Consider the following 112625-nt stretch of genomic DNA (forward strand, 5'->3'; position numbering starts at 1 on the left):
GTCCGCAGCGAACGCTGGTCCTTGACGAAAGGCATCGGGAACAACACCTCGAGACCGCCCTGCACCAGCACGTTGCCACCGAACGGCAGCGGGTCCTGATCCGGATCCTTCACCGTTCCCGGCCGCGTACCGTCGCTTGGCGTACTGCGCGGCCCAAGGCTGCTGTCTTCGAAGCCGCGTACCGAGTTGAAGCCGCCAGCGTAGTAGTGCTCGTAGAACGGCAGGCGCTCGGTCGAGCCATAGGCATCACCGTAGCCCAGTCGGGTATGCATGCGCAGCGTGTAATCCTTCGTCATCGGCACGAACAGCTGGCCGTTGTAGTCGAGCTTGTAGAACGAAAGGTCGCTACCGGGAATGGTGGTTTCGAAGACCAGACTCTGCGAATGGCCGCGAGTGGCCAGTACGCCGCGGTTCAGCGTCGATTCGGACCAGCCGGCCGAGCCCTTGAAGTTGAGGAAGCTGTCGCCTTCCTTCTCCATGAAATCGAAGATTTCGTCGACCGTATAGAGACCGGTATCGATGCTGTCCTGCTGAACGGACAGGCCGAAGGAGAGGCGCGCCGTCTCGCTGATCGGATAACCGATGTTGACACCCCCACCCAAGCTATCCACCGAGTAGCTGGACACGTCGTAATCGAGCTCGTCGTAGTCGGTCGTCCGGTAGAACGCGTTGTAGCCGAGGCTGACGCCATCCTCGGTCCAGTAGGGATCGACGAAACCGAAGTTGTAGCGCGTCTGGTACTCGCTGCGATTCAACCCCAGGCTCACGCGGTTACCGGTGCCGAGGAAGTTGTTCTGGCTGATCGAGCCACCGAGAATCAGGCCGGCATTCTGCGCGAAACCGACGCTGGCCATGATCGAGCCCGAAGGCTGCTCCTCGACGCTGTAGTTCACGTCGATCTGGTCCTCGGTTCCCGGCACCTGCGGTGTCTCGACGTTCACTTCCTTGAAGAAGCCCAGCCGTTCCAGACGGGTCTTGGACTGGTCGATCAGGTAGGTCGACGCCCAGCCACCTTCCATCTGGCGCATCTCGCGACGCAGCACCTCGTCCTCGGTCTTGGTGTTGCCACGGAAGTTGATGCGGTTGACGTAGGCACGGTTGCCCGGGTCGACGACGAACGTGATGGAGACGGTGTTGTCCTCGTCGTGCGGCTCCGGTACGCCGTTGACGTTGGCGAACGTGTAGCCCTCGTTACCGAGCCGGCGCGTGATCAGCTCGGATGTCGTGGTCATCACCTTGCGCGAGAAAACCTGGCCTTGCTTGGCCAGCAGTAGAGCTTCGACCTCCTCACGCGGCACCTTGAGGTCGCCGCTGAGTTTCACGTCGCGAACGGTGTAACGCTCGCCTTCGGCGATGTTAACCGTGACATAGACATCCTTCTTATCCGGGGTAATCGACACCTGGGTCGAGGTGATGTCCATGTTGATGTAGCCACGGTCCAGATAATAGGACCGCAGCCGCTCGAGGTCGCCGGACAGCTTTTCGCGAGCGTACTTGTCGTCATTACGGAAGAACGACAGCCAATTGGTCGTCTTCAGCTCGAACAGATCGGTCAGCTCTTCATCGGAGAACACGGTATTGCCGACCACATTGATGTGCTTGATCGCCGCGACCGAGCCTTCATTGATCTTGATCTTCAGTGCAACGCGATTTCGAGGCTGGTTGACGACGTCGGTTTCGATGCTGGCCGAGTAACGCCCCTGCGCGACGTACTGGCGCTGCAGCTCGTTACGTACGCCCTCGAGCGTTGCGCGCTGGAAAATCTCGCCTTCGGCCAAGCCCGACTGCTGAAGACCCGCCAGCAGATCCTCGGTCTTGATCGCCTTGTTGCCCTCGATCTCGATGGCCGAAATGGACGGCCGCTCCACGACACTGATCACCAGCACGTTGTCTTCGCGGCCGAGCTGGATGTCCTGGAAGAAACCGGTACGGAACAAGGCCCGCGTGGCCTCTACCAGGCGCTGGTCATCAGCCGGCTCGCCCACGTTGAGCGGCAGAGCACCGAACACGCTGCCTGCAGAGACCCGCTGGAGGCCGTTGACCCGGATATCGGAAATGGTGAAGGACTCAGCGTGGACTTCGGCGATCATCAAAGCGGAGATCACCGCGGGAAGCAGCAGACGTTTCATGAAGTCCTTTCTTATTTCAGACCTGACGGATGAGCCGACGCCTAGCGCGGCAACAATACGGATTCTGCGTTACAGGCGGCCCAGGTCATTGACCAGCGCAAGCAGCATCACCCCGACGACCAGACTGATGCCGATCTGAACACCCCATCCCTGCACTCTTTCGGACAACGGTCGGCCGCGAAGCCATTCGATGGCGTAAAAAAGCAGGTGCCCGCCATCAAGCACCGGGATTGGCAGCAGATTGAGAACCCCCAGGCTTATGCTCAGATAGGCGAGAAAATTGAGGAAATCCCCGACACCGGACTGGGCAGAAGCGCCGGCCACTTTAGCAATCGTTATCGGGCCGCTCAAGTTTTTTACCGACAGCTCGCCGAAGAGCATTTTCTTCAGCGAATCAAGCGTCAGCAGCGTCATCGTGCCGGTTCGGCGCAGGCTCTCGACGACCGCCTCGAGCGGCCCATGGCTTACTTCACGCAGCATGTTCGCCGGCCACTCACCGCCTTCGACGCCTGCGCCCAGATAGCCTCTGCGCGTCTGGCCTTCACCCCTTGCGGCCAAGGTGACCGACAGATCCTGCGTCCGGCCATCGCGCTCGACCAACAGGGTCACGGTTTCGCCCGCCAGGGGACGAACGGCATCGATGACATCCTGCCAGTCATCCAGGGAGCGCCCTTGAACAGCCAGCAATCGGTCACCGAGCTTCAGACCAGCCGCCTGAGCCGGCCCCTCCGGATCGAGCTGCGCAATGATCGGCGCAATGCGAGGGCGCCAGGGCCGGATACCGAGTGCAGCCAGCGGATCGGGCTCTTCTGCCCCCTTGAGCCATTCCCGCAGGGGAACCTCGACCTTGCGCTCGAGCGAATCGCCGAGATCGCGAACCACCATCTCCAACGAGCCGGACTCGCCGAGGCGGCGCACCAGCTGCAGATTCACATCGCCCCAGCCCGAAACCGCCTTGCCATCGATAGCGATCAGCTCTTGCTCCGGCCCAATGCCAGCCTGCGCGGCCAGGCTACCGGGCTCTACGTTACCGACTACCGGACGCAACTGCTGACTGCCCAGCATCGCCAACAACCAGAAGAACAGCAGAGCCAGAAGGAAATTCGCGATAGGGCCAGCGGCTACGATGGCAAAGCGCTGGCGGACGGACTTGCGGTTGAACGCCTGCCCCAAGAGTTCGTCAGGCACTTCACCTTCGCGCTCGTCGAGCATCTTCACATAGCCACCGAGCGGAATGGCAGCCACGACGAACTCGGTACCATGCCGGTCATGCCAACGCAGGAGTGGCGAACCAAAACCGACCGAGAAGCGCAACACCTTTACACCGCAGCGCCTGGCGACCCAGAAATGACCGAACTCGTGAAACGTGACCAGCACCCCGAGTGCTATCAGGGTACCGGCAATCATGTAAAGCGCGCTCATAAGGTCCTCCGGGCTAACGCCCGTGGCGGTCCAGCCAGTCACCCGCAAGCCGGCGAGCCTGCTGATCCGCCATCAACACATCGTCGAGACAGCCGGCCGCACCGACCGCCTCCTGCTCCAACACATCGGCGATGATACTCGCGATCTCGGTAAAACGGATGCGCCGCCCCAGAAACGCCTCAACGGCGACCTCATTCGCGGCATTGAGCATGGCCGGCGCGGTACCGCCGGCCTCGGCTGCCTCTCGAGCCAGACGCAGGCAGGGAAAGCGCGCATCGTCCGGCGCCTGGAATTCGAGCAGACCGATGCGCAGCAGATCGAGTGCCGACACGCCCGAATCGATGCGCTCGGGCCAGGCAAGGGCATGCGCGATAGGGGTGCGCATGTCAGGGTTGCCAAGCTGCGCCAACACCGATCCATCGACATAGTCGACCATCGAGTGGATGACGCTCTGTGGGTGAACAACGACCTCGACCTGACTCGGACGCGCATTGAACAACCAGCATGCCTCGATCAACTCGAGCCCTTTATTCATCATGCTCGCCGAGTCGACGGAAATCTTGCGCCCCATCGACCAGTTCGGATGCGCACAGGCCTGCTCGGGCGTCACATCGACCAGCGCCTCGGCTGGCATTTCCCGGAATGGCCCGCCGGAGGCGGTCAGCAGAATGCGCCGGACCCCGACCGCAGCCATCCCTCGCGAGTAATCGGTCGGCAGGCACTGGAATATCGCGTTGTGCTCGCTATCGATCGGCAGCAGTACCGCTTCACTCTGCTGCAGAGCCTGCATGAACAGTGCGCCGGACATCACCAGCGCCTCCTTGTTTGCCAGCAGCACTCGCTTGCCTGACTGCACGGCGGATAGCGTCGGGCGCAGACCGGCTGCACCGACGATGGCCGCCATGACTACATCGACCTCGGGATGAGCGGCGACTTCGCATAGCCCGCCGCAACCGACGAGCACGCGCGTTGCCAACCCGGCCGCATGAAGATCGGCCTGCAGCACTCGGGCCTGGGCCTCATCGGCCAACACCGCGAAGCGGGGACGATGCCGCAGGCACAGCGCCATGAGTTCAGCAACCCGGCTGAAGGCCGTAAGCGCGAAGACCGAGTAGCGATCAGGGTGACGGGCAATGACATCGAGCGTGCTTAGACCAATGGAGCCGGTAGCACCCAAGACGGTGACCTTGAGGGTCGTCACAGCGCCCCCCACCCAGCCAACCACAACAGCACGGCAAACACCGGCACCGCGGCCGTCAGGCTATCGATCCGGTCCATGACTCCGCCGTGACCAGGAAGCAGCTGACTACTGTCCTTGATGCCCGCATTGCGCTTGAACATGCTTTCGGTGAGATCGCCGATCACCGAGATCAACACCACCACCGCCGCCCCAAGCAACGCGAGTACGAGCTCACGCGGAGCCCAATCGCGGTACAACCCGACGCCAACGGTAACAAGCAGGCTCGCTACTAGGCCGCCGAACACGCCCTCCCAGCTCTTGCCGGGACTGACCTCGGGAGCGAGCTTGCGCCGACCGAAGCGCCGCCCGGAAAAATACGCACCGATATCGGCAACCCACACCAGCACCATCACCGCCACGATCAACCAGTTCCCCATCGGCCACTGTTTGAGCAGCACCAAGGCCTGCCAGGCAGGCAGCAGCACCAGGAAACCAAAGGCGAGGCTGCCGCCTGCCCCTCCCCAGTAACGACGGCTTTGCGGATAACCCAGCACTAGGAAGGTCGCGAAAACCCACCAGGCAATTGCCGCAGCAAGCACCCAGGCGGCGAGAGCCGGATTGGCATAGAGCACAGCAAGCAGCAACGCCACGCCTGCGGCGTAGCCAACTCTCACCGACTGCGAAGAGAAACCCGCGAGCCGGGCCCATTCCCAGCCCCCCAAGGTAACTGCAACGCCGATAAAGATGGCGAACGCCAGCCCCTCGAGCAGAAAGAAACCGATCAGGGCGATCGGCAGAAGAATCGCCGCGGTGATGATTCGTTGTTTCAGCATTCGACCTTGGCCTCGCGCTCCACCTGCTCGCTGGTCTTGCCGAAACGACGCTGCCGGGAGGCGAAATCGGCAAGCGCCTTACGCATCGCCTGCCGCTTGAAGTCGGGCCAGAACAGATCGGAAAAATACAGCTCCGCATAGGCGAGCTGCCAGAGCAGAAAATTGCTGATGCGTTGTTCGCCACCGGTGCGAATGCACAGGTCGGGCGGGGGCAGCTCGCCCGTCGCTAGATAGCCTTCGAACAGTGCCGGTGTGATCTCGTCCGGATTCAACCTGCCCGCCTGCGCCTCGCGCGCCAGGCGTTGCGTGGCCTGCAGGATGTCCCATTGACCACCGTAGTTGGCAGCCACTTGCAGGATGAAGCGCCGATTATGCGCAGTGGTCTCTTCGGCGTCCCGCATCGCCGCCTGCAGCTCCGGATGAAAGCGGCTGCGATCGCCGATGATCCGCAGACGAATGCCGTTGTCGTCCAGCTTGCGCGCTTCCCGGCGTAGCGCAGAAAGGAACAGCTCCATCAGCGCCCCCACCTCATCGGCGGGCCGCTGCCAGTTCTCACTGGAAAAGGCGAACAGCGTCAGCACTTCGACGCCCGACTCGGCACACACCTCGATGACGGCTCGCACCGCATCGACACCCGCCTTGTGGCCCGCTACACCAGGCAACAGCCGGCGTTTGGCCCAGCGATTGTTTCCGTCCATGATGATCGCGACGTGGCGGGGGACGGCCCCCCGCGCGATCTGTTTGCCGTTTTCCATGACCAACTCTACTTGCGCTATCAAACGCTGCGATGAATACAAGACGCTGCAAGCGCCAGCTCGAGCTCATCGACCGAAGCGCACCGCCAATGGCAATGCGCTTCGCAGAACAGACTGAAGAATCAGACTGCCATGAGGTCCGCTTCCTTCGCCTCTAGCGCCTTGTCGATGTCGGCAACGAACTTGTCGGTAAGCTTCTGAACATCGTCCTGGCCACGGCGTTCCTCGTCCTCGCTGATTTCCTTTTCCTTGACCAGGTCCTTGAGCTGGGCCAGTGCGTCGCGACGGATATTGCGCACCGCCACGCGAGCATTTTCCGCCTCGGCACGCGCCTGGCGCGTATAACCCTTGCGGGTTTCCTCGGTCAGGGCCGGCATCGGCACGCGAATGGTCGTGCCGGCAGTTGCCGGGTTGAGCCCCAGATCGGAAGTCATGATCGCCTTTTCCACCGCCTGGATCATGCTCTTGTCGAACACGGTCAGCGCAAGCGTGCGCGAGTCTTCGGCCACCACGTTGGCCACCTGGCGCAACGGGGTGTCAGCGCCGTAATAGGACACCATGACACCGTCGAGGATGCTGGGATGAGCACGCCCGGTACGAATCTTTGCGAAAGCGTGTTCCAGCGACTCGAGGGACTTCTTCATGCGCTCCTGCGCGTCTTGCTTGATCTCGTTGATCATTCGTTCGATTCCTCGATGAGAGTTCCTTCGGCGCCCCCCAGCACGATATTGAGCAGGGCACCGGGCTTGTTCATGTTGAAGACACGCAGCGGCATATTGTGGTCACGACAGAGGCAGATGGCCGTCAGATCCATAACCCCAAGCTTGCGGTCCAGCACCTCGTCGTAGCTGAGCTCGGTGAACTTCTCGGCATTCGGATCCTTGAAAGGATCGGCCGTGTACACGCCGTCGACCTTCGTCGCCTTGAGCACCACGTCGGCCTGAATCTCGATCGCCCGCAGGCAGGCCGCCGAGTCCGTGGTGAAGAACGGGTTGCCCGTGCCGGCGGAGAAGATCACAACCTCACCGCTCTTGAGATGGCGCATCGCCTTGCGTCGGTCATAGTGATCGGTCACCCCAACCATCGAGATGGCCGACATAACCAGCGCCGGAATGTTCGAGCGCTCCAGCGCGTCACGCATCGCCAGGCCGTTCATCACCGTGGCAAGCATGCCCATATGGTCGCCGGTTACACGATCCATCCCGGCGGCGGACAGCGCCGCCCCGCGGAACAGGTTGCCGCCACCGATCACCAGGCCCACTTCCACGCCAATGCCCACCAGCTGGCCAACCTCGAGCGCCATGCGATCCAGCACCTTGGGATCGATGCCGAAGTCCTCCGTGCCCATCAGCGCTTCGCCGCTCAGTTTGAGCAGGATTCGTTTGTAGCGAGGATTTCGAGCACTCATCTGCTGAGCCATTGGCGTGCGCCTCCCACGGCGTTCGAAAGAAAACGGTATTGATTGGGCATAGAAGAATAATCTGCGCTTGGACCAACGAACGAACGATAAGTGCCAGCGAGACTATATCGTGTAGAGCCAGTATTTTGCTGCCACCAGTTTGACAAAGAGGCCGCGCGCGTTAGCGGGCAGCCTCTTCGTACCGGACGGCCTGAAACGTTACTGCTTGCTTGCCGCTACCTGAGCAGCAACCTCTGCAGCGAAGTCGACCTCGGCCTTCTCGATGCCCTCACCCACTTCGTAGCGCACGAAGGAGACGATTTCCGCACCGGCCTTCTTGGCCAGGTCGCCGACCTTGATTTCCGGATCCTTGACGAAAGCCTGTTCGACGAGGCTCGCCTCGGCCAGGAACTTGTTGATGCGGCCCTTGACCATGTTCTCGACGATATTCTCGGGCTTGCCGGCGATCTTCTCAGCATTGAGCTGCAGGAAGATTTCCTTTTCCTTGGCGATCAGCTCTTCGGAAACGTCAGCTGGCGTCAGCACCGCTGGGTTGCTGGCCGCAACGTGCATGGCGATGTCCTTGGCCAGCTCAGGGTTACCACCCTTGAGCACGACCAGAACGCCGATGCGGTGACCGTGCAGGTAGGCGCCAACGGTGTCGCCCTCGACGCGAGTCAGGCGACGGATGTTGACGTTCTCGCCACACTTGGCGACCAGCGCCAGGCGCGACTCTTCCTGCGACTCAATCAGCGGGGCAGCATCGGTCAGCCCCTGATCGAAAGCCTTGTCCAGGCTCTGAGCAACGAACGCCTTGAAGTCATCCTGCAGCGCCAGGAAGTCGGTTTGCGAGTTGACTTCGATGATCACGCCAGACTTGTTGTCCGCTGCGATCTTGACTGCGATGGAACCTTCGGCGGCGATGTTACCGGCTTTCTTGGCAGCCTTGATGGCGCCAGCCGCACGCATGTCGTCGATTGCCTTTTCGATGTCGCCGCCCGCTGCCGTCAGCGCCTTCTTGCAATCCATCATGCCCAGGCCGGTACGCTCGCGCAGTTCCTTGACCAGGGCCGCAGTAATTTCTGCCATGTTCGAATCCTCTGATAGGTTTCTAACCAGTCGCCCTCTCGGACGATCAATTCGGAGTGACAAAGAAGGGGGCCTAGCCCCCTTCTTGTCCATCGGGTCTCACGCTAAGGCGCGACGGCTCAGCCCTGAGCAGCCTCGGAGGCCACTTCCTCGACGAACTCGTCGGCACCGCCAGCGGTGGCCTGACGGCCGCGCAGCACGGCGTCAGCCATGGAGCTCAGGTAAAGCTGCACGGCGCGGATGGCGTCGTCGTTACCCGGGATGATGTAGTCGACACCTTCGGGGCTGCTGTTGGTATCGACAATGCCGATCACCGGAATGCCCAGCTTGTTGGCTTCGGAAATCGCGATGCGCTCATGCTCAACGTCGACGACGAACATGGCGTCCGGCAGGCCGCCCATATCCTTGATACCGCCCAGGCTGCGCTCGAGCTTTTCGAGATCGCGCGAGCGCATCAGCGCTTCTTTCTTGGTCAGCTTGTCGAAAGTACCATCCTGCGACTGGGTTTCCAGTTCGCGCAGACGCTTGATCGAAGCACGAATGGTCTTGTAGTTGGTCAGCATGCCGCCCAACCAGCGGTGGTCGACGTACGGCTGGCCGCAGCGAGCGGCTTCTTCGCGAACGATCTTGCCGGCGGAACGCTTGGTACCGACGAACAGGATCTTGTTCTTGCCAGCTGCCAGCTTTTCAACGAAACGCAGCGCGTCGTTGAACATCGGCAGGGTCTTTTCCAGGTTGATGATGTGAATCTTGTTGCGCGCGCCGAAAATGTACTTGTTCATTTTCGGGTTCCAGTAACGGGTCTGGTGGCCGAAGTGCACACCGGCCTTCAGCATATCGCGCATGGTGACTTGAGACATGACTTGTCCTCGAATAGTCGGGTTAGGCCTCCACACGTCCCGCTATCCAACTCTTGCGAGCACCCAGGATAGGCGTGTCGACGCGTGTGTGGGTTAAGCCCAACGGGTGGTCCCCCGCTGAGCGGCGCGTTTTATAGCACAGTCGCCTTCTGCAGGCTAGCACGCCGACGCAGGGCGGCGATTTCTGCAGTCCATTCTGCTTTCGTTTATCATCGCCGCTTCCGATTTTTGCCTTGCGCCGGTGGGCGCCCGAGGGTTTGCATGACTGTCACCATCAAGACGCCCGAAGACATCGAGAAAATGCGCATCGCCGGCCGTCTGGCCGCCGAAGTCCTGGAAATGATCGAGGCGCACGTGAAGCCGGGCGTGACGACCGAAGAGCTCGACCGCCTCTGCCACGACTACATCGTCAACGAACAGCAAGCCATCCCGGCACCGCTCAACTACAAGGGCTTTCCGAAGTCGATCTGCACGTCGATCAACCATGTCGTCTGCCATGGCATCCCGAACGACAAGCCGCTGAAGGATGGCGACATCCTCAACATCGACATTACCGTCATCAAGGACGGCTATCACGGCGACACGAGCAAGATGTTCATCGTCGGCAAGGCGGCCGAATGGGCCGAACGCCTGTGCAAGGTCACCCAGGAGTGCCTGTATAAAGGGATCGAACTGGTTCGTCCGGGCGCCCGTCTGGGTGACATCGGCGAGGTGATCCAGAAGCACGCCGAGAAGAACGGCTTCTCGGTCGTACGCGAATACTGCGGCCACGGGATCGGCAAGGTCTTCCACGAAGAGCCGCAAGTGCTGCATTACGGTCGTGCTGGCACCGGGCTCGAACTGAAAGAAGGCATGACCTTCACCATCGAGCCGATGATCAACCAGGGTCGCGCCGAAACCCGCCTGCTCGGCGACGGCTGGACCGCGATCACCAAGGACCGCAAGCTTTCGGCGCAGTGGGAACACACCATCCTCGTCACCGCGGACGGCTACGAGATCCTCACGCTACGTAGCGACGACACCATTCCGCGCGTTCCGGCCTGACCTTAGCCGCTACCCTGCCCTGGCCCAGACAGAGGATCTCGCATGCCCCAAGTGGACCCCGAGCTGTTCGATCTCAGCCAGTTCCAGGCAGAGCTGGCGCTCAAGGCCAGCCCCATCCCGGCATATAAGAAGGCCATTCGCCAGGCGCGCGAAGTGCTCGACAAGCGTTTTCTCGCCGGCCGCGACATCCGCCGCCTGATCGAAGATCGCGCCTGGTTCGTCGATCAGATCCTGCGCGCCGCCTGGAAGCGCTTCGACTGGGACAAGGGGGCGGATATCGCGCTGGTCGCCGTCGGCGGCTATGGCCGCGGTGAGCTGCACCCCTTCTCCGACATCGATTTGCTGATCCTGCTCGACGGGGACGACCACGAGCTGTTTCGCGACGCAATCGAGGGCTTTCTCACCCTCCTCTGGGACATCGGCCTCGAGGTTGGCCAAAGCGTCCGCTCGGTGGCCGAATGCGCCGAGGAGGCCCGTGCGGACCTGACCATCATCACCAACCTTATGGAGAGCCGGACCATCGCCGGCCCCGAGCAGCTTCGCCAGCGCATGCTGCAGGTGACCAGCCCTGCCGAAATGTGGCCGAGCAAGGAGTTCTTCCTCGCCAAGCGCAACGAGCAGCGGCAGCGCCATTCCAAGTACAACAACACCGAATACAACCTGGAGCCCAACGTCAAACGCTCCCCCGGCGGACTGCGAGACATCCAGACGATCCTCTGGATCGCCCGGCGCCAGTTCGGCACCCTGAATCTACAGGCCGTGGTCGATCAGGGCTTTCTCACCGAGGGCGAATACCAGCTACTGGTATCGGCCCAGGAGTTCCTGTGGAAGGTCCGCTATGGTCTGCACCTGCTGGCAGGGCGCGCCGAGGACCGGCTGCTGTTCGATCACCAGCGCAAGCTGGCGGCCCTGCTCGGCTACGAAGACAACGACGCCAAGCTGGCCATCGAGCGCTTCATGCAGAAGTATTACCGGGTCGTCATGAGCATCGCCGAGCTGAGCGACCTGGTCGGCCAGCACTTCGCCGAGGTCATTCTCTGGGAAGGCGACTCCGGCCCGAGCATTCCGCTCAACAGCCGATTCCTGGTGCGCGACGGGTATCTGGAAGTCAGCCATCCCTCGATCTTCAAGCGCACCCCGTTCGCGATCATGGAAACCTTCGTGCTGCTTGCCCAGCACCCGGAGATCGAAGGCGTCAGGGCGACGACGATTCGCCTGCTGCGTGATCACCGCTACCTGATCGATGACGATTTTCGCTGTGATATCCGCAACACCAGCCTGTTCATCGAACTGTTCAAGTGCAAGGAAGGCATTCACCGCAACCTGCGACGCATGAATCGCTACGGCATCCTCGGTCGCTACCTGCCGGAGTTCGGTCACATCGTCGGGCAGATGCAGCACGACCTCTTTCACATCTATACGGTCGATGCGCACACGCTGAACGTCATCAAATACCTGCGCAAGCTCACCAAACCGGGCGTCGCAGAGAAGTACCCGCTGGCGAGCAAGCTGGTCGAGCGACTACCCAAGCCGGAACTCATCTACATTGCCGGCCTGTATCACGACATCGCCAAGGGGCGCGGTGGCGACCATTCCGAGCTGGGCGCCGTCGACGCCGAGCAGTTCTGCAGCCGCCACAAGCTGCCCGCCTGGGACACGCGACTGGTGGTCTGGCTGGTACAGAACCATCTGGTGATGTCGACCACCGCGCAGCGCAAGGACCTTTCCGACCCCCAGGTCATCAATGATTTCGCACAGATCGTCGGCGACGAGACACATCTGGACTATCTCTATGTGCTGACGGTCGCCGACATCAACGCGACCAACCCGACGCTGTGGAACTCCTGGCGCGCCAGCCTGCTCCGCCAGCTGTATACGGAAACCAAGCGCGCGCTCCGGCGTGGCCTGGAGAACCCGCTGGGGCGCGAAGAACAGATCCGCCAGAGCCAGCGCGCCGCGCTGGATACTCTGGTACGCAACGGCACCGACCCGGACGATGCCGAGCAGCTCTGGGCGCAACTGGGCGACGACTACTTTCTGCGTCACACCGCCAGCGATATCGCCTGGCACACCGAGGCAATCATCGACCACCCGAGCGATGGCGGCCCGCTGGTACTGATCAAGGAAACCACCCAGCGGGAGTTCGAAGGCGGCACGCAAATCTTCATCTACGCGCCGGACCAGCACGACTTCTTCGCGGTAACCGTGGCGGCGATGGACCAGCTCAACCTGAATATCCACGACGCCCGGATCATCACCTCCACCAGCCAGTTCACCCTCGACACCTACATCGTGCTCGACGCCGATGGCACGCCGATCGGCGATAGCCCCGAGCGCATCGAAGAGATCCGCCAGGGCCTGATCGACGCCCTGCGCAACCCCGACGAGTACCTGACCATCATTCAGCGTCGCGTTCCTCGGCAGCTCAAGCACTTCGCCTTCGCGCCGCAGGTAACGATCCTCAACGACACCCAGCGCCCCCAGACCATCATCGAGATCATCGCGCCGGACCGCCCGGGCCTGCTGGCGCGTGTCGGTCAGCTGTTCCTGGCGTTCGATCTGTCCGTCCAGAACGCCAAGATCGCCACGCTTGGCGAGCGGGTCGAGGACGTGTTTTTCGTGACCACCGAAGACAACCAGCCGCTGTCCGACCCGGAACTCTGTGCGCGCCTGCAACAGGCGCTGGTCGATCAACTGCAGCAGGACAATCAGCAGCAGATCTCTCCAAGCTCCATCGAATTCTGAGCCAAGGCTCGCCGGTTCAGTCCCAGGGCTTGCCCTGGGTTCGCTCGGTGCGATCGAGCTTCTGCTGCATCGCGGCCTTGGCCAGCATGTGTGCACTGACCGGCGCGGTGAGCAGGAGGAACAGGATGATCAGTACCTCGTGCAGGCTGATACTGCCCCGCTGCACACCGAAGAAAATGCCCGAAGCCACGACGATGCCACCGACCCCCAGCGTGGTGGCCTTGGTTGGCCCGTGCAGGCGCGTATAGAAATCGGGTAATCGATAGAGCCCGATCGCACCGATCAGGGCAAACAGGCTGCCGCCGAGCAAAAAAAGACTGATGACGACTTCCAACCAGAGCGGCATGTTCTAAACCTCAGTCGATGATATCGCCGTGAAGCAAGTGCTTGGCCACTGCCACGGTACTGACGAAGCCCATCACGGCTATCAGCAGCGCGGCCTCGAAGAAGATGTCCGAAGCCAGCCACACACCGAACAGGATGATCAGGGCCAGACCGTTAATGTAGAGCGTGTCGAGCGCCAGGATGCGGTCCGGCATGTCCGGCCCCTGAATCAACCGCAGCATGTTGAGCACGACCGCGATGCTGAGCAGCACGAAGCACAGCGGAATCACATACGCGAGCATTCGAATATCTCCAGCAGCGGGGCTTCGTAACGCGTCTTTACCTGCTCGACGATTTCGTCGGGATTCGGAGCGTCGAGCACGTGCAGCAGCAGCACCCGGCGATCAGGGCTGAGGCCGGCCGAGACTGTCCCGGGCGTAAGCGAGACGATGCTGGTCAGCACGGCGAGGACGAACTCATCGCCGATGTCCATCGGCACCTCGACGAACGCCGGATGCAGACGATTCTTCGGCCCGAGCACCAGCTTGGCGACGTGCAGGTTCGCCATCACGATATCGCCTACCACTCGCCCGACGAAGCGCAGCAGGCACAACGGCCGACGCACCGCTGGCACCGGAACGAGGAAGCCGTTAGCGAGCAGCGGAATCGCCCAGCCGAGAAACAGCGCCAGCAAAAGCTGGCCGAGCGACCATGTATTGGCCAGAAGCAACCACAGCAGCGCCAGCAGCAAGGTCAGCGCCGGATTGGGCAGCCATCGTTTCATGCCTGCGCCCCCCGGATGATCGCAAGATAGGGCCCGAGTTCGAGCAACTGCGCCGCGGTTGCCTGCAGATAGCCGATGATGGGCTGAGCGAAAACCACTAGCGCGACACTCCCCGCCAACAACCCGCACGTCGCCAGCAGACGGACACCATCGGCCGTTGCCCCGGCCGGCTCACCGCTGCCGCGCCAGAAAAGCAGGCTTCCCGAGCGGCTGAGCGCAATCAGCATACCCAGCCCACCGATCAGCAGCACCGGCCAGAACATCAGAGCCGAAGGGCCCGGCGGCACTGCCCGGAGCAGCATCAACTTGCCGAAAAAGCCGGAAAACGGTGGCAACCCCACCACCGAGATCGCGCCGATGAAAAACAGCACACCGAGTAGCAGCGGTTGGCGCAATGCGGGGCCTGGAATCAGTTCGCCGCCCACGTTGCCGCGCTGCCGCGCGACCAGGTCGGCGAGCAGAAACAGCCCGCCGCTGACGAGCGTGGTGTGCAGCAGGTAATACAGGGCAGCGCTCAAGCCGGCTTCGCTACCGAAGGCCAGGCCAGCCAGCAGGGTTCCCACCGAGACAATCACCAGATAGCCCAGCGTGGTCTGCAGATTGCGACTGGCGAGCGCTCCCAGCACCCCTGCCAGCAGAGTCACGAGGGCGAGCGGCCACAGCCAGTCAGCGACCATGTTCGCCAGCGGACCGGCCTCACTGCCATAGATCAGCCAGAAGACCCGCAGGATGGCATACAGCCCCACCTTGGTCATGATCGCGAACAGCGCCGCCACCGGCGCCGTCGCTGCTGCGTAGGCCCGTGGCAGCCAGAAATGCAGCGGCAAGATGGCGGCCTTCAGGGCGAATACCACGAGCAGCAGATAGCCGGCTGCGGCGACCAGCGGCGCCAGGGCTTCATCCATCTCGGCGACACGCAGCGCCAGGTCGGCCATGTTCAACGTGCCGAGCACCCCGTAAAGCAGGCTGACGCCGATCAGAAACAGCGCCGAGCCCAGCAAGTTCAGCACAACGTAATGGATACCCGAGCGAACCCGCCGCTGTCCGTGGCCATGCAGCAACAAGGCATAGGAGGAGATCAGCAGGATCTCGAAGAACACGAAAAGGTTGAACAGGTCGCCCGTCAGAAAGGCGCCGTTAATGCCGAGCAGTTGAAACTGATAGAGCGCATGGAAGTTCGGCCCGCGCTCGTCATCGCCACGGCAGGCGTACAGCAGGGAAAGACTGGCGAGCACGGCGGTCAGCAGCAGCAGCATCGCGCTCAGCCGATCGAGCAACAGGATGATGCCAAACGGTGGCTGCCAGTTGCCCAGCGCGTAGAGACGCAGCTCACCATCGCTCGCCAGCACGACCAGCCAAGCCGCCAAAGGCACCAGCAGCGCTGCCGCCAGCACCGACAGTCCGCGCTTGGCGGCCAGCGGCATGCGGTGCGCCAGCAACAACAGCGCCCCGGTGAACAGCGGCAACAGGATGGGAAAAATCAACGCGTGAGTCATTCGCGCGGCTCCCGCCCGTCGACATGATCGGTTCCGAGCTCACCGATACCGCGCAGCGCCAGCACCACCACGAAGGCGGTCATGGCGAAACCGATGACGATCGCCGTCAGGACCAAGGCCTGCGGCAATGGATCGACATAATCCTTGCTCTGGCCGATCACCGCCGGCGCGCCGGTCACCAGGCGCCCCATGGAAAAGATGAACAGATTGACCGCATAGGAAATCAGCGTAAGGCCAACCACGACCGGAAAGATGCGCGCACGCAACAGCAGATACACCCCGCTGAACACCATGACGCCGAGTGTCACAGCCAGCACCGCCTCCATTACAACACCTCCTTGCAGGTCGCGTCCTGGCTGACATGTCCGATGTTGGAGAGCATCAGCAAGGTGGCGCCGACAACCACGAGATACACGCCCAGATCGAACAGCATTGCCGTGGCCAGTTCGACATCGCCGATCAGCGGGATATGGAAGTGGCCGAAGGCCGACGTCAGAAACGGATAACCTAGCGCCAGGCTGCCAAGCCCGGTGAGCCCAGCAATCAACAGGCCGGCCCCGCAGACCAGGTGGTAGCTCACCGGCTGCCGCTCCTGGGCCCAGGCAACGCCGTGGGCGATGTACTGCAGAATCAGCGCTACCGCCGTGATCAGGCCGGCAATGAAGCCACCACCCGGCAGGTTGTGCCCACGCAGGAAGATGAACACCGAGACCATCAGCGCCATCGGCAGCAACGCCCTGGCCAGCACGTAAAGGATCATTGGGTGGCGATCGGCCGACCAGAAGCGACCGACATAGTCACGGCGCGGCGGCGCCAGGCGCAACCCATGCAACAGCCCGAAGACGCCGATCGCGGCGATCGCCAGCACGGTGATTTCGCCGAGCGTATCGAAGCCACGGAAGTCCACCAGAATCACGTTGACGACGTTCTTACCCCCGCCACCAGAAACGCTGTTTTCCAGGAAGAACGAGGCGATGCTGTCGTATGGCCGGGTCAGCGCAGCAAACGTCAACAAGGCGATGGCGACGCCGCAACCACCCGCAATGAGCACGTCTCGGAACATCCGCAAGCTACTCGACTCGGCTGGCGTATGCGCCGGCATGAACAGCAGGGCGAGCACCAGCAGGATGATGGACACCACCTCGACCGACAGCTGAGTGAGCGCGAGATCGGGGGCGGAATAGCGGGCGAAGGCCAACGAAACCAGCAACCCGACCGTACTGAGCATCATCAGCGAAACCAGCCGGCGCCGGTGGTAGACGACCGTCAACAGCGCGGCCAGCGCCAGCAGCGTCATGCCGCCGACCGTCACAGCATCGAGCGGAGTGAGCGCGACCGGCCCCTCCAGCGGCGCCAGCGGCGTCAACGCATAGATCACCAGGACCAGAACGGCCACCAGCATCAGCAGCAGGTAACGCTGCAGCGAACCGCCGTCCACCAGGGCGTCCAGCCGCCGCACCGTCTCGGTAAGCGTCTTCATCATGCGTTCGAAGACCAGCACCGAATCGATGCTTGGCAGGCCTTCGTACCAGCTGAACAGCCATCTGCGCGTCGCATAGATACCCAGCCCGCCGGCGAGCGCTACAAAGCTCATCAGCAGCGGCAGGTTGAAGCCATGCCAGATCGACAGGCTGTACGCCGGCACGTCGCCATTGAGCGTGGCACCGACCGCCGCGGCGAGCAGCGAGGCGACCGTATAGCCCGGCAACATGCCGACTACCAGACACAGCAGCACCAGGACTTCCACCGGGATCTTCATGTAGCGCGCCGGCTCGTGAGGCGGGTACTTCGGCAGGTCGATCGGCTCGCCGTTGAAGAACACGTCGTGAATGAAGCGTACCGAATAGGCGACCGAGAAGGCCCCGGCAACGGTCGCAAGGACCGGAATGGTCCAGTAGAAGCTGCCCAGCAGGTGCTGCTCGAGCGTCTCGGCGAAGAACATTTCCTTGCTGAGAAAACCGTTCAGCAGCGGCACGCCGGCCATCGCCAGCGAAGCGACCATGGCGAGCGCCGCGGTATGCGGCATGTATTTCCACATGCCGTTGATCCTGCGCATGTCCCGCGTACCGGTCTCGTGATCGATGATGCCGGCGGCCATGAACAGCGAGGCCTTGAATGTGGCGTGGTTGATGATATGGAACACCGCCGCCACGGCAGCAACGCGCGAATCTAGGCCGAAGAGCAGCGTAATGAGGCCCAGGTGACTGATGGTCGAGTAGGCCAGCAGCCCCTTGAGGTCGTGCTGGAACAATGCCATCACGGCGCCGATCAGCAGGGTCGCCAGCCCCGTCAGGCTGACCATGTAGAACCACCACTCCGACTCCGACAGGGCCGGGTACAGGCGGGCCAGCAGAAATACGCCGGCCTTGACCATCGTCGCCGAGTGCAGGAACGCCGACACTGGCGTCGGCGCGGCCATCGCCTGTGGCAACCAGAAGTGGAAGGGAAACTGCGCCGACTTGGTGAACACGCCGAGCAGGACGAGCACCAGCGTCAGTGGATACAGCGCGTGCGCGCGGATCTGATCGCCTGCCGTGATCACCTTGCTCAGTTCGAAGCTGCCGACGATATGGCCAAGCAGCAGAATGCCGGCCAGGAGCGCCAGCCCTCCTCCGCCGGTGATGGCCAGTGCCATCCGAGCACCGCGTCGGGCGTCTGCGCGATGGTTCCAGTAGCCGATCAGCAAGAACGACGAAAGGCTGGTCAGCTCCCAGAACATCAGCATCAGCAGCAGGTTCTCGGAAAGCACCACGCCCAGCATCGAGCCCATGAACAGCAAAAAGAAGCCGAAGAAACGTCCCATCGGATCTTTCTTCGACAGGTAATAGCGCGCGTAGAGAATCACCAGCAGGCCGATGCCGAGAATCAGCAGGGCGAACAGAAAGCCCAGGCCATCGAGGCGTAGCGCCAGATCGAGCCCGAGGTCGGGCAGCCAGCCCTGCCGGGCGATCAGGACTTCCCCGGCGAATACCGACTCACGCTGCGCGAGCAGGATCGACAGGGCAGCCAAAGGCGCCACGCCCGCGCCGAAGGCACAGGCCGATCGGCCGAATCGCTCAAGCAGTAGCGGCAGGAAGATCCCCGCAAACGGCAGAGCAATGATCAGCGCAAGCGCCATGAGCGAGCCCCCTTAAGCACCCCAAGCGGGTGGCGATGCAGTTCCAGATAAGTCAACCCGACATGCCGGTCATCATGAATGGGCAGCCGATTATCCATATCGGAGACCGCAGCGCCACGCGTGGATATATTTCTAAAAGCTATTGGGCCGGCCGCCAACTTGCTCGGCAACTTGCACCACGGGGTACCCGTTGCGTCAGGGGGCGACGCGACTGGTACCGCTAACGGTCAGAATGCGCACCCGCTGCCCCACGCGGAACACCTGGTTCGGCTCCACCTCCTGAACATAGGCGCGGGTGGTGCCGTCATCCTCACGGACCGTGATCTCGACGCCCTGGGCTCGGGTGATCCCCTCTTCCGCAGCGGCGCCGAGCATCCCGCCAGCCACCGCACCGATCACCGCTGCGACCGCACTACCGCGGCCGCCGCCGACACCGCTGCCGGCCACGCCACCCACGATGGCACCGGCGCCGGAGCCGATCGGCGTCTTGGTACCTTCGATCTTCACCGGCCGCAGCGACTCGATGGTGCCATAGCGAACCGTCTGAACCGCGCGCGCCTCGTCGCGCGAGTAAGTATCCCCCGTGAGGCTGGATGCACAACCGCTGACCGCAAGCGCGACGGCCGTGAACGAAGCAAGCAGAATCGAATGGCGCATGGAAAACCTCCTGACGGACGATTTGAACCGCTACCGCGACGAGCAGCGGGCTGGCTGTTAGCCGCATGGTACATGGCGGCCTGCGTCTGTACCCTACGCAAGCCCAGAATCTCTCCCGATGACTGCAATAGACACCGACATGGATTATTTCATCATAGCCATCACCACGATTGCCGGCTTGGCCTTCCACGCCTGGCTTTTCGTTCGTTTTCGTCGATGGGCTGATCGCGACCTGGCGCTCTCGATCGCCGGAAGCGACCCCGACAGGCGCAGCTGGATGCTGGATAGATTGGCCGACGCCAAGGCGCAGAAGGTTCGCCGCGGCGACTTGCAGGCCTGGCTGGAGCGCAAGGCGCTGGAATACCCGGGGCATTGACCGGGCGTGTACGGAGGCGGCCCGCCCGTCAACTGATGCGCGGGCCCGGAAGAATCAGGGGGCCAATCGCTGGCGGTCCCAACCGCCAGCCTCGAGGCGGTAGTCGAGGCGGTCATGCAGACGGCTGGCCCGGCCCTGCCAGAATTCCATGCGCTCGGGCAGCAAGCGGTAGCCGCCCCAGTGCGGCGGGCAGTGCGGAGCCTTGTCGAGAAAGCGCTGCTCGGTTTCGGCCAACAGCCGCTCGAGCTCCGCACGATCGCGAATGACCTGACTCTGCGGTGAAGCCCAGGCACCAAGCCGGCTGCCCAACGGCCGAACGTGAAAATAGGCATCGGACTCCTCAGCCGAGACCTTTTCGACGCGGCCTTCGATACGGACCTGCCGTTCGAGGGCAGGCCAGAAGAACGTCATCGCCGCAAACGGACTGTGCGCCAACTGAGCGCCCTTGGCACTGTCGTAGTTGGTGAAGAAGGTAAAACCGCGCTCGTCCAGTGCCTTCAGCAGCAGCACGCGACAGTGCGGCCGCCCCTGCTCGTCGACGGTGGCGAAGGACATGGCGTTAGGTTCGACCGGCGCTTGCTCGGTCTGCACGGCCTGCTCGAACCACTGATGGAACAGCACGAACGGGTCCTGCGGCGCATTGGCCTCGCTCAGCCCGTCACGGGTGTAGTCACGGCGCATATCGGCCAGGGACTTGATCATCGAATGCTCCTTGTACGGTGCCGACCGGCGCAGCACAGCGCGCTGCTCCGAAGGCCTCTTGCCACGATTAGGGCTGCCTAGCTTATCCGCAGCAGGCGGCCTCGCGCTTGATTCAAGGCAAAACGAAACGGGCCCTGTACGGGCCCGTTTCGTTTTGAGCGATCCACCAAGGCGCTCAGTCCTTTTTCGCAGCCTTGTCGTCGACCTTCGCGACCGCCACCTGAGCAGCCGGCGCCGGCAGACTGTAGCGTGCCAGCAGCGCGAGCATACTGGCCTGGGGCGCGAGGACCATCTCGACCCGCCGATTCAGCGCACGTCCTTCCTGGCTATCGTTCGCAGCGCGAGGCATGTCCGAACCCAGCCCACGTATGCGCAGCCGGTCATGCTTGAGCCCGCTGAGGCGGAAGATCGCCGCAACGGCGCTGGCCCGGTCACGACTGATGGTTCGGTTGATGTCCTGGGAGCCGGTACTGTCGGCATGACCAAGCACCATCACCGCGGTCTTCTCGTCATCCTCAACCAGCTTGGCTACTCGGCTGATCGGGCCGAGCGTGACCGGCAGCAACATCCCCGGGCGATCCGGATTGAATGACGAATCGACCGGCGCGGTAACCACCAACACCTCGTCGCGACGTTCCACCTCGAAGCGACTGTCCTTCAGCGCATCGCGCAGGCGCGCCTCGTACGCATCCATCCATGCCGCATCGACCTTGACGGTAGCCGGAGCAGCCGCTGTTTCTGCGGGCTTCTCTTCATTCGAACTGCAGCCGGCAAGGGCCAGCAAGACGATCAGGGCAGCAGCGCTTTTCGGCAGAATCATGGACGCTTCCATCAGGCTTGGTGCGGCAACTGGAGCAGCCACCGCAGGTGTTCAGACAGGTGTTCAAATTGTGGACGCAAGTGCCTATTCTGCAAAGCATCCACGTTTCAAAGTGACGAGCGGTTCAAGCCAGGCAGGCCGTCGCGCATCGCGCCAGCGCCTGTGCCCGAGGATCCATCAGCACGTAGGGGCCGAGTGTATTGGTGACGAAGCCGAAAGCAAGCTCACGCTCAGGGTCGGCGAAGCCGACACTGCCGCCGGCACCCGGATGACCGAAGGCACGCGGGCCTGCACCAAAGGTGGCGTTGCTCACCGCCGGCTGGTCGAGCCAGCAACCGAGGCCGAAGCGTGTCTGCGCGAGCAGCGTCCGATCGACGCCCAAGCTGTGCTCGCGGGTCATTTCGTCGACCAGCGCGCCGTCCAGCAGGCGCCCGCCCAACAGACCGGCATAAAAACCAGCCAGCGACCGCGCATGACCATGGCCATTGGCAGCAGGCTGAGCCATACGTCGCCATTCGGGCTTGTTGCCGCTGGTCATGATCGATGGCGGATTGGTGAAGGCCAACGCACTGACGGACTCCGGCTCGCCCACCGTCGCACGGAACAGCCGCTGCGCCGCCGCATCGCCGAATTCGTTCTTCGCACGGGTCAGATAAGCCACTCGATGAAACTCGCGATCATCGAGGCCAACGTGGAAGTCCAGCCCCAACGGGGTGGCGGCGCGCGAAACGATCGAGGCGCCCGGTTCGCGTCCATCCACCCTTCGCAGCAGCTCGCCAACCAGCCAGCCGTAGGTGATGGCCGCATAACCTTGATCCGTTCCCGGCGTCCACCAAGGCGCCTGCTCAGCGAGCGCAGCGGTCATTGCCGCCCAGTCGTACAGCGCCTCCGGTGGCAAAGGCCGACGGATGGCTGGCAACCCCGCGCGATGACAGAGCAACTGGCGCAGCGTGATAGCGGCCTTGCCGGCTGCAGCGAACTCGGGCCAGTAACGGGCGACAGGCGCATCAAGCTCCAACTTGCCTTCGGCCACCAGCTGCAGTGCGGCAACGGCGGTGAACGCCTTGGTGCAAGAAAACAGATTGACCAAGGTGTCATCCTGCCAGGCCTGTTCCCCGGCGTTGTCGGCCACTCCGGCCCAGAGATCGACAACCGTTTCGCCACCGACCTGGATACAGAGCGCTGCGCCGCGTGTCTGGGTTGTGGAGAAGAGTTCGGCGAAGCCGTCCCGGACAGCCTCGAAGCGCAGGTCGAAATAGCCTTGTATCTGCACGCGTGATCCTCCTGGCGATCGGTTTCAGGCATTGTTCCAGCGTATTCCAGCCAGGCAAGCCGCATTCGCCCGGCGAATGGCCAGGTCTGGGGCGAACTATTGGATTTCCCGGCGGAAAGGTGGCAGCGCGTTGAGAATGGCCTTGCCGTAACGCTGCGTCACCACCCGGCGATCGAGCAGCGTGATGGTGCCCCTATCCTGCTCGGTGCGCAGCAACCGGCCACACGCCTGCACCAATCGCAGCGAGGCGTCGGGCACGGCGATCTCCATGAAGGGATTACCGCCGCGCGCCTCGATCCATTCGGCCAGCGCAGCCTCGACCGGATCATCCGGTACGGCAAAGGGAATCTTGGCAATCACCACGTGCTCGCAGTAGGCCCCGGGCAGATCCACCCCTTCGGCGAAACTGGCCAGACCGAAGAGCACGCTCGGCTCGCCGCCATCGACCCGCGCCTTGTGCTTGTTGAGTGTTTCCTGCTTGGACAGGTTGCCCTGGATCAGCACACGCCGACGCCAGTCGCGCTCAAGGCCATCGAACACGTCCTGCATCTGTTTGCGTGACGAAAACAGCACCAGCGTACCGCGCGAACCTTCGACCAGCGCCGGCAGCTCGCGGACTATCGCGGCGGTATGCGCTGCCGCGTCACGCGGATCGGCACGCAAATCCGGTACGCGCAACACACCGGCATCGGCATGATGGAAAGGGCTCGGCACCACGGCGGTGACCGTGGCTTTCGGCAGGCCGGCGCGCATACGGTAGCGATCGAAGCTGTTCAGCGCGGTCAGCGTCGCTGAGGTCACCAGCGCGCCATAGGCCACGTTCCAGAGATTGCGGCGCAACGTCTCGGCCGCGAGGATCGGGCTGGCGTTGACCTCGATATCGAACAGCGCCCCGCCCTCGGCCAGCGTCAGCCAACGCGCCATCGGCGGGCTGTCTTCGGCGTCCTGTGCGGTGAACGCCAGCCAGAGGTCCCAGTTGCCTTGCGCGCGCGTCAGCAGGCTCCCGAACAGGGGATACCATTCCTCGGCCTGGTGACTGGCAATACCCGTCGAACCCTCACCCTCCATCGCCTCCTTGAGCACTTCGGCGATGCGCGTGAACAGATCGGTCAGCTTGGCGAAGCCTTTCTTCAGCTCACTGCCGAGTTCGACCAGATGCTCGGGCACGACACCCCCAACGAAGCGATGCCGCGGCCGTTCGCGCCCTTCCATGTCCTCGCCGGCCCGGAAGTCGGCGACCTGCTCGCAGGCGCTGAACATGAACTGCTGCTGTGCACGCAGGTCACGAGCGATTTCCGGCACCGCCTCGACCAGACGGCCCAACTCACCGGGCAACGGATGCTGCGCGAGCAGCTTGGTCAGGTTCTTGTCGATCTGTGCCAGCCAATCGGCGGTCGAGCGCAAACGGGTGAAGTGGGCGAAATGGCCGATCGCCTTGTCCGGCAGATGGTGGCCTTCGTCGAAGACGTACAAGGTCTCACGTGGATCGGGCAGCACGGCGCCCCCACCTAGCGCCAGGTCGGCCAACACCATGTCGTGGTTGGTGACGATGACATCGACCTTGGTCATCCCCTCGCGGGCGCGGTAGAACGCGCACTGCTGGAAGTTCGGGCAATGCCGCCCGGTGCATTGGCTGTGGTCGGTGGTCAGGCGCGCCCAGTCGCCATCATCGAGTTCCTCCGGCCAGCTGTCCCGGTCGCCATCCCAGCGATTGCCGGCCAGGCGCTCGATCATCGAGGTGTACAGCTTCTGACTGCGCTCATCGACATCGATGGCGAAGCCCTCTTCCTGAAACAACTGAGCTGTCGCGTTTTGCGCCTGCCCCTCCTGAAGCAACAGGTCCAGGCGTGACAGGCACAGGTAGCGGCCACGCCCCTTGGCCAGTGCGAAGCTGAAGTTCAGCCCGCTGTTGCGCATCAGATCGGGCAAGTCCTTGTGAACGATCTGCTCCTGCAGGGCCACCGTAGCCGTGGCGATCACCAGCCGCTTGCCGGCGGCCTTGGCCGTGGGAATGGCCGAGATGCTGTATGCCACGGTCTTGCCCGTCCCCGTACCCGCCTCGACGGCCACCACGGCCGGCTCGCTGCTGCGCCGCCCCTCGTCGTCGGCCTGGATGGTGCCCAGCACCTTCGTCACCTCGGCGATCATCAGCCGCTGGCCATAGCGCGGTTTGAGCTGCTTGGCCTCGAGGAAGCGACTGTAGGCGCCCTGGATCTGGGACTTGAGTTCGGTGCTGAGCATGGGCGGGACTGTATATATTTTCAGGTGTTTCGCAGGGCGGCTATGATAACGCGCCCCGCCCTGATCGCCAGTGGAGATTTCCCATGCCTTTCGTCGCCCTGCCCTATGCCCTCCATGTCCTGGCCGCCGTGATCTGGGTCGGAGGGATGTTTTTCGCCTGGATGGTGTTGCGCCCTGCTGCGGGCAGTGCGCTACAGCCAGCCGAGCGGCTGCGCCTGTGGAGCGAGGTACTGCGCCGGTTCTTTGCCTGGGTCTGGGCCGCGGTGCTGATCCTGGCGCTCAGCGGCATCGCGCTGTGGCATCTGCGTTTCGGGGCGATGGAAGCGGCGCCACGCTATGTGCATCTGATGGCAGGAGCCTTTCTGGCGATGCTGGCCATATTTCTGCGCCTCCAGTTATTGCTTCTGCCGGCGCTCAACCGTGCGGTCGAAAGCCAGGCCTGGGCCGATGGCGGCCAGGTACTCGCGCGGATTCGCCGCCTGGTGGGCATCAACCTGTTGCTCGGCCTGGCTACCGTTGTGATCGCCAGCACCCGACTGTCGTTTTGAAGGCAATGAAAAGCCGGGCACTGGGCCCGGCTTGGAAGAGGCTGCTGCGCGTTACTCCGGACGCGCCTCGACTTCGGCTTCTACGCGACGGTTTATTGCACGACCTTCCTCGGTCGAGTTGTCGGCGACCGGACGGGACTCACCGTAGCCGACCGAATCAACCCGGCTGCCGGCCACTCCGTACTGGTTGACCAGCACCTCACGCACGGCCTGCGCGCGACGCTCCGACAGCCGCTGGTTGTAGGCATCGGTACCCACCGAGTCGGTGTGACCCTCGAGCACCGTGGTGGTCTGCTGATACTGCTTCATGAAATCAGCCAGGTTCTCGATGTCGTTGTAGCTTTCGGGCCGCACAACCGCGCGGTCGAAGTCGAACTTGACGTCCAGCTCAACACGGACCGGCTCGGCCGCGGGCTCTGGCTCGGTCGGCTCGGGCATCGGCTCGACGGTTTCGACCACGGCGACGGTCTGCTCTTCCGTACCGTTGGCCCAGCAGTAGGCTGCAGCGACACCGCCACCGATCAATGCGCCCCAACCGGCATAGGTGGAGCTTTCGATAGCACCAAGGGCCGCACCGCTCACACCGCCGACTGCGGCACAGGTGGGCCAGTCCTGCTTCTGCACACCGGCACAACCGGCCAGAACGCTAGTCATGACAATCAAGGGTACAGCTGTCCGTAAAGTACTCATCGATCAAATCTCCACTTTGGGTTCTTCCAGGTGCCGCACTCGTGGTCGCTCGGCGGCCCGGTTTTATTCAGACTAGGTGCTCATAACAAAGCGCGCTAGTCTCTTGCCACTGCGAGAGGAATCCGGATTGACCCTACATCAACCCCCCACACCACAGCAGGCCCTCGCGGCCCTGCTCGAACAGCACTGCCCCGGCCGAATCCTGCTGGTCAGCCGCAGCGCCCAGCCTGCCATCGAAGCCTACGCCGCCAGCCACCCCGAGGTTCGCGTGGATCACTGCGAGCCCCCCGCTCTTCCCACTGAAATGGCCACGCAACGTTACGATATGGCCATCGTGGTGGACTGCCTCGAGCACCTGCCCAGGCACAACGGCCGCCAATTGCTCGGCGGCCTGCGCAACCTGAACAGCAATCGCCTGGCGGTGCTGGTCGACCTCGCCGTAGCCGACTGGCAACTGACCGACTTCTATGCATTGGCATTGCAAGTCAGCCAGCGCTTTCAGCGCGACGAACAGACCTTGACACTCCTGAGCTACGACCTGTTCGAATACAAGCAGGTTCCAAACTGGCTGAACGCCAAGTTCTGGGCCAACCCACAGAACTTCGGCAAATACTGGTGGTGAACATGCAGGCAAGCGATCAAGCCGGGTCGATCAGTTGCCCCTGCGGCAGCGGAGACGAGCTGGCATTGTGCTGTGGCCACTATCACGCCGGGACGCCCGCGCCCAGCGCCGAGCGACTGATGCGTTCACGCTACAGCGCCTACGTGCTGGGGCTGATCGACTATCTGAAGGCGACAACGCTGCCTGTCCAGCAGGCGGCACTCGACCTCGAGAGCATGCGGCAATGGAGCGCAAACAGTATCTGGCTGGGGCTGGAGATCGAGCAGAGCACCGTGCTCGGTGGCAAGCCGGAGCATGCACTGGTGAGCTTTATCGCGCGCTGGCACGACGGCGAAGGGGACCACGCTCATCATGAGCGCTCGGCGTTCGTACAGCGCAATGGCCGCTGGTACTTCATCGATCCGACGGTTCCGCTGAAGGCAGGCCGCAACGACCCCTGCCCTTGCGAGAGCGGGGAGAAATTCAAGAAGTGCTGCGCGCCCTTTATCTGAAAACGAAACGAGCGGCCGAAGCCGCTCGCTGTGTGCACCCGAGTCGACGCTACTTTTCCACGAACGCCCGCTCGATCAGGTAATCGCCAGGCTCGCCCATGCGAGGCGAAACCTTCAAGCCGAAGCTGTCGAGCACTTCGCTGGTTTCGTCGAGCATGCTCGGGCTGCCGCAAATCATCGCGCGGTCGTCCTGCGGATTGATCGGCGGCAGGCCAATATCGCTGAACAGCTTGCCACTGCGCATGAGGTCGGTCAGCCGGCCCTGATTCTCGAACGGCTCGCGGGTGACGGTGGGGTAATAGATAAGCTTCTCGCGCACCGCGTCACCGAAGAACTCGTTCTGCGGCAACAGCTCGGTGATGAACTCCCGGTAGGCCACCTCGTTGACGTAGCGCACACCGTGCACCAGTACGACTTTCTCGAAGCGCTCGTAGGTTTCCGGATCCTGGATGACGCTCATGAACGGAGCGAGGCCCGTCCCGGTGCTCAACAGATACAGGTGCTTGCCCGGCAGCAGGTCGCCAAGGATAAGCGTGCCGGTAGGCTTGCGGCTGACCATCAGCGAGTCGCCTTCCTGCAAATGCTGCAAACGCGAGGTCAGCGGACCATCCGGCACCTTGATGCTGAAGAACTCGAGGTGTTCTTCGTAGTTCGGACTGGCGATGCTGTAGGCGCGCATCAGCGGCCGGCCTTCGACCTCGAGCCCAATCATCACGAACTGGCCGTTCTCGAAGCGCAGGCCGGGATTGCGCGTGGTCTTGAAGCTGAACAACGTGTCGTTCCAATGATGCACACTGAGAACACGCTCAACGTTCAGATTGCTCATGCTTGCCTATTCCTCTTGAGACCCAACAGGCACCTGGTGCCCTTTGGACCGGCAGTGTATAGATGCTCAACTTATCTGTTAATTAAATATTAAAGATATCAGTTATCAGTTATATAGATATGCATTTCACACTCAGACAACTCGAAGTCTTCGCCGCAGTGGCGCGTCAGGAAAGCGTGTCCCGGGCCGCGGCCAGCCTGTCGCTATCACAATCGGCAACCAGCACATCGCTGGCGGAACTGGAGCGGCAGTCGGGCTGCCAACTGTTCGACCGCGCCGGAAAGCGGCTGTGCCTCAACTCGCTGGGACACCAATTGCTGCCCCAGGCGGTCGCCCTGCTGGACCAGGCGCGCGAAATCGAAGACCTGCTCAACGGGAAAAGCGGCTTCGGCTCACTCGCGGTCGGCGCCACGCTGACCATTGGCAACTACCTGGCCACCCTGCTGATCGGGCGCTTCATGCAGCGCCACCCCGAGTGCCGGGTGAAGCTGCGCGTGCACAACACCGCGCACATCGTGCAGCAGATCGCACATCACGAACTTGATCTGGGTCTGATCGAAGGCAGCTGCCAGCAGCCGGAACTCATCGTGCAACCCTGGATCGCCGACGAGTTGACCGTGTTCTGCGCGCCGCAGCACCCCCTGGCCAGACGCGATGCGGTCGGGCTCGACGAGCTTGCCCGGCAGGCCTGGATTCTTCGTGAGCAGGGTTCGGGGACTCGGCTGACGTTCGATCATGCGATGCGTCATCTTTCCGGCCGGTTGAATGTGCGGCTGGAGCTGGAGCACACCGAGGCGATCAAGCGTGCGGTCGAATCCGGCCTGGGCATCGGCTGTATCTCGCGCCTGGCGCTGCGCGACGCCTTTCGGCGCGGCAGCCTGGTGCCTGTCGCCACGCCAGAGCTCGATCTGAGCCGCCAGTTCAACTTCATCTGGCATTCACAGAAGTACCAGACGGCCGCGATGCGCGAGTTCATCGAACTGTGCCAACAACTCACGCAAGGCGTCCAGCGAAGCGACCAGATCGACCTGCCGCCGATCGCCTGATGGCGTTTCTGGTCAGGCGGTCGGAATGGAGCCCATCTGCTGCAGCAGCAACGCGGCCTGAGTGCGCGTGCGAACGCCGAGCTTGCGGAAGATGGCCGTCACGTGCGCCTTGATGGTCGCCTCGGAAACGTTCAGCTCGTAGGCGATCTGCTTGTTCAGCAAGCCATCACAGACCATCGTGAGAACCCGGAACTGTTGCGGTGTCAGGCTGGCCAGCCCTGCACTCGCCGCCTTGGCTTCGGCACTGACACCGGCCTCCTCCTGAATGTTCGCCGGCCACCAGACATCGCCGTCGAGCACGGCGCGAACAGCTTCTTGAATGGTCTCGAGCGAACTGGACTTCGGGATGAAGCCGCTGGCACCGAACTCGCGCGAGCGGGCCACCACCGCGGCATCCTCCTGCGCGGAGATCATCACGACCGGCAGATGGGGATATTGTCCACGCAGCAGCACCAGACCGGAAAAGCCATAGGCGCCCGGCATGTTCAGATCCAGCAGAACAAGATCCCAGTCGCTCCCTTGCGTCAGGCAGGTTTCCAGCTCGGCAATACTGGCCGCTTCGACGAGCCGGACGTTCTCCCCCAGCCCCATGGTCAGCGCCTGCTGGAGCGCACTACGAAACAGCGGATGATCATCGGCAATGATTATTTGATAAGCAGCCATGGCAGACCTGTATTTTTTATTGGCGCTTCATCACCGACCCGATCGGCTTACCGAACTGAGGCGGCGCCCTCCCGAGGAAACGGGAAATATGCCGATGACCGCTGTGGTCCGACATATCGGCTTCGATTGCCCGCTACAACAATCTAGCCGCGCAAGCATGCCGACACGGGAATAAGTGGTCAAGCGCAGCGCTTTGTAGCAAAGTCTGCGCTTTTTTTGCGCCAAGCGAGCCAATCATGCGTAGCCAAGCCCTCCGCGCCGACGTCCTCATGCTGATCACCGCAATGATCTGGGGAACGGCGTTCGTTGCGCAGCGAATCGGAATGGACAATATCGGACCGTTTCTCTTCACCGGACTGCGTTTCGCCCTCGGCGCGCTTGCCTTGCTGCCCCTGGTGATCTGGCGGGGACGGCACGAGGCGCGCTACGAACCTTTCCTGCAGAAGGGCGTGCTGCTCGGCGGATTCGCCATGGGGTTGGCGCTCACCATTGGCATCAACCTGCAGCAGGTCGGCCTGCTGTTCACCAGCGTCACCAATTCCGGATTCATCACCGGCCTGTACGTGATCGTCGTCCCCCTGCTGGGCCTGGTGGTCGGCAATCGAACCGGGCTGGGCACCTGGCTGGGTGCGATCCTCGCCGTGGTCGGCATGGCCCTGCTGAGCATCGGCGAAGACTTTCAGGTCGCTTCCGGGGACTGGCTGCAACTGGCCGGCGCGTTCATCTGGGGCATCCACGTGCTGCTGGTGGGCTTTTTCGTCAGCCGGCACGATGCCATCCGCCTGGCGTTCCTGCAGTTCGCCACCTGCGCCGTGGTCAGCCTGATGCTAGCGGCCGCGTTCGAAACGACGACCCTGCAGGCCGTCTGGCTGGCGGCCCCGGCATTGATCTATGGTGGACTGTTCGCCGTGGCGGTCGGTTATACGCTACAGGTCGTCGCGCAAAAGCATGCCATCGCCTCGCACGCCGCCATCATTCTTTCGCTGGAAGCCGTATTTGCCGCGGTTGCCGGCGCGCTGATCCTGGGCGAGAGCCTCAGCCTGCGAGGCTATCTGGGCTGCGCAATGATGTTCGCCGGCATGCTGATCGCACAGCTCTGGCCGCAGCGACGCAACGTCACCGTAAAAGCGTCGAGCGCCGCGTGAATCAGCGCAATGCGGCCAGGCGACGATGGCGTTCGTCGTTGCAGTCCAGGGCCCGGTGGTGCTTGGCGGCCAGATAGTGCTCGCTGAACAGGTCCAGCCAGTCATCCAGCGCTGTCGCCGCCTGCTGCTCACCTGCCAGCTCGAGACAGAGTGCGGCCACCTCAGCGGTACACAAATGCTCACCCCGGCAGGAGCGACGCAGGCCATACCGCGATAGCTGGTCGGGACGCAGGCCGAGCACTGGCAACCCGTCGAGATAGGGACTCTTGCGGAACATCTTGCGCGCCTGGGTCCAGGTCGCATCGAGCACCACGAACAGCGGCCGGCGTTGCGAGGCCACAGGCACCTCGTCGATGACCCGCGAGGGTTCGGCATATTCGCCCGGGAACACCACCACCGGCTGCCATTGCGGGTCGGCCAGCAACGCCAGCAATAGTTCATCGACTGCCGTTCGATCCCAACCGAAGGCATGGGTGCGTTGCACGACATCGGCGATCAGCCAACCCGTGTTGCTTGGTTTGAGCGGCTCGATGTCATGCATGAGCAAACAGAACCCCGCGCGCGTCTCCACGCTTGGTTGCCAGGCGCACAGGCAATGCGTGGCCGCGACACGACAACGATCGCAGCGCGGCATGCGCGATCCGCGCGCCACGAAGGGTTTCAGGCTGCGCGCCAGGCGCTCCTCTCGAAGTTGGGCAACGGCGTGTGACATTGGCGTTTCTGGGCTGTACGAAGGCGCGGCAGTCTAGCAGCCTCCGCGGCCGGGTGGCGCTACGGTTGAACGGCGCGTCGCGCAGCCGGTCGAACCTGCGCAAGCCACAGGAGACCGCTATGTACCGTCTAGTCGCCGTGCTGATGCTCGGCCTGGCGCCTGCCTTCGCCGGCGCCGCATCGCTCAAGGAGCAGCAGCTGGACCAACTGCTCGATGACGTCGCACGCAAGAGCAGCGTCGGCACCCCGAGAGCCATCAACGAAGACATTCTCGACCGAGGTTACTCGGTCGATGGCCACACGCTCGTGAACCATCTGAGCGTGCAGCCCCGCCATGCCGCGCAGATGCGCGACAACCCGGCGAAGGTCCGCGAGCAGCTCGCGGCCAGCGTCTGCAATAACGATGGACTGCGAGCGCTGCTCAGCCGGGGCGCGACGCTGCGCTTCGAGTTCAGCGAGTACCAGAGCGATCGGCCTATCACCAGCGAACGCTACGATGCCGGAGACTGCGGTCTCTAGTCGCCCGATAGCACCCGCACTAGCGCAAGGCCTCCGGGTCGCCCTTGCCGGCCAGCGCAGCGGCCTCCTCGCGCGTTAACAGCGCAGTGCGCGGTACGTTGCGCAGACGCGCACAGGCCGCCAACACGTTGGCCCAACAGGCCCTGTTGGCGAACTGCATGCCGAACTCATCCAGCGTACCGCCACGATTGCGATAGCCGAGCACCGAACTGCGCCGCGCATCCGGCAGGATCGGCCAGAGGTGGCCACGCGCCACCTCAGGGCGCATGTGCGTCAGCAACACGCGCATCTCCATCTGATCCGGGAACAGTCGCGCGGCGACCGCTTCGTCGATGTGTGCCTCCACTTCCCAGTGGTCGCGCGGCGCGCGGAAGCGCCCCGGCTCCTGCAAATAGACCAGGCGATACGCACAATCGGCTTCTCGCAGGCGCTCGGCGGCGCGCAGCATTTCTCCGAGCTGGTAGCTGCCATTGGCAATCAGCAACAACGCTTCTTCACCGGGGAAGTCCTCGACCACAATGGCCCCATCGCGCGCGAGCTGCTCGGCCTGCTGCGCATCGAAATAGCGCGGCCTCTCCCGCTTGGGCATGACCATGCAGGCGAGCGTGCCGCGTGCCTGATAGATACTCGGCAGCAGGGCCAGCGCGCTGTTGTGGTCAGCAGGAAAGACCACCCGAACCATGTCGCTCATCTCGCCGAGCAGCGCTTCGCAGAAGGTCGTGTCCTGATGCGACTGCTGGTTCTTGCCATTCTCCCAGGTGTGCGAGGTTGCGATCAGCGGCCAGCCCAGCCAGCCCGCAGGTCGGCCGACCTCTTTCTGCTGCCGCGCAAAGATGATCGCCTGCCGCACGGCGCCGAGCATTTTCACGCAGAAGGCTTCGTAACTGGCGACCAGGTTCAACCCACCCTGGTTGGCCAGGCAGGCCGATACCACGGCCTCTTCGTTCAGCGCTGTGATGATGCGCCCGTCAATGGCTTCCAGGTCGCTTTCCGGCTCGTTGACCCGGTGCTTCAGCACCTTGAGCACTTCACCCAGGCGGTTACTGGCCAGCTCGTCCGGATTACCGACGCGCGGGCGCAGCTGCGGATTGGCTGCGGTGAGATCGACGAAGAAACGATCGACCGCCGTCATCGGCGAACAGGCGTCGTCGCGATAGGCCAGCGTCGGCAACCTGGGCGATGCCGGGCAACGCAGCGCCAGAGGGTTGTCGCGCTCCAACGGCCGGCCACGACGATGCTGGCCAAAGGTGGCCAGGGCGTCCTGCAATGTGTCTTGGGGAACGAACAGCTGTGCGCTGTGCTGATTGAACAGCTGGCGGGCCTGCTCGTCGTCTCGCGGGTTGGCCGGCAGCGGCAGATTGTGCGCCGCATTGCTGCCCGCTCCGTAGAAGCCGAAGCCCTTTTGCGTCTGGGCGATGCCGTAGGGGATCGGCAGTGGATAGCGCAGGATGCCGCGCTGTTTTTCATCGACCCGATGGCTCAGGCGCATTTCCATCTCCCAGAGCGTCGCGATGAACGCGGCCGGGTCGGTGCCATCGAACAGGATCGGGTCAAAGCCGCAATGGCTCAGGTGCTGACGGAAGCCTTCCAGCCCTTCGTGGGTACCCAGCTGCGTACGCTGCTCGATCCGCCGTCCATTGGCGATCATCACCGGCAGTGCCACGCCGCAATCCTCGGCGCGCCACCAGCGCGGAATCCAGTCACTACCGCGCTGTTCCTCGGCCGCCCCATCGGAGAGAAACGCCACCAGCGTCTCGCCTGGCAGCGGCATGTGCGCATACTCCAGTTCGGCGAAGCCGAGATAGCCGCCTTCGGCAATGCCACCTGCGGTATGCGGATTGACGTGGCTGCCCAAGGGCGCGAGCGGGCTGCCATCGCTGGCCAGACGGTAGCCATAGAAATCCTGCAGCAGGCGATTGAGCCCTTCCTCGCCGCCACCGTAGGCCTGCGCCTGTTCCGGATGCAGGTTATCGGTCAGGACATTGAGGGCCTCGATCGCTGCCACACAGTGACCCTGCCCCATCATCCACGCACGGGTCTTGCCGGTCAGCGCATTCAGACCGAGATAACCGGCATAGGCCGGCACCATGTTCAGCGCGCCCCCGGTATGGCCTTCAGGCCGAGGCTTGAAGTCTTCGGCGGCGAGCGCCGAACCATCCAGCCGGACGCGCTCGGCGTAGGTCATGTGCACCACCAGCCACAAGCCCGCGCTAGCGATTCGATCGATCGCCTGCAGCAGCCGGTAGACGGCGGCCAGGTCCGCCTGATGCCCCGCCTGAACCAGCTGGTGCGCCAGCCGAAACACCGCCGCCTGGGTCTCCAGCTTGTGCTCGAACGGCCCGTAGCCCTGGCGCCAGCTGGCGAACTCCGGTTGCGCCTGGGCGTGTTGTTCCAGTTCTGCAAGGCTGGGCAATAGCTGGCTCATGGGTCACTCCGTCGCTTGAGGTTGTGCGATAGTCTAGCCAGTACCTGCCGGAGGCTCGCTGACGTGTATCAAGGCCTTCCGGGCCAAGGACGGGCATGCTGGCCTCATCCTACCCAACAGGAAGTCATCCATGGCGCTGCTCAGTTTTCTAGGTGCTGTACGGGAAGTCACCGGTTCCTGCTATCTGATAGAGACCCATGCCGGTGCCAGAGTTCTGCTCGATTGCGGTATGCGTCAAGGCCGACGCAAAGAGGAAGACAGCAATCGCCAGCCCTTCGCCTTCGATCCTGCGGGCATTGACGCGGTAGTGCTATCGCACGCCCATATCGATCACTCGGGTCTGCTGCCGCGCCTGGTCGCCGAGGGCTTTCGCGGGCGCATTCATTGCACTGCCGCTACCGCCGAACTGCTGGAACTGATGCTGCTGGACGCCGCACAGATCCAAGAAAAAGACGCCGAGTGGGAAAACCGCTGGCGGGCACGGATCGGCAAGCCGTTGATTCAGCCGCTCTACACGCGCCTGCATGCCGAGCGCATGCTTGGTCGTCGCGAGGCACATGACTACGGCGTCGCCATCGAGGTCGCGCCCGGCGTCACCGCCACCTTTCACGATGCCGGCCACATTCTGGGCTCGGCAATCGTCCAGGTCGATGTCGAGGATCTCGGCCAGACCCGTCGCCTGGTGTTCTCGGGTGACCTGGGCAATACCTGCTCGCCACTGATGTTTGCGCCGGCCGTGCTGCGCGAGGCCGACGTGGTGCTGATGGAGTCGACCTACGGCGACCGCGACCATCGCAGCCATGCAGCGACGCTCGAGGAGCTGGCCGACATCCTCCAGCAAGCGCACCGTGACGGCGGCAACGTATTGATGCCGTCGTTCGCCGTCGGCCGTACGCAGGATCTGATCTACTACCTGGGCAAGTTCTACCGCGAAGGCCGCCTGCCGCAGCAGGCCGTGTTTCTCGACAGCCCGATGGCCATCGGCGCCAACGCCATCTATTCACACTTCAAGGATCAGCTGGACCTCAACGGCATCGCCGGCAGCCTCGGCGCAGACAGCACCGGCCGCTACGCCGAGCGCTGGCTGCCAATCCTGCGCGCGACCCCGACGCCCGAGGAGTCCATGGCGATAAACCGCTTCAAAAGCGGCGCGATCATCATCGCCGGTAGCGGCATGTGCAACGGTGGACGCATCCTGCACCACTTCAAACACAACCTGTGGCGCAACGAGTGTCACGTGGTGATTCCGGGCTTCCAGGCGCGCGGAACTCTCGGCCGGGCCATCGTCGAGGGGGCACGCAGCGTCAAGCTTCTGCACCAACGCATCGCCGTCAACGCCAAGGTGCACACGCTGGGAGGGTTCTCGGCCCATGCCGGGCAATCGCAGCTCGTCGAGTGGGTCAGCCACTTCGACAAGCGCCCCGAGCTGTATCTCGTCCATGGCGAGCAAGACAAGATGCAGACCCTGCAGCAGGTATTGCGCGATCGCCTGGGCTGGGAGGCGAACATTCCGGAACCTGGCGATCGTATCGCCCTCTGACAGCCATCTGGCCGTCGCGGTCCAGGCCCTGCGACGGCCGCAAGACATGGAGGATGGCACATGCCCTTCGAAGCAGACGATTACCTGTCCCGACACTTCAAGACTGGCGGCGCCGATCTCGCGAAACGGATCGATGAACTGGTCGCGCTGGTCGTCTCGGAAACCAGCCCGAATCTGGCGCTGTACCGGGAAATGTTCGTCACGGTGACGCGCATGGCACAGGCGGACCGCAACCGCTGGGACGCCAAGATCATGCTACAGACCCTGCGTGAGATGGAGCACGCATTCAGCCGCCTGGAGCAGTTCAAGCGACGCCGCAAGGTCACCGTGTTCGGGTCGGCGCGCACCCCGATGGAGCATCCGCTGTATGGGCTCGCGCGCGAGTTGGGCGAACGTCTGGCGCGCTGCGACATGATGGTCATCACCGGCGCGGGAGGTGGCATCATGGCGGCCGCCCACGAAGGTGCCGGCCGCGACAACAGCCTGGGGCTGAATATCACCTTGCCATTCGAGCAGCACGCCAACGCGACGGTGGATGGCACCGACAACCTGCTGTCGTTTCACTTCTTCTTCGTGCGCAAGCTGTTCTTCGTCAAGGAGGCCGACGGCCTGGTGCTCTGCCCCGGCGGCTTCGGCACGCTGGACGAGGCGCTGGAAGTCCTGACCCTGATCCAGACCGGCAAAAGCCCGCTGGTTCCGGTAGTACTGCTCGACATGCCAGGCGGCACCTATTGGCGCGATGCCCTGCAGTTCATGCGGCACCAGCTGGAAGAAAACCGCTACATCCTGCCGAGCGACCTGCGGCTCATGCGGCTGGCCGACAGCGCGGAACAGGCTACGCGGGAGATCACCAATTTCTACCGCAACTTCCACTCCAGCCGCTGGCTGCAGGATCGCTTCGTGATCCGCATGAACCATGCACTGAGCAACGAGGCGCTGGAGCACATCAACGAGGCCTACGCCGATCTGTGCACAAGCGGCGAATTCGAGCAGCAACCCTGTTGTTCAATGGAGCTCGACGAGCCTGAACTGCAGCGCCTGCCCCGGCTCAGCTTCGTTTTCAACGGGCGCAATTACGGTCGCCTGCGCGAGCTGATCGACTATCTCAACGAAACCGAAAGCTGGGCCGCCGCGCTACCCACGGAAGACTGAACACCCATTCGAGACCAGCGCAGCGCTACGCAGCAGCCAGTCGTAACGGAACCCGAAGTGAGGCATCTTCGAACGGTGCCGGGCTGATCAGTGCCCAATCAGTCGAGCCGGCCGCGCTGCAGCAGCCGCCCGATCAACTCGAGTGGATAGCCCCGGTAGACCAGGAACCGTGTTTGCCGGGCGCGCTCGCGCGGGTCGCCTGGAAGCACGCCGAAACGACGCTGCCACAGCGCCTCGAGCTGCTCGCCCCAGTCGTAACCGCAGGCCTGCAAGGCTTGCTCGACTTCGCCACGCGGCAGGCCGCGCTGCGTCAGCTCTTCGCGGATCCGTAGCGGGCCATAACCGCTGCTGGCCCGTCCCCGGATAAAGCTTTCGATGTAGCGCGACTCGGACAGCAAGCCTTCGTCCGCCAGGCGCTCGAGCGCCGCCTCGATGAGTTCTGCGGGTGCGCCGCGCTGGCGCAACTTGCGGGTCAGCTCGGCGCGCCCATGCTCGCGCCGAGCCAGCAGATCCATGGCGGCCCGCCGCACGGCGGCGGGGCTGTCCAGGATGACCGGCATGGCGATCAGTAGTCGGCTTCGACCAGATCATCCTCGGCCACAGCACCGGCCGCCGCCTTGCTGTTCGAGGAGACCACCAGCAGCTTTTCACGAACCAGCCGCTCGATCTCTTCGCCTACAGCCGGGTTGTCCTCGAGGAACTTGGCCGCGTTGGCTTTACCCTGCCCGATCTTGCTGCCCTGATAGCTGTACCAGGCGCCGGATTTCTCGACCAGGCCCTGCTGCACGCCCAGGTCGATGACCTCGCCACTGCGGTAGATGCCCTTGCCGTACAGGATCTGGAACTCGGCCTGGCGGAACGGCGGCGCCACCTTGTTCTTCACCACCTTGACGCGGGTCTCGCTGCCAACCACCTCGTCGCCCTCCTTCACCGCACCGGTGCGGCGAATGTCCAGACGAACCGAGGCATAGAACTTCAGTGCGTTACCACCGGTGGTGGTCTCGGGGCTGCCGAACATCACGCCGATCTTCATGCGGATCTGGTTGATGAAGATGACCAGACAGTTGGCGTTCTTGATGTTGCCGGTGATCTTGCGCAGCGCCTGAGACATCAGACGCGCCTGCAAACCGACATGGGAGTCACCCATTTCGCCCTCGATCTCGGCCTTGGGCACCAGGGCCGCAACCGAGTCGACGATGATCACGTCGACGGCATTGGAGCGCACCAGCATGTCGGTGATTTCCAGCGCCTGCTCACCCGTATCCGGCTGAGAAACCAGCAGGTCCTCGACATTGACGCCCAGCTTGGCGGCATAGTCGGGGTCGAGTGCGTGCTCGGCGTCAACGAAGGCGCAGGTCGCGCCCTTCTTCTGGGCTTCAGCGATGACGGACAGGGTCAGCGTGGTCTTACCGGACGACTCGGGACCGTAGATCTCGACGATACGGCCCTTTGGCAAGCCGCCGATGCCCAGCGCGATATCGAGCCCGAGCGAGCCGGTCGAAATAGCCGGAATGGCCTGGCGATCATGATCGCCCATGCGCATGACCGCACCCTTGCCGAACTGCTTTTCGATCTGGCCCAGAGCCGCAGCCAAGGCACGCTTCTTGTTCTCGTCCATTCAATTCCTCACTTGATCAAGAGGGCCAAAGGCCACGAACAACTGTATAAGTAGACAGTATTAGAGCATAGGCCGTTTTACTCGCCTAGCCCCGCTGGGGATTTTCTCCGACGACCAGCGCGATCAGCCCCTGCAGCGCCGCCTCGACCGTTTGTCTGCGCACGGCGCAGCGGTCGCCGGCGAACTGGTAGCGCCGGCTGAACTGCCGCTCGTCGTCGCCCCAGGCAATCCACACGGTGCCAACCGGCTTGTTCGGCGACCCTCCGCCTGGCCCCGCCACGCCGCTGACCGCGACCGCATAGCGTGCGCCACTACGGGCCTGTGCCCCGGCCACCATAGCGCGCACGACTTCATCGCTGACCGCACCGACGCTTGTGAAAAGCGCTGCCGGAACGTTCAGCTGGCTGGTTTTCTGCGCATTCGAATAGGTGATGTAGCCCGCCTCGAACCAGGCCGAGCTACCGGCGATCCGCGTGATCGCTTCGGCGATGCCACCACCGGTACAGGATTCGGCCGTGGTCACCTGCGCACCACGCAGCGCCAGCTCGTCGCCCAGCCGTTGTGCCAGCTCCGTGATATCCATGGTGCCCTCAACCTATGTGTCGGCCCGATACCCTACACCAGGATGGCACTCGAAACAGCAGCAGGCGACCGCCGTCTCGTGCGATCCGCGGGCCCCGGATAGGGGCAAAGAGCCCCGTCTTCCGTGCTACCCTTTGCCGCTTTGCGTGCGTCGCCTTCGTCTGGCGACGCAGCCACCGCCGCCTGTCGGGCACACCGATTCACGCGCCAAGCCGAAGCAACCGATGACCAAGTCGAACACCGATCTCTCCGCCCATACCCCCATGATGGGCGGTGACTCTTGATAAATCGGCCCTAAGCCGCGTAGATAGCGGGCTTCAGTGCATATTGTGTAGCTAGCGTGCGGCCTGCATTTAGCATTGGATGGCATGGAATGGCGCTGCGATTGCCCCATTTTTGCCCCAAGCCCCCGCCGCAAATGTCGAACAAAAAACGTCCAGTTTAGGTTTGAACAGGCCTATGGTCTGCATTCGCCGCAAGGGCTCGGCTCGAACGAAAGCAGCATATATCCATGGAAGCACCGCCTTCGGGGCGAAGCTATTGGCATACCCGCAGGCGGCTGTTCAGTCCTACCCAAATTGAGCTGACGAACCTTGATCGCTTCGGTATCCCGTCAAGCCCAGGGAGTGGGTACCGCTGCGTTTGATTGACGAGCTGTAGAGCGTATTCGCGACGGCTCAATCGCAGGTGTGATGTACGGACCTGCTGTCCGCACGGCAGATGGGGAAGTAGACGCCTCTTTTGATGCGAGTCACTTCGCGTCCTGCTGCCCTCTGCAAACGGGTCAAGTTCCTGAGCGACCGCCATCTGCGCTTGCCCCTATCCAACCTGAGCGACAGCGTGACGACAACTCGCTACTGGCATTTTTTTGCTTACCAGAATGTTGTCAGTTTAGAGCACAAATCGCTGATAAAAAACGTCATCGTGGCTTCACCTAACCCATGGGAGAACCACAGCTATGCCGAAACCATTTGTTTACTAGAGAAGCGGGCGAGATTTTGCGCTGCAGCGAGAGCACCCTGTTGCGGAGGCGCAAAGCAGTCCGCCGCTTTCCACAGCCTTTCCGGGCGGGGCAGCACTTGTTGTGGACTTCGGAGCAGTTAGTGCGAGGAATGCTGCTTCTGAAATAGCTCAGTTTATCGCCGCAGTTCTAGCTGCGGCGGTACCGGCCACATTTTCCTTAACCCTAAAAAATTCACATGCTTAGCACGCTACGCATGGAGGAACCCACATGCCTCAAAAAGTCAGCTTCGATATGCCGCGGCCCTTACTGCCACGCTTGGAAGCCTGCGCCCCATACCCAGTAGACGCTCTAGGCGAGGTTCTGGGGGGCGCCGCTAACGCCATCATCTCGGCCGTACAGGTACCTGATGCCCTGGCGGCACAGTCCGTCCTAGCAGCCGCTGCTATGGCAGCTCAACCCCACGCAAACGTGGTACGTGGTGGGCAAGAGATCCCACTGAGTATTTTCTGCCTGTCGGTAGGCGAGTCGGGAGACCGAAAAAGCAGTGCAGACCGGATCGCCCTAAGCGCTCATCACTCTCACCAAAACCGGCTGGTCTCAGAGTTTGCACGGACAGTGAAGGAGCATCGCGACGCCACCGACGTTTTTCAGCGTTGCCGAGCAGCTGTTCTCGGCAGGCGAGGAGAACCCGACACACTATTGGCAGAACTGGCAAAACTGAAGGAGCCCAAAAACCCTCCTTCCCCGTTTATCCTGTGTGTGGAGCCCACCCTTGAGGGTCTGCATAAAAGCTTTTTGCATGGCCACCCGTCGCAAGGATTTTTCAGCGATGAGGGTGGCCAGTTTCTGGGTGGGCACTCATTCAGGCCCGAGAACATGCTCAAAACCGTATCCGGACTCTCCAGGATGTGGGATGGCGAACCCATCACCCGCACCCGCGCAAAAGAGGGAGAAAATGCGTCCCGCAGCGGCTGCCGGCTGAGTGCCCATCTGTTGATCCAGCCAGCCGTCGCTCAGGAAGTACTGACCAGTCGGGTCTTGCTGGGGCAAGGTTTTTTGGCTCGTTTTCTGGTCGCCTGGCCGGAGTCGCTATCAGGACACCGGCTGTACCGCGACGCTGACCCGACGAAAGACCCTCGGCTAATATGCTATTGGCAGCGCATGAATGATCTGCTGACGCTTGCTTGCCCATTAAATGCTACGGGCGATTTGGCTCCACCGCCCTTGCACCTGGAGCGGGAGGCGTTATCGGCTTGGATCAAGATGCATGATGAAGTCGAGGTGTCGTTGGGCCGTGGTGGTGATCTACTAGAGATCAAGCCCACCGCTGCCAAAGCCGCGGAAAACGCGCTCCGAATCGCTGGGGTCTTCGCGATTACTGAGGGCTCCTCCTCCATCACTCGCCCCCTAGTCGAACGTGCAGCCATGCTCATGAGGTGGTATCTGGAAGAGGCGTTGCGTGTGCTCCACCCGATCAAGATCGATACGCATCTAATCGAGGCGCAAAAGCTTTTCGAATGGCTCTGCGCTAGGGATTGGCAGCAGTTTTACGGACGTGACTTACAGCGCCTGGGCCCTCGTTTTGCCCGTAAGAGCGCAGCCTACCGCAACCAATTACTGAGAGTACTCGTGGAACATCGAATGTTAACTGCTACCGGAAACACCCTCTGCATCAATCCGCTGGCGTCACCCCGATAGTAAAGTGGAGCATTGGTATAGGCGAAGAAGCGGCGACAGGCTGGGCCTGTCGCCGCTTCTTCGCCATCCAGTCACCATTGGTAGCTGGGCCAACACGTGGTTTGTCGCCGCTGTCGCCGTTGTCGCCGCCCTAAAGGGAGCAGCTGCGGATTGAATTGCTGTGATCGAATCTAAAGCCCAAAGAGTTAGGTTCTGGTTGAGCTTCAAGAACACAATCCGTACTCATTAATCCATTGATGTGGTAGTTGTAAAACTGAGGCGTTACAAATATCCAGTACTTTTTCGGTTATCGATTAAATACCAACCACCACGTCAGCAGCGTCCCTGTGATGGCGACAGCGGCGACAGCGGCGACAGCGGCGACACACCCACAGAGCTAAGCACAACAACGGTGATGCCCTGGCGACATGTGCGACAAATCCCAACCCCACTTCAGCGCAACAGTTGCTGACAGAGCACTGCAGGATCTGAAGCTCTTCCTCTGGATGGGAAAGCTTTTCCCTACCAGGGATCAGGTCCTACGCCGGAGTCCGCAGATACTCATAGAGGGTGGCCCGGCTGATGCCGAACTCGCGCGCCAGGGCGGCTTTCGGCTCGCGGGCTTCAACACGACGCAGTAGCTCTTCGATCCGGTTGTCGCACAGCGCTTTTTTCCTCCCTCGGTATACACCGCGTTGTTTCGCGAGGGAAATACCCTCGCGCTGCCGTTCACGAATCAACGCCCGCTCGAATTCGGCAAACGCCCCCATGACCGATAGCAGCAGGTTGGCCATCGGCGAATCCTCGCCGGTGAAGGCCAGCGACTCTTTCACAAACTCGATCCGCACTCCCCGCCCGGTGAGCTGCTGCACCATGCGCCGCAGGTCATCGAACCATATTCCCTTATCATTAGAAACTTTTCAGCAGCGAAAACAAAAAACCTTGCTTGCACTGAATAAACAGCGCAAGCAAGGCATTGGGCCCGACCCTGTTATTACATTAGCTTTGACAGCAACCCGCGCATGGAAAAAGCTTTCACCATGGGAATAAACTTCTCCCCAGATAGAGCCCGAAAATTTTTATCCCGGCGATCTTTTCCAGCAGACAGCCTCACAGTACTGGCAACGTTAAAATAATAACTAATCAGCTTTGCCTTATCCTCAGACGGCAGCTCTTTGCCCTCTGCGTCAACCAGAGGCACAAACTTAGAGTAGTAGATTTTATCCCCATGATAACTCCAGCATTTTTTACGCATACTGTTAAAAGATACGACATCGATGCGCGATGGGCCTTCTTTTACAAAAGGTTCTGGGCACACCCGCAGCAAGACACTACCTTGGGTTAGATAGTGAAGCAAAATAATCCCACGCACCACCTTCGACTTATCCAACTCAGCATACAGCTGATCAACGCTTTGCTGCGGCACCATCACAAAGGCGTGTTTGATGCTGGGCATTTTCAGCGGCTTTTCACCTAAGTCAAATTTTATATCAACTTTATTTTTTAACATGTCGCAAATACCTGTTGAGAATAATTATTAAGAAGATGCCTTTACCAGCCTCTTCAGGCCGCATGGCTTGGGCGGTTCTCCAACACGCCCCATAAGCTCCCAAAGCGTTTTAATTGCGTACCAGTAATCACGCGCGGTAGATGGTGCAAAGTTTTTTTCCTCAAAAAACTTATGGACATGTTTTTTCCCGGTCTGATGTGCCTCGCAATTGCACCAATTAACAAACTCCAACATGCGCTGAGCAGAACGCCTCCGACTCGCCTTTCCACCGCGAGACTTATAAAGGTGGATTTTATGGTTGAGTTCGCGCGTCAGCATTGCGCCCTCCTAGATAAGAGTTAGTTACATCAATCCGACCATGTCCTAGCTCAATAGCAACTTTTATTCGAGCCATATGTCCTAGTGGCGTTTCTATACCTCCTAGCACTGGAGCAGGCACACCTGAAAGCTGCTCATAGCGCTCACAGGCATATGCCGCACGCAACTCGTGTAGTCGACTGATGCCGTGCTTCTGTAATGCCTCTCGCATCTGGCGAATCTGATTTCCTCGAAACTTCTCCCAGTTGCTGTCTTTTGGAATCAAAAGATTTCTCTGACCCTGAACAAAAGCACAAAACTCCAAGGCCCGAATTTGAGAAGATGATGAAACTGGAACTTTTCTTTTGCGCCCGCCTTTAGTGCCGCGCGTGATATTTACACATCCGCCGTCGTGCGCTTCCTCAAGTGCTTTTTTGCTATCAAGGAGAGCTGCCTCTTTAGTTCTGAGCCCAAACTCCCGAGCTAGAATTGCAACCGCTTTACCCTCGGAGAACTCGTCGTCTAACGCATTCAATGCGCGATAAAATGCATCACGGCACAATCCATCTGGAGGCGACGTCCTTATGTGCGAGCGCTCCGGAATCCCGCAATCCAGTGTCGGGCTAACCGAATGCCATGCACCAAGAGTTGCCATTTTCATAACCGTGTTAACCGCGCTTACCAGGTTCTGCGCATACGGAACGGATATTTCATCATCGCAAACACGATCAGAAAGCAGCACCCCATACCCAATCAGATCCTCTCGGGATAAATCCTTAAGGTCTTTGATATTATTCTCAGCCATATAACTAGCGAACGGTTTCCAGCGGTCAGCAATTGTCGCCGCAGAGCTAAATGAAAGATTGCCTCGCTTAAGTGAAAATTCGCCGGCTTTTTTAATATCTCTCGTTTTCAAACCTAAATTGCGAGTTACCATACAAACCTCAAAATGAAATTAGTTAAAGGAGAGCCCGCGCCCTTAAAACTGGTAAGTTTTTCGCGAGAGTTTTTTGGTTCTCGCCGACCGTGCGGGCAGCACCGTGCAGGCGGTGCGTACGAGGAGATTTTTTCCGTAGGGCGGGGGGTGGGAGCTATGGCGGGGCTAATCGCAACCCGCTGCAGTTTTTCGCTGCAGCAGTCCGGCATCGGCCTATGTCGGCCTGCCCACCGCCTCGACCGGTGGGCCCCAGTTCATTTCTACGGGTGATTCGTCCGGTTTCGTCCGTAAATCGAACGGCTGAAACCCACGCAGCACTAAGCGTCTGGCCCTTTTTGAGAGAGCCGTCTCTGTGTGCGACTTTTAGACTGGTGGCAGGGGCGCATGGGGGCGCAGGGCGTGTAGATGCCGATGAACGCTGCGCGGCGCGTGCTGATAGCCAGTTCGAGATTTGTGCTCAGCGGGCTCGTTAGGGCTACTGAGAGGTGATCCCTGGGATCGATTCGGCGGGCGCGCCTGTAGCGTGCACACCGCGGCTTTTGCCTTGATGCGGGCGTAAAGGCCCGATTTGATTATGTGTATCGCCGATTTGCGATCGCACTTTTTGTTAACTACACCACGCGTAAGGCAGTGTAGCGACGACACTACGTGTCGTATTTTCCGCCATTGGCGGCGGGGCGATAGGCTCGCCCGGTGCCTTTGTGAGCTTTGAGGCTATCTCGGCGTTCTCACCCTGTCCAGCCTGAAAGCTGAAAATTTTATAATTTGAAACTGACTATCTGAGTGTTCTGTTGAGAAAGTTTTTACACACTCTGGGCCAATAGCGGTCAGTCGCGATACCATAGAGATGATTCACCATAAGGCAGCGACTGGAGCTCACGCAGCAATAATCCTTAGATCCATTGCTAACTGACTAATACAAGATGCTGCTGGTTGGCAGATTCGATTCGTTCTCTCATCAGGATCACAAGCCGTCGGTACTCAAGCTTAGGAACAGCATGGCGATTGGCAGATTTCCAAAGTCGCCATGAGTCGCTCAGAACGATGTTTCATGACCGGCGAAACTTGGATCCTGCCTGAGCATCATTGATGCTCGCATGGATTCGAACGATACAGCATCCGAGTAGCCGCCCCGAGCAGGAGACGGCTACTCAAAACACTAAGCCGCAGGCTTCATCACAACCTTCGTCCACCCCTTGTCTCGTGCATCGAAGTGCTTATAAGCACTTGGGCCATCATCCAGCTTCAATCGATGGGAAACGATCTGCGAGGGTGCGGCACGCCCGTGATGAATTAGCTCAGCCAACTGGCGGTTTGGCCGAAAGCGGAGATCAAATCAGTAGAAAATATAAATCTAGCTGTCTGTTCCAAGGGTTAGCGCTTTAGCTCTCCTACGGATTACCAGCGGCCCCAGCAGGGGATACCAATCGAGCATCGATCAGACTCAGAGGTAAATTTCCAGACTCAAACGCATAAACGAATAGTCCTGGGCAAGGCGGTGCACGGGGTGATTGCCGAGAATCGGTTGCAATCGCTTTGCGCATAAAAACAAGAGTTCGCCCATGACAATGCACCAGAGCAACGCCAAAACCGCGACCGGCCATATCGGTCGGAGCCAGTGCCGCGTCGAGGATGCCGCCCTGCTGCGCGGACTCGGCCGCTACGCCGACGACGTCGCGACGCCGCCCGGCACGCTGCACGCCGCTATCGTCCGCTCCCCTCATGCCCATGCCCGCGTGATTTCCGTCGATGCCACCACCGCCCTGACCATGCCTGGCGTGCACGGCGTGCTGACCGGCGAAGACGTCAAGCGCTGGGCCAACCCATTCCCGGTTGGCGTGCGTGCGCCGATGGAGCATTGGTGCCTGGCGGTGGACAAGGTCCGCTACGTCGGCGAGCCGGTCTGCGTGGTCATCGCCGACGACCGCTACCTGGCCGAAGACGCGCTGGATGCCGTGCAGGTCGAGTACGAACCGCTGCCGGCGATCGTCGACCCGGAGGCGGCCACCGCCGAAGACGCGCCGGTGCTGCACGAAGCGGTCGGCAGCAATGTGGTCAACGAGCGGCACTTCCGCTATGGCGAGCCCGAGCAGGCATTCGCCGAGGCCGCGCGGCGGGTGTCGGTCAAGGTCCACTACCCGCGCAATTCCTGCACGCCGATTGAATGTTACGTGGTGCTCGGCCAGTACCAGGCAGCGACCGGCACCTACGACGTGCTCTCCAACTTCCAGGGGCCGTACGCATTGCACTCGGTGATGTCCCGCGCGCTGAACGTGCCAGCCAATCGCCTGCGCCTGCGCACGCCGCCGGATTCGGGTGGCAGCTTTGGCATCAAGCAGGGAGTGTTCCCCTACGTCGTGCTCATGGGTCTGGCCGCGCGCAAGGTCGGTGCGCCGGTGAAATGGGTCGAGGACCGCCTCGAGCACTTGCAGGCTTCATCCAGCGCGACCAACCGGGTCTGTGAGCTCGAGGCAGCGGTGGCGGCCGACGGTCGCGTGCTGGCCCTGAAATACGACCAGATCGACGACTGCGGCGGCTACCTGCGCGCCCCGGAACCGGCGACTTTTTATCGCATGCACGGCAACCTGACCGGCGCCTACGCAATCCGCAACCTGCTGGTGCGCAACCGAGTGGTGCTGACTAACAAGGTGCCCAGCGGCCTAAACCGCGGCTTCGGGGGCGGCCAAGTGTACTTCGCGCTGGAGCGGCTGATGCATCAGGTGGCTGTCGAACTGGGCCTCGATCCATTGGAAGTGATCCGCCGCAACCTGGTACCGACCGGCGCATTCCCCTACCGCTCGGCTGCCGGCGCCCTGCTCGACTCGGGCGATTACCCGGCGACTATCGACTTGGCGGTGAGTGAAGGCGGCCTCGACGAGCTGTTGCGCCGCCGCGAACAGGCGCGCGCCGAAGGGCGCATCTACGGCATTGGCTACACCGCGGCGGTGGAGCCGTCGATCTCCAACATGGGCTACATCACCGTCGCGATGACGCCTGAAGAGCGGCACAAGGCTGGGCCGAAAAACGGCGCGGTGAGCACCGCCACCGTCAGTGTCGACCCGCTGGGTAGCGTCAGCGTACTTGTCGCCTCGACGCCGCAGGGCCAGGGTCACCAGACGGTGGTCGCGCAGGTCGTTGCCGAAGTGCTCGGCGTGGCGCTCGAAGGCATCAGCGTCAATGTCGAGCTGGACACCGGCAAGGACGCCTGGTCGATCGCCTCGGGCAACTATTCCAGCCGCTTCGCCGGCGCCGTCGCCGGGTCCGTCTACAACGCGTCGATGCGCATCCGCGAGCGCATGGCCGGCATTGCCGCGGCCATGTGGAACGTGTCGCCCGAAGACGTCCGCTTCGGCGGCGGCAAGGTGTTCGTCGAAGGTGGCCCGAGCCAGCCGTTTCACCGTATCGCCGGCGCCACCCACTGGTCGCCCGGCCTGCTGCCGGAAGGCGAGCACGGCGGCCTGCGCGAAACCGCGTTCTGGAGCCCGCCGCAGCTGACCGCACCGACCGACGAGGACTGCATCAACAGCTCGCTGTGCTACGGCTTCATCTTCGATATCTGCGCGGTGGAGATCGACCGGGTCACCGGCGAAGTGCACATCGACCGCTACGTCACCTGCCACGACGCCGGGCGCATCCTCAACCCGATGCTGGTCGACGGGCAGATCCGCGGCGGCTTCACCCAGGGTCTGGGCGTGGCGCTGATGGAGGAATTTGCCTACGCCAGCGACGGCAGCTTCCTTTCCGGCACCTTCGCCGACTATCTGGTGCCGACCGCGCCGGAAGCAGTGGAGCCGGTGATCCTGCACATGGAAACGCCCTCCCCGTTCACGCCGCTCGGCGCCAAGGGCGTCGGCGAAGGCAACAACATGAGTACCCCGGTGTGCATCGCCAATGCCGTGGCCGACGCGCTCGGCCGCTCGGACATCCGCATTCCACTGACGCCGTCGCGGGTACGCACCATGATTGGCATTGACGAACCGCCAGCGCCTGAAGGCATGGTGCTCGAGGCACCGAAGGTGGCCGGCGGCTCCAGCCTGCAGGCCGAGGATTCAGTGGAGATTCCCGCCTCGCCGCAGGAGGTGTACGACGCCCTGCTCGATCCGGAAACGCTGAAGGCGATCATTCCCGGCTGTCACGCGCTGGAACTGGAAAGCGAAAACCACTACCGCGCCGACGTCACCGTGGGCGTCGGCATGATCCGCGCGCGCTTCGCCGCCCGGGTCGGCCTGACCGACCTCGACCCGCCCCACTCGTTGAAGCTGTCCGGCTCCGGCAACAGCCCGATGGGCTCGGCCACCGGCAGTGCGCGGGTGCGCTTCGTAGAACTGGACAACGGCCACACCCGCCTCGAATACATCTACGACGCTGCCGTCAGCGGCAAGGTCGCTGCGGTCGGCGGGCGCATGCTGCAAAGCGCCTCGAAGGTGATCATCGGGCAGATCTTCACTCGCCTGGCGCAACGTCTGACCGGTGCGCCGGTTCGCACCGGGCTGTGGCAACGCCTGCTCGGCCTATTCGGCAAGGGAGGTACGCAATGAAACCAGCCTCATTCGATTACGTCCGCGTCGCCAACAAGCGCGAAGCGCTGGAACTCCTCGCCGAGCACGGCGAGCAGGCCCGCATCATCGCTGGCGGCCAGTCATTGATGGCAGTACTGAACATGCGCCTGACGCAGCCGAAGGTTCTGGTGGACATCAACCACGCCAGCGACCTGCACGGCATCAGCGTTGACCGCAAACAGCTGGTAGTGGGTGCTGCGGTGCGCCAGGTCGAGTTGCTGGATCGAGCCAGCCTTGCCGAGGAAGTACCTTTGTTGGCGGCGGCGCTGCCCTGGATCGGCCACTTCCAGACGCGCAACCGCGGCACTGTGTGCGGCTCGGTGGCGCACGCCGACCCCAGCGCCGAGATTCCGCTGTGCCTTGTCACCCTCGGCGGTCGGGTGGTGCTCGAATCGCTCAAAGGCAAGCGCCGCGAAGTGCCGGCGGCGGAGTTCTTCCAGGGCGTGCTGACAACCGCGCGGCGCCCGGACGAGCTGGTCAGCGAGGTGCAATTTCCGCTGGCCGATCCGCAAGTGCGCTATCGCTTTCGCGAAGTAGCCATGCGCCACGGCGACTTCGCCCTGGTGGCGCTGGCCGCATGCATCCGCGACGACTCGGTGGAACTCGGCATCGGCGGCGTTTCTGACCGCCCAGTGCTGCGCCGCCTGCCGCGCGGTGCGGAACTACCCGACGCACTTAACGCTTTCGCCTGGTCGCTCGGCGCCCAGGACGACGTACACGCCAGCGCGGCGTACCGACGTCACCTGGTACGCGAGCTCGGCCGACAACTGATCGAGGAGCAGGACCATGCGCGCGCCAGCTGACCAACGTTTTCCCGTCCGCCTGCAACTCAACGGACGCACGCGCCAGGGGCATGCCGAGCCACGCATGCAGCTGTGCGACTTTCTCCGGCACGAACTGGGCGCCACGGGCGTTCACGTCGGTTGCGAGCACGGCGTCTGCGGCGCCTGCACGGTGCTGGTAGACGGCGTCGCCTCGCGCTCCTGCCTGATGCTCGCGGTGCAGGCCCACGAGCGAAGCATCGACACCGTCGAGTCGCTGGCCCGCGATGAGGTGATGAACGACCTGCAGCAGGCCTTCAGCCGCCATCACGCGCTGCAATGCGGCTTCTGCACTAGCGGCATCCTGATGTCCTGTGTGGAATTCCTCGAGCGCGTACCCGAGCCCGACGAAGCCCAGGTGCGCGACATGCTGTCCGGCCACCTGTGCCGCTGCACGGGGTACACCGGCATGGTCCAGGCGGTCCTCGAAGTGGCGCGCCAGCGCGCCCAACAGAAAGCCCTACAACAACAAGAAGCTTTGGAGAACACCCATGTTTGATTTAGGACGCAGCTTTCTCGCCGCGGTCGAACGCCGCCCGGAGGCGGTGGCGATCAGCGACGGTGCGCTGAAGAAGACCTATGCGGAGTGGTTCGCAGACATCCAGCGCGCCGCCCATGGGCTCGAACGCCTCGGCCTCGGCAAGGGCGACCACCTGGTGGTGGTGATGCAGAACCGCTGGCAGATGGCGACGCTGCACTGGGCCTGCCAGTTCAGCGGCATCGTCATGACCCCGCTGAACTGGCGCTGCACGGCGGACGACCTGAACTGGTGCCTGGCCGACGCCGACGCCCGCGCGCTGGTGCACGACGACTCCTGCGCCGAGGCGGTGCTCGCCTGCGGAGCCCTACAGATTCCCTGCATCAGCGTCGGCGACTCGATAGTCGAAGGCGCGATTAGCTTTGAGCAGCTGTGCGCCGAGGCGCCCGGCGAGATCATCCTGCGCGCCGGCCCCGAGGACTGGTCGCTGATGCTCTACACCTCCGGAACCACCAGCCGGCCCAAGGGTGTTCCGCGCCGGCATCGTGCCGAACGCGCGGCGGCGGTGGCGCACGTAGCGCAGAACCTCTACGGCCACGAGGAATGCACCCTCGGCGTAATGCCGCTTTACCACACCATGGGCGTGCGCTCGCTGTTGTCGATGGCGCTGATCGACGGCCACTTCGTCTGCGTGCCGAAATTCGACGTCGAGGTCACGCTGGACGCCATCGAGCGCGAGAAGATCGGCAATCTCTACCTGGTGCCGACGCTCTATCACATGCTTATCGAGCATCCGGCGTTCAGTCCCGAGCGGGTCGCCAGCGTGCGCAAAATCGGCTTCGCCGGCGCGGCCATGAGCGACGGCCTGATGCGCCGGGTGGAAGCGGCCTTCCAGCCCGAGCTGTTCGTCAATCATTACGGCAGCTCGGAAATCTACACCTTCACCATCGACCAGAGCGCCGCGCGCAAGCCCGGCTCATCAGGCCGCTGCGCGCTGAACCAGCGCATCCGCGTGGTCGGCCTCGATGCCCAGTCGCCGACACAGGTCGCCAGGCCCAATGAAGAAGGCCAGATCATCGCCGACCTGGCCAGCGACGAGGCCTTCGAGGGGTACTGGAAGCGCCCGGATGCGGACGCCCAGTCGCTGCGCGAAGGCTGGTACTTCACAGGTGACACCGGCTATTTCGATGAGGATGGCGACCTGTTCGTCACCGGCCGGGTCGACGACCTGATCATCACCGGCGGCGAGAACGTCAGCCCGGCAGAGATCGAGAACACGCTGTCGCTGCACCCGGCGGTCGAGGAAGTCGCCGTGGTCGGCCTGCCCGACGAGCAGTGGGGCAAGCTTATCGCCGCCTTCATCAAGCTGCGCTACCCGGTCGGCGAAGAAGAGCTCGATGCTCACTGCGTCGCCTCCGGCCTGGCACGCTTCAAGCGCCCGCGCCGCTACGAATTCATCGAACAGATTCCCAAATCCCCCGTCGGCAAGATCCTGCGCCGCGTGCTGGTGGCCCAGTACGGCGAGCTCAAGGCCGCCACCCCCCTATGACAAGAGGAAAGACCATGAACCAAACCACCCCCGAGCAGTTTCTCGACAAAGAATTCGATGGCTTCACCGTCGAGGTGGACACCTCCCGCGAACGCGCCGACATCATCCTCGGTCGCCCACCCTATAACGTCATCGCCATGAGCCAGCGCGAGACTCTGCGCCAGGTGTTCGAGGCGCTCGACGCGCATCCTGACGTGCGGGTGATCGTGCTGCGCGCCCAGGGCGAGCACTTCTCCAGCGGCGGCGACATCAAGGGCTTCCTCGAGGCCTCCCCGGAGCACGTCTCCAAGCTGGCCTGGAACGTCGCCGCTCCGGAGCGCTGCAGCAAGCCGGTGATCGCCGCCAACCGTGGCTACACCTTCGGCGTCGGCTTGGAGCTGTCGCTGGCCTGCGACTTCCGCATCGCCTCGGAAACCGCGCGCTACGCGCTGCCGGAGCAGAATCTCGGCCAGATCCCCGGCTCTGGTGGCTCGGCGCGCCTGCAGAAGATGATCGGCATCGCCCGCACCAAGCACATGGTCATGCGCGCCAAGCGGGTCAGCGGCCAGCAGGCCTACGACTGGGGCTTCGTCACCGAGTGCGTGCCGGACGCCGAGCTGGAAAGCACGGTCGACGCGCTGGTCGACGAGCTGCGCCGCTTCTCACCGCTGGCACAGCGCACCGCGAAGAAGCTGATCAACGACAACGAGGACGCGCCGCTGAAGGTGGCCATCGAGATGGAGGGCCACTGCTACAGCCGGCTGCGCAGCTCGGCCGACTTCAGAGAAGGTGTCGAGGCGTTCCACGGTAAGCGGCCGGCGATCTTCCGCGGCGAGTGATGCCGCGCGATAGAACGCCATTTACACGCGTGCCGCCCACCACGGGCGGCACACTGCGAACGACCGGACGCGAACAACAACAAGCAAAGGCGTGCCATGACCCAGAACCTGTTCCATCCAGCAGTCGACACCCCGCCTACCTCCGGCAAACCCAGGCTGCGCCAGGCGTTCAACTCCAGATCCATTAGCGCCGGGGTGGTCGCCGCCCTGTTCGGCTGCACCGGCCCGGCCTTGGTGGTGATTAACGCTGCCGAAGCCGGCCGTCTGAGCAACGCGCAAACAGTGGCCTGGCTGTTCGCCATCTACGTGCTCGGCGGGCTCATCAGCCTGTTCTTGGCGTTGCGCTACCGCCAGCCTATCTGTGGTGCTTATACCATTCCCGGCGCTGCGATTCTTTCTGCGTCGCTCACGGTTATCCCCTTCAGCGATGCGCTCGGCGCCTTCATCATGAGTGGCGTGCTGGTCTTCGTGCTCGGCGTCACTGGACTGATCGGCCGGCTGATGCACTGGCTGCCGATGCCGATCGTGATGGCGATGATCGCTGGCGCGATGATCCGCTTCGCCACCGGCGCGGTCGATGCCGTCGTCAGTGCGCCACTGATGGCCGGCGCCGCGGCGCTGAGCTTCTTCCTGATCCCCCGCTTTTCGCGCTCGGTGCCGCCGGTGCTGGTCGCCGGCGTGGTCGGGCTGGTACTAGCCTATGCGCTTGGGCAATTGCAGCCGGCCGATGTGAACATTGCCTGGGTGATGCCGGTGCTCACCATGCCGACCTTCTCGATCGATGCCTTCCTGGCCATCACCATCCCGCTCACGGCGCTGGTGATCGGCGCGGAGAACGCCCAGGCCACCGGCGTGCTGATGACCGAAGGGTATCGCCCGCCGGTCAACGCGATGACTGTCATCAGCGGCATCGGCGGCGTGCTGGCCGGTCTGCTGGGGGGCCACAACGCCAATATCGCCGGGCCGATGACCGCGATCTGTTCATCCGAGCAGGCCGGAGACGATCCGCGCTTGCGTTATGGCGCGGCGCTGGTAAACGGCGTGCTGTTTGCCCTCTTCGGCCTGTTTGCCGGTCTCGCGGTGCCGTTCATCCTGGCTTTCCCGAAGGCGTTGATCGTGGTGGTGGCCGGTCTGGCCATGATCGGAGTGCTGCTCGGCGCGCTGCAGCAGGCCTTCCAGAAGGGCGGCGACTGCCAGATCGGAGCCTTTGTGGCGCTGGCGGTGGCGATGAGCCAGTTCACCCTGCTGGGCATCAGCTCACCGTTCTGGGCGCTGCTGTTCGGCGTCGCGGTGTCCTGGTTGCTTGGGGAGTTGCGCCGTGAGCGGACCACCTAGAGTCGCGTTGCCGTCGGCCAGTAACGACGAACCGCGCATTTAGATGCTGTGTTCCAAAAGCGTTCCCACTGCCACATGGGGTCTGCAAGAGGCCCGTGGGGGCTTGCATAAAAAATCTAATAAGAAGAGAGCTTACAACAATGACCTTTACTTTAACTCGCCCACACAAACCCACCCATAGCCTGCTCTACACCGGTGTGCTGCTGGGGTTACCGTTCCAGATTTCGGCTGCTGACAACGATTTTTTCAATGACGCCACGGCGACCCTACAAGCGCGCAATTACTACTTTAGCCGGGATTTCTCCGACATTGTCGGGGCGAACCAACAGTCAAAGTCTGAGGAGTGGGCGCAGGGCTTCATCCTCAACGTCAAATCCGGCTACACACCGGGCTCGCTCGGTTTCGGCGTCGATGTGCTCGGTCAACTTGGCTTCAAACTCGACAGTAGCAGTAGCCGCGTCAATACCGGTCTGCTGCCGACCGGCAGTGATGGCAAGGCCGCAGACAACTTCGGCCGCATCGGCGCCGCGCTGAAGGCACGGCTATCTAAGACCGAACTGAAGATCGGCGAGCTTACTCCGAATCTGCCGGTACTGACCTTCAGCGACATTCGCCTACTGCCACCGACCTACCAAGGCGCCAGCCTCGTCTCTCAGGAAATCGATGGCCTGACCCTGCAAGCCGGCCAGTTCCATTCCGGCAGCGTGCTCAACGAAGCCGGTGACGGCAAGATGCGAGCGAAGCTTGGGCATGTGGCGCAATTGGGCGGCGATGCGGAAACGGATCGATTCAACTATATCGGTGCCGACTATGCCTTCAACGACAAGCGCACTTCCGCAGGCGTCTGGTACGCGCAGCTGAAGGATATCTATAACCAGCGGTTCTACAGCATCAAACACAGTGAGCCGGTGGGCGACTGGGTGTTCGGCGCCAATCTCGGTTTTTACGATTCGAAGGAGGATGGTGACCGGTTGCTGGGCGACATTGACAACCGGGCGCTGTTTACGATGCTGTCCGCCAAGCGCGGTGGCCACACCGTTTCCGTCGGTTACCAGGCGATGTTCGGCGATGACGCTTTCCCGCGGGTGTTCAACAACGTCAGCCCGCTGGGCAACGAGGTGCCCACCTACGAGTTTGCCGGCGCGGACGAGCGCTCTTGGCAGGTAAGGCATGACTTCGACTTCTCCGCTATTGGCATTCCGGGTCTGGTTTCCACGGTGCGCTATATCCGTGGCAACAATGTCGACACCGGCGGTGGCTTCGAGGGCGAGGAGTGGGAGCGCGACCTGGATCTCGGCTATACCTTCCAAACCGGTGCCCTCAAGGGTTTCGGCGTACGTGTGCGCAACGTCACGGCGCGCTCCAACTACCGCACCGATATCGATGAAAACCGGCTGATCCTCAACTACACGCTGACGTTATTTTGAGCCTTTCCCTATGCCCAGGTGATGGCTTGGCCTACTCTCGCGGCCTTTTCCATTGTTCGTCCGGCAGGGCGCAACTCACTTAGGGAAGGTCTGAAAAAGACTTCCCTCACCTGGTGAAATACGTCGATCCCCGTTGCCCGAGTATCCCGATGAAGCAGATGACCTTCGCCGACACCGAGTACGCCGGCAAGCGCAAGCAGACCCGTAAGGAGTTGTTCCTGATCGAGATGGATCAGGTAGTGCCGTGGAAGGGCTTGGTTGCCCTGATCAAGCCGTACTATCCCAAGGATGAAGGTGGTCGCCCGGCGTATCCGTTGATGGCGATGCTGCGCGTTCATCTAATGCAGAACTGGTTTGGCTACAGCGACCCGGCGATGGAGAGGTGGTCTGGCAGATCGCTGCCCGCCGCAGTACGTATAAGAAGCTGGATAAGCGCAGCGCTCTGTACAAAGCCAAGCGCAAGATCGAGAAGGCCAAGGCGCAGGTACGCGCCAAGGCCGAACACCCGTTCCGGGTGATCAAGGCCAGTTTGGTTACACCAAGGTGCGCTTCCGTGGTCTGGCCAAGAACACCGCGCAACTGGTTACGCTGTTTGCTCTGTCAAAAAACAGTCGGTCAGAAATACAGGACTACTTCAGACCATCCCTAGAGCAGCGCCTGCAGACGATGCAGAACGAGGGCGTGTTCGGCATCCCCAGTATCGTCTCCTACAACCAAGTCTTCTACTTCCTGCTGTTCGGCGCCTTCCTCCAGCTGTTCGGCGGCGGCCAGCTGTTCATGGATCTCTCGGTGCTGTTGGTGGGCCGTTTTCGTGGTGGGATGGCCAAGGTCTCGATCGTCTCCTCCACGCTGTTCGGCTCGGTGAGCGGCAGCGCCACAGCCAACGCCGCGGTGATGGGCATGTTCACCATCCCGGCGATGAAAAAGTCCGGCATGAGTGCCGAAGAAGCCGCAGCGGTGGAAGCGACCTCTTCTACCGGCGGGCAGATCATGCCGCCGGTGATGGGCGCGGCGGCCTTCCTGATCGCGCAGTTCATGGGCATTCCCTATGCGGAGGTGGCGATCGCCGCGTTGATTCCAGCGCTGCTGTTCTACGTCGCGCTGTATTTCGTGGTCGACCTGCTGGCGCGCCGCAAGGGCCTGGCCGGACTGAAGCGCGCGGAGATCAGCACCGGCTGGGCCAGCGTGCTCAAGCGCCTGTATCTGCTGATTCCGGTATTCGTGCTGGTCTACCAGATCATGGCCGGCCGCGCGCTGAGTTCGGCGACCCTGCAGGCGATCTGGATCACCCTGGTTTTCGGCCTCTGCACTCGCGTCTGGGAGGGCTTGCGTGCGGAGGGCGGTCGCGGCGTGCTGAAGGCTACCGGTTCGGTGTTCAGTGACTCGTTGCAGGCGCTGGATTCCGGGGCGCGCGGCGCCATTGCCGTAGCCATTCCCTGTGCCGGCGCCGGCATCGTGGTCGGTATCGCCTCGATCACCAACCTTGGCCTGACCTTCGGCACCTTCGTCACCGCACTGTCCGGCGGCATGCTGATCCCCGCGCTGCTGCTGGTGATGTTCATGGTCATCGTGATGGGCATGGGCATGCCCACCACCGCCGCCTACATCATGGGGGCCATCCTGGCTATTCCGGCGTTGGACAAGCTGGGCGTGCCGGCCATCTCGGCACATTTCTTCGTGCTCTATTTCGCCGCGCTGTCGATGGTCACGCCGCCGGTAGCTCTGGCTGCCTTCGTCGCTGGCGGGATCGCCAAGGCTAACGTGTGGAAGACCGGCTGGGTGGCGTTCCGCTACAGCCTGGCCGGCTTCCTCGTCGCCTTCGCTTTCGTCTTCAGCCCCGCGCTGCTGCTGCAAGGCGACTGGCAGGCAATCGTTCCGGCGGTGGTCACCGCAGTGATCGGTTGTTACGCCCTGGCCGGCTGCGTGGTGGGCTACCTGCGCGCACGCAACACGCTGCTCGAATCGACGCTGCTGTTCGTCGCCGCCGCGCTGCTGATCGCGCCGGTCATCAAGGCCTCGCTGGGCGGCCTGGTGCTGCTCTGCGCGGTCTGGGCCTGGCAGGTCCGCAAGGCCAGGACCACAAAGGCCAACTGCGTGCTGGGAAGGTCGGGCGCCTGACGGCCCTGCTCTTCCAAACTCAACCAAGGAGAACAACAAGATGATCAATGCACTCAAGAAACACGCGGCGATCGCGCTGCTGGGAGCCATCGGACTGTGCGGCAGCGCGCTGGCCGCAGAGCCGGTGAAGGTCAAGTTCGCCGCCGGGCCGACCGGTACCACCTGGTACGCCTATGCCGGAGCCTTGCGTGGCGAGATGCTCGAGCGTCTGCCAGCCGGTTCGACGGTGGATATCCAGGGCACGCCCATGGCCATCGCCAATACCCAGCTGCTGGCCGTACGGCGCGCCGACATCGGCCTGATCTTCCCGCCGGTGGCCGCCTGGGCCCAGCAGCCGTTCGGCCCGTTCAAGAAAAAGATAGAAAGCGTCCGCGGCCTGGTCGGCGGCCTCGACCAGTACTACCAACGCATCACGGTGCAGAACGACAGCCCCATCCAGTCCATCGCCGATATTCGCGAGAAAAAGCTGGCAGTGCGTATCGGTACCGGCCCGCAGGGCAGCCTGAATGAATACATCGCCAAGCTGATCCTCGCGGCCAATGGCCTGAGTTACGAGGCGATCGAATCTTTCGGCGGCAGCATCAGCAAGTCCAGCCTGAGCATCCTGCAGGACCAGTTCGGCGACCGGAAAATCGACATGATCATCGGCATCACCACCGCTGGCCACCCCAACACCGCCCAGCTGTCTATCACCCCCGGCCAGCGTTTCCTCGATCTGAGCGACGAGGCCATCAGCTTCCTGGAGAAATACGGTTTCGTTCGCACCACCATGCCTGCCGGCATGTTCGAACATCAGGACAAGGCGGTCGAGGGCGTCGGCTTCGTCACCTCTCTGTACGCCAACGATCAGGTCTCCGAGGAAGCGGCCTACGCCATCACCAAGGCAGTCCTGGACGGCCGTGAGGCGCTGCAGCGCTCGTTTGGCTCGATGAAGGACTGGACCGCTAAGGGTTCCTTCGACCCAGCCAACCTTGCCGTGCCGCTGCATCCGGGTGCTGAGAGGTTCTACCGTGAAAGTGGCCTGCTGAAGTAACGCCACCCTGGCCTTACGGCGCGTGCCGCGTGGCTCTTTTCGCCCGATCTCAGAGAGGATCAGATGACAGTCGACAAGCGATACGATGGCGGTCAGGCCATCGTCGAACTACTCCGACGCAATGGTGTGGACAGGGTGTTCACGGTGCCCGGCGAAAGCTTCCTGCCGGTTCTCGACGCGCTGCACGATGCTTCCGACATCGCCCTGGTGGTGTGTCGCCAGGAAGGCGGTGCGTCGATGATGGCCGAGGCCTATGCCAAGACCACCGGGCGCCCGGGGGTTTGCTTCGTGACCCGTGGCCCAGGCAGTGCCAATGCCCTGGCGGGGCTGCATGTCGCCTCGCAGGACTCCACGCCGCTGCTGGTCTTCGTCGGTCAGGTGCCTCGTGGTTTTCAGCAGCGCGAGGCGTGGCAGGAAGTCGATGTCGGTGCGCTGTTCGGCCCGGTCGCCAAATGGGCCGTGGATATTCAGGATGCCGCGCGCCTTCCCGAGTATCTCTCGCGCGCTTTCACCACGGCTCGCTCCGGCCGCCAGGGACCGGTGGTGCTGGGGCTTCCGGAAGATCTCCTGTTCGAAACCGTTCCACCGTTGGCGCTAGAGGCGGCGCCGATCAACCAGGGTTATCCAGCGCCGGCGGCGATGGCGCAACTGCAGAAGATGTTGAGCGAGGCGCAGCGACCGCTGGCGATCTTCGGCGGCTCCGGCTGGAATCCTGAATGCCGGCAGGCGCTGCAGGGCTTCGCCGAAGCCCAGGGGCTGCCGGTGGTCACGGCCTTCCGCCGCCAGGACCGCTTCGATAACGGTCACCCGAACTATGCTGGCGACGCTGGACTGGGCATGAACCCGGCGCTGGCCAAGATGATTCAGGAGGCTGACCTGCTGGTTGCGGTCGGTACGCGCTTGGGCGATATCACCACTCGCCACTACGAATTGGTCGAGGCACCTCGGCCACACCAGCGGCTGGTACATGTCCATCCCGATCCGCAGGAGCCTGGCCGGGTCTACTGGCCGGAGCTGGCTGTCTGTGCTTCGGTGACGAACTTCGCTGAAGCTGCCGCTGAGCTATCACCGCCGGCTGCACTGTCCGCCGAACGCCGTGCCTGGCTGAGCCGCGCCCGGGAAATCCGTCAGGCCTGGCAGCAGCCTACGCAGCTGCCGGGCTCTTTGCAGCTCGGTGATATCGTCGCCTGGCTCGGCAATCGCCTCCCTGCCGATGCAGTGATCAGCAATGGAGCGGGCAACTACACCCTTTGGGTCCATCGGTTTTACCCTTTTCGCGACTGGGGCAGCCAACTGGCTCCGACGTCGGGTTCGATGGGGTACGGCCTGCCGGCGGCGATCGCTGCCAAGCTCGCCCAGCCCATGCGGCCGGCCGTGTGCTTCGCTGGCGACGGCTGTTTTCAGATGACCTGCCAGGAGCTGGCCACGGCGGTGCAATATGGCGCCAACGTGATCATCGTGGTGGTCAACAACGGCTCCTACGGCTCGATTCGCATGCATCAGGATAAGCATTACCCCGGTCGGCGATATGGCACCGACCTGGTCAACCCGGACATGGTCACCCTCGCCAAGGCCTATGGCGCCGTTGCGGCACGGGTGGAGCGAACCGAGCAATTTGCCGATGTCTTCGAGCAGGCATTGGCCTGTGACCGACCCTTTCTCATCGAGCTGATGATCGACCCGGCGATCCTGCGGCCCTGAGCGCATCGCCTCGAGGTCGGGCCTGGCCTCCCACAAAACCGTCAGTGCCCGACTTCTGGGAAGCGTGCCTCGCGGCGACTGGCGTGTAGGTGGGCTTGGCCACTTACCCCAACCGGGAGACAGTCTCGACCGCGCAGAGTCTTCCACCGTATCGAGTCCATTCGCGAACAAGGCTCCTACATCCGGAGCCTAGCCGCCCGTAGGCATCTGCCCGCTCAGTGCATCACCGAGCCGCCATCCACAACCACGGTTTCCCCGGTCATGAAGGCGCTGTCGTCGCAGGCGAGGAACAGTAGCGGGCCGATCAGGTCGCCTGGCATCTGGTCACGCTTGATTGCGCGGCTGGCGATCACCGGCGCGGTCAGCCGTTCGCGCATCTCGGCGTTGGCTACCACACCTTCGCTCAGCACCAGGCCCGGTGCCAGCGTATTGACCGAGATGCCGTAATCGCCCAGCTCACGTGCCAGCGCGCGGGTCAGCGCAAGAATAGCGCCCTTGGAGGTTACGTAGTGCAGCAAGCCTGGGGTGCCCTTGAACGGCGTGCCGGATGAGATGTTGATGATCCGCCCGTAACCGCGCTGCTTCATGTAGGGCGCCACCGCACGGGCGCAAATGAACGGACCGCGCACGTTCACCGCCATGACCTTGTCCCACTCAGCGAGGTCGATGTCCTCGAAGCTCTTCATCTTTAGCGAAGCGTAGATCGCGGCATTGTTTACCAGTACGTCGATCTGCCCGAAGCGCTCCATCGCCGCGGTGGCCATGGTTGCCGCCGACGCCTCGTCGGTCACGTCGGTCGTCAAGGCAATGGCTTCGACACCGATGCCTTCAAGTTCGGCCACCAGCGACGAGCCATCGAGCACATCGGCGATGACGATGCGCGCGCCCTCGGCCGCCAAAGCGCGGGCGTAGGTCGCCCCGATGCCCTGGGCTGCGCCGGTGATGATAACGACCTTGTCTTTCATGCGATTCATAGACGTCTCCAGTCAGACCCGGCCACAGGGGCCGGGGTATAAATAGCGACCTTGCACAGGCCTCATGAGATAAACGCGGTCACCAGGTCCGGCTGCCAGGCGATCAGAATCATCACCAGCAGGGTGACCAGCAGGAACGGCAACAGTGGCCGCATGATGTCGCCCGGCCGGCAGCCGGTGACACGGGACGCGACGTAGAGCGCCGCGCCCACCGGCGGGGTGAGCAGGCCGAGGGTCAGGTTGATACACATGATCACGCCTAGATGGTAGGCGTTGATGCCATAGACCGACTCGGCCACCGGCAACACGATCGGCACCAGCAGGATCAGCGCCGCGATGCCGTCGAGTACCATGCCCACCACCAGTAGGAGTGCGATCAGCAACAACAGATAGATGAAGGGATCGGACGTCATTCCCTGCATGATCGCGCCGAGCTGCTGCGGGATTTGCTCGTAGACGATGACCCAGCCGAAAACCGCCGCCGCGGCGACCAGCGCCAGTACCACACCGCTGTTGATCCCCACTCGCAGTAGCATGTCTCCCATGCGATCGAGCTTCATCTCGCCATGCGCGAAGCGACCGACCAGCACCGCCATGGCCGCGCCCACCGCAGCGGCCTCGGTCGGCGTCGCGATGCCGCCAATGATCGAACCGATCATCACTACCGGCACGCTGAGCGACGGTACGCTCCGCACCACATTGCGCACCATCTGCGCGCGGGTCAGGCGCTCGTTTGGGGGGTACTGGTAAAAGAAGCCAAGCAATGCGATTACCAGGATGAAGCCACCGGCCATCAACAGGCCGGGAACGATGCCGGCGATGAACAGGTCGCCGATGGATATCTGCGCAAGCACGCCAAAGATCACGAACAGCATCGACGGCGGAATTACCGGCGCCAGCAGCGCCCCGGCTGCCGTGGTCGCGGTGGCGAAATTGCGGTCGTAGCCCTTCTGATGCATCTCCGGCACCATCACCTGGGACATGACCGCCACCTGGGCGTTGGCCGAACCGACGATCGAGGCCAACATCATATTGGCGAGGATGTTGATGTAAGCCAGACCGCCGCGGACCGAACCGAGAAACACCGACGCGAAGGCGACCAGGCGGCGGGTGATGCCGCCCTCGTTCATCAGTTCACCGACCAGCATGAACAGCGGGATTGCGAGTAGTCCGTAGTTGTCCAGCCCGCCGAAGAACTGCTGCGGGTAGGAGAGAAACAGCACGCTATTGCCGCTGGACTGAATGTAGATCATGGCGCTGACCGCCAGCACCAGCGCGATCGGCACGCCGATGAAGAGCAGCACGGTGAAGAGTCCGATGATCATTGCGCTATTCCCCCGAGCCGGTGGCGGCAGCAGGCCCGGCCCCCGGCGCCGGATGCGGCGCGCGCAGGCTATCGAGCAGGTTGGCCAGTGCATGGATGGAGCTGGTGAAGGCCACCAACGGAAGAATCAGCCAGAACCAGAACTTAGCGACGCCGAGCGTTGAGGTCGGTTCCTGATAGATGAAATTGAAGGACTGCGCGGCAAACGCGTCGAAGTCGAAACCGTGGCGCCATAACGACAGCGGGTCGAACCACAGGTAGCAAAGCACCAGCAGCGCCACGGCAAAGCCAAGCACCACCAGATCGGCGGTGCAGCGCAGCATCTTGCAGGCAGTCTCTGGCACTGCGTCGGTGAGCAGGGTCACGGCGACGGCTTCGCGTGTCTGCAAGGTGACCGACAGGCCCAGCATCGCCAACCAGACCATGGTCAGCACCGCCAATTCGTCCAGCCAGAAGATCGGCGCCTTCAGCGCGCGCCCGGCAACATTGACCAGGATCATCAACGGCAGGATCAGCACCAGCGCGCGCAAGGCGGCGCGTTCGCTGCGACCAATCAGGTTACTCAGCGCCCGGATCATAGGCATTCTCCCGAACAACTTATGCAGGTGCCCCGCGCGCCTGTCACGCCACGGGGCTCGGAATCAAGGTTTGAGATCGGCCGCTTCCCGGCGCAGATCAGCCAGCGCCGGGGCCTTCTTCAGCCAGATTTTTTCCCACTGCTGCAGCGTATCGCCAAAGAATTCGGGCCCCACCGGAGTGACCTTGACGCCGGCCTGCTCGATGCTCGCCTGGGTGTCGGCCTCCGATTTTTCGTAGTGCGCCGTCAGCGTGTCGAGGTGCTTGCGGGTCAGTTCGCGAATCATCGAGCGGTCCTCTTGCGGCAACTGCGCCCAGACCCGCCCGGACATCAGTCCGATCACCGGGAACATCATGTGATTGCTCTGCAACACCGTTTTGGCACGCTCGTAGAGGCGCAGCTTCCAGATCAGCTCGAGATCGGCATCGACGCCGTCGACCTGGCCGTTGGCCAGGGCGTCATACACGTCTGTAACCGGCATCGGCGTCGAGGCAGCGCCGAGAAGGCGATAAAAATCCTGTACCGGCGGGAACGGCGTGATACGGATTTTGCGGCCATTGATCGCCTTGACGTCGTCGGTGGGGAAGGCATTGAGCATCAGCCGCATGCCGGCCACGCCATAACCGAGCCCGACTACACCCGCCTTGGCCGGTAGCTGATCAAGCATCCCCTGGGCGGCCTTGCCATTGAGCAACTGACCGGCCTGCGCCACGTCATGCACAAGATAGGGGGCGAACAAGGCACCGAAGTCCGGCACCCGGTTCGCCACTTCGGCGGTGGTCATAAAGGCCATGTCCAGCGCACCGGTCTGCAACTGCTGCAGCATGCGCGCCTCACTGCCGAGCTGGCCGGCGGGAAAAACCACCACATCGTATTTGCCGCCGGAGCGTTCCTTGAGTTCCTCGCCCATGGCCTGTGCCGCCTGCGACCAGGCATGGGTGCCAGGGACGACCAGCCCCAGCCGCAGATCCTTGGCCATCGCACCGGCACTGACCAATAAGGCGGCGGCAGAACATAGCGCACACAACAATTTCGTTGTTTTCTTCATGACTCACCTTTCTTGTTGTTATCGAACAAATGACCGGGTGAAACGGACAGCACCACTGTCACGCACAGGCGATTTTTCACGCGGCGCCAACTGCGATACGCGAATGGCCTTCGTCTGCCACCTCGGTATTTAGCAGAGCATCAAGCGATGCACGGATGACGCTTTATTCACGCAGGGATGTTTATCGCGGGCATACGACTGACGAGCGCGGCCTGGCAGTCGCGACGAGAACGGGTAAAAGCATGCGCGCGGTGACATGAAAGGTTTGCAGGCGTTCGGCGAAGGTTCATACACGGACCTCATTTATTGTTCTTGTGGCCGGCCCGGCAACCTTCGACGACTGCGGGCTCGGCTATCCAATTGCTGGGCATGAACGTAGCGCAAGGCTTCTATCTCAGCCATTAGGGAATATTGATGCAGAGGATCACGGATCGTTATGGGGGGCGCGGACGATTTTCGAAATCGATGAAAGCCGGTGCCGATGAATCTTCAAACCAATAGCACGAGGCATCGCCGGTTCTGATGGCTCGCATCAGAAAACCTTAATAGGCAGACCTGCCTGACACTCCTAGCATGGCCAAAACAATAACCACGAGAGAACTTGCCATGCCGTCCATGCCGTCCATGCCCTCTTCCTCGGCCGAGCCCGCTAGCGCTGCTCTGCCTGTCGGTGCCACCCTGCGCGGCTGGCTGGATCATCTGCAGAACACTCAGCGACTGAGCGTGATCCGCCCAGGCACGGCGCTGCGCTTCGGCGTTGCAGCCATCGCCAACCGCCTGGACGGCCACAGCGCCTCGCTGTTCCTACAGCCGGGCGGCCACCCGGTCCCGGTGATCTCCGGTCTGCTCTCGGACCGCCAGTGGATGGCCGAGGCCATGGGCGTCGAGTCGAGCCAGGTACTGGCGCGCTTCGAGCAGGCCAGCCTCAACCCCCTGCCCTGGCAGGAAATCGCCGACGCGCCCTGCCAGCAGGTGGTGCACCGCGACGTCGACCTGCTCGCCCAGCTGCCCATCCCCACCCACAACGAGCACGACAGCGGCCCCTACATCACCGCAGGCCTGCTGATCACCCGCAACCCGCGCACCGGCGTGCAGAATGTCTCCATCCACCGCCTGCAGGTCAGCGGTCGCAACCGCCTCGGCGCGCTGCTGTTGCCGCGTCACGCGTTGGCCTTCTTCCAGGAGACCGAGCGCGAGAACGAGGACTTGGAAGTTGCGGTGGTGGTCGGTTGCGACCCGCTGACACTGATGGCCTCGCAGGCGATCGTGCCGATTGACCATGATGAGCTGGAAATCGCTGGTGCGCTCCATGGCCGTCCACTGCCGGTAGCCAAGTGCGTCACCAACCGCATTCGCGTGCCGGCCGATGCCGAGATCGTCGTCGAGGGCCGCCTGCTGGCTAATACGCGCGAAGAGGAAGGACCGTTCGGCGAGTTCCCTCAATACTACGGCGAGCGCGCCGAGCGGCATGTGATCGAGGTCGATGCCGTCACCCATCGCCAGGCGCCGATGTTCCATACCATCGTCGGCGGAGGCCTGGAGCACCTGCTGCTGGGCGGCATTCCGCGGGAGGCGACCATGCTCTCGCACCTGCGTCGCAGTTTCCCTTGCGTGCGTGACGTCCACCTGGCGCGCGGCGGCGTGTGCCGCTACCACTTGTACGTGCAGATCGACAAGCGCTCGGAAGGCGAGGCGAAGAACGTCATCCTCGGCGCGCTCGGGGGCCACTATGACATCAAGCATGTGGTGGTGGTCGACAGCGATGTCGACATCCACAACCCCACCGAAGTCGAGTGGGCAGTGGCGACGCGTTTCCAGGCCGACCGCGATCTGGTGCTTGTCCACGAATCCCAAGGTTCCAAGCTCGACCCGTCGACCCGCGACGGCGTTGGCTCGAAGATGGGCTTCGACGCCACCGTACCGCTGGCCGCACCGCCGATGCGCTTCAAGCGCATCCGCGTGCCGGGGGAGAGTGAGGTCGATCTCGCCGAGGTCAGTCAGCCAGCCGACGCCGACTGGCAGCAACTGTTCGGCCAGCCGCACAACGGCTGACCGGCGGTGGGCGCGCGGCGTATTGGCGCCACGCGCCCACAAACGGAAACCGGCGTCACCGGCCGGCACCCGTATTCTCTCTACGCTCAAGCGATAATGCGGTCCTCGAACTGGCCGGCCCACAAGGCGCCAGTTCGGGACGTCACCCGCCCAGGCCAAGACTGGCCAGGACGCGGCGCCCTCGCCGATGGTTGAAAAACAAACATAAGCAACTTCGCCGGACAGGAGATTCAAATGCAGCAGGCACGACATTTCATCGACGGACAGTGGTGCGACGACGACCGGTGGGCCGACAGCCTCGATCCCGCCAATGGCGAACTCGTCGGCCGCTTCGCTGACGGTGGCGAGGTCCAGGCCCGCGCCGCCGTGGAGGCTGCCGAGCGCGCCTTCGAGAACCCCCAATGGTCGCAGAATCCACGCCTGCGCCAGCAGCTGATGCTGGACTGGGCGGAGGCGCTGAAGAGTCGCCAGGAGGAACTGGCGAGCCTGCTCACCCGCGAGAACGGCAAGGCGCTGGCGCAGTCGCGCGGCGAGATCGGCGGCGCCATCTCGGAAATCCTCTATTACGCCGGGCTGGCGCGCCACAATCCCGGCCACGTGCTGGAAGTCGCGCCCGGCGAATTCTCGACGATGCTACGCGAACCGGCCGGCGTCGCCGCACTGATCATTCCCTGGAACGCTCCGGCGGTGCTGCTGGTGCGCGCGCTGGCCCCGGCACTCGCCGCAGGCTGCACCTGCGTGGTCAAGCCGGCGCCGCAAACCGCGCTGTTCAACGCCGCCTTCCTCGCCCCGCTGCTGGATCTGCCGGATCTCGCGCCCGGGGTGGTCAACCTGTTCGCCGAGACCGGCCACACCGGCGCCGCCCACCTGGTCGCCACGCCGAAGGTCGACGTGCTCAGCTTCACCGGCTCCACCGCCACAGGAACGCGGATCATGCAGGACGCCGCGCCGACCATGAAGAAACTGTCGCTTGAGCTGGGTGGGAAATCCTGTTGTGTGGTGCTGGAGGACGCGGACATCGCCGCGGTGGCGCCGAAGCTCGCTGCCGCTGCGACCATCATCTCCGGGCAGCAGTGCACCGCCGCCCGCCGTGTGCTGGTGCATGCCAGCCGCGCAGCGGAAATGAAGCAGGCGCTGGCCGCGGCGCTGGGCGAAGTGCGCCTGGGCCACGGGCTCGAGGTGGCCACACAGATGGGCCCGCTGATCGACTGGCGTTCGCGCGATCTCGTCGAGCAACGCATTCGCGAGTCGATGGACTGCTGCGACGAAGTGTTGCTGGCAGGCGCTCGACCAGGCGATGCGCTGGGCCGCGGCGCTTTCCTCTCGCCAACGCTGATCGCGCATCAGGATAGCGGCGCATTCTTCTGCCAGGAGGAAATCTTCGGCCCTCTGCTGGTGCTGGAAACATTCGAAGATGAGGCAGAGGCTGTGTGCCGGGCCAACCACAGCGAGTTCGGCCTCTCGGCAAGCGTCTGGACCCGCGACGGTGCGCGGGCCATGCGCCTGGCCCGCGCCCTGCGCAACGGCACCGTATGGATCAACGATCACAACAAGCTGTTCGCCGAGGCGGAAACCGGCGGCTACCGCAAGAGCGGGCTGGGCCGCCTGCACGGCTACGATGCGCTACTGGATTTTACGGAGCTCAAGCACATCTATCAGAATGTTGGCTTCTTATAGCCACATCGACGAGGCCGGGAATGGAACTACGCCAGCTGAAGTATTTCACCTGTCTGTACGAGGAGGGGTCGGTGACCAAGGCCGCACAGCGGCTGAATATCGTCCAGCCCGCCCTGTCGATGCAGATCGCCAAGCTGGAAGAGGAACTCGGCCAACCACTGTTCGAGCGCACCCCCAAGGGCATGACGCCCACTGAGGCCGGCGTGCAGGCCTATCGGCTGTTTATGCCGATCCTCGGCGAGCTGCTGGAGGCCCGGCAGACACTGATCGACCGCAGCGGCGAGATCGGCGGGCGGATCAATGCCGGGCTGATCGCCTCGGCGGCCAACCAGGCGCTGGCCAGCACCCTGGCCTATTTCGTCGAGCACCATCCGGATGTCGAGTTGCAGGTCAGCTACGGCTACAGCCAGGATCTGATCGATCGCGTGCTGTCCGGCGCGCTGGACTTCGCGGTGATCAACCAGAGCTTCCAGCAGGAGCACTTGCACCGTACCGACATCCTCGACGAGGAACTGCTGGTAGCGACCGGTGCCACGACCCGGCTGCGCCAGCCCACGCCGATTCCGCTCAGCGCATTGGCTGGCCTCAAGCTGGTGCTGCCTTCGCGCCGTCATGGTTTGCGTATGGTCATCGATCAGGCACTTGCCGCGCAGAGCCTGGAGCTGACGCCGCACCTAGAGCTCGACGACCTCACAGTGATCGAGAGCTTTCTGCGCCGCAGCGACTGGATCAGCGTACTGCCGGCCACCGTGCTGCAACGCGGTCTGGAAGAAGGCGCCTTGCGCGCCTATCCACTGGCGCCCCCCGGGATCACGCGGCGCATGGTCTGCGTGCACGACAGCCGTCGCCCGCTGACCCCTGCCGCGACGCTGTTCATCGACATCATCAGCAAGACGCTGGCCACTGCACTCAATGCCATCCACTTCTACAAGGAAGGCGCCATTCAGGAATCCGACCATGATCTCAACTAGCCCCCGTCCGCAGCGACTCGTCATCGGTATCTCCGGCGCGTCCGGCGCAATCTACGGGGTGCGCCTGCTCGAACTGCTGCGCGACACGCCAATCGAGACGCATCTGGTGGTGTCGAAATCGGCGCTGATCACGCTGTCCCACGAGACCGGGCTGTCCTGGTCCCAGCTCAAGCCTATGGCGACCGTGTGCTATTCCAACCAGGACATCGGCGCGGCCATTGCCAGTGGCTCGTTCAAGACCATGGGCATGGTCGTCGCGCCCTGCTCCGTGCGCTCGATGTCGGAAATCGCCAGCGGCGTGACTTCGACCCTGCTGACTCGCGCCGCCGATGTGATTCTCAAGGAGCGTCGCCGCCTGGTGCTGATGGTCCGTGAGACGCCACTGCACAGGAACCACCTGCGTACCATGACCGAACTGGCCGAGCTCGGCGCCATCATCGCCCCACCGGTACCGGCGTTCTATACCAAGCCGGCCTCGCTCGGCGAAATGGTCGACCACACGCTCGGGCGAGTGCTGGATCTGTTCGATATCGAACTCGGCGTGGTCAAGCGCTGGCGCGAAACGCCGGAAGACCTGCCAACCCTCGACGAGGTCGAGGCATCCACACGCGAGTGCTGACGCCCATGCCTGCGCCCGACGCCTTCCGCCAGACCCGCCGCCACTCAGCGCGGCAGCTTTGCCATGAAGCCCGCGATCAGCGCCAGCACGCGATCGCGGGCCTGGTTCTGCGGAAAGTGGCGGCAGTCATCGAGCAGCACCGTCTGGCAGTCGCCGCCGACCTCATGTTCGATGGTTTGCAGCTGTGCGGGTGTGGCGAACTCGTCGTCACGGCCCTGGATAGCCAGCAACGGCACCTGGATGCGCGGCAAGGCCTGATGCAGGTTCCAGGCGGCAAACGCAGGGTTCAGCCAGGTTTCACTCCAGCCGCGAAAGGCGCCGTCAAGGTTTTCACCGTGGTAAGCGCGCAACCGTTCGCGCAGGTCGCCACGGGCATAGGCTTTTACTGTGTGGCGCACACCCTTGACGCTGGCTTGCTCGACATCGACGTGCGGCGCGAGGACCACCACACCACGCATACGCGGATCCTGGCGAGCGGCGTAGGCCAGCGCGATGGAAGCGCCGTCACTGTGACCGAGCAGCACCACCTGCTCGAGCGCCAAGCTGTCCAGCACGCGTCCGAGCTCATCGGGGCCGGCCACGCTGAGGTAATCGAGCGGACGTGGCAGCCGAACCGGGCTGGAGCGGCCATAACCCTGCCGGCTGTAAATCAATACCGGCGAGCCGCAGTGTTCGGCCAGTTGCGCCGGGAAATCCTTCCACAGTTCGAGACTGCCGAGCCCTTCGTGCAACAAGACGAGCGTTGGACCGGTCGAACCCTCGGGCTGCAGCAATTGATAATCGAGCCTGGCACCGGCGGTCTCGATAAATTGTCGGTGCGTCATGGAATACGGGCCCTTCTGTCTACGGGCCCAAAGATTAACCGATCTGCGCAGCGCGTTCGGCGCCTGCGTCCGTCATGGGAACTCTGACATGCGTCAACTCGACCTCCAGGTAATGGATGCCGCGCTGCAATGGGTCCGCGAAGGCCACGCCGTCTGGCTGTGCACGGTGCTTTCGACCTACGGTTCGGCACCACGCGCGCCCGGCGCGATGCTGGTAGCCCGCGCCGACGGCCAGTTCGTCGGTTCGCTTTCCGGCGGCTGTGTCGAGGAAGCCTTTCTTGAAAGCCTGGCGCGCGGCGAGCTACGCGCGCCGGCCCAGATCGTCCGCTACGGCGAGAGCGACGACGAGCGTCAGCGGCTGCGCCTGCCCTGCGGCGGCATCCTTCAGGTGTTGGTCGAGCACCGCGAGCCGGACGAGGCCTGGGTCGACCATCTGCAGGACCTGTACGACGCCCTGCTTGGCCAGCGCCGATTGATGCGCGAGCTCGACCTGAGCTCCGGTGCCTTCGTGCTTGCGGTGGACGACCGTGGCGGGGAAATCACGCAGGTAGCGAACGAGCGCGTGCGTCTGCGCATCGGCCCGGTGCTGCGTCTGATCCTCGCTGGGCTATCGCCAGTTGCCGAATATTGCGCCAGCTTCGCGCGGGCCATCGGCTGTGAGGTGATCGCCTGCGATCCGCGGGAGGAGATGCGTGAGCGCCCGCTCGAAGGCGTCAACTTTCATGCGGTGTTGCCCTCGGAATTCATCGCTGCCGGCCACTGCCATGAGGCCACCGCCGTGGTCGCCCTAACCCACGACCCACGCATCGACGATCTGGCGCTGATGGAGGCCGTGCGCACGCCAGCCTTCTACATTGGCGCCATGGGCTCGCGAAAAACCTCGGCCCAACGCGCCGAACGGCTGGCCCGGGTCGGCGGACTGTCCGAGCAGCAGATCGCACGTATCCACATGCCCATCGGGCTCGATCTCGGCAGCAAAGCGCCCGCGGAGATTGCTCTGTCGGTGGTTGCCGACGTGCTGCGCGTCTACCACGGCAAGGCTCGCGATGAACTCTGAAACGGATGTGGTAGGCCTGGTCCTGGCCGCCGGACGCGCCACTCGCTTCGGCACCGACAAGCGCCGGGCGCGCCTGGCCGACGGCCGCACGCTGCTAGAGGCGAGCCTTGCCAACGCCGCAGAGGCCTTCGACGAGCTGCTGCTGGTGCTGCGCGACGGCGAAACGGTCGATGATCTGCACCTGCCGCCGCAGATCAGGGTGATCCACACGCCGTTGGCCGAGCGCGGTCTCGGCGCCAGCCTGGCAGCAGGCGCCGAGGCGCTCTCCTCACATCCGGCCAAGGCGCTCGCGGTGCTGCTCGGCGATATGCCCTGGGTGCGCCCGGATACTTGCGCAAGTTTGATCGCCGTAGCCGACGCCGCTCACATCGTGCAGCCGCGCCATGACGGCCACCCCGGCCACCCGGTGCTGTTCGGCCGTGCTTTCTGGCCAGCGCTATGCGAACTTGACGGCGACGAGGGCGCGCGCAGCCTGATCCGCCGTCATCCCGAACATTACCAAACGGTGGACGTCGCGGATCCTGGCATCCTGCTGGATGTCGACCGTCCAGCCGATCTTAACGAGCGCTCGGCAATCGCCGTCGCCTCCACCAGCCGACCCGTAAGGAGCTAGCGATGTCCACTGCACAACGCGTCTTTCATGGCAAATTCGGGCGGGTCGCCCTGCTCGACATGGATCGCCCCCTGGTCACCCACTCGCACCACGAGTGCCATGTGCTGGTGAAGGCATCCGGGGCGGACACCTTCTTCAACGTCAATGGTCGGCAGGTGCCGCTCACTGATCGCTGCGCGGTGCTGGTCAACGCCTGGCAGCCGCATTACTACGATTTCCAGCCCGGCGCCGAGCAGACGCAGATCCTCGCGCTCTACATCGAGCCGGCCTGGTTGGCCGAAGCCCAACAGTCGCTGGCGCTGAGCGCTCATCCAGGTTTCTTTTCCCAGCCCTGCATCGAGCTCAGCAGCAAGAACCGGGCAATGGCTGATCGATTGATCGCCGAGGCCTACAGCGCCGGGCTGCTACCGCGCGAGCACATCGAATTTCTGCTGTTCGATTTTCTGATCGAGCTGATCGAGGATTTCTCGCAGTGGAAGCAACTGCGCCGCCTCGGTGCTCAGACGCCCCAGGGCTTCCGCGATGGGCGTATCCGCCGCGCCTGCGACTATCTACAGACGCACCTTGACGATCCGGATTGCGTAAACAACGCTGCCAAGGCCGCCGGGTTGTCGCGCGCGCACTTTTTCACCTTGTTTCGGCAGGACACCGGCATGACACCCGCTTTGGTAGTCAATGATGCACGCATGCGCCGGGCATTCGTCTGGCTGGAGCGCGAGCGCAGCGGCACGCTCGGTCAGCTCTCCGAGAGCCTGGGATTTTCCGAACAGGGCCATTTTACCCGCTTCTTCCGCCAACACATCGGCGCCTCACCCAGCCAATACCGGAGAGTGGTCGATAGCTATAATATTTGTAAGATTGATAAAGGCTAGCGCCTGAGTTAATGGATTTTTGTTACCGAGCCGGTCGTAAAGCGCCCCGCTGTCCGCGGCTCAAGGAGGCGCTAAAGCTTTATAAATGTCTGGAACGTTACCGGTGCTGATCGTGGCAAATGCCTAAGCGATCGCCTTGTCCAGCAGCGCTGGGGTCCCCGCCCAAGCTACGAAAGTGTTTTTGCACCTCTTGGGCCAAATGCAGCCCTTCGCGACCAACTGCTACCGGCCAAAACGGACGTCGATTTAGCGAGCGGGACATGTGAGAGAGCCAGACATGGCCATCTTTCGTCAGCCCTTTGCACGCATCCCAAGACAGAAATTCTTCCGATAGTCAGCTGGCGACGTACCGAGCTGAGCGCCGAAGTGTTGTCTCAAAGACACAGACGTCCCAAAGCCTACTTTCCCGGCGATGCATTCAATGGGGAGTTCAGTTGTTTCGATCAGCGCCTGCGCTCTGGCAACTCGTTCAGCACTCACCCACTTGGATACGGTTGTGCCGGTCGATTCCTTGAACCGGCGAGTAAAGGTGCGCCTGCTCATTTTCGCCATGCTTGCCAGGACGTCGAGCGACAGATCGTCAGCCAGATTCATGCGTGCCCATGCCAGCACGTCAGAAAAATGGGTTCCGCTGGATAACTGCGGCACCGGATGCTCCACGTACTGGGCCTGGCCTCCCTGCCTGTGTGGCGGCGTCACCAGCATCTTTGCGGTGCGATTCGCCACCTCGGCACCGAGGTGCTGGCGTACCAGGTGAAGGCAACAATCGATTGCCGCTACGGTTCCTGCCGAGGTCACGATGTTGCCGGCACTGACATAGAGATCTTCCGGCCTATACCGAACCTTGGGAAAACGACGAGCAAACTCGCCTCGGGCGGCCCAGTGCGTGGTGGCTTCCTTGCCATCGAGCACCCCTGCATCTGCGAGCACAAACGCGCCTAAACATAGCCCTACTAAGGATGGTCTGAAATAGCCATGCATTTCTGGCTGACTTCAGCCACCGCCGATTTTGAAAGAGGCGAGCCGATCAAAATTGAGCGGACACTCGCTCATTTCGGTGCTTTCAGCTGCGGCGAGGACCTCGCGGCGGCCATTTCCCGCATCACAGACGCACCTCTCCTGTGGTCGACAGCAAATGTCGGCGGGCCATCCACAGATTCGACAGGGCAAACAGCGTCATCATTTGCGCAGCATTCTTGGCCAATCCACGGAAGCGCACCTTGGTGTAGCCAAACTGCCGCTTGATCACTCGGAATGGATGCTCAACTTTCGCCCGCACCTGAGCCTTGGCTTTCTCGACCTTGCGGATCGCTTTGTACAAGGCACTGTGCTTGCCATGCTTCTTGTAGGTGCTGCGCCGAGCCGCGATCTGCCAGATGACTGGGCGGCCTTCATGTTCAGGGCGCTTTTCGACTCCGGTGTAGCCAGCGTCCGCGCACACCACGTTTTCCTCGCCGTGCAGCAGTTTGTCGACCTGGGTGATGTCCGCGACATTGGCGGCGGTCACCACCACGCTGTGCACCAGGCCCGAGTCTTCGTCGGCACCGATGTGGGCTTTCGCGCCGAAGTAATACTGGTTGCCCTTCTTGGTCTGGTGCATTTCCGGGTCGCGCTTGCCGTCCTGGTTCTTGGTCGAACTCGGCGCATGGATCAGCGTGGCATCGACGATGGTGCCCTGGCGCAGCGACAGGCCCCGGTCACCCAGGTAGCCATTGATCACCGCCAGAATCCCCGCCGCCAACTCATGCTTCTCCAGCAGGCGGCGGAAGTTGAGGATGGTGGTTTCGTCGGGAATACGCTCCAGGCTCAGGCCGGCGAACTGGCGCAAGATCGTGGTCTCATAGAGCGCTTCCTCCATCGCCGGATCGCTGTAGCCGAACCAGTTCTGCAGCAGATGCACGCGCAGCATCGCCATCAACGGGTATGCCGGACGACCGCCTTCGCCCTTCGGGTAATGCGGCTCGATCAGGGCGATCAAGCCCTTCCACGGCACCACCTGATCCATCTCGATCAGGAACAACTCCTTGCGGGTCTGCTTGCGCTTGCCGGCGTACTCGGCGTCGGCGAAGGTCATCTGCTTCATCGGAAAACTCGGGCAACGGGAGTGGCGTATTTCATCAGAAACGGGAAGTCTTCTTCAGGGTTTCCCTAACAGCTTGCCTTGGGCGTCGGCGCGCTGGAGGGCTTTTATGAGCGGTGCAGATGCCTCGACCGACTGGTCGCCCCAGGCTGGAATGATGATCACGTCGGATGTTTCCATCAGTTCCAGACCGGCGTTTACCGACAGCCAGACGCTTCATTGGAACCACTCAGAGCAAAACGAAGCGGCATTGTACGGGTTAAGCCGGCGGCGGCCAGTACACTCAGGGATACGCCATCAGCGAAGCGAAAGGCATTCTCAGCCAAGACTCCGGCTAGGTACGGAACAGTGCAAAAGCGGGGAATAAAATCAGAGATGTTGCGCCGACGGAAACTCAGGATCGTGAACTACCCGTGTCATTGAAAAAATCATCCCGAGCAACAAGCCCGAAATCACTAAGATTCTGGTCGTCACCGAACATGAAGTTCACCATTCGCTCTCGTCTGAGTCCGGAAATGGTTCTGAAAAAGCAACCCTCGCAAAGATGCACCTCATAGCGCTCGCCATCGTGGGTCGAACCGTAGCCCCAACTGGCACGAAGAGTGCCGAATTGCAATCCATACCCTTCGACGCGCGTGCTCTCGCCACAAACGTCGCACAGAACATCGTTGACCGACTCAGTCTGCTCCATCGCTGTGATCTTCATTGGTAACCTCGACCTTGGCCAGTAGACATCGCTTATGCGACACAATACTCCAACAGGAGCCTGCTCGGCGGGGACTGCTATCGCGCATTCGATCCTAGCTCAGCTCGACTGAGGACGCGCGGCAGCTCCCGGCCAGGGCAGCTGCCGCTCACTCAGGTAAGCCGCAGGCTTGTCGTTGATGACGCCTTCGCACACACCCTCCTTCTGTCACTTTCGATTGACTGCGCACTGCCGCTAACAAATACTGTTCATACATACAGCATTCAAGGTAACTTCCGTGGACAGCGTTTCGATCCTCGGCCCCGTTGCGCCCTCCCTGACAGCCATTCCATTTTTTCTACCGACTGTCCCGGCCGGATTCCCTAGCCCCGCTCAGGACCACTTGGAGCAGCGAATCTCGCTCGATGAGCTATTCGGCCTGCACCGCCCACAGATTTATCTCGCTCAGGTTTCCGGCCATAGCCTGACGGGCTTAGGCATTCTCGACGGCGACCTGGTGCTGATCGACAAAGCACTGCAACCGCGTCGCGAAGACGTGGTGATTGCCTGCCTTAACGGCGATCCGTTGATCAAGATTTTCGACATCGAATCGCAGCAGGTGGTGCTGCGCTCTGCCAATCCGGCTTACCCACCGCGTTACGTCTTGGAAGGTGAAGAACTGCATATCTGGGGGGTGTATATCGGCCTGTGCCGGCGGGGTCGCAACGGTGGCTGAGCACGTTTTTGCGCTGATCGACTGCAACAGTTTTTACTGCAGCTGCGAGCGAGTTTTCCGCCCCGATCTGATGCGCACGCCCATTGTGGTGCTGTCAAATAATGACGGCTGCGTTATCAGCCGCAGCCCAGAGGCCAAGGCGCTAGGCATCAGGATGGGCGAGCCTTGGTTCAAGATTCGTAAGTCCTACGCGGCAGCTGGAGGAGTTGCGTTCAGTTCAAACTATGCGCTGTACGGCGACATCAGCGAACGGGTCATGACCGTCATCGAAGGGCTGGTACCGAAACTGGAGGTTTACAGCATTGATGAGGCCTTTGCTGAGTTGACAGGCATTCAGTCGGACCTGGTTCGCTTAGGCCGTGAGATCCGCTCCCAAGTTTTAGCCAGTACCGGCATTCCTACTGGAGTCGGCATCGCCTCGACCAAGACCTTGGCGAAATTGGCCAATTACGCTGCGAAAAAATGGCAGAAGCAGACCGGAGGTGTGGTGGATCTCACTGATTCCCAACGCCGCGACAAGCTGCTCCGCGCCGTTGCAGTCAACGAAGTGTGGGGCATCGGCCGGCAACTGACCGAACGCCTTGGCGCGATGGGGATTCGGACAGCGTGGCAGTTGGCTCAAGCAGATGCCTGGACTTTGCGGAAGAAATTCAGCGTGGTATTGGAAAAAACGGCACGGGAATTACAGGGCACTGCTTGCCTGGAACTGGACAGCGTCGCGCCACCGAAACAGGAGATTTGCTGCAGCAGAATGTTCGGCGAGCGTCAGGAAGACCTGCCCCCCATCCGCGAAGCGGTCGCCACATACGCGGCCAGGGCGTGCGAGAAGCTTCGCGCGCAAGGCTCTGTCTGCAGGAAAGTCAGGGTCAGCATTCGCACCGGCATGTTCAATCCGGACGAGCTCAAATTTGCCAAGGGCATGCTGTGTGAGCTGCCCTACCCCACCGACGACACCCGACTGATCACCCAGGCCGCACTTGCCGGCCTCAATGAAGTGTATCGCCCAGGTTTTTCCTATGCGAAGGCGGAGGTACTGCTGATGGGTCTCTGCGGACGCGGCGAATTCACTGACGACTTATTTGCTGCCAGTCAGCCTGCTGCTTCGGAAAAGGTGATGGCCGTTCTGGATTCGGTCAACGCCAAATGGGGGCGCGGTACATTGCGGCCGGGCATAGTGCCGGCAAGCCCGGAATGGGGAATGCGCCGTGAGCTTTTGAGCCAGAGCTTCACGACGCGAGTGGATCAGTTGTGGAAGGTTTCTGCACGGTAATCGGCGACATACGCTGGCCTGCCGAACAGCTCTTCCTGGATGGGAAGAGGCTTGTAACCACATCCAAAAATCGGCTTACCGCACAGAGCGGGCATCCCGCGGGAGGAGATCAGCTCCCAGCTTTCGGAGTTTGGTCTTTCGAAGACGCCGAAGTGGCAGCAGGCACGCGCTCGCCCGCCTGCTTGCCCGTATAGATACACATGGCCGAGTTGAAGGTGTTAAACGCGACCGTATGGTTAAAGTCGCAGAAGTACGCGGGATGTTTGGTGGCAATCGTGTCTCCCGCCTGGCAATGGTTGCCGATGTACTCGACCAGAGAATCATTGTTCTGACCGAGGCAGGCATTACCAGTGGGCCGAACCCCCTTCGGTGATGTAAAGCTGCTGATGGCTAGCATCGCGCCTACTGCGATAACGGCTACGAAGATTGTCTTTTGCACAAGTCTGCTCCTTATGGCTATTCCCTGCCAAGGGAAGTCCCTCGGCTGCGGATCTCCATGAAATAGCAGCTTGGTAAAAACCCAAATCTGGTCTGTTTGCCAGTGGCAGAGCGATAGCCAATACGGACGCCCTTTCATGACGTGACTGGGTACAAACTTGTATGACCACGGCCCGTTTTGCCTGAACGGAATTTGGGTTATTTCAAACACAGGAGATGCTGGAGGTACTCATAACCCAGGAGCCAGCCATGAGCCTCTTCAGCGAACTTGTAAGCCTTTGCGCCTCAATTCTTCAGCCAACCAAACCCGTGTATACGACCATCATCTATCCCAGCCAGGGAAAGCCGGTCGTAGTGCATGACGGCCTTAGTATTCGCCATGAGCGCCGATGGCAGATGGCCGACTCGCTGTTGGAGGACGAAGTTCCGAGCTTCTCCTTCAGCTCTCTGCACGACGATCCCTCGAGTCAGACCGAGCCGGTCGAGCTGTTTCAGGCAGAAAGATTCTCCTCGGATTTGTTCGCCAGCAACTTCGAGCCCATGGACACCATGTGGGTCAACCCAGCCAACGGCATGCCCATGATGGACGGTTGCTTCGATGTTATGGGGAACCCATATGGCATGGACATGATGAGCGACATCGCATCGTTCGATCATGCCATGAGTGACTTCGGAAGCAGCTTTTCGACCTTCGGTTTTGACTGAACCCAGGGACGAACCTTCAGGGAGATTGGAGATGTCGCCATTCGGAGTGAGCCTTATTGTGGCTTTTACGGTGGGACTTTCCTGGTTGGCTTGGGCGTTCGATGCACGAATCGAGCGCAGCAGGCGGGTTCGGCAGATTCCGTTGCCGCTGGACTACACAGACTCCGGCCAACGCCGTAGGCCGCGCACAAGAGCGCGACCAGTGATCACCCTCGCGGGCTTTCTGCTGATTCTGCTGTCGGTAGCTGGGGCAGCGGTATTGGGCCGTCTGGCTACCATGCAGCCGGGCGAGGCGGCTGCGGTATTCATCGCCTACCCACTGCTGAGAGGTCTTTGGGGTCATATCATGGGGGTAGGCCCAATCGTCTGCGTGGTCATTGCGATACCCGGCACGTATTGCATCAGAATTGGCCTTGGGCCAGAGCGGCGTTGAAGCGAGGTTGCCGTTTGACCGCCACTACGGCAACGGGCTCGCGCTGGGGTTGGCGTTAGATACTGAAAATGGCCGTCGCGTTGCCGTCAGGCCTCCACTGCGGCAACGGTCCGTCGCTCACACATTACGACTGATAGGAATCGTTATGGAAGAACGCTATCACATGCTCCTGATAGCCATCGGCTCAACTCTTTTGGTACTGGGAACAACAGCACTGATTGGCCTGGTGGTGGCGTGGCGTTTGGATAAAAAGAACGAGCGTGGCAGCTCGGATGACTCACCGTCCTAGCTGCGCCGCAGATGCACACAGCTTAGCCCCACTCAGGGGTCCTAGGAGTCGCCATGACGCATCTACGCGCCTAAGCTGAGGAAGTGCAGGGGAAAGCCCTGATCTTCTCACCAACGCCTCCACAGGCCCCAAGGACGAATGCCCTGAACCAGATCCACGCTCTACAAACATTCGCTGCGCGGCGCCAACGCCTGGCGTTCGAACGTGGCCCGGTTCATGAGGCAGTATTCAACCGGATAGCCGCTGTAATCCTTCTGCATGTTCCCCGACTCACCAATGAAGCGGCATTCGCCCAGGTAGAACCGCAAGCCGCCTGATACGTACTTCTCGCTCACCAGGCACGCCACGTCGCCAAGGATCGAGATGCCCCGCAAATCGCTCCATGCGTAGCTCACGCCGTTGCAGCTGAGCCCAGCATCCGTAACCACCAGGATCTCCATCAGGCGATCACCGCCTACCGGCCTCGCAAAAAATCTCCCGTTGGGGATGATCGGCGGGAAATACTCCCCAGGCCTTGTTTCTCGAAACTCCAACTCATTCACCCTCATTTCCTTAACACCAGAGACTGCCCCTGGAGCACACCCCATACGCATGGACAATTCGGACATCCCACAGGCCACCAGCTGAGGCTTGAGCCGCCCTATGCTACTGAGACGGCCCGCACACCCAAGCCGGGCACTATCAGCCCTTATCGACCTTCGCCACTCACTCACTGGGTTTTGCCCAGAGGCAATGACCCTCTCGAATTACCAACGGCCGCATCGCGTGCCATGTCTTCTCAGGCGCTACCCTCGCCTTGGGGGCCAGCCAAACCTCGCTTGGCAAATATCCCTGTGGGTTCAGTGCCAACATGCGGATTCAACGTCAGCGGATTTCAGCTACCCAGATTCGCTCTCACGTGGATCTTTTCGCTCAGTCCTCAGCACCCAGACACAACCTTCGCGCAGGACCGATGCGATGAAGCACTCCGCTTCGCGACACGGGGGGGTAAACGACAAAAAAGGCATTTTTCTAAATAGCTGTACGGCATGAGGTCCCGTTTTATGGACATGGACATTTTCCACCCTGAAATGCGAAGCGAGAAAAACCCAGGGTGGAAAATGTGTGGAACCCAGGCGCGGCGCGGCTTTCAGAGCAGTTAGCACAGTAGAAAAAACGCATTTTTTCCTTCCTGACTTTTGGGTCAGTTTCCATCGTGATTTTCAAGCATTTTCTACGTGGAAAATCACGATGGAAAATGGCTGTAAGCCAGATTCGGCGCGGGTTACAGGGTTCTCCATTGTGAGTGGGAAAAAGGTTATTTTCCTTTCTGACCTTTGGGTCAGTTTCTATTTTCCATCCTGACTCTCGGGTCAGTTTCCACCGTGGAAAATTACGATAGAAAATGGCTGTAACCCAGTGGCCATGCGGCTTTCAGGCATTTTGCCTCGTTGGTAGGCATCCATTTTTTTCCATCCTGACCTCCGGGTCAGTTTCCACAGTGGAAAATCACGATGGAAAATGGCTGAGTTCCAGCTGTGGCGCACCTTTCAGCTTTTTCATGCGGGTTTGTTTCGTTCATTTCCATTCTTGACCTAGTGGTCAGTTTCTAGGTGGAAAATCAACAATGGAAATGGCGGCAGAGCAGCCTTGTCAGCGTTGTGCAGTGGAATCGCAGTTAGGGAGCCCTACAGTTTTGATACTGCGTAGCGAACGCAGCGGGAATCCGTGTCGCCACGGCAACCACATGGCGTTCGAGACATCGATTGCCATCACGGAGCTCCTGCAGATTTGGGTTTGTTGATTTATGGGGGGACGCTAAGGGCAACGATCCGAGGCGCTACCAAATTCTTAATGCTTACCACGATCTGGTCAGATAGCGCGTTTACAACGGCTTTCGATGCTATTTAATGGGTGTCGGTTATGAGCAAGAAGAGAGCACACAACATGCCGGCACCAAACATCCCAGACGAGACACCTACAGTAATCCTACTTATTAAGCAGCATGGCAACGCCATTCTCGCACCTCTCCGTTTGTACAGACGGCCCCTAGGGTATATCGCGAAACGCAGAGAGGAATTGCCGTCGCGTTTTCTCGACGCGCTGCACGCTGAGGCCAGTACCGTGGTCTGCCCTCGCCCACAGCGGGCTAAGCCTCAAACCAAGGGCGAGGCTCGGTCAGCATGAGCGCACCACGCTGGGTACTCATCCCCAAAGCCGCCGAGCTGTTCGGCTACAGCCGGACGGCCATCGAACACAAGGTCAAAAACGGAACCTGGGCACAGGGCCGCATCTGGCGTAAGGCCAAGGACGGCCGAATTTTCATTAACGTCCAAGAGGTGGACAGGTGGGTCGAGAGCGCGCCGCAGGAAGCGGCCTAGAGGCCGAACTGGCGAAACACACCGGCATCGAGATCCACGGCAACAGCATCCGCGTCACGTTCATGTGGCGTAAGCGCCGCTGCCGCGAAACGCTCGGCCTGCCGGTGACGAAGGCCAACATCAAGCACGCCGCGCAGCTCCGGGCGGCAGTGCTTCACGATATCCAACTGGGCAGGTTCGATTATGCCCGACACTTCCCTAACAGCAGGCAAGCCGGCAATTACAGCAGCGCACGCGACGAGAGGCTGCGGGCGTTGCTGGCTCGGTACAAGGCGCTCAAAGCGGTTGATATCACCGAGGAAACCGAGAGCCGTTACAACATTGCCCTGGACATCTGCATCGATCTGCTCGGCCAGGATCGCCTCGGCAGTGTGCTGCTGCCCGAGGACATCCAGAAACTTCGCGTGGTTCTGATCGAGACGCGCGCCACTTCGACCGTCAACCATTACTTGGCCACCCTCGCCGGATTCCTCGGATGGTGCGAAGCCAACGGCTACTGCCGGACCGGCCTGGCCAGTGCCTGTGAGCGTTTCTCACAAACTGAGCGCGACCCAGATCCACTGACCAAAGCCGAGCTGGACGCCGTGCTGAATAAGGGCTGCCTGCATCCAATGGACCGAGCTGCGGTGACCCTGGCCGTTTACACCGGCCTGCGCCCTGGCGAACTATGTGCACTAGCTAGGGAGGACATCGACCTGGTCAAAGGCCAAATTCACGTAAACCGGGCAATCACCAGCAGGGGCACGTTTAAGCTACCGAAGACGGGTAAAAAACGCATCGTCCTGCTGCTGCCACCAGCGCTGGAGGCGTGCAAGGAGCTCCTGGACATTGATCACGGCATCGGGTCGCAGGTCATTACCGTGCAACTCACCCGCCACGAATCAATTCAGGAAACCGTCACACCGCTGATCTCGCCCGTCATGCAAGCACGCCGGAAAAAGGTCAACTCGTGGTTCATCCCGACGTCATGGAACTCGAAGTGGGCCAACATACAGCGCCGCGCCAAAATCCGCCCACGCCGCCCCTACCAGACCCGCCATACCTACGCCTGCTGGTGCCTGGTAGCGCGTGGTAACCTTGCGTTCATCGCCAAGCAGATGGGGCACAAAGACTTCACGATGCTGGTCCAGGTGTACGCCAAATGGATGGATGACGAGTCCCCCAGCGAGCTGCAACACATCTGGGCAGGCATGCAAAAAGCAGCGTGATATGCCCCAAATTTGCCCCACAACTCTCGCCGCACCGCTCTAAGCCATTGATGAATAAAGAAATTTCTGATCTTTCTAAGCATACCCCGATGATGCAGCAGTACTGGAAGCTCAAGCGCGAGCATCCCGATCAGCTGATGTTCTACCGCATGGGTGACTTCTACGAGCTGTTCTACGAGGACGCGCAAAAAGCCGCCAAGCTCTTGGACATCACCCTGACGGCGCGCGGGCAGTCGGCCGGCAAGTCGATCCCGATGGCCGGCATACCCTTTCATTCGGCCGAGGGCTACCTGGCCCGCTTGGTCAAGCTCGGCGAATCGGTGGTGATCTGCGAGCAGATTGGCGATCCGGCGACCAGCAAGGGGCCGGTCGAGCGCCAGGTCGTGCGCATCATCACGCCGGGTACGGTGAGCGATGAAGCCCTGCTGGACGAGCGCCGGGACAACCTGCTGGCAGCGGTGCTGGGCGACGAGCGACTGTTTGGCCTGTCGGTGCTCGACATCGCCAGCGGCCGCTTCAGCGTGCAGGAGCTTGGCGGCTGGGAGAACCTGCTCGCCGAGCTCGAGCGCCTGAGCCCCGCGGAACTGCTGATACCCGACGACTGGCCGCAGGGCTTGCCGGTCGAAAAGCGACGCGGCGTGCGCCGTCGTGCGCCTTGGGATTTCGATCGCGACTCCGCATTCAAGAGCCTCTGCCAGCAGTTCGGCACTCAGGACCTCAAAGGCTTTGGCTGCGAAAAGCTGACTCTGGCGATCGGCGCCGCGGGCTGCCTGCTGAGCTACGCCAAGGAGACCCAGCGCACGGCCCTGCCGCACCTGCGCAGCCTGCGTCATGAGCGGCTCGACGAGACGGTGATCCTCGATGGAGCCAGCCGGCGCAACCTCGAGCTGGACATCAACCTCTCCGGCGGCCGCGATAACACGCTGCAGTCCGTCGTCGACCGCTGTCAGACTGCCATGGGCTCGCGCCTGCTGACCCGCTGGCTGCATCGCCCGCTGCGCGACCGCGCCATGCTGGAAGCGCGTCAGGACTCAATCACCTGCCTGCTCGAGCACTACCGGTTCGAGCAGATCCAGCCGCAGCTCAAGGACATCGGCGACCTGGAGCGGATTCTCGCCCGCATCGGCCTGCGCAACGCCCGCCCGCGCGACCTGGCACGCCTGCGCGATGCGCTGGCGGCGCTGCCGCAACTGCAGCAGGCTATGCAGGACCTGGTCGCGCCGCATCTCAGCGCGTTGGCCGCGAGCATCCGCACCTACCCGGAACTGGCGGATCTCCTGGCCCGCGCAATCGTTGACAACCCGCCGGCGGTCATTCGTGACGGCGGCGTGCTGAAGACCGGCTACGACGCCGAGCTGGATGAGCTGTTGTCGATCAGCGAGAACGCCGGGCAATACCTGATGGACCTCGAAGTGCGCGAGCGCGAGCGTACCGGCCTGGCCAACCTGAAGGTGGGCTACAACCGCGTGCACGGGTACTTTATCGAGCTGCCCAGCAAGCAGGCCGAATCGGCGCCGGCCGACTATATCCGTCGACAGACGCTCAAGGGCGCCGAGCGATTCATCACCCCGGAACTCAAGGAGTTCGAAGACAAGGCCCTGTCCGCCAAGAGCCGAGCGCTGGCGCGGGAAAAGGCACTGTACGAAGCGCTGCTGGAACAGCTGATCGAAGTCCTTGCGCCGCTGCAGGAAAGCGCCGCCGCATTGGCAGAACTGGATGTGTTGAGCAACCTGGCCGAGCGGGCGCTGACGCTGGATCTGAATCGGCCGCGCTTCGTCGAAGAACCGTGCCTGAAAATCGATCAGGGCCGCCACCCGGTGGTCGAGCAGGTGCTGGAAACCCCCTTCGTGGCCAACGACCTGGCGCTCGACGATGGCCGGCGCATGCTCGTCATCACCGGTCCGAATATGGGCGGTAAATCCACATATATGCGGCAGACCGCGCTGATCGTACTGCTCGCACAGATCGGCAGCTTCGTTCCGGCAGCCGCCTGCGAGCTGTCGCTGGTCGATCGCATTTTCACGCGCATCGGTTCGTCCGACGATCTGGCCGGAGGGCGCTCGACCTTCATGGTCGAGATGAGCGAAACGGCGAACATCCTGCACAACGCCACCGACCGCAGCCTGGTGCTGATGGACGAGGTAGGCCGTGGCACCAGCACCTTCGATGGCCTCTCGCTGGCCTGGGCGGCGGCCGAACACCTGGCCGGGCTCCGCGCCTTCACCCTGTTTGCCACGCACTACTTCGAGCTGACCGTACTGCCGGAAAGCCAGCCGGTGGTGGCGAACGTTCACCTGTCTGCCACCGAGCACAACGAGCGCATCGTGTTCCTGCATCACGTGCTGCCCGGCCCCGCGAGCCAGAGCTACGGCCTGGCGGTGGCACAGCTAGCCGGCGTTCCGGGGCCGGTGATCGCCCGCGCACGCGAGCACCTGGCGCGCCTGGAGATCACCAGCCTGCCGCATGACGCTCCCCAGGGCGGGCCGGGACAATCGGTCGCACCTCAACAGGCCGATCTGTTCGCGGCCCTGCCACACCCCGTGATCGACGAGCTAGGGCGGCTCGACCCGGACGCCATCAGCCCGCGTCAGGCCCTCGATTTGTTATATACGTGGAAGACTCGGATATAACTGCACCGCGCGGGAGCTGCTAGAATCCCGCGCGCTTTTGTTTCGGAGCTTGCCCGGTTGCCTGAGCCGCGGCGGTCCCTGTTTCGAGCGGGAGCCTGGCATAGACCAGCCCAGCCGTCGCCTGAGGAGAGAGATACGACATGACCTTCGTCGTCACCGACAACTGCATCAAATGCAAATACACCGATTGCGTGGAAGTCTGTCCGGTGGACTGCTTCTACGAAGGCCCGAACTTTCTGGTCATTCACCCGGACGAGTGCATCGACTGCGCACTCTGCGAGCCGGAGTGCCCTGCCCAGGCGATCTTCTCGGAAGACGAGGTGCCGGAGGACCAGCAGGAATTCATCGAGCTGAACGCGGACCTCGCGGAAGTCTGGCCGAACATCACTGAAAAGAAGGATGCGCTGGCCGACGCCGAAGAGTGGGACGGTGTGAAGGACAAGCTGCAGTACCTGGAGCGCTGATTTCCAGCCGAAAAAAAGCCCGCGCGATGCGGGCTTTTTTCTGCGCGCCGGTCAGGCCCGGTCGACGCCCTTCTTGATCGTATCCTTGGCATCGCCCTTGACCTGCTGGGCGTCACCCTTGATCTCCTGATTCTCGCCTTCGCGGCGCAGACGTTCGTTGTCCATCGCGCCGCCAACGCCCTGCTTGATCTTGCCCATGGCTTCGTTGGCGTTGCCTTTCATTTTGTCTTCAGTACTGCTCATGCGTCGTTCCTCCATTGGTCCATGTAACCAGTGGACTCCCCGTTCCGGCCGATGGTTCAGCCCTGGCACTGGCGCGCACGCACCAGACGGTTGAACAGCGGACGACCGGCCAGGTGCAGGAACACCGGCGCCCCGGCGATCAGGTAGAAGTAATAGGTGACGAAGCGCCAGATTAGGATCGCAGCGGCTGAGGTGGACTTGCCCACCAACGGTGTCAGCAACGCCGCCGAAGCCAGTTCAGCGCTGCCGGCCCCGCCGGGCAGCAGGCTCAGCTGGCCGGCGGTCAAGGCGAGCATCTGCACCAGAAAGGTCCAGGCCCACGCCAGATCGCTGCCCAGGCCGTGCAGTGTCAGATAGAGCACGCTGAAACGCAGAAGCCAGTGCAACGTGGTGAGCCCGAACACCCCCAGCAGGACGCGGCGCGGCAGGCTGAAGCACTCCAGCAGCGCATTGCGAAAGCGCAACACCTTGCGCGCCCAGTGACGCCTGCGCTGCGCCTGCATGCCGAAGCGCCGCACGATCCAGCCGTTGATCCGAAACACCTGACGATGGAAGCGCCCCAGCAGTCCGAGCAATACGATGACACCGAGCAGCAGAGCTGCACTCACGCCCAGCAGGCTGGCCATCTGCGCATTGAGCGCGTGCGTCATCGCATAGATCAGCACACCGACCAGCGCACAGGCGAAGAACAGGAGATCGCTGAGCTGCTCCACGGCATAGGTCGCGGTTCCCTTCGCAGGCGTCACGCCCTGGCGCATGAGCAGCGCCATCAGGGTTATCGGCCCGCCGGCACCACCGGGCGTAGCGCAAATCGCGAACTCGGTGGCCATCACGATGCCGAAGGCGCGCCGTTGACCAAGCAGCCGCCGACCGACGAGCAGACGCAGGCGAAAGGCATTGAGGTACCAACCGAGCAACACCATACCCAGCATCATGAACAGCAGTTGCGGGGAAAACTGGAGCAATCGCTCGAACAGGCCGGTGCCGCCGAGCAGCAGAGGAATCAACGCCGCGCCCACAAGCGCGCCGCCAAGCAGCCACCAGCCGCGGCTCATGCAGCGGCGCTCGCCGGCCGATGTCGCCGCAGCCAGTCGATCTTGGTCATTGGCTCACGGCCCTCGCGCAGCAGCCGCTCCAGCACCTTCAGCCAATAGTCCCGGGAAAACGCGTGGCGCATGTCGACCGGATGCAACCCCAGCCGTATCAACGGCGCCGCCCGACTGGCCTGTAGCTGGCGTTCCGACACGGCCCAGGAGACGCCGCGACGCCAGCTGCTGCGCGCGCTCCAGACCAGACCCGGCGCGCGAATCGGCGTGAAGTCGGGCAGTTGGTAGAAATGCTGCGGATCGCTGGTATAGCTGAGCCCGGTCTCGCGCAGTGCGGCACGGGTACCCTCGCTCATCAGCCAGGCCGGCGCGACAAACCCGTGCAGCGGCCACCCATGGCGCTCGAACAAGCCGATGCCGTGCGCCAGTCGACGGCGCGCCTCGCCGCTGTCGAGTGCATAGAACTCGCCTTCGTGGGTGTACACCCGGCGCATGAACCACTCCCGTGGCGTTCGCGGCGCTGGCCCGTCATCGGCGTGATAGCAGCCGTGCAGCACCAGTTCATCGCCCCGGGCCAGGCGCCCTTCGAGCATCGCGCAGAACTGCGGGTGACGTTCGAGCGCGTTGCGACCGTGGAAATCCGGCACCACCAGCCAGGTCATCGGCACATTACCCAGGGCGTCGACCCTTTCGACGAAGCCACGGTAGTCGGGCCAGGTTTCAGGTGCCACGTCGTGCAACACCATCATCACGGCGCGCTCAGCCATGGACGGCCACCGGCAGCTCGACCGTGCCCAGCACCGCGTGGTAATGGGCAAGCAGCCCAGCCACCACGGCATCCCAGGCATGATGCAGCTCGACATGCTGACGCGCCTGGGCGCCAAGCAATGTCGGGCGATCCTCGAACAGCTCCTGCACCGCCTGCGCCATGGCCCGGGCATCCAGCGGCCGGCACAGGCGCCCGGCGTGAAACGGCACGAGTTCCGGCAACGCGCCGGCACGCGCCGCGACGACGGGGATGCCGCTGGCCATGGCCTCCAGCACCACCAACCCGAAGGTTTCCTGGTTGCCCGCGTGCAGCAGCACATCGCTGCTGGCCATCAGGCGCGCCACCTCCGCAGCCGGACAGAAGCGATCGATCACCGTGACGTTGTCCGGTACCCGGTGCGGCATGCTCGAGCCCACCAGCAACAGGTGATAGGGCTTGCCGAGCTGACGTGCCGTCTCCAGCAGAATCGGCAGGTTCTTTTCGCGCGAGCCACGGCCGGCGAAGATCATCAACCGGGTGTCCTCGGGCAGGCCGAGCTCACGGCGCAGCTGCGGATCTCGCCGCTGCGGGCGAAAGGTCTCCAGGTCCACGCCCAGCGGCTGCACGAACACATTGTCGACGCCGAGCGCGAGCAGCTTTTCGGCCATCACCTGGCTCGGGGCCAGGACCCGATCGAAGCTGCCATAAAGACGCGTCACATAGCCGTTGAGGTTGGTGCCCAGCCAGTTGCCGATGCGATTGCTCACCAGCAGCGGCAGGTCCGAGTGATAGAAGCCGATCACCGGAACGTCCAGGCGTCGCCCGGCCTCCAGCGCAGCCCAGGCGGTCATGTAGGGATCGCCGACCTCGATCAGGTCCGGATGCAGCGAGCGCAGCAGATTGCACCAGGGCGCGCGGCGGACCGGAAAGCGGTAGCCCTTGCCGAATGGCAAGGGCGGCGCGGGCACTTCATAGATGCCGCCGCTATGCCGATAGGCGCCACCGGGTACGAGAATGCTGTGGCGAACGCCCGAATAGAGCTGCAACCGACGATGCTTGGCCTCGAGATAGGTGCGCACGCCGCCACTGGCCGGCGCATAGAACATGGTCATATCAGCGATATGCAAGGTGACCGTCTCCGTCCGTCTTCGCTTCACGCCCTTCCCTGGGCAAACGACTGGTCGCTTCGACCGCCCAGCGTCCCTCGCCTTGTCTGAAGCACTTTGTAATGAGCTTAGGACTGTTCCGGTCTTACGAATGTTTCATTTGCAAGCGCATCGTGGCTCAGGGCTCGATCTCCTTGTCGCCCTTGTCCTTGCCGTCCACCGAATGGTGCTCGATCACCGCATTCAGCTCGGCGCCCAGCAGCAGCACGGCGGCGGAGATATAGAAATACAGCAGCAGCACGATGATGGCGCCGATGCTGCCGTAGGTTGCGTTGTAGTCGGCGAAGTTCTGCACGTAGATGCCGAAGGCAAGCGACGCGGCGACCCAGACCACTACCGCGAGCACCGAGCCGGGCGTGATGAAGCGAAACTTCTGCTCCACGTCCGGCGTGACGTAGTACAGCACCGCGACCAGCAGCATCATCAGAAAGATCACCACCGGCCAGCGCAGCCAGGCCCAGAGCACCACCACCACGTCGCGCAGGCCAACCAGGTCAGCCAGCCATCCCATCACCTGCGGCCCGAGCACCATCAGCATCGCGCAGGCCAGCAGCAGCACCGCGCTGCCGACGGTATAGAGCACCGACAGCAGCATGAGCTTCCAGGTCGGCCGCCCCTCGCGCACGTCGTAGGCCCTGTTCATCGCATTCATCAACGAACGGAACCCAACCGATGCCGTCCACAGCGCGGCCAGAATACCGAACGACAACAAGCCGCCCTGCTGCCGCTGCAACTGGTCGATCACCGGGTTGACCTGCTCCATTGCCATCGGTGGCAACGCCAGAGCCGCCTGCTGGCGAATCCAGTCGAAGAAATCCGACAGGTTCAAGAAGCCAAGCAGCGCCAGGAGAAACAGCAGAAAGGGAAACAGCGAAAACAGTGCGCGGTAGGCCAGTGCCGACGCATAGGTCGACATGTCATCGCTGCTGAATTCCTTGAACGTCTTCTTCAGTAACGTCGTGGCGCCGATGCCACGCGTGTCGAAAATTGGCATGCCTCACCCCCGAAACCTATCGAAGTTTCCGACGGCTGGGCGAGCGAAGAGTTCGCCAGCCCACCGAACTGCTTGCCACAGGCCAGACGTCAAACGCTCAAAAGCGAAGTAAGCAAGCGGCAACTAGGTAATACTGACTGCTTGATTCTATTTCTTCCACTCATCGCTCATTGGCTAACTTCGCTGAACTCTCGCTGCAGGTATTTTTCGTATATCACGAGGGGCGAGTTTGTTCTGCCGAGCAAATCGATCGCCTATTGTACGAAACAGCACAGGAGACTACCCGATGGCTGATAAAGGCAATATGAGCGTAAACGAAGCGGGCAAGAAAGGTGGTGACGCTACCTCCCAAACCCATGGCAAAGAGTTTTACCAGGACATTGGTAAGAAAGGCGGCGAAGCGACCTCGGAGAGCCACGGCAAGGAGTTCTATCAAGAGATAGGCAGCGAGGGCGGTAAGCAGAGCGGTGGCAATTTCGCCAACGACCCGGAACGCGCGTCCGAAGCTGGGCGCAAGGGCGGCCAGAACAGTGGCGGCAACTTCGCAAACGACCGCGAAAAAGCCTCCGAAGCCGGCCGCAAGGGTGGCGAAAACAGCCACGGCGGTGGCCGCAGCTAAGCAGCCTTAAGGCAAATAAAAACGGGAGCTTCGGCTCCCGTTTTTTATTTTTATAATCGAAAAGCAGAGCGACACGTGAACAACAACTAACGAGACCGCCACCAACTTGCCACCACAGCAATAAAAACCGCAGACCAAGACCACTGGCTAATATATAGCGAAACTACTTGGCGCATACCAAACAACAAAGACAATTATCTTCGCCTTAAAGACTACTGCTGGCACTTCATATCGGCACCGCCAGCAGTGCCTTACACGGAGCTGCCCGTCTCAGAGCTCGAGAAACAAAAAAGGCCCGCATCGCTGCGAGCCTTTTGAAACACTGGTGCCGGAGACAGGAGTCGAACCTGCGACCTTCGCATTACGAAAGATCGGCACTAGTCATCGCAAAAGCTGAAAGCCTGTATAAACGGGCATTCCAGCCCCTCTCCTTCCCGGTTCATTGTGGTTCTTGGGTGAAATCGGTCGAGACTGGGACGCCCCAATTGCAGGCGCTCCTGGACGACCATCACGACCTCTGATAGTTTCTGGCCACTACGCAACGACAAGGATGTACCAATGTCGCGTTTCCCCTTCCCACCTGTCCCGTTTCTGCCGGCAGGCCTCGTGAAAACAATTAAGTTACCAGCACTCAAGGCATGTTGTGCGACACGCCCTGTTTATGCGACAGCAATGTCGCCTACTTAATAGCCAGGCCAAAACAATGGATATATTGACCTTCATTGCAAAGATCGTTGATGCCTTAGCTTGGCCCAGCGCAACAATCATAATTATATTTTTGCTCAAGAAACCATTGACCAGAATTTTGCCAAGAATCTCTCATCTAAAGTACAAAGATTTAGAATTTGATTTCGGAAAAGCACTCACAGAAATAAATGATTCATCAGCGCTAACCAATGAGCAACTACCAATATCTGATACGCAGTTGAAATTAGCTGAATTATCGCCACGCGGTGCAATACTTGAATCATGGCTTGAACTGGAGGAAATGCTAATTGGCACTGCAAAGGCAAAAGGAATTCCAATTTCACGCCCCGGCGGCGTCTATGGAAAGAGTCACCTTCTAAGCACCTCAGAGCTGGCTAGATCACTGACAACCTTAAGAATTATCTCAACGGTTTCGTATGAGAGGTTTGAGAGTTTGAGAAACATCCGAAATAAGGCAGTGCACGTAACTGATGAATCTCTCGAACAAAAAGATGCCGAAGCATTCATTAGGCTAGTTGCCGAAATAAAACTTGAACTCAGCAACTCATTAGCCTCAGCCCAGGCCTAACAACTGGTTCAAACCGTTCGCTTCGCTCACAGGGACGGGCTAAGCCCGGCCCTTAACCAAACGTCAGCTTTCGAGGATAGGGGAAACGATCGCCATGGAGACAGCCATTTCGGCAATTAACTCTATTGTTGCTTTGATTGTTTCAATCATCGCTCTCGTGTACACCATCAAAACATATCTTCTTAAATCAGGGGCAAACGTTCGCGCATCCTTTGGGATGTGTTCTAGCAGTGTCTCCTGTGAAGATCAATACGTTACCACTGTCACTCTTGAAAATCTGAAAGACAGAGCTATTGTAATATTTAAAATATACCTAAAGATTGGCCGCAACTACTTCTTGGAGGTCGAAGACTTTGGTAAAGACCCATTAATACTAAAGCCTTTCGAAGCATTCAAAAAAGAGCATGACTCCATTGACCTCTATAGCATCAACATGAACCGAATTAGTCTAAATAAGCTTTTCGATGATAAGAAAATCAAAAAAAGAATTGTGCTTTCAACTTCTGACGGAAAATATATAGTTACTTCTGGGATTAAGCACTGGGACCCGGTTCACGACTTCTTTAAGAATCATCTTACAGCAGTTATACAACCTCGTCGTACAATATATAAGAGCAGGGCTTACGGGATCAACACCAAATATATTATTGACATAAAAGCCGAGGACGGCAGAGAGGAAGTAATACCAATATACCCAAGAGATCATGAAATAAAGAAATTCAGGAAATTTCAGCTCACCAAGGAGTGTTTAGAATCCAAAGAGGCCTTGGAGGCGTACCTCTATGAACAAGTTGGGTCAGGTGTACTTAATTGCACTGAATTTACTGTGCATGATATGGAAACCTGGCTTAAAGAAGCGTATGAATCTGAGCGAAAGAAAACAATTGAGGCAGAATACTACAGCTGGATCTTTTATAAAATTTTCGGACCCTTATTGACAAAATATAGCAACTATCGACTTAGGCAGAAAAACAAGAAATTGAAAAATGCTAACAAACCAATTCAGCCGACCGCTAAAGCGTCGACTGAATGAGGCGTTAGACCGAGCAATACTTGGCGTAGTTTAATTATCTATTTCTGGAGGTCAGGTCCACCTGCATCCTGCAATTTCTACGTTCTACACTCCCTTCTGCGTAAGGGCAGAAATCTCTTAGTCTCTGCTCCCTACCCACAACGACAATTTCTTGCTGCTTCCTCGGCTGCTGCCTAGTAGTCGGTTCGCTATAGGTCCTGGTGGCCGGAATTACGTTGACGGCGCCCTGTGGGGTGTAGTTGCCATCGTGGAAACTGGTTTGGCGGGGTTGGATTGCCGGAGCCGCTTGGGGCTTCAGCATGTCTTGCGTCCAGACGATTTCGACCTCTTGCGCCTGGCGCTCTCTGGCTGCTGCCTGGGATGCCCTAGTGGACTCCTCCCAATGCTGTTCGTCTGCCTTCCACCAGTTGCGCAAGTATTCCTTCTCGTCCCTGGTGTAGGTGTTTATTGATCCTTGGGGCTGGCTCTTGGCTGCATTGAGCTGAGGAGCAATGGCTGCGGGGTTATTCGTGCCCATGCTCACAGAGGCAATCAAGATAGCGGCAGCCGTTACGCCTGAGCCGAATGCCAGGGCCGTCAGCCACTTGAAGGCGTCGCTGGATTTGCGGCGTGCTTGGAAAGGTGCGTCATCCCTGTCGGCGTGCATATCAAGAGTCCTTTCTTCTGGCGAACCACCGCCGGGCAGCTTCCGCTGTTATTTGCTGCCCGCGTTTTGTCCTGCCAACTTTAGGTCCGCTTCAGCGTAGGCCGGGCTGATCTGCCCCTTTGCGGGATCGACCTCCCCTTTCCACAGCCATAGTTCGTACTCGGGAAACGCCTCGATGAGAGCGTCCATGTCCTCGATGCGCAGTTTGACCTTAAGGTTGTGCGCGACAGTGCCCCAGCGAGGCTTTTCCACGCCGGTGCGCTTGGCTACCTGAGCAGGCCCGAGGTGTCGAACCAAGGCTCTAACCCTGTCTTCTCTTATTCCCAATTATTCTAGCTCAACGCCACCTAAACTATTTGCGCATAAATAGTTTACTCATAGACTCGTTCACGCAACCTAAAATATTTAGGTGCTAAACACCCTTTAACCACAGTTTATGAGCATTTCAGAGGCAGGGATAGGCGATGAGTACACAGCATCTGGACCAACCACCTTTCGACGTGAGCTTCGATCTGGACGGCAAGCGGGTGATCTACCTCGACTGCCGTAACGCCCTTAGCTGCAGCAAGGAAACCTTCGCTGCCATGAACGGTGTTTCAGTCGACACCGTGATTGCCTGGATGCATAGCGGCACGGTGCCGAGCATCAAGATGGGCCGCCCTCGCCTCGTTAACCTCGCACAGCTCCGCGCTGATCTGGCAAAGGGCAAAACCATCTTCGCCCAGGGGGACTACACCGATGAGTAAGCCGAACGCAGACCAAACCGGCGACAACGTAGTGCCCCTGGGAGCGGCCATCAGCAACCTGTGCAGCATTGTGACCTTCGCCTCGGCCAGCGGCATTCCGGTGGATGAAGTCGTTGAGTGGGTGGAGAACGGCACGCTCCCCAGCGTCACCTTCTCGGACTTCCGCATGGTGAACGTGGGCAAGCTGCGGGCGGACCTGCTCAGCGGCAAGGAGAGCTTCGCCGCGGGGGATTACAGCCATGACTAGCCAGCACGCTGTTGTGGATGCCTCCACCGCCCAGGGCTACATCGGCCAGACTGTTCTCGTCGAGCTGCACTGGGATGATGAGCCGGAATCCTACTGGTACTGCCTGCATATCGTCGGCATGGTGGTGCCGATGGAAGGCGTGTACGAACACGGGTATTTCCTGACCTTTGATCTCAACGCTCAGGAGTCCCATCCCAACGAAGTGTTCTTTTCGGACATTCGCACGATCAGGGCGATGCGGCACCGCGACCGGCAAGGTTCCGGCAACGTACTGGGCCGCATGACCCTGCCTCAGATGGCAAGGTCAAGGGCCGCGCTCCCGGCTCGTCGGAACGGCCACGTTCCGTCGAACGGAAGCACGGGCGCAGCGCACCCTTGACCCTGCACGATCATGACCAGCCTGACGCAGGGAGTGTGGGGCAGCTTTACCGCCCCGCGCTCCCGAGCCCTCGGCGGCAAGAGCGGGATGACAAGGGCAGCGCCCTTGGTGTTCTTCCCCGTGCGCCGCACCCGCCCCGCGGCCACGCCTGCGCCTGAGCGCGGCGGCCTCCCCTTCCTGCCACCTACGCCGGACACGCTCCCGGCGTTTCTCGCGTTCCTGTTCGCTCTGGTACTCACCGCCTTGTGGAGTGGCTGGGTAGCCAACCACCTGCCGAGCGGACCCCGCCTGATCAGTTGCGTGTTGATGGAAGAGGACTGCGCGCGCGACGGCACAGAGACACGCGAGCGTAGCAAGCGTGTTCTTGCGCCGCCGCGCGCGCTGACGTCCCTGTAACACGTCAGATAACCAGTCGTGGGTTCAGTGGCAAAAGCTCAATAAAGGTAGAAACGATGCAAGTTAAAGATTTCATCCGTGTTGATCGAACCACCGGCGAGGAAAGCAGCAGCGGCCGGCTTTTCCTGGACATTGGCTATACGGGCTTCAAGGACTTGTCCGGCGTTCGCCTGCTGCGCTGCGGCGTCGATACCGTCCGCCAGTTGTACCGCGGGCTGATTCGCCCCGAGATCATGGCGCTGTTCGAGAAGCCGGGCGCGATGGTGCAGTTCGCCGATAGCGTCTGGCACTCCGGCCGCGTTGGCCGCGACTCGGGCTACCAGTACAAGCTGCAGAACGCCGACCTCGGTTTCGTGCTGCTCATCAAGAACTTCAACGCGAAGCTCGAGCACATCGGCCCGCACCTGAAAATCGAGGTATCGCCGCACGCCATCGACGCGCTGTCGCCGGAACGGCTGCAAGAGCGGATGGATTTCTACGCCTCGGCCGTGATGACGCACGTCGAGCGCAACCAGTGTGCTGTCCATCTCGCCCTGGATCTCCAGGGCTGGATACCGCCAGCGGATCTGGTCGCGCGCCTGCACTGCCGGGCCAGAACGCACCGGGATATCTCGGGCATCAGCCAGGTCGAGTGGGCCACCAAGTCCAGCGTCTACGGGCGCGGGGAAACGTCGATGTTCGGCTCGGCCGGTGGCGTGCAGCTCTGCATCTACAACAAGACCGAACAGGCCAGGGCGACGGACAAGCTCGACTTCTGGGAAAGCGTCTGGCGGCGTCGGGACTCGTTCGATGCGGCCGACCCGGACAACTATGATCCAGCCCAGGACGTGTGGCGGGTGGAGCTGCGCTACCACCACTCGGTCATTCAGCAATTCGCCAGCGGCTCGATCGACGTGAAGACCGGGGAAGCCATCGACACGGACTCCTTCGCCGCCTTCTCGGCCCATCTGGACGGCCTGTGGCGCTACGGCCTGCGTCAGTTCAAGCTCATTGCTCGCCCTGGTTACTACGAGCCGATCTGGACGCTGATTCGGGATGACGTTCGGGTCGACGTGCCGGTCGATTCCCTGGTCGATGAAACTGAATACAAGCGTTACTACAAGACCAGTCGCGGGTTCAGCGGCAAGAACGTAGAGCTATTCCTGGGAAACTTCGTAAGCCTGCTGGCAAGGGAGCGGGTGGGCGCAAAAAAGGCGTTTGAGACGCTGCAGCAATGGGACTGCTGGCCGGTGATCCGTGACCACTACGCCGCCAAGGAAATGACCGAGCGTGACCTGTACAAGCACATCAAGGCACTGCTCGAGGAGCGCCATGTGCGCTGGGGGCGTGCTGTTTGATCACCAAGGGCCCAACCGGCTGGGACGTGGATTTCTGGCTGGATAGAACAGCCGGCATCCGCAAGCGCAAGCGTGGTTTCCGCACCAAGAGCGAGGCTGAGCGCTGGGTAGCCGATATGCGCCGGGAATACAGCCACCGTGGCCGCGACCCGGGCGAACGCCTCGCCGATCTGGTGCAGGTCTGGTATGAACTGCATGGCGCGACGCTCAAGGATCAGAAGCGCTACGGTCGCACCCTGGCGATAGTCGAAGCCCTGGGCAACCCGATTGCCGCCAGCTTCACCGCCCTGGATTTCAGCCGCTACCGGGCCGAACGGCTCAAGCGCTGCACCCCGGCAACGGTGAACCACGAACATCGTTACCTGAAAGCCGTGTTCAACGAGCTGATCCGCCTGGGCGTCTGGCATGAAGCCAACCCGGTCGCCAAGCTGCGGCAACTGCGCGTCGATGAAACCGAGCTGACCTATCTCACCCTGGATGAATGCCGGTTGGTGCTGGATGAATGCGCCGCGTCGACCAACAGCCACACCCTGCCCGTCGCCAAGCTCTGTCTGGCTACCGGTGCTCGATGGGATGAAGCGGAGTCGATCACCCGAAGCCAGCTGCTGAACGGGCAAGTGCGCTTCGCCAGGACGAAGAATGGCCGCGTGCGGACCATCCCCGTGCCGGATGATCTGGTGAAGCTGATGCTGGAATGTGGCTACCCTGGATCGGGCCGCCTGTTCAGCTCCTGCCGATCGGCATTCCGCAAAGCCTACGAACGCACCGGCCTGCACACACCCGGCCAGCTGACCCACATCCTGCGGCATACCTTCGCCAGCCACTACATGATGCAGGGCGGCAACATCCTCACGCTGCAACGAATCCTGGGCCACGGCGATATCAAGATGACGATGCGGTACTCGCACCTGGCGCCGGATCACTTCGCGACTGTGCTCAGTCATTCGCCGCTGGCGTTATTGGAGAATGGCCCCGCTGATCGCTAGCGTTCGGTGCCAAGTGCTATACGATTGGCCACGGTGAATAGCTCGTTTGCATGGAGGCAGAAATGGGTTTGGAAGATCGCGAGTGGTTTCGAGAAGAGCTACGTCAGCAGGGCAAGAAGCCCTCTTGGGATAACTTCAAGGCCGATGCGGCAGCAAAGCCGAAAACGCCTGAGCATCCTCGAGGCGAGATAACGAGAATCAAGCGGCCCGCCAAGAAACGAACGCCGCCATCTTACGTCCACCTTCAGGCGCAAGAGATTCTCGAGGCTCGTGCGGAAGCTCAGAAACGCAGCCAATGGCCGCTCTATGGACTTTATATCCTGGCGGTCGGCGTCCTGGTCTACGCTGCATACCGCCTGACAGCCTGATCATGGCCGGGACAAGAATGGGACACTTCTGGGACAACCCCAGAAACGCAAAAGGGCTAGCCTAAGCTAACCCTTTGAATTCCTTGGTGCCGGAGACAGGAGTCGAACCTGCGACCTTCGCATTACGAATGCGCTGCTCTACCAACTGAGCTACACCGGCGCCGGGCGCGGATTATCCGGGGTTACGCGGCCGGACTCAAGCCCGGCCGCGCATTTCCCTGAAAAAACGCCGGGTTCAATGAGGCCCTGAGGCCGACGGGCGCTCCGAATGGGCGCTCTCCTCTTTGAGATGGTGCATCGCCTCCTCGCCCTTTGCGCTGGCCTGCTGATAACCCTCCTCAGCCTTGCGCTTGAGACGATCGGTCATCTGGTCGCTTCGGCTGCCGATCAACTCGTCTTCACGGCGGGTCGGCGGGACCGCGGCGGCCAGCAGCGCGCCCAGGGCAATGCCCATTGCGCCCAACGCCAGCGGTTGCTCGTTGAGCAACTGATTGAAGCCGCCGCGCGCACGACCAGCGGTGTGCTTGAGGCTGTCGCTAGCGTTGCGGCCGGTTTCGCTCACGCGCGCACGGGCATTGCCCAATGATGACGAGAGGTCCTGGCGCATCTGCCCGGCACGGTTGCGCATCTCTGCACCCCGGCTCTTCAGCCCATCGGTCTTGGCCGACAGTCGATCGCCGACCGAGGGGCCGCTGGCGCTGTCGCCGGTGCCGTAGTCCGGGCGCCGGTTCTGGCCGGCCATGAGCCAGATCAGACCGATGGAGGTCAACACCGTCGGGACGGGGTTGGCCTTGAGCGTATCGCCCAGGTTGTGCAGGAACTCGCCGCCATTGCCCTTGGCATAACCCAGGGCGGTATCGATGAGCTGACCCGGCGAGAACTTGCTCTCCAGCTCCTCGACGATGTTGCCAATCTCGGCGCGCTGCTGGTCGATCTCGCGCTCCAGAGTTTCCGGGTCCTTGCGCGCTTCGGCGTCGATCTGATTATGCGTGCTCATGTGCGTGCCCCCTTACGGCTTCTTTGTCCTTGTTGATCGAGTGCAGGGTGCGATCAGGCTTGAACGAGGAAGCCTCGAACTTCTTCTTGCCCGCCGACACCATCACCAGCCCGATGATCACCACGATGCCGCCGACAATGAGTGCGGCGAGCCAGGCCGGCATCATCGTCGCCAGGCCGTAGACCCCAGCGAACAGCAGGACGATGAAACCCGCGAGCAATACCGCGCCGCCCGTGGCAACGCTGGCCATGCCTGCCTTGGTCGCGCGCAACGACTCGCCGAGCTCGGCCTTGGCCAGCGCCAGCTCCTTGGTGAACAGTGCCGGTACTTCGCGCGTCAGCTGACGCAGCAGCCCGCCTACCGAATGATCGGTGTCGGCATGTGCCGGCTCGTAATGCGTCTCGAATTTGCGTTGCTCGTTCATGGGTTCAGCCCTCCGTCTGTGCTTTTGCCATTGGCGCCGAGCGAGGTGCGGGTGGTGGTACTGGCCGAGGTCGTGCCACTGACGTTGCCGACACTCCCCACGTTGCCGTTGGGCTCGCCGCTTGCGACGTGCTGGTCTAGTTCACGCTGGCTGGGCAGATGGCTGCTGTCACCGTAAGCGCCGGAGTAGCGCTCATCGTGCTGCCCGGGCCGGTCGTAGTCCTGCTCGGCGCGGCGTCCGGAGGCCTTGGCAAAGCGCGTCAGGCCAAAGCCCAGCGCGATGCTGCCGGCGATAAACAGGCCCGGGTTGTTGCGGGCCATGCGGTTGAGATCGCCGACGAGTTCATCGACATTGCGCCCGCGAAGATCGTCGGCGAAGCGAACCATGCCTTGCGCCATATCCGAGACGTAGCGCGACAGCCCCGCGCGATCCTGATTCTCGAGTTCCGCCGCAGCAGCCTTGGCGCTCTGCGCGACCTTTTCCAGCTCGTCTGCGGCGGTACCGCGGTAGCTGTCCAGGCGCGCCTTGCCCTGCTGCTGAACCTGTTCGGCGGCTTGCCGTGCCTTGCCCTTGAGATCCTCGCCGACTGGCGAACCAGCGTGCCGGTCGCCCTTCGCCGAACCCTGCAGCGTTGTACCGCCCGTGCCGGCCGACTGTTCGGTTGAAGTCGTCGTGGAACCGGTACTGGCTATGCCGCCGTAACCTGTGATTTCTTCATCGGGTGTCGTCATTTGATCCACCTTTCTTGACTGGTTGGCCGGAAGCCCACGGTCCGTTGAAAGACGGCCAAGCGAACTTAATCGCTAACCGATCAACTTCGGTGCGCACATAAAAGGGGACCGGGTGGTCATATTCGAGTTCCATCGGCTCGGCGAACGGTACGGCACCGCGAAACTTGAGCAGTCGCCTTGTCATAGATGGCGCAAAGCCAGCCTGCACAAGGCCTCCATGCTCTTCAGGCAAGACAGGAAGAACATTAAGCAGGCAACTTCAAGCGAAGCGGTAATTGCCTGACTTCGAACTGTTGCGGGCGAGCGAAATGCCTCAGCGTGCGAAGAAAAACAAACAAAAAAGAAACGGGCCATATAGGCCCGTTTCTTCATTAGTTACGACTTCGGCACGTGATGCTTATTACATCAGCGGCCCGATCGTGGTGCAGCTGGTCGCCGTGGCATGCTTTTTCAGGATCGGCAACTGCGGCCGGTACTTGTTGCTCGCCACGTCCAGCGACAGGGCGTACTCACCCCACCACGGGCCACCGGCCCAGTAGGTCATCGGCACACAGTTCTGGCGCAGGTAGCCCAGCAGGTTGTCCATCGCCACGAGGGCCGAGCTGGAGTAATCCGGAATGCCGTGTTCGCCGATATAGCCGCGCAGCTTGTTGGTCTTCAGCCATTCGACGAAGGGCTTGACGCGCTCGATACCGATGTTCGGGGCGTAGGTCTCGCTCTTGTCGAAGTAGTTACCCGAGAAGTCCTTGTCGATGTACATGTGCGCTTCGTACACCAGGTTGTTCTTCGGATCGCGCATCCACGGATCGGCGATCAGCTTGGCGTTGTAGTGCGGCCAGTGCCAGGCACTCGACCAGCGGTCGCCGGCAACGAAGATCCAGCGGCTGCCGTCCACCTGGCGCACGGCCTTGGCCGCTGCCAGGGCCGCCTGCGGCCACAGGCCGTTGGTCGAGTACGGCTCGTTCATCAGACCGTAGCCATAGACCGCCGGATGGTTCAGGACCTTCTGTGCCAGACGCTGCCAGACGTTGGCGAAGGCGCTGATCGGCACTTCCGGCGAACCGATCAGCTTGCCGAAGTAGCGATAGTAGTTGTGCAGGTCGAGGATGACCTTCACGCCGTGCTTCTGTGCGAAGTCGAGCGACTGGATCAGGCGCGCCAGCTCGGTGGCGTTCAGCTCGGTGTTCAGGCGCGGCTGGATACGCTCCCAGAGGAACGGCAGGCGCACCAGGTTCATGCCGTTATCGGCGTACTTCTTGTAGTACGACTCGGCCGGGTAGATGTAGTTGGTGCCGTGCGTACCGGGAACCACCGACGGGCCGAAACCGGCACCGGACAGGTTCACGCCGACGAGTTTGATCGGCGTGCCGTTGCCCGGCTGAGTCGGTACCGGCGCCGGAGCCGGCTGGCTGACCACCGGAGCACTGGGCTCGCTCACCGAAGGCGTCGTGGTGGTCGCACTGATCACGCTGATGGTCTTCGGATAGCCGACGGTCGAGCCGTTGAGCAGCGCGCCATCGACGAAGATGGCCATGTTGCTGCCAACCACCTGGGCGCGGGTGATCTTGCGGACCTGGCCGTCCGCCAGCTTGACCGAGGCACCAACCTTGAAGGCGGCCTGGTTGGCTGCGCTCGCGCTGATCGAGAACCCGGCCGCCTTGCGGTAGATGCCGTTCAGCCAGTCGGTATTGGTGAAGCTGTTCAGCGCGGTGCTCGTCTGGGTGCTCGGTGCCGGAGCGGGCGCCGGAGCAATGGGGGCCGGACTCGCATCGGCGCTGGTGGTGGTGCCGAGCACGCTGAGGCTCTTCGGCGCGCCAACTACGCTGCCGTCTACCGCCGCGCCGTCGACGAACACGCTCATGTTGCTACCGACGACCTGAGCGACGGTGATCTTGCGGACCTGGCCATCAGCCAGCTTGACCGATGCGCCAACCTTGAACGCGGCCTTGTTGGCTTCGGTAGCGGCAATCGAGAAGCCCGGCTTCTGGCGGAACACGCCGTTCAGCCAGTCGGTGTTGGTGAAGCCATTGATCGCGGCGCTCTGCACGACACCGACGGTACCCGTGCTGCCTGTCGAAGTGCTCGGCGTCGAGGTGCCCGTGCTGCCGGCGCTCACGCTGTTCGGTGCGCCCACCTTGCCACCATCGAGCAAGGCGCCATCGAAGAAGACGCTGAGGTTGCTGCCAACTTCGTACACCTTGGTCACCTTGCGGACCTGGCCGTCGGCCAGACGGACCGAGGCGCCGATACCGAAGGCCGTCTTGTTGCTCGCGGTATTGGGAATCGAGACGGCCGGCGCACGACGAAACACGCCGTTGAGCCAGTCGGTGTTGGTGAAGGCGTTGATCTTGGCGGTGGCAGCGGTTTGCGATGCCGTCAGGGTGGTGGTGGCTGCCTGGACCGGGGCGACGCCGCCGAAGGAGCCCAGTACGGCGATGGTGATGGAAGCAGCCAGGGCCTTGCGAGCGCCAGCGAAGACATTGATAGACATGTGTCTCTCCGAACTTAATACGACTAAAGGCGCCGTCGGCTGCCTTTAAAAAAGTTGTCGGGAGGTCATTGAGCCGTGGGGAAAAGTGCTTGCTCGACGAGGAACCACTTGCACACAACTGAACGATCCGCAGCACCGAGAAGCTCCGCTGTTCACCTGAACAACTCGGTAATTCCCGTTGCGTGGCGGCTTTATAATAGGTTTCTGGCGTCAGACAAAATTTATTTGGCGTCGAATTGGCGTCGAAAAGCCGTCAAATTCCCGAAAGGATATCGCAATGCTATCACTATGCGGCTTTTAGCCAGTATTAGTTGGCGTTGCAAGCGCGCCGTACAGAGCGCTTTCTTGCATGTTTCAGGCGTCAGTTTTTTGAATATCAGTTATTTGCCGTTTCGCTTGTTTACAAGCAACTTCCGACGAGTGGTACAGGGCTCAGGCTAATAGCAAAAAGACAGCAGAACCCCCGGCGCATCGAACGGGTCCACCGTTGTGTTCTCCCTTCAAGAGGCCAGCCAATGACCAAGTACAAAGTGGGCGATCATGTCGGATGGAACTCCGAAGCCGGGCACGTCAGCGGCGTGATCATCAAGGTCCATACCCGCGACACCGAGTACAAAGGCCATACGCGTCGTGCCAGCCCGCAAGAGCCGCAATACGAGATTCGCAGCGACAAGACCGAGCACATCGCGATGCACAAGGAAGGCGCACTCAGGAAGCTCGAATGACCGCCGGGCCAGTGCGATGCGTCTGGACGGTCGGCCACTCGACGCGCTCGATCGAAGCGTTCATCGAGCTGTTGCAGGCCCATGGCATCGAAGCGATCGCCGATGTGCGCCGTTTCCCGGGCTCGCGCCGGCTGCCACAGTTCGGCGAGCAGGCGCTACGCGAGAGCCTGGCCGCGGCCGGGATCGACTATCTGTGGATCGGCGAACTGGGCGGACGACGTCGGCCGCTGGCGGATTCGCCCAACGGCGCCTGGCGCAACACGTCGTTTCGCGGTTACGCCGATCACCTCGCCAGCGAGGAATTCGCCCTGGGCCTGCGGCGCTTGCTGGAACTGGCCGATCGCCGGCCCACCGCGATGATGTGCGCCGAGGTGCTGTGGTGGCGCTGCCACCGCTCGCTGGTTTCGGATGTGCTGAAGGCGCGTGGCGTGGAGGTCCTGCACATCCAGAACGAGGGGCCGGCCGAACCGCACCCCTACACCGCGCCCGCCCGCCTGGCGGAGGGCAGGATCAGCTATGAGCCGGGCAAGGGTGAGCCGCTGGGGCGCGAGGCGCGCGCCGAGCGCCAGGGCCGGCTGGATCTCTGAGTTCAGGCCTGCTCGATGCGGTCGGCATGGATGACGATGCGGCCCTGCTTGTAGAGCCCGCCGATGGCCTTCTTGAAGTTGCCCTTGCTTACGCCAAAGGCCCGCGCGATGGCCTCGGCCGGGCTCTTGTCGCTCAGCGGCAGCACCCCGCCCTGCTCTTCCAGCTTCTGCAGAATGAGCGCCTGCAGCGCATCGGCTGCCTCGTTGCCGAGCGGCTGCAGGCTCAGGCTGATCTTGCCGTCTGCGCGCAGCTCGCGGATGTAGCCGCGCTCGCGCAGCCCCGGGCGAAGAAACTTGAAGACTTCGTTCTTGTGGATCAGCCCCCAGTGCCGACCCTCGATGATCGCCTTGAAGCCGAGGTCGGTCTGCTCGACGACCAGGAGGTCGACCGGGTCGCCGACCCGATAGCGCGCCGGCGTCTTGTCCAGGTGGCGGTCGAGCCGGGCCGTGGCGGTGATGCGCCGGGTACGCGGGTCCACGTAGAGAAACACCACGCAGTAATCGCCGACCTGCAGCGGGCGCTTCTCTTCGGAATGCGGCAACAAGAGGTCCTTGGGCAGGCCCCAGTCGAGAAACAGGCCAATGCGGTTGATCTCCACCACCTTGAGGCTGGCGAACTCGCCGACCTGCGCCTTTGGCTTGTCGGTCGTGGCGATCAGCTTGTCTTCGCTGTCCAGGTAGACGAAGACGTTCAACCAGTCGCCCACCTCGCTCGGCACATCCTTGGGGATGTAGCGCTTGGGCAGCAGGATCTCGCCGTCGGCGCCACCGTCGAGATAAAGGCCAAAGCCGGTGTGCTTGACGACCTGCATGCTGTTGTAGCGCCCGATAGCGGCCATGGTCCTGCCCTGTCTGTACAAAGGCGGCGATTCTAGCAGCGCCGCGCGGTCAGCGCGGCAGTGCGTAGGCGATCACCGAATCCCCGGCCTCGGTCCCCAGCGAGCCATGGCCACCGGCGACCACCACGACCATCTGCCGCCCCGAGGGGCTGCGGTAGGTCATCGGTGTCGCCTGCCCGCCGGCCGGCAGGCGGGCCTTCCACAGCTCGCGCCCAGTGGTGCTGTCGTAGGCGCGCAGGTAGTAGTCCAGCGTGCCGCTGAGAAAAGCGACGCCGCCTGCGGTGAGCATCGGCCCGCCGAGACTCGGCACGCCCATCTTGAATGGCAACGGCAGCGGCGCGCGGTCGCGTACCGTGCCGTTCTTGCGCAGCCAGTGGGTCTTGCCGGTGCGCAGGTCCGCGCCGGCGACATAACCCCACGGCGGTGCGCTGCAGGGCAGCCCGATCGGTGAGACGAACGGCTTGAGCTCGACGGCGTAGGGCGCGCCGAAGTTCTCGTTCAGATAGGGCGGCTTGTCGGACACCAGCGTGCTGCTGTCGTCCTCGCGCGGCACCAGCGTCGAGGTGAAGGCCAGGTAGGCGGGCGCACTGAAGACCAGCTGCCGGACCGGATCCACTGCCACCCCGCCCCAGTTGAACACGCCGAAATTGCCCGGATAGACCAGCGAGCCCTGGGTCGAAGGCGGCGTATAGCGGCCTTCATAGCGCAGCGAATGGAACTGGATATGGCAGAGCATCTGGTCGATCAGCGTGACGCCCCAGAGGTCCTCTCCGGTCAGCTTCGGCGGCTGGTAGGACAGCGCCGACACCGGCTGCGTCGGTGCCGCCCAGTCGCCCTCGGCCGCGCCCTGCGGCGCCGGCTGCTCGCGTACCGGCAGGATCGGCTCGCCGGTGCGACGATCCAGCACGTAAATGTCACCCTGTTTGGTCGGGGCCACCAGCGCCGGCACCGGCCCGGCATCGGTCTGGATGTCGACCAGGCTCGGCTGCGCCGGTACGTCCATGTCCCAGAGGTCGTGATGCACCGTCTGGAACACCCAGCGCAGGCGCCCGGTCTCGATCTCGAGCGCGACCACCGAGGACGAGAAGCGCTCGCTGTTCTCGCTGCGCCGACCGCCCCACTGGTCGGGCACCTGATTGCCGAAAGGCACGTAGATCAACCCCAGCGCTTCGTCCGCGCTGGAAATGCTCCAGCTGTTCGGCGTGCTCTGGCTGTAGGTCTGGCCTGGCGCGATGGGCTCGGTTCGCTCCGGATTGCCAGGGTCGAAGTTCCAGCGCAGCTCGCCGCTGCGCACGTCGTAGGCGCGGATCACGCCGGACGGTTCGTCGGTGCGCACGATGACTAGCCCACGCGCGACGACCGGCGGCGAGGTGGAGTAATAGAAGCCTTCCTTGACGTTGGGCATGTTGGCCCAGAGGTTCACCTGACCGTTCTCCCCGAACCCGGAGCACAGCTGGCCGGTCTTCGCGTCCAGCGCCAGCAGGCGTGCATCGGCGGTCGGCATGAACAGCCGCTGGCGGCATTGCTGCCCGGGCGGCGCCTGGCGCTCGACGTGATAGGACAGACCACGGCAGGTCAGATGCTGGCGATTGCTCGAGTCGGGCACCTGCGGATCGAAGCGCCAGCGCTCCTGGCCGGTTTCGGCGTCGAGCGCGATGACGAAGTTGTGCGGCGTGCAGAGGTAGAGCGCGTCGTCGACCTTCAGCGGCGTGACTTCGTAGGTGGTCTCGTCGGGGTCGGTGGGCCGGCGCAGGTCACCGGTATGGTAGTGCCAGACCGGCTCGAGCCGCTCGACGTTCTGCGGCGTGATCTGCGCCAACGGCGAATAACGCTGGCCCAGCTGGGTGCGACCATAGGCTTGCCAATCCCCGTCGGGCACCTCGCCCTGCCCGTTTGCCGGCGCCTCGGCCAGCGGTGGCGGCAGCATGCCCTTGAGGTCGTTCGCGTCGCGCCCGATTGCCAGGACCGCGGTCACGCCCCAGAGCACGACCGCCAGCAGCAGCGGCAGCGCCGCGCCACCCCAGGCACGCCAACCGAAGTGCTGCCAGCTCAGGCGCTGCACGACCCAGGGCATCAGCAGCCAAAGGCCGAACGGCGCGATGAGGCTGCCGCGCGGCGCCAGCTGCCACCAGTCTAGGCCGACCTCGTAAAGCGCCCAACCGAGCGCCGCGAGCATCAACAGCGCATACAGCCAGAGCGCGGTGCGTCGACGCTTGAGCAGCAGGATGCCCACCAGCAGGAACCCCGCCCCGACGGCGGCGAAATACCAGGTGCCACCGAGATCCAACACCCGTATCCCGCCGGCGACGAGCACGAGCCCGAGAAGAATGCCGAACACACCGCTGATGACGACGGCCACCGCTGCCTCCTGTCCAGTGGATTGCGCAATCGGCCGCCGTCACGACGACCACTGGTCAGTGGACCGACGAGCGGCGCAATCGCTCCCTGAACAGTCGAAAATTCACTTCGGCTCCATCCCCACCTGCAGCACCCGCCCGTCGCTGTCGTCGGTCAGCAGGTACAGATAGCCATCCGGCCCGAGACGGACGTCGCGAATGCGCTCGCCCATCGACGCCAGCAAGCGCTCCTCATGGACGATGCGGTCGCCGTCGAGCTGCAGCCGGATCAGCGCCTGGCCGACCAACGCCCCAATGAACAGGTTGTGCTGCCAGGCCGGGAAACGTTCGGCGTCGTAGAAGGCCATGCCGCTGATGGCCGGGGATTTCGCCCACACATAGTGGGGCGCGACGGTGCCCTCGACGTGCTTGCCCTCCGCTTCGGGAATCGGCAACAGGCTGTAGTTGATGCCATGCGTGGCCAGCGGCCAGCCATAGTTGGCACCGGCTTGCGGGATATTGATCTCGTCTCCGCCGCGCGGGCCGTGCTCGTGCGTCCAGAGCTGCCCGGTCCAGGGGTTGAGCGCCGCGCCCTGCTGGTTGCGGTGGCCATAGGACCAGATCTCCGGCCGCGCGCCCTTGCGCTCGACGAAAGGGTTGTCCTCCGGCACGCGACCGTCGGGGTACAGCCGCACCAGCTTGCCCTGCAGCTTGTCCAGCGCCTGTGCCGTCGGCCGCTGGTTGTTCTCGCCCAGGGCGATGAACAGATGCCCCTGCCCATCGAATACCAGCCGCGAACCGAAATGCACGCCGTTGGAGAGTTTGGGCTGCTGGCGGAAGATCACCTCGAACTGCTCCAGGCGGCGGCCCTGGGCGTCCAGGCGGCCGCGACCGACCGCGGTGCCGGCCAAGCCGTCGCGGCCCTGCTCGGCGTAACTGAGATAGACCAGGCGATCGTTTTCGAAGTCAGGCGACAACCGCACATCGAGCAGGCCGCCCTGCCCCTGGGCGAAGACGTCCGGCACCCCGGCGATCGGCTCGCTGATCTGGCCGTCCAGCGAAACCCGGCGCAGCCGCCCGGGCCGCTCGCTGACCAGCAGGTGCTGCCCGTCCGGCAGGAAGGCCAGCGCCCAGGGGTGTTCCAGACCGCTGGCGATTTCACGGACCAGTACCGTGCCCTGTTCACTGGGGTAACGCTCGGCCGCAAGCCCGGGCAAGGCCACCAGGGCCAGGCCGCAGAGCGCGGCGCGCAAGGCATGACGCAACATCAGCTGTCCTCCGACGCTTCGATAGATGACCGGGGCCGGGGTCGCCCCGCGTTCAGTCAAGCGCAAAACCCGGGCGCCTGCGCGTGCCGATACGCTTCAAAAAATGACCGCACAGACGATAGGCGAACAAATTTTGATCAGATCTGTATAATGGCCGGTTCGTTTTCACAGACAGAGACCGAAACCATGGCGTCCAAAGCTTCAGCGGCCAACCGCAAGTCCGAACCCGCCGTCGAAACCAGCGAATCGCTCGCAGCCCAGATGGCCGCGTACCTGAAGGCTGGCGGTGAGATCCAGCAGATCCCCACTGGTGTCAGCGGCCAGAGCCAGACGCCGTCGCGTCAGATCACCATCAGCCGCAAGCAGTAAGCCCTCCCCCGTTGTGAATATCTGGCGAGCCCCGCTCGCCAGCACCCTTTTCCTCCCGAGTCCCGTCATGACCGATGCCATCCGCCTGTCCAAGCGCCTTGCCGACCAACTCGGCTGTTCGCGGCGCGAAGCCGAGCTGTACATCGAAGGTGGCTGGGTCCGCGTCGACGGGCAGATCATCGAGGCGCCCTTTCACAAGGTCGCCCCGGCGCAGCAGGTCGAGCTGCTCGATGGCGCGGCGGCTCAGGAAGTCCCCGCGGTGACCCTGCTGCTGAACAAGCCGGCCGGGTGCCAACTGCCAGGCGACGCCGGCGAGCTGTTCGACTGGCTATGCCAGGCCACGCACTGGGCTGAGGACCCGGCCGCGATTGCCCCGCTCAAGCGACACCTGCTGCGCCAGCAGCTGGTGCTGCCGCTGGAGCAGGCGGCGAGCGGATTGGTGGTCTGCAGCCAGCAGCGCGAAGTGATTCGTCTGCTCGGCGACAACCGGCGAGCGCCCGAAGAAGAGTACGTCGTCCAGGTCAGCGGCACGGCAAGCGGCGACGCCCTGGCGCGGCTCGCCAAAGGCCCCGTCCATCGCGGGCTGGCCTTGCCTCGTGCGAAGGCCAGCTGGCAGAGCGAGCAGCACTTGCGCCTGGCTCTCAAGGGGGCCCGGCCCGGCGATATCGACCGGCTGTGCGCGGCGCTCGGGCTGCAGCTGCAGGGCTACCGGCGTATCCGCCTGGGGCGCCTGCCGATGGGCAAGCTGCCCGTTGGCCAGTGGCGCCTGCTCGGCGAGCATGAACGCTTCTGAGCCGGCGATACGACGCGCGGCGACTTGCGCCGCCGGCCCTTGCGATCCACGCTGAGTTCATCCCGCGCGGCTGCCAGGAGTCTCCCGATGCCAATGACGATGCGCCTCTGCCTCGCCCTGCTGGCAAGCCTGTCGCTGCCCCTGCATGCTGCCGAGCGCGTCGAGGTCTGGTCCTACAACCTGTCGCCGCCGTTTCACCTCAGTGACGGGCAAGGCCTTTCCTCCGCCCTCGTCGACCTGCTCAACCAGCACGCCGCGAACGACGGCCATCTCGATTTCTTCCTGCACGAATTGCCGCGCAAACGCCTGGACCTGAATCTCCAGCGCGGCAGGCCGGGCATCGTGCTCTGGGCCACGCCACGCTTCTTCGAACCGGCCAGCGTCGAGGGCATGCGCTGGTCGGCGCCGCTTTTGCTCGACCGTCAGGACGTGATCTCCCGCCGCGACGCGCCGGTCGAATACGACGGTCCGCAGTCCCTGCTCGGCCTGCGCCTGGGCGGCGTACTGGGGCATCGCTACCCCGAACTCGACGAGCAGATCGCCGCCGGGCGCATCCATCGCGAAGACGTGCAAAGCGACCTGCAGAACCTGGAAAAGCTGCTCGCCGGCCGTCTCGACGTGGTGCTGATGCCGCGCTCGGCCTGGCTGTACTACAGCCAGAACGGGGTCGACGCCGAGCAGCTGTACCTGTCGTCACGACCGCTGTACCCGATCGAGCGCCGGCTGCTCTGTACCTCGGCCCTGCCCGCGGCGACCTGCGATGCGCTCCAGCAACAGGTGGGCGAACTGCCGCAGTACCGCGAATGGCAGGCCCTGATCGGCCGCTATGGGCTGGAGCCGATCAGCCTGAAGCCCTGAGCGGCGGGGAACGCAACGGCGTATGGCGAATCGAAGCCGGCGCAGACATACTGCCGACTAGCTCACACAACGAGAAGGCAATGAACAAAGCACTGGTGATCATCACGGCGCTGGGCCTCGCCGGCTGTGCGTCCCACTCCTGCGACGAACCCTGGAGCGGCACTAGCTGCCGCGCCGATCGTCTGCTCTACCAGAACGACCTGCTGCAGGCCAAGATCCTCATCGCCGCCGGCCAGGAAGACGGCTACGAGCTGGCTCATGCCCTGCTCGAGCGCAGCGCGCCGCAGGACGAGCGCGGCGAAATCGAGTTCTATCAGGCGCTGCTGCTGATCCGTCAGGGCCCCGAGCCGTCGGAAGTCGTGCGCCTGCTGGAAAAGGCCGCCGACAAGGGCCATCCGCACGCCGTGGCGCTGCTCTACAAGATCCATCAGGAGCCCTACCTGATCGAGGCGCGTGACCTCGACAAGGCCGACGCCTACCGCGAGGCCTATACCCGGCTCGACGTCGCCCAGAGCGGTTATCCGTCATTCGAGAAGGCGCTGGCGCTGGTCTCGCAACTGGTCGAGGCACCACCGCCAAGCGCCGCTTACGAACCGCGCTGCCCGGAATATTGCCGCAGCCAGTGACCCGGCATGCGGCGTCTCAGGGCGCCGGCGTCTGCAGGATGCGCGGTTCGCTTTCACCGTCGGCCACCGCGCGTGCCTCCTCCTCCGTCCGGTAAGGTCCGCCGACCACCGTGCCGTCCAGCTCGACCACCCAGCACACGGCCCAGGTCGGGCGCCAGGCCTTGGGCACGTCGTCTCCACTCAAATGCTTGATCTGCAGGCTCATGGACATCTCCCGTTCGTGCGCCGCCATTTCGTGCGGCCTCGATATGCTGACCGCAGCGGCGCCGCTTTTGCTCGCCTGAATCCCGCTGCGCGGCGAACCGTCAGGGTCCGTTACGCTCTACTGGAGTCGTAGGGAGGGCAATTCGCATGCGATCGTTCCGTGCCTGGAGCCGGCCATGGCTGCTGGCGGCG

The 112625-nt window shown here is 62.2% G+C and carries 107 protein-coding genes, 1 tRNA gene and 5 pseudogenes (2 of these 113 running past the window's edge); 54 read left to right on the forward strand and 59 right to left on the reverse strand.

Going from position 1 to position 112625, the window contains the following annotated elements; genetic code table 11:
* The 9 genes from bamA to rpsB form a co-directional block, all read right to left on the reverse strand.
* Positions 1 to 2129, reverse strand: partial view of an outer membrane protein assembly factor BamA gene (gene bamA, locus AC0KXH_RS12595; RefSeq protein WP_488223499.1) — the 5' portion only. 223 nt of this gene lie to the left of the window's left edge; 2129 of the gene's 2352 nt are visible here — the first part of the coding sequence; its start codon is at positions 2127 to 2129; the stop codon falls past the left edge of the window.
* A 69-nt stretch (positions 2130 to 2198) separates the two neighbouring features.
* Positions 2199 to 3551: an RIP metalloprotease RseP gene (gene rseP, locus AC0KXH_RS12600; RefSeq protein ID WP_488223500.1), complete on the reverse strand. Its 1353-nt coding sequence runs from the start codon at positions 3549 to 3551 to the stop codon at positions 2199 to 2201.
* Between the two features lie 13 nt (positions 3552 to 3564).
* Positions 3565 to 4752, reverse strand: a complete 1188-nt coding sequence (gene ispC / locus AC0KXH_RS12605; RefSeq protein ID WP_488223501.1) for a 1-deoxy-D-xylulose-5-phosphate reductoisomerase — start codon at positions 4750 to 4752, stop codon at positions 3565 to 3567.
* Positions 4749 to 5564 carry a phosphatidate cytidylyltransferase gene (locus AC0KXH_RS12610; protein WP_488223502.1) on the reverse strand — a complete coding sequence of 272 codons (816 nt, stop codon included), beginning with the start codon at positions 5562 to 5564 and terminating at the stop codon, positions 4749 to 4751. Before AC0KXH_RS12610 ends, ispC begins: the two co-directional genes overlap by 4 nt.
* Positions 5558 to 6319 (reverse strand): polyprenyl diphosphate synthase, encoded by a 762-nt coding sequence (uppS, locus tag AC0KXH_RS12615; RefSeq protein WP_043221059.1) that lies wholly within the window; start codon positions 6317 to 6319, stop codon positions 5558 to 5560. Before uppS ends, AC0KXH_RS12610 begins: the two co-directional genes overlap by 7 nt.
* Positions 6320 to 6441: 122 nt before the next feature.
* Entirely contained in the window at positions 6442 to 6999 is a 558-nt protein-coding gene (frr, locus tag AC0KXH_RS12620) for a ribosome recycling factor (RefSeq protein ID WP_041104474.1), read from the reverse strand.
* The gene (gene pyrH, locus AC0KXH_RS12625) at positions 6996 to 7739 is read right to left on the reverse strand and encodes a UMP kinase (protein WP_041104473.1); all 744 of its coding nucleotides are present in this window, start codon (positions 7737 to 7739) and stop codon (positions 6996 to 6998) included. Before pyrH ends, frr begins: the two co-directional genes overlap by 4 nt.
* A 198-nt stretch (positions 7740 to 7937) precedes the next feature.
* Positions 7938 to 8807: a translation elongation factor Ts gene (gene tsf, locus AC0KXH_RS12630; RefSeq protein ID WP_041104472.1), complete on the reverse strand. Its 870-nt coding sequence runs from the start codon at positions 8805 to 8807 to the stop codon at positions 7938 to 7940.
* Positions 8808 to 8926: 119 nt separating this feature from the next.
* Positions 8927 to 9667 (reverse strand): 30S ribosomal protein S2, encoded by a 741-nt coding sequence (gene rpsB / locus AC0KXH_RS12635; protein WP_041104470.1) that lies wholly within the window; start codon positions 9665 to 9667, stop codon positions 8927 to 8929.
* A gap of 261 nt (positions 9668 to 9928) precedes the next feature.
* Here rpsB and map point away from each other — a divergent pair, with 261 nt between their 5' ends.
* Complete coding sequence (gene map / locus AC0KXH_RS12640; RefSeq protein WP_041104468.1) at positions 9929 to 10711, forward strand: type I methionyl aminopeptidase; 783 nt, start codon at positions 9929 to 9931, stop codon at positions 10709 to 10711.
* A 42-nt stretch (positions 10712 to 10753) separates the two neighbouring features.
* Positions 10754 to 13456, forward strand: a complete 2703-nt coding sequence (locus AC0KXH_RS12645; protein WP_488223503.1) for a [protein-PII] uridylyltransferase — start codon at positions 10754 to 10756, stop codon at positions 13454 to 13456.
* A 16-nt stretch (positions 13457 to 13472) separates the two neighbouring features.
* On the opposite strand, the gene AC0KXH_RS12650 is transcribed toward AC0KXH_RS12645, so the two are convergent.
* From AC0KXH_RS12650 to AC0KXH_RS12680, 7 genes are all read right to left on the reverse strand, one after another.
* Complete coding sequence (locus AC0KXH_RS12650; RefSeq protein WP_041104464.1) at positions 13473 to 13802, reverse strand: Na+/H+ antiporter subunit G; 330 nt, start codon at positions 13800 to 13802, stop codon at positions 13473 to 13475.
* 10 nt (positions 13803 to 13812) lie between these two features.
* Positions 13813 to 14082 (reverse strand): K+/H+ antiporter subunit F, encoded by a 270-nt coding sequence (locus AC0KXH_RS12655; protein ID WP_041104462.1) that lies wholly within the window; start codon positions 14080 to 14082, stop codon positions 13813 to 13815.
* On the reverse strand, positions 14067 to 14564 hold the full coding sequence (locus tag AC0KXH_RS12660) for a Na+/H+ antiporter subunit E (RefSeq protein ID WP_041104461.1): 498 nt from the start codon (positions 14562 to 14564) through the stop codon (positions 14067 to 14069). Before AC0KXH_RS12660 ends, AC0KXH_RS12655 begins: the two co-directional genes overlap by 16 nt.
* On the reverse strand, positions 14561 to 16060 hold the full coding sequence (locus AC0KXH_RS12665) for a monovalent cation/H+ antiporter subunit D (protein ID WP_041104459.1): 1500 nt from the start codon (positions 16058 to 16060) through the stop codon (positions 14561 to 14563). The genes AC0KXH_RS12660 and AC0KXH_RS12665 overlap by 4 nt, the downstream gene beginning before the upstream one ends.
* Positions 16057 to 16386, reverse strand: a complete 330-nt coding sequence (locus tag AC0KXH_RS12670) for a Na+/H+ antiporter subunit C (RefSeq protein ID WP_041104456.1) — start codon at positions 16384 to 16386, stop codon at positions 16057 to 16059. Before AC0KXH_RS12670 ends, AC0KXH_RS12665 begins: the two co-directional genes overlap by 4 nt.
* A complete protein-coding gene (locus AC0KXH_RS12675; protein ID WP_488223504.1) occupies positions 16386 to 19178 on the reverse strand; it encodes a monovalent cation/H+ antiporter subunit A in 2793 nt (930 codons plus the stop codon). The genes AC0KXH_RS12670 and AC0KXH_RS12675 overlap by 1 nt, the downstream gene beginning before the upstream one ends.
* 195 nt (positions 19179 to 19373) lie before the next feature.
* Positions 19374 to 19835, reverse strand: a complete 462-nt coding sequence (locus AC0KXH_RS12680) for an outer membrane lipoprotein (protein ID WP_043221073.1) — start codon at positions 19833 to 19835, stop codon at positions 19374 to 19376.
* A gap of 139 nt (positions 19836 to 19974) precedes the next feature.
* Here AC0KXH_RS12680 and AC0KXH_RS12685 point away from each other — a divergent pair, with 139 nt between their 5' ends.
* Positions 19975 to 20211: a hypothetical protein gene (locus AC0KXH_RS12685; protein ID WP_041104450.1), complete on the forward strand. Its 237-nt coding sequence runs from the start codon at positions 19975 to 19977 to the stop codon at positions 20209 to 20211.
* A gap of 54 nt (positions 20212 to 20265) precedes the next feature.
* On the opposite strand, the gene pdxH is transcribed toward AC0KXH_RS12685, so the two are convergent.
* The 4 genes from pdxH to dinG form a co-directional block, all read right to left on the reverse strand.
* The gene (gene pdxH, locus AC0KXH_RS12690; protein ID WP_041104448.1) at positions 20266 to 20913 is read right to left on the reverse strand and encodes a pyridoxamine 5'-phosphate oxidase; all 648 of its coding nucleotides are present in this window, start codon (positions 20911 to 20913) and stop codon (positions 20266 to 20268) included.
* A gap of 175 nt (positions 20914 to 21088) precedes the next feature.
* Positions 21089 to 21733, reverse strand: coding sequence for an OmpA family protein (locus AC0KXH_RS12695; RefSeq protein WP_041104446.1), 645 nt, complete (start codon positions 21731 to 21733; stop codon positions 21089 to 21091).
* Between the two features lie 124 nt (positions 21734 to 21857).
* Complete coding sequence (locus AC0KXH_RS12700) at positions 21858 to 23006, reverse strand: serine hydrolase domain-containing protein (protein ID WP_488223505.1); 1149 nt, start codon at positions 23004 to 23006, stop codon at positions 21858 to 21860.
* Between the two features lie 96 nt (positions 23007 to 23102).
* Positions 23103 to 25247, reverse strand: a complete 2145-nt coding sequence (gene dinG, locus AC0KXH_RS12705; RefSeq protein WP_488223506.1) for an ATP-dependent DNA helicase DinG — start codon at positions 25245 to 25247, stop codon at positions 23103 to 23105.
* A gap of 83 nt (positions 25248 to 25330) precedes the next feature.
* On the opposite strand from dinG, the gene AC0KXH_RS12710 reads away from it, so the two are divergent.
* The gene (locus AC0KXH_RS12710) at positions 25331 to 25795 is read left to right on the forward strand and encodes a CopD family protein (protein WP_488223507.1); all 465 of its coding nucleotides are present in this window, start codon (positions 25331 to 25333) and stop codon (positions 25793 to 25795) included.
* A 51-nt stretch (positions 25796 to 25846) separates the two neighbouring features.
* On the opposite strand, the gene AC0KXH_RS12715 is transcribed toward AC0KXH_RS12710, so the two are convergent.
* Positions 25847 to 26485, reverse strand: coding sequence for an OmpA family protein (locus AC0KXH_RS12715; RefSeq protein ID WP_479685647.1), 639 nt, complete (start codon positions 26483 to 26485; stop codon positions 25847 to 25849).
* Positions 26486 to 26612: 127 nt separating this feature from the next.
* Here AC0KXH_RS12715 and AC0KXH_RS12720 point away from each other — a divergent pair, with 127 nt between their 5' ends.
* Together AC0KXH_RS12720 and AC0KXH_RS12725 are read left to right on the forward strand one after the other, a co-directional pair.
* Positions 26613 to 27107, forward strand: a complete 495-nt coding sequence (locus AC0KXH_RS12720) for a DUF6231 family protein (protein ID WP_488223508.1) — start codon at positions 26613 to 26615, stop codon at positions 27105 to 27107.
* A 2-nt stretch (positions 27108 to 27109) separates the two neighbouring features.
* A complete protein-coding gene (locus AC0KXH_RS12725; RefSeq protein ID WP_061337139.1) occupies positions 27110 to 27598 on the forward strand; it encodes a YchJ family protein in 489 nt (162 codons plus the stop codon).
* A gap of 49 nt (positions 27599 to 27647) precedes the next feature.
* Here the strand turns inward: AC0KXH_RS12725 and fpr are convergent, their stop codons facing one another.
* Positions 27648 to 28424, reverse strand: a complete 777-nt coding sequence (fpr, locus tag AC0KXH_RS12730) for a ferredoxin-NADP reductase (protein ID WP_041104433.1) — start codon at positions 28422 to 28424, stop codon at positions 27648 to 27650.
* 119 nt (positions 28425 to 28543) lie between these two features.
* Here fpr and AC0KXH_RS12735 point away from each other — a divergent pair, with 119 nt between their 5' ends.
* Positions 28544 to 29470, forward strand: coding sequence for a LysR family transcriptional regulator (locus AC0KXH_RS12735; protein WP_061337138.1), 927 nt, complete (start codon positions 28544 to 28546; stop codon positions 29468 to 29470).
* Positions 29471 to 29482: 12 nt separating this feature from the next.
* Here AC0KXH_RS12735 and erdR read toward each other — a convergent pair whose 3' ends face one another.
* A complete protein-coding gene (gene erdR / locus AC0KXH_RS12740; protein WP_041104429.1) occupies positions 29483 to 30133 on the reverse strand; it encodes a response regulator transcription factor ErdR in 651 nt (216 codons plus the stop codon).
* Positions 30134 to 30369: 236 nt separating this feature from the next.
* On the opposite strand from erdR, the gene AC0KXH_RS12745 reads away from it, so the two are divergent.
* Positions 30370 to 31278 carry a DMT family transporter gene (locus AC0KXH_RS12745; protein ID WP_488223509.1) on the forward strand — a complete coding sequence of 303 codons (909 nt, stop codon included), beginning with the start codon at positions 30370 to 30372 and terminating at the stop codon, positions 31276 to 31278.
* 1 nt (position 31279) lies between these two features.
* Here the strand turns inward: AC0KXH_RS12745 and AC0KXH_RS12750 are convergent, their stop codons facing one another.
* Entirely contained in the window at positions 31280 to 31990 is a 711-nt protein-coding gene (locus tag AC0KXH_RS12750) for a tRNA-uridine aminocarboxypropyltransferase (protein ID WP_488223510.1), read from the reverse strand.
* 119 nt (positions 31991 to 32109) lie between these two features.
* Between AC0KXH_RS12750 and AC0KXH_RS12755 the strand changes: the two genes are divergently transcribed.
* On the forward strand, positions 32110 to 32508 hold the full coding sequence (locus AC0KXH_RS12755; protein WP_082041989.1) for a quorum-sensing-regulated virulence factor family protein: 399 nt from the start codon (positions 32110 to 32112) through the stop codon (positions 32506 to 32508).
* Between the two features lie 19 nt (positions 32509 to 32527).
* On the opposite strand, the gene AC0KXH_RS12760 is transcribed toward AC0KXH_RS12755, so the two are convergent.
* The gene (locus tag AC0KXH_RS12760; RefSeq protein ID WP_041104422.1) at positions 32528 to 34933 is read right to left on the reverse strand and encodes a phosphoketolase family protein; all 2406 of its coding nucleotides are present in this window, start codon (positions 34931 to 34933) and stop codon (positions 32528 to 32530) included.
* Between the two features lie 130 nt (positions 34934 to 35063).
* On the opposite strand from AC0KXH_RS12760, the gene AC0KXH_RS12765 reads away from it, so the two are divergent.
* Both AC0KXH_RS12765 and AC0KXH_RS12770 read left to right on the forward strand, forming a co-directional pair.
* Entirely contained in the window at positions 35064 to 36473 is a 1410-nt protein-coding gene (locus AC0KXH_RS12765; RefSeq protein ID WP_041104420.1) for an MBL fold metallo-hydrolase RNA specificity domain-containing protein, read from the forward strand.
* 60 nt (positions 36474 to 36533) lie between these two features.
* Entirely contained in the window at positions 36534 to 37625 is a 1092-nt protein-coding gene (locus AC0KXH_RS12770; protein ID WP_213149841.1) for an LOG family protein, read from the forward strand.
* Positions 37626 to 37723: 98 nt separating this feature from the next.
* On the opposite strand, the gene recX is transcribed toward AC0KXH_RS12770, so the two are convergent.
* The 3 genes from recX to AC0KXH_RS12785 form a co-directional block, all read right to left on the reverse strand.
* Complete coding sequence (gene recX / locus AC0KXH_RS12775; protein WP_043221101.1) at positions 37724 to 38185, reverse strand: recombination regulator RecX; 462 nt, start codon at positions 38183 to 38185, stop codon at positions 37724 to 37726.
* Between the two features lie 5 nt (positions 38186 to 38190).
* Positions 38191 to 39243 (reverse strand): recombinase RecA, encoded by a 1053-nt coding sequence (gene recA, locus AC0KXH_RS12780; protein WP_041104415.1) that lies wholly within the window; start codon positions 39241 to 39243, stop codon positions 38191 to 38193.
* A gap of 85 nt (positions 39244 to 39328) precedes the next feature.
* Entirely contained in the window at positions 39329 to 39826 is a 498-nt protein-coding gene (locus AC0KXH_RS12785; protein WP_269262385.1) for a CinA family protein, read from the reverse strand.
* A gap of 1230 nt (positions 39827 to 41056) precedes the next feature.
* On the opposite strand from AC0KXH_RS12785, the gene AC0KXH_RS12790 reads away from it, so the two are divergent.
* On the forward strand, positions 41057 to 42487 hold the full coding sequence (locus AC0KXH_RS12790) for a YfjI family protein (RefSeq protein WP_014819874.1): 1431 nt from the start codon (positions 41057 to 41059) through the stop codon (positions 42485 to 42487).
* A 518-nt stretch (positions 42488 to 43005) separates the two neighbouring features.
* Here AC0KXH_RS12790 and AC0KXH_RS12795 read toward each other — a convergent pair.
* The 4 genes and pseudogenes from AC0KXH_RS12795 to AC0KXH_RS12810 form a co-directional block, all read right to left on the reverse strand.
* Positions 43006 to 43356: pseudogene (locus tag AC0KXH_RS12795) on the reverse strand (recombinase family protein); the annotation flags it as partial.
* Between the two features lie 104 nt (positions 43357 to 43460).
* Complete coding sequence (locus AC0KXH_RS12800; RefSeq protein ID WP_143495866.1) at positions 43461 to 43976, reverse strand: hypothetical protein; 516 nt, start codon at positions 43974 to 43976, stop codon at positions 43461 to 43463.
* 292 nt (positions 43977 to 44268) lie between these two features.
* Complete coding sequence (locus tag AC0KXH_RS12805; protein WP_143495865.1) at positions 44269 to 45210, reverse strand: integrase domain-containing protein; 942 nt, start codon at positions 45208 to 45210, stop codon at positions 44269 to 44271.
* A 1159-nt stretch (positions 45211 to 46369) separates the two neighbouring features.
* Positions 46370 to 46525: pseudogene (locus tag AC0KXH_RS12810) on the reverse strand (aldehyde dehydrogenase); the annotation flags it as partial.
* Between the two features lie 247 nt (positions 46526 to 46772).
* Between AC0KXH_RS12810 and AC0KXH_RS12815 the strand changes: the two are divergent.
* From AC0KXH_RS12815 to AC0KXH_RS12865, 11 genes and pseudogenes are all read left to right on the forward strand, one after another.
* Positions 46773 to 49748: a xanthine dehydrogenase family protein molybdopterin-binding subunit gene (locus tag AC0KXH_RS12815; protein ID WP_143495864.1), complete on the forward strand. Its 2976-nt coding sequence runs from the start codon at positions 46773 to 46775 to the stop codon at positions 49746 to 49748.
* Positions 49745 to 50572 (forward strand): FAD binding domain-containing protein, encoded by an 828-nt coding sequence (locus AC0KXH_RS12820; RefSeq protein WP_143495863.1) that lies wholly within the window; start codon positions 49745 to 49747, stop codon positions 50570 to 50572. The genes AC0KXH_RS12815 and AC0KXH_RS12820 overlap by 4 nt, the downstream gene beginning before the upstream one ends.
* Complete coding sequence (locus tag AC0KXH_RS12825; protein ID WP_143495862.1) at positions 50556 to 51089, forward strand: (2Fe-2S)-binding protein; 534 nt, start codon at positions 50556 to 50558, stop codon at positions 51087 to 51089. The genes AC0KXH_RS12820 and AC0KXH_RS12825 overlap by 17 nt, the downstream gene beginning before the upstream one ends.
* On the forward strand, positions 51082 to 52617 hold the full coding sequence (locus AC0KXH_RS12830; protein ID WP_143495861.1) for an AMP-binding protein: 1536 nt from the start codon (positions 51082 to 51084) through the stop codon (positions 52615 to 52617). Before AC0KXH_RS12825 ends, AC0KXH_RS12830 begins: the two co-directional genes overlap by 8 nt.
* 14 nt (positions 52618 to 52631) lie before the next feature.
* Positions 52632 to 53435 carry an enoyl-CoA hydratase/isomerase family protein gene (locus tag AC0KXH_RS12835; protein ID WP_143495885.1) on the forward strand — a complete coding sequence of 268 codons (804 nt, stop codon included), beginning with the start codon at positions 52632 to 52634 and terminating at the stop codon, positions 53433 to 53435.
* A 96-nt stretch (positions 53436 to 53531) separates the two neighbouring features.
* Positions 53532 to 54770, forward strand: a complete 1239-nt coding sequence (locus AC0KXH_RS12840) for a benzoate/H(+) symporter BenE family transporter (RefSeq protein ID WP_143495860.1) — start codon at positions 53532 to 53534, stop codon at positions 54768 to 54770.
* 140 nt (positions 54771 to 54910) lie between these two features.
* On the forward strand, positions 54911 to 56197 hold the full coding sequence (locus tag AC0KXH_RS12845; protein WP_143495859.1) for an OprD family porin: 1287 nt from the start codon (positions 54911 to 54913) through the stop codon (positions 56195 to 56197).
* Between the two features lie 149 nt (positions 56198 to 56346).
* A pseudogene (locus AC0KXH_RS12850) lies at positions 56347 to 56800 on the forward strand (transposase); the annotation flags it as partial.
* The gene (locus tag AC0KXH_RS12855; RefSeq protein ID WP_488224611.1) at positions 56795 to 58315 is read left to right on the forward strand and encodes a TRAP transporter permease; all 1521 of its coding nucleotides are present in this window, start codon (positions 56795 to 56797) and stop codon (positions 58313 to 58315) included. The pseudogene AC0KXH_RS12850 and the gene AC0KXH_RS12855, both read left to right, overlap by 6 nt.
* Positions 58316 to 58355: 40 nt before the next feature.
* Positions 58356 to 59348 carry a TAXI family TRAP transporter solute-binding subunit gene (locus AC0KXH_RS12860; RefSeq protein ID WP_143495857.1) on the forward strand — a complete coding sequence of 331 codons (993 nt, stop codon included), beginning with the start codon at positions 58356 to 58358 and terminating at the stop codon, positions 59346 to 59348.
* A gap of 63 nt (positions 59349 to 59411) precedes the next feature.
* The gene (locus AC0KXH_RS12865) at positions 59412 to 61049 is read left to right on the forward strand and encodes a thiamine pyrophosphate-binding protein (protein ID WP_143495856.1); all 1638 of its coding nucleotides are present in this window, start codon (positions 59412 to 59414) and stop codon (positions 61047 to 61049) included.
* Between the two features lie 215 nt (positions 61050 to 61264).
* On the opposite strand, the gene AC0KXH_RS12870 is transcribed toward AC0KXH_RS12865, so the two are convergent.
* From AC0KXH_RS12870 to AC0KXH_RS12885, 4 genes are all read right to left on the reverse strand, one after another.
* Positions 61265 to 62023: an SDR family NAD(P)-dependent oxidoreductase gene (locus tag AC0KXH_RS12870; RefSeq protein WP_143495855.1), complete on the reverse strand. Its 759-nt coding sequence runs from the start codon at positions 62021 to 62023 to the stop codon at positions 61265 to 61267.
* Positions 62024 to 62085: 62 nt separating this feature from the next.
* Positions 62086 to 63348 carry a TRAP transporter large permease gene (locus AC0KXH_RS12875; RefSeq protein WP_143495854.1) on the reverse strand — a complete coding sequence of 421 codons (1263 nt, stop codon included), beginning with the start codon at positions 63346 to 63348 and terminating at the stop codon, positions 62086 to 62088.
* A gap of 4 nt (positions 63349 to 63352) precedes the next feature.
* On the reverse strand, positions 63353 to 63925 hold the full coding sequence (locus AC0KXH_RS12880) for a TRAP transporter small permease (protein WP_143495853.1): 573 nt from the start codon (positions 63923 to 63925) through the stop codon (positions 63353 to 63355).
* A gap of 63 nt (positions 63926 to 63988) precedes the next feature.
* The gene (locus AC0KXH_RS12885) at positions 63989 to 64903 is read right to left on the reverse strand and encodes a TRAP transporter substrate-binding protein (protein ID WP_488223511.1); all 915 of its coding nucleotides are present in this window, start codon (positions 64901 to 64903) and stop codon (positions 63989 to 63991) included.
* A 675-nt stretch (positions 64904 to 65578) separates the two neighbouring features.
* Between AC0KXH_RS12885 and AC0KXH_RS12890 the strand changes: the two genes are divergently transcribed.
* From AC0KXH_RS12890 to AC0KXH_RS12905, 4 genes are all read left to right on the forward strand, one after another.
* Positions 65579 to 67024: a UbiD family decarboxylase gene (locus tag AC0KXH_RS12890; protein WP_273253413.1), complete on the forward strand. Its 1446-nt coding sequence runs from the start codon at positions 65579 to 65581 to the stop codon at positions 67022 to 67024.
* Positions 67025 to 67258: 234 nt separating this feature from the next.
* Positions 67259 to 68701 carry an aldehyde dehydrogenase family protein gene (locus AC0KXH_RS12895; RefSeq protein WP_488223512.1) on the forward strand — a complete coding sequence of 481 codons (1443 nt, stop codon included), beginning with the start codon at positions 67259 to 67261 and terminating at the stop codon, positions 68699 to 68701.
* A 20-nt stretch (positions 68702 to 68721) separates the two neighbouring features.
* A complete protein-coding gene (locus tag AC0KXH_RS12900; protein WP_143495850.1) occupies positions 68722 to 69672 on the forward strand; it encodes a LysR family transcriptional regulator in 951 nt (316 codons plus the stop codon).
* Positions 69659 to 70291, forward strand: a complete 633-nt coding sequence (locus AC0KXH_RS12905) for a UbiX family flavin prenyltransferase (protein ID WP_143495849.1) — start codon at positions 69659 to 69661, stop codon at positions 70289 to 70291. The genes AC0KXH_RS12900 and AC0KXH_RS12905 overlap by 14 nt, the downstream gene beginning before the upstream one ends.
* A 44-nt stretch (positions 70292 to 70335) precedes the next feature.
* Here the strand turns inward: AC0KXH_RS12905 and AC0KXH_RS12910 are convergent, their stop codons facing one another.
* Entirely contained in the window at positions 70336 to 71115 is a 780-nt protein-coding gene (locus AC0KXH_RS12910; protein ID WP_143495848.1) for an alpha/beta fold hydrolase, read from the reverse strand.
* A gap of 88 nt (positions 71116 to 71203) precedes the next feature.
* On the opposite strand from AC0KXH_RS12910, the gene AC0KXH_RS12915 reads away from it, so the two are divergent.
* Genes AC0KXH_RS12915 through AC0KXH_RS12925 form a run of 3 tightly spaced genes read left to right on the forward strand, consistent with a single transcriptional unit; the run spans position 71204 to position 73657 of the window.
* Complete coding sequence (locus AC0KXH_RS12915) at positions 71204 to 72172, forward strand: XdhC family protein (RefSeq protein WP_143495847.1); 969 nt, start codon at positions 71204 to 71206, stop codon at positions 72170 to 72172.
* Positions 72162 to 72785, forward strand: a complete 624-nt coding sequence (locus AC0KXH_RS12920; protein WP_143495846.1) for a nucleotidyltransferase family protein — start codon at positions 72162 to 72164, stop codon at positions 72783 to 72785. Before AC0KXH_RS12915 ends, AC0KXH_RS12920 begins: the two co-directional genes overlap by 11 nt.
* A 2-nt stretch (positions 72786 to 72787) precedes the next feature.
* Complete coding sequence (locus tag AC0KXH_RS12925; RefSeq protein WP_143495845.1) at positions 72788 to 73657, forward strand: helix-turn-helix transcriptional regulator; 870 nt, start codon at positions 72788 to 72790, stop codon at positions 73655 to 73657.
* A gap of 291 nt (positions 73658 to 73948) precedes the next feature.
* Here AC0KXH_RS12925 and AC0KXH_RS12930 read toward each other — a convergent pair.
* The 4 genes and pseudogenes from AC0KXH_RS12930 to AC0KXH_RS12945 form a co-directional block, all read right to left on the reverse strand.
* A pseudogene (locus AC0KXH_RS12930) lies at positions 73949 to 74614 on the reverse strand (GlxA family transcriptional regulator); the annotation flags it as partial.
* Between the two features lie 145 nt (positions 74615 to 74759).
* Positions 74760 to 75740, reverse strand: a complete 981-nt coding sequence (locus AC0KXH_RS12935) for an IS5 family transposase (RefSeq protein WP_037045410.1) — start codon at positions 75738 to 75740, stop codon at positions 74760 to 74762.
* Positions 75741 to 75806: 66 nt separating this feature from the next.
* Positions 75807 to 75917: pseudogene (locus AC0KXH_RS12940) on the reverse strand (GlxA family transcriptional regulator); the annotation flags it as partial.
* Positions 75918 to 76131: 214 nt separating this feature from the next.
* Positions 76132 to 76443 (reverse strand): hypothetical protein, encoded by a 312-nt coding sequence (locus AC0KXH_RS12945; protein ID WP_143495843.1) that lies wholly within the window; start codon positions 76441 to 76443, stop codon positions 76132 to 76134.
* A gap of 277 nt (positions 76444 to 76720) precedes the next feature.
* Between AC0KXH_RS12945 and AC0KXH_RS12950 the strand changes: the two genes are divergently transcribed.
* Entirely contained in the window at positions 76721 to 77158 is a 438-nt protein-coding gene (locus AC0KXH_RS12950) for a LexA family protein (protein WP_488223513.1), read from the forward strand.
* Positions 77151 to 78428 carry a Y-family DNA polymerase gene (locus tag AC0KXH_RS12955; RefSeq protein ID WP_488223514.1) on the forward strand — a complete coding sequence of 426 codons (1278 nt, stop codon included), beginning with the start codon at positions 77151 to 77153 and terminating at the stop codon, positions 78426 to 78428. The genes AC0KXH_RS12950 and AC0KXH_RS12955 overlap by 8 nt, the downstream gene beginning before the upstream one ends.
* 109 nt (positions 78429 to 78537) lie before the next feature.
* On the opposite strand, the gene AC0KXH_RS12960 is transcribed toward AC0KXH_RS12955, so the two are convergent.
* Complete coding sequence (locus AC0KXH_RS12960) at positions 78538 to 78867, reverse strand: hypothetical protein (protein WP_488223515.1); 330 nt, start codon at positions 78865 to 78867, stop codon at positions 78538 to 78540.
* Between the two features lie 248 nt (positions 78868 to 79115).
* Here AC0KXH_RS12960 and AC0KXH_RS12965 point away from each other — a divergent pair, with 248 nt between their 5' ends.
* Together AC0KXH_RS12965 and AC0KXH_RS12970 are read left to right on the forward strand one after the other, a co-directional pair.
* Positions 79116 to 79571, forward strand: coding sequence for a hypothetical protein (locus tag AC0KXH_RS12965; protein ID WP_096861856.1), 456 nt, complete (start codon positions 79116 to 79118; stop codon positions 79569 to 79571).
* A 578-nt stretch (positions 79572 to 80149) separates the two neighbouring features.
* Positions 80150 to 80293 (forward strand): hypothetical protein, encoded by a 144-nt coding sequence (locus AC0KXH_RS12970; protein WP_185968788.1) that lies wholly within the window; start codon positions 80150 to 80152, stop codon positions 80291 to 80293.
* 161 nt (positions 80294 to 80454) lie between these two features.
* Here the strand turns inward: AC0KXH_RS12970 and AC0KXH_RS12975 are convergent, their stop codons facing one another.
* Positions 80455 to 80835, reverse strand: coding sequence for a hypothetical protein (locus AC0KXH_RS12975; RefSeq protein ID WP_260681225.1), 381 nt, complete (start codon positions 80833 to 80835; stop codon positions 80455 to 80457).
* A gap of 1620 nt (positions 80836 to 82455) precedes the next feature.
* Here AC0KXH_RS12975 and xisR point away from each other — a divergent pair.
* From xisR to fdxA, 4 genes are all read left to right on the forward strand, one after another.
* Positions 82456 to 82653, forward strand: a complete 198-nt coding sequence (xisR, locus tag AC0KXH_RS12980) for an excisionase family protein (RefSeq protein WP_286585119.1) — start codon at positions 82456 to 82458, stop codon at positions 82651 to 82653.
* Entirely contained in the window at positions 82620 to 83861 is a 1242-nt protein-coding gene (locus AC0KXH_RS12985; protein WP_286585121.1) for a site-specific integrase, read from the forward strand. The genes xisR and AC0KXH_RS12985 overlap by 34 nt, the downstream gene beginning before the upstream one ends.
* 50 nt (positions 83862 to 83911) lie before the next feature.
* The gene (mutS, locus tag AC0KXH_RS12990) at positions 83912 to 86491 is read left to right on the forward strand and encodes a DNA mismatch repair protein MutS (protein ID WP_278470923.1); all 2580 of its coding nucleotides are present in this window, start codon (positions 83912 to 83914) and stop codon (positions 86489 to 86491) included.
* Positions 86492 to 86631: 140 nt separating this feature from the next.
* On the forward strand, positions 86632 to 86955 hold the full coding sequence (gene fdxA, locus AC0KXH_RS12995) for a ferredoxin FdxA (protein ID WP_003285709.1): 324 nt from the start codon (positions 86632 to 86634) through the stop codon (positions 86953 to 86955).
* Positions 86956 to 87006: 51 nt separating this feature from the next.
* Here fdxA and AC0KXH_RS13000 read toward each other — a convergent pair whose 3' ends face one another.
* From AC0KXH_RS13000 to AC0KXH_RS13020, 5 genes are all read right to left on the reverse strand, one after another.
* Entirely contained in the window at positions 87007 to 87198 is a 192-nt protein-coding gene (locus AC0KXH_RS13000) for a CsbD family protein (protein ID WP_061337133.1), read from the reverse strand.
* A 56-nt stretch (positions 87199 to 87254) separates the two neighbouring features.
* A complete protein-coding gene (gene gpgF, locus AC0KXH_RS13005) occupies positions 87255 to 88253 on the reverse strand; it encodes a glucosaminyl phosphatidylglycerol flippase (RefSeq protein WP_041109306.1) in 999 nt (332 codons plus the stop codon).
* Complete coding sequence (gene gpgD, locus AC0KXH_RS13010; RefSeq protein ID WP_041109308.1) at positions 88250 to 89011, reverse strand: N-acetylglucosaminyl phosphatidylglycerol deacetylase; 762 nt, start codon at positions 89009 to 89011, stop codon at positions 88250 to 88252. Before gpgD ends, gpgF begins: the two co-directional genes overlap by 4 nt.
* Positions 89004 to 90119: an N-acetylglucosaminyl phosphatidylglycerol synthase gene (gene gpgS, locus AC0KXH_RS13015; RefSeq protein WP_043221111.1), complete on the reverse strand. Its 1116-nt coding sequence runs from the start codon at positions 90117 to 90119 to the stop codon at positions 89004 to 89006. The genes gpgD and gpgS overlap by 8 nt, the downstream gene beginning before the upstream one ends.
* A 157-nt stretch (positions 90120 to 90276) precedes the next feature.
* The gene (locus AC0KXH_RS13020; protein ID WP_041109312.1) at positions 90277 to 91152 is read right to left on the reverse strand and encodes a YihY/virulence factor BrkB family protein; all 876 of its coding nucleotides are present in this window, start codon (positions 91150 to 91152) and stop codon (positions 90277 to 90279) included.
* 286 nt (positions 91153 to 91438) lie between these two features.
* Here AC0KXH_RS13020 and AC0KXH_RS13025 point away from each other — a divergent pair, with 286 nt between their 5' ends.
* From AC0KXH_RS13025 to AC0KXH_RS13035, 3 genes are all read left to right on the forward strand, one after another.
* Entirely contained in the window at positions 91439 to 91771 is a 333-nt protein-coding gene (locus AC0KXH_RS13025; RefSeq protein ID WP_043221116.1) for a con-10 family general stress protein, read from the forward strand.
* Between the two features lie 703 nt (positions 91772 to 92474).
* A complete protein-coding gene (locus tag AC0KXH_RS13030) occupies positions 92475 to 93047 on the forward strand; it encodes a hypothetical protein (protein ID WP_488223516.1) in 573 nt (190 codons plus the stop codon).
* Positions 93048 to 93141: 94 nt separating this feature from the next.
* A complete protein-coding gene (locus AC0KXH_RS13035) occupies positions 93142 to 94080 on the forward strand; it encodes a hypothetical protein (RefSeq protein ID WP_488223517.1) in 939 nt (312 codons plus the stop codon).
* Positions 94081 to 94114: 34 nt separating this feature from the next.
* Here AC0KXH_RS13035 and AC0KXH_RS13040 read toward each other — a convergent pair whose 3' ends face one another.
* Together AC0KXH_RS13040 and AC0KXH_RS13045 are read right to left on the reverse strand one after the other, a co-directional pair.
* Positions 94115 to 94726 (reverse strand): hypothetical protein, encoded by a 612-nt coding sequence (locus AC0KXH_RS13040; RefSeq protein ID WP_488223518.1) that lies wholly within the window; start codon positions 94724 to 94726, stop codon positions 94115 to 94117.
* A 48-nt stretch (positions 94727 to 94774) separates the two neighbouring features.
* Positions 94775 to 95023, reverse strand: a complete 249-nt coding sequence (locus AC0KXH_RS13045) for a DNA-binding protein (protein ID WP_488223519.1) — start codon at positions 95021 to 95023, stop codon at positions 94775 to 94777.
* Between the two features lie 167 nt (positions 95024 to 95190).
* Here AC0KXH_RS13045 and AC0KXH_RS13050 point away from each other — a divergent pair, with 167 nt between their 5' ends.
* From AC0KXH_RS13050 to AC0KXH_RS13075, 6 genes are all read left to right on the forward strand, one after another.
* Positions 95191 to 95472 carry a MerR family transcriptional regulator gene (locus tag AC0KXH_RS13050; RefSeq protein WP_488223520.1) on the forward strand — a complete coding sequence of 94 codons (282 nt, stop codon included), beginning with the start codon at positions 95191 to 95193 and terminating at the stop codon, positions 95470 to 95472.
* Positions 95465 to 95719: a hypothetical protein gene (locus AC0KXH_RS13055; protein ID WP_488223521.1), complete on the forward strand. Its 255-nt coding sequence runs from the start codon at positions 95465 to 95467 to the stop codon at positions 95717 to 95719. The genes AC0KXH_RS13050 and AC0KXH_RS13055 overlap by 8 nt, the downstream gene beginning before the upstream one ends.
* Positions 95712 to 96098, forward strand: coding sequence for a hypothetical protein (locus AC0KXH_RS13060; RefSeq protein ID WP_213149832.1), 387 nt, complete (start codon positions 95712 to 95714; stop codon positions 96096 to 96098). The genes AC0KXH_RS13055 and AC0KXH_RS13060 overlap by 8 nt, the downstream gene beginning before the upstream one ends.
* A 452-nt stretch (positions 96099 to 96550) precedes the next feature.
* Complete coding sequence (locus AC0KXH_RS13065) at positions 96551 to 97831, forward strand: hypothetical protein (RefSeq protein WP_061337125.1); 1281 nt, start codon at positions 96551 to 96553, stop codon at positions 97829 to 97831.
* Positions 97828 to 98817: a phage integrase gene (locus AC0KXH_RS13070; RefSeq protein WP_488223522.1), complete on the forward strand. Its 990-nt coding sequence runs from the start codon at positions 97828 to 97830 to the stop codon at positions 98815 to 98817. The genes AC0KXH_RS13065 and AC0KXH_RS13070 overlap by 4 nt, the downstream gene beginning before the upstream one ends.
* A gap of 62 nt (positions 98818 to 98879) precedes the next feature.
* Entirely contained in the window at positions 98880 to 99185 is a 306-nt protein-coding gene (locus tag AC0KXH_RS13075; RefSeq protein WP_061337123.1) for a hypothetical protein, read from the forward strand.
* 84 nt (positions 99186 to 99269) lie between these two features.
* Here the strand turns inward: AC0KXH_RS13075 and AC0KXH_RS13080 are convergent.
* The 5 genes from AC0KXH_RS13080 to AC0KXH_RS13100 all read right to left on the reverse strand — a co-directional run bounded on the left by AC0KXH_RS13080 (position 99270) and on the right by AC0KXH_RS13100 (position 103828).
* Positions 99270 to 99345 (reverse strand) — tRNA-Thr (locus AC0KXH_RS13080).
* A 75-nt stretch (positions 99346 to 99420) separates the two neighbouring features.
* Positions 99421 to 100182, reverse strand: coding sequence for a DUF3618 domain-containing protein (locus AC0KXH_RS13085; protein ID WP_312381814.1), 762 nt, complete (start codon positions 100180 to 100182; stop codon positions 99421 to 99423).
* Positions 100169 to 100606 (reverse strand): phage holin family protein, encoded by a 438-nt coding sequence (locus AC0KXH_RS13090; protein WP_041109372.1) that lies wholly within the window; start codon positions 100604 to 100606, stop codon positions 100169 to 100171. Before AC0KXH_RS13090 ends, AC0KXH_RS13085 begins: the two co-directional genes overlap by 14 nt.
* Entirely contained in the window at positions 100603 to 101337 is a 735-nt protein-coding gene (locus AC0KXH_RS13095) for a hypothetical protein (RefSeq protein ID WP_488223523.1), read from the reverse strand. The genes AC0KXH_RS13090 and AC0KXH_RS13095 overlap by 4 nt, the downstream gene beginning before the upstream one ends.
* Before the next feature lie 400 nt (positions 101338 to 101737).
* Positions 101738 to 103828 carry a glycoside hydrolase family 5 protein gene (locus tag AC0KXH_RS13100; protein ID WP_312357809.1) on the reverse strand — a complete coding sequence of 697 codons (2091 nt, stop codon included), beginning with the start codon at positions 103826 to 103828 and terminating at the stop codon, positions 101738 to 101740.
* A gap of 515 nt (positions 103829 to 104343) precedes the next feature.
* Between AC0KXH_RS13100 and AC0KXH_RS13105 the strand changes: the two genes are divergently transcribed.
* Together AC0KXH_RS13105 and AC0KXH_RS13110 are read left to right on the forward strand one after the other, a co-directional pair.
* Positions 104344 to 104553, forward strand: a complete 210-nt coding sequence (locus tag AC0KXH_RS13105; protein ID WP_041109378.1) for a hypervirulence associated TUDOR domain-containing protein — start codon at positions 104344 to 104346, stop codon at positions 104551 to 104553.
* The gene (locus AC0KXH_RS13110) at positions 104550 to 105140 is read left to right on the forward strand and encodes a DUF488 domain-containing protein (RefSeq protein ID WP_061341055.1); all 591 of its coding nucleotides are present in this window, start codon (positions 104550 to 104552) and stop codon (positions 105138 to 105140) included. The genes AC0KXH_RS13105 and AC0KXH_RS13110 overlap by 4 nt, the downstream gene beginning before the upstream one ends.
* 2 nt (positions 105141 to 105142) lie before the next feature.
* Here the strand turns inward: AC0KXH_RS13110 and AC0KXH_RS13115 are convergent, their stop codons facing one another.
* The 3 genes from AC0KXH_RS13115 to AC0KXH_RS13125 form a co-directional block, all read right to left on the reverse strand.
* Entirely contained in the window at positions 105143 to 105979 is an 837-nt protein-coding gene (locus AC0KXH_RS13115) for a CvfB family protein (RefSeq protein ID WP_043221125.1), read from the reverse strand.
* 49 nt (positions 105980 to 106028) lie between these two features.
* Positions 106029 to 108338, reverse strand: a complete 2310-nt coding sequence (locus AC0KXH_RS13120; protein WP_488223524.1) for a membrane-bound PQQ-dependent dehydrogenase, glucose/quinate/shikimate family — start codon at positions 108336 to 108338, stop codon at positions 106029 to 106031.
* A gap of 102 nt (positions 108339 to 108440) precedes the next feature.
* Positions 108441 to 109583 carry a PQQ-dependent sugar dehydrogenase gene (locus AC0KXH_RS13125; RefSeq protein ID WP_488223525.1) on the reverse strand — a complete coding sequence of 381 codons (1143 nt, stop codon included), beginning with the start codon at positions 109581 to 109583 and terminating at the stop codon, positions 108441 to 108443.
* A gap of 186 nt (positions 109584 to 109769) precedes the next feature.
* Between AC0KXH_RS13125 and AC0KXH_RS13130 the strand changes: the two genes are divergently transcribed.
* From AC0KXH_RS13130 to AC0KXH_RS13145, 4 genes are all read left to right on the forward strand, one after another.
* The gene (locus tag AC0KXH_RS13130; protein WP_041109617.1) at positions 109770 to 109952 is read left to right on the forward strand and encodes a hypothetical protein; all 183 of its coding nucleotides are present in this window, start codon (positions 109770 to 109772) and stop codon (positions 109950 to 109952) included.
* A 67-nt stretch (positions 109953 to 110019) separates the two neighbouring features.
* A complete protein-coding gene (locus tag AC0KXH_RS13135; protein ID WP_488223526.1) occupies positions 110020 to 110745 on the forward strand; it encodes an RNA pseudouridine synthase in 726 nt (241 codons plus the stop codon).
* Positions 110746 to 110832: 87 nt separating this feature from the next.
* Complete coding sequence (locus AC0KXH_RS13140; RefSeq protein WP_488223527.1) at positions 110833 to 111603, forward strand: PAAT family amino acid ABC transporter substrate-binding protein; 771 nt, start codon at positions 110833 to 110835, stop codon at positions 111601 to 111603.
* Between the two features lie 80 nt (positions 111604 to 111683).
* On the forward strand, positions 111684 to 112229 hold the full coding sequence (locus AC0KXH_RS13145) for a hypothetical protein (RefSeq protein WP_041109389.1): 546 nt from the start codon (positions 111684 to 111686) through the stop codon (positions 112227 to 112229).
* Positions 112230 to 112245: 16 nt separating this feature from the next.
* On the opposite strand, the gene AC0KXH_RS13150 is transcribed toward AC0KXH_RS13145, so the two are convergent.
* Positions 112246 to 112434, reverse strand: a complete 189-nt coding sequence (locus tag AC0KXH_RS13150; RefSeq protein WP_041109621.1) for a hypothetical protein — start codon at positions 112432 to 112434, stop codon at positions 112246 to 112248.
* A 146-nt stretch (positions 112435 to 112580) separates the two neighbouring features.
* On the opposite strand from AC0KXH_RS13150, the gene AC0KXH_RS13155 reads away from it, so the two are divergent.
* Positions 112581 to 112625 carry the 5' portion of a DUF6279 family lipoprotein gene (locus AC0KXH_RS13155; protein ID WP_488223528.1) on the forward strand. It continues 819 nt past the right edge of the window, so 45 of the gene's 864 nt are visible here — the first part of the coding sequence; the start codon lies at positions 112581 to 112583; its stop codon lies beyond the right edge, outside the window.

Source organism: Stutzerimonas sp. CXK-1, from assembly GCF_057738225.1.

Excerpts from the sequence above, each read along its gene's own strand:
- AC0KXH_RS12820 (WP_143495863.1), top strand. The coding sequence starts at position 49,745 with ATGAAACCAGCCTCATTCGATTACGTCCGCGTCGCCAACAAGCGCGAA.
- AC0KXH_RS12680 (WP_043221073.1), bottom strand. The coding sequence starts at position 19,835 with ATGCGCCATTCGATTCTGCTTGCTTCGTTCACGGCCGTCGCGCTTGCG.
- uppS (WP_043221059.1), bottom strand. The coding sequence starts at position 6,319 with ATGGAAAACGGCAAACAGATCGCGCGGGGGGCCGTCCCCCGCCACGTC.
- AC0KXH_RS12900 (WP_143495850.1), top strand. The coding sequence starts at position 68,722 with ATGGAACTACGCCAGCTGAAGTATTTCACCTGTCTGTACGAGGAGGGG.
- AC0KXH_RS13115 (WP_043221125.1), bottom strand. The coding sequence starts at position 105,979 with ATGGCCGCTATCGGGCGCTACAACAGCATGCAGGTCGTCAAGCACACC.
- gpgF (WP_041109306.1), bottom strand. The coding sequence starts at position 88,253 with ATGAGCCGCGGCTGGTGGCTGCTTGGCGGCGCGCTTGTGGGCGCGGCG.
- AC0KXH_RS12745 (WP_488223509.1), top strand. The coding sequence starts at position 30,370 with ATGCGTAGCCAAGCCCTCCGCGCCGACGTCCTCATGCTGATCACCGCA.
- AC0KXH_RS12765 (WP_041104420.1), top strand. The coding sequence starts at position 35,064 with ATGGCGCTGCTCAGTTTTCTAGGTGCTGTACGGGAAGTCACCGGTTCC.
- rpsB (WP_041104470.1), bottom strand. The coding sequence starts at position 9,667 with ATGTCTCAAGTCACCATGCGCGATATGCTGAAGGCCGGTGTGCACTTC.
- AC0KXH_RS12755 (WP_082041989.1), top strand. The coding sequence starts at position 32,110 with ATGTACCGTCTAGTCGCCGTGCTGATGCTCGGCCTGGCGCCTGCCTTC.
- AC0KXH_RS13000 (WP_061337133.1), bottom strand. The coding sequence starts at position 87,198 with ATGAGCAGTACTGAAGACAAAATGAAAGGCAACGCCAACGAAGCCATG.
- AC0KXH_RS12665 (WP_041104459.1), bottom strand. The coding sequence starts at position 16,060 with ATGACTCACGCGTTGATTTTTCCCATCCTGTTGCCGCTGTTCACCGGG.
- xisR (WP_286585119.1), top strand. The coding sequence starts at position 82,456 with ATGAGCGCACCACGCTGGGTACTCATCCCCAAAGCCGCCGAGCTGTTC.
- tsf (WP_041104472.1), bottom strand. The coding sequence starts at position 8,807 with ATGGCAGAAATTACTGCGGCCCTGGTCAAGGAACTGCGCGAGCGTACC.
- AC0KXH_RS13135 (WP_488223526.1), top strand. The coding sequence starts at position 110,020 with ATGACCGATGCCATCCGCCTGTCCAAGCGCCTTGCCGACCAACTCGGC.
- AC0KXH_RS12965 (WP_096861856.1), top strand. The coding sequence starts at position 79,116 with ATGAGCCTCTTCAGCGAACTTGTAAGCCTTTGCGCCTCAATTCTTCAG.
- AC0KXH_RS12865 (WP_143495856.1), top strand. The coding sequence starts at position 59,412 with ATGACAGTCGACAAGCGATACGATGGCGGTCAGGCCATCGTCGAACTA.
- AC0KXH_RS12890 (WP_273253413.1), top strand. The coding sequence starts at position 65,579 with ATGCCGTCCATGCCGTCCATGCCCTCTTCCTCGGCCGAGCCCGCTAGC.
- AC0KXH_RS12660 (WP_041104461.1), bottom strand. The coding sequence starts at position 14,564 with ATGAAACGATGGCTGCCCAATCCGGCGCTGACCTTGCTGCTGGCGCTG.
- AC0KXH_RS12880 (WP_143495853.1), bottom strand. The coding sequence starts at position 63,925 with ATGATCCGGGCGCTGAGTAACCTGATTGGTCGCAGCGAACGCGCCGCC.
- AC0KXH_RS12860 (WP_143495857.1), top strand. The coding sequence starts at position 58,356 with ATGATCAATGCACTCAAGAAACACGCGGCGATCGCGCTGCTGGGAGCC.
- AC0KXH_RS13095 (WP_488223523.1), bottom strand. The coding sequence starts at position 101,337 with ATGACGACACCCGATGAAGAAATCACAGGTTACGGCGGCATAGCCAGT.
- AC0KXH_RS13075 (WP_061337123.1), top strand. The coding sequence starts at position 98,880 with ATGGGTTTGGAAGATCGCGAGTGGTTTCGAGAAGAGCTACGTCAGCAG.
- AC0KXH_RS12815 (WP_143495864.1), top strand. The coding sequence starts at position 46,773 with ATGACAATGCACCAGAGCAACGCCAAAACCGCGACCGGCCATATCGGT.
- AC0KXH_RS13030 (WP_488223516.1), top strand. The coding sequence starts at position 92,475 with ATGGATATATTGACCTTCATTGCAAAGATCGTTGATGCCTTAGCTTGG.
- AC0KXH_RS12935 (WP_037045410.1), bottom strand. The coding sequence starts at position 75,740 with ATGAAGCAGATGACCTTCGCCGACGCCGAGTACGCCGGCAAGCGCAAG.
- dinG (WP_488223506.1), bottom strand. The coding sequence starts at position 25,247 with ATGCTCAGCACCGAACTCAAGTCCCAGATCCAGGGCGCCTACAGTCGC.
- AC0KXH_RS12800 (WP_143495866.1), bottom strand. The coding sequence starts at position 43,976 with ATGTTAAAAAATAAAGTTGATATAAAATTTGACTTAGGTGAAAAGCCG.
- fpr (WP_041104433.1), bottom strand. The coding sequence starts at position 28,424 with ATGAGCAATCTGAACGTTGAGCGTGTTCTCAGTGTGCATCATTGGAAC.
- AC0KXH_RS12905 (WP_143495849.1), top strand. The coding sequence starts at position 69,659 with ATGATCTCAACTAGCCCCCGTCCGCAGCGACTCGTCATCGGTATCTCC.
- AC0KXH_RS13055 (WP_488223521.1), top strand. The coding sequence starts at position 95,465 with ATGAGTAAGCCGAACGCAGACCAAACCGGCGACAACGTAGTGCCCCTG.
- fdxA (WP_003285709.1), top strand. The coding sequence starts at position 86,632 with ATGACCTTCGTCGTCACCGACAACTGCATCAAATGCAAATACACCGAT.
- AC0KXH_RS13060 (WP_213149832.1), top strand. The coding sequence starts at position 95,712 with ATGACTAGCCAGCACGCTGTTGTGGATGCCTCCACCGCCCAGGGCTAC.
- recA (WP_041104415.1), bottom strand. The coding sequence starts at position 39,243 with ATGGACGAGAACAAGAAGCGTGCCTTGGCTGCGGCTCTGGGCCAGATC.
- AC0KXH_RS12910 (WP_143495848.1), bottom strand. The coding sequence starts at position 71,115 with ATGACGCACCGACAATTTATCGAGACCGCCGGTGCCAGGCTCGATTAT.
- AC0KXH_RS13100 (WP_312357809.1), bottom strand. The coding sequence starts at position 103,828 with ATGTCTATCAATGTCTTCGCTGGCGCTCGCAAGGCCCTGGCTGCTTCC.
- AC0KXH_RS12670 (WP_041104456.1), bottom strand. The coding sequence starts at position 16,386 with ATGGAGGCGGTGCTGGCTGTGACACTCGGCGTCATGGTGTTCAGCGGG.
- AC0KXH_RS12875 (WP_143495854.1), bottom strand. The coding sequence starts at position 63,348 with ATGATCATCGGACTCTTCACCGTGCTGCTCTTCATCGGCGTGCCGATC.
- AC0KXH_RS12645 (WP_488223503.1), top strand. The coding sequence starts at position 10,754 with ATGCCCCAAGTGGACCCCGAGCTGTTCGATCTCAGCCAGTTCCAGGCA.
- AC0KXH_RS12725 (WP_061337139.1), top strand. The coding sequence starts at position 27,110 with ATGCAGGCAAGCGATCAAGCCGGGTCGATCAGTTGCCCCTGCGGCAGC.
- AC0KXH_RS13065 (WP_061337125.1), top strand. The coding sequence starts at position 96,551 with ATGCAAGTTAAAGATTTCATCCGTGTTGATCGAACCACCGGCGAGGAA.
- AC0KXH_RS12895 (WP_488223512.1), top strand. The coding sequence starts at position 67,259 with ATGCAGCAGGCACGACATTTCATCGACGGACAGTGGTGCGACGACGAC.
- AC0KXH_RS12885 (WP_488223511.1), bottom strand. The coding sequence starts at position 64,903 with ATGGCCAAGGATCTGCGGCTGGGGCTGGTCGTCCCTGGCACCCATGCC.
- AC0KXH_RS12685 (WP_041104450.1), top strand. The coding sequence starts at position 19,975 with ATGGATTATTTCATCATAGCCATCACCACGATTGCCGGCTTGGCCTTC.
- frr (WP_041104474.1), bottom strand. The coding sequence starts at position 6,999 with ATGATCAACGAGATCAAGCAAGACGCGCAGGAGCGCATGAAGAAGTCC.
- gpgD (WP_041109308.1), bottom strand. The coding sequence starts at position 89,011 with ATGGCTGAGCGCGCCGTGATGATGGTGTTGCACGACGTGGCACCTGAA.
- AC0KXH_RS12710 (WP_488223507.1), top strand. The coding sequence starts at position 25,331 with ATGCCTTTCGTCGCCCTGCCCTATGCCCTCCATGTCCTGGCCGCCGTG.
- rseP (WP_488223500.1), bottom strand. The coding sequence starts at position 3,551 with ATGAGCGCGCTTTACATGATTGCCGGTACCCTGATAGCACTCGGGGTG.
- AC0KXH_RS12830 (WP_143495861.1), top strand. The coding sequence starts at position 51,082 with ATGTTTGATTTAGGACGCAGCTTTCTCGCCGCGGTCGAACGCCGCCCG.
- AC0KXH_RS12675 (WP_488223504.1), bottom strand. The coding sequence starts at position 19,178 with ATGGCGCTTGCGCTGATCATTGCTCTGCCGTTTGCGGGGATCTTCCTG.
- AC0KXH_RS12845 (WP_143495859.1), top strand. The coding sequence starts at position 54,911 with ATGACCTTTACTTTAACTCGCCCACACAAACCCACCCATAGCCTGCTC.
- erdR (WP_041104429.1), bottom strand. The coding sequence starts at position 30,133 with ATGGCTGCTTATCAAATAATCATTGCCGATGATCATCCGCTGTTTCGT.
- AC0KXH_RS13145 (WP_041109389.1), top strand. The coding sequence starts at position 111,684 with ATGAACAAAGCACTGGTGATCATCACGGCGCTGGGCCTCGCCGGCTGT.
- AC0KXH_RS13125 (WP_488223525.1), bottom strand. The coding sequence starts at position 109,583 with ATGTTGCGTCATGCCTTGCGCGCCGCGCTCTGCGGCCTGGCCCTGGTG.
- AC0KXH_RS12920 (WP_143495846.1), top strand. The coding sequence starts at position 72,162 with ATGAACTCTGAAACGGATGTGGTAGGCCTGGTCCTGGCCGCCGGACGC.
- pyrH (WP_041104473.1), bottom strand. The coding sequence starts at position 7,739 with ATGGCTCAGCAGATGAGTGCTCGAAATCCTCGCTACAAACGAATCCTG.
- recX (WP_043221101.1), bottom strand. The coding sequence starts at position 38,185 with ATGCCGGTCATCCTGGACAGCCCCGCCGCCGTGCGGCGGGCCGCCATG.
- mutS (WP_278470923.1), top strand. The coding sequence starts at position 83,912 with ATGAATAAAGAAATTTCTGATCTTTCTAAGCATACCCCGATGATGCAG.
- AC0KXH_RS12870 (WP_143495855.1), bottom strand. The coding sequence starts at position 62,023 with ATGAATCGCATGAAAGACAAGGTCGTTATCATCACCGGCGCAGCCCAG.
- pdxH (WP_041104448.1), bottom strand. The coding sequence starts at position 20,913 with ATGATCAAGTCCCTGGCCGATATGCGCCGTGACTACACCCGTGACGGG.
- AC0KXH_RS13040 (WP_488223518.1), bottom strand. The coding sequence starts at position 94,726 with ATGCACGCCGACAGGGATGACGCACCTTTCCAAGCACGCCGCAAATCC.
- AC0KXH_RS12735 (WP_061337138.1), top strand. The coding sequence starts at position 28,544 with ATGCATTTCACACTCAGACAACTCGAAGTCTTCGCCGCAGTGGCGCGT.
- AC0KXH_RS12770 (WP_213149841.1), top strand. The coding sequence starts at position 36,534 with ATGCCCTTCGAAGCAGACGATTACCTGTCCCGACACTTCAAGACTGGC.
- AC0KXH_RS13050 (WP_488223520.1), top strand. The coding sequence starts at position 95,191 with ATGAGTACACAGCATCTGGACCAACCACCTTTCGACGTGAGCTTCGAT.
- AC0KXH_RS12715 (WP_479685647.1), bottom strand. The coding sequence starts at position 26,485 with ATGAGTACTTTACGGACAGCTGTACCCTTGATTGTCATGACTAGCGTT.
- AC0KXH_RS12785 (WP_269262385.1), bottom strand. The coding sequence starts at position 39,826 with ATGGATATCACGGAGCTGGCACAACGGCTGGGCGACGAGCTGGCGCTG.
- AC0KXH_RS13140 (WP_488223527.1), top strand. The coding sequence starts at position 110,833 with ATGCCAATGACGATGCGCCTCTGCCTCGCCCTGCTGGCAAGCCTGTCG.
- AC0KXH_RS13090 (WP_041109372.1), bottom strand. The coding sequence starts at position 100,606 with ATGAACGAGCAACGCAAATTCGAGACGCATTACGAGCCGGCACATGCC.
- AC0KXH_RS12760 (WP_041104422.1), bottom strand. The coding sequence starts at position 34,933 with ATGAGCCAGCTATTGCCCAGCCTTGCAGAACTGGAACAACACGCCCAG.
- map (WP_041104468.1), top strand. The coding sequence starts at position 9,929 with ATGACTGTCACCATCAAGACGCCCGAAGACATCGAGAAAATGCGCATC.
- AC0KXH_RS13035 (WP_488223517.1), top strand. The coding sequence starts at position 93,142 with ATGGAGACAGCCATTTCGGCAATTAACTCTATTGTTGCTTTGATTGTT.
- AC0KXH_RS12925 (WP_143495845.1), top strand. The coding sequence starts at position 72,788 with ATGTCCACTGCACAACGCGTCTTTCATGGCAAATTCGGGCGGGTCGCC.
- AC0KXH_RS13150 (WP_041109621.1), bottom strand. The coding sequence starts at position 112,434 with ATGAGCCTGCAGATCAAGCATTTGAGTGGAGACGACGTGCCCAAGGCC.
- AC0KXH_RS13110 (WP_061341055.1), top strand. The coding sequence starts at position 104,550 with ATGACCGCCGGGCCAGTGCGATGCGTCTGGACGGTCGGCCACTCGACG.
- AC0KXH_RS12970 (WP_185968788.1), top strand. The coding sequence starts at position 80,150 with ATGGAAGAACGCTATCACATGCTCCTGATAGCCATCGGCTCAACTCTT.
- AC0KXH_RS13085 (WP_312381814.1), bottom strand. The coding sequence starts at position 100,182 with ATGAGCACGCATAATCAGATCGACGCCGAAGCGCGCAAGGACCCGGAA.
- AC0KXH_RS12825 (WP_143495862.1), top strand. The coding sequence starts at position 50,556 with ATGCGCGCGCCAGCTGACCAACGTTTTCCCGTCCGCCTGCAACTCAAC.
- AC0KXH_RS12945 (WP_143495843.1), bottom strand. The coding sequence starts at position 76,443 with ATGAAGATCACAGCGATGGAGCAGACTGAGTCGGTCAACGATGTTCTG.
- AC0KXH_RS12610 (WP_488223502.1), bottom strand. The coding sequence starts at position 5,564 with ATGCTGAAACAACGAATCATCACCGCGGCGATTCTTCTGCCGATCGCC.
- AC0KXH_RS12790 (WP_014819874.1), top strand. The coding sequence starts at position 41,057 with ATGCCTCAAAAAGTCAGCTTCGATATGCCGCGGCCCTTACTGCCACGC.
- AC0KXH_RS13025 (WP_043221116.1), top strand. The coding sequence starts at position 91,439 with ATGGCTGATAAAGGCAATATGAGCGTAAACGAAGCGGGCAAGAAAGGT.
- AC0KXH_RS13130 (WP_041109617.1), top strand. The coding sequence starts at position 109,770 with ATGGCGTCCAAAGCTTCAGCGGCCAACCGCAAGTCCGAACCCGCCGTC.
- AC0KXH_RS12835 (WP_143495885.1), top strand. The coding sequence starts at position 52,632 with ATGAACCAAACCACCCCCGAGCAGTTTCTCGACAAAGAATTCGATGGC.
- AC0KXH_RS12750 (WP_488223510.1), bottom strand. The coding sequence starts at position 31,990 with ATGTCACACGCCGTTGCCCAACTTCGAGAGGAGCGCCTGGCGCGCAGC.
- AC0KXH_RS13020 (WP_041109312.1), bottom strand. The coding sequence starts at position 91,152 with ATGCCAATTTTCGACACGCGTGGCATCGGCGCCACGACGTTACTGAAG.
- AC0KXH_RS13105 (WP_041109378.1), top strand. The coding sequence starts at position 104,344 with ATGACCAAGTACAAAGTGGGCGATCATGTCGGATGGAACTCCGAAGCC.
- AC0KXH_RS12805 (WP_143495865.1), bottom strand. The coding sequence starts at position 45,210 with ATGGTAACTCGCAATTTAGGTTTGAAAACGAGAGATATTAAAAAAGCC.
- AC0KXH_RS12915 (WP_143495847.1), top strand. The coding sequence starts at position 71,204 with ATGCGTCAACTCGACCTCCAGGTAATGGATGCCGCGCTGCAATGGGTC.
- AC0KXH_RS12840 (WP_143495860.1), top strand. The coding sequence starts at position 53,532 with ATGACCCAGAACCTGTTCCATCCAGCAGTCGACACCCCGCCTACCTCC.
- AC0KXH_RS12655 (WP_041104462.1), bottom strand. The coding sequence starts at position 14,082 with ATGCTCGCGTATGTGATTCCGCTGTGCTTCGTGCTGCTCAGCATCGCG.
- AC0KXH_RS12695 (WP_041104446.1), bottom strand. The coding sequence starts at position 21,733 with ATGATTCTGCCGAAAAGCGCTGCTGCCCTGATCGTCTTGCTGGCCCTT.
- AC0KXH_RS12650 (WP_041104464.1), bottom strand. The coding sequence starts at position 13,802 with ATGCCGCTCTGGTTGGAAGTCGTCATCAGTCTTTTTTTGCTCGGCGGC.